Source organism: Streptomyces sp. NPDC040589 (assembly GCF_055594445.1).
This window is the reverse complement of record NZ_JBVIWP010000001.1, coordinates 865,790-978,248: the sequence shown is the minus strand read 5'-3', so window position 1 is coordinate 978,248 and position 112,459 is coordinate 865,790. Positions and strand designations below refer to the sequence as shown.

103 protein-coding genes and 4 pseudogenes (2 of these 107 cut by a window edge) are annotated in these 112,459 nt (G+C 71.4%); 47 read left to right on the top strand and 60 right to left on the bottom strand.

Translation table 11 applies throughout. The features are described 5' to 3' along the window. The 14 genes and pseudogenes from ACZ58V_RS04440 to ACZ58V_RS04375 form a co-directional block, all read right to left on the bottom strand. Positions 1-1,110, bottom strand: partial view of an MFS transporter gene (locus tag ACZ58V_RS04440; RefSeq protein ID WP_468187314.1) — the 5' portion only. The gene continues 150 nt to the left of window position 1, outside the view; the window shows 1,110 of its 1,260 coding nt (coding positions 1-1,110); it begins with the start codon at positions 1,108-1,110; the stop codon falls past the left edge of the window. Between the two features lie 311 nt (positions 1,111-1,421). Then, a pseudogene (locus ACZ58V_RS04435) lies at positions 1,422-2,546 on the bottom strand (IS701 family transposase); the annotation flags it as partial. 154 nt (positions 2,547-2,700) lie between these two features. After that, entirely contained in the window at positions 2,701-3,930 is a 1,230-nt protein-coding gene (locus tag ACZ58V_RS04430; protein ID WP_471288285.1) for a hypothetical protein, read from the bottom strand. Next, entirely contained in the window at positions 3,927-4,814 is an 888-nt protein-coding gene (locus ACZ58V_RS04425) for an FAH family protein (protein ID WP_468187318.1), read from the bottom strand. Before ACZ58V_RS04425 ends, ACZ58V_RS04430 begins: the two co-directional genes overlap by 4 nt. A 73-nt stretch (positions 4,815-4,887) precedes the next feature. Continuing rightward, positions 4,888-6,033 (bottom strand): enolase C-terminal domain-like protein, encoded by a 1,146-nt coding sequence (locus ACZ58V_RS04420; protein ID WP_471288282.1) that lies wholly within the window; start codon positions 6,031-6,033, stop codon positions 4,888-4,890. Beyond that, entirely contained in the window at positions 6,023-6,904 is an 882-nt protein-coding gene (locus ACZ58V_RS04415) for an alpha/beta hydrolase (RefSeq protein ID WP_468187322.1), read from the bottom strand. The genes ACZ58V_RS04420 and ACZ58V_RS04415 overlap by 11 nt, the downstream gene beginning before the upstream one ends. A gap of 48 nt (positions 6,905-6,952) precedes the next feature. Then, positions 6,953-8,626: a GH3 family acyl-acid amido synthetase gene (locus tag ACZ58V_RS04410; RefSeq protein WP_468187324.1), complete on the bottom strand. Its 1,674-nt coding sequence runs from the start codon at positions 8,624-8,626 to the stop codon at positions 6,953-6,955. Between the two features lie 209 nt (positions 8,627-8,835). Then, positions 8,836-9,030, bottom strand: a complete 195-nt coding sequence (locus tag ACZ58V_RS04405) for a hypothetical protein (protein WP_391099252.1) — start codon at positions 9,028-9,030, stop codon at positions 8,836-8,838. Then, the gene (locus ACZ58V_RS04400) at positions 9,027-9,719 is read right to left on the bottom strand and encodes a hypothetical protein (RefSeq protein ID WP_468187326.1); all 693 of its coding nucleotides are present in this window, start codon (positions 9,717-9,719) and stop codon (positions 9,027-9,029) included. Before ACZ58V_RS04400 ends, ACZ58V_RS04405 begins: the two co-directional genes overlap by 4 nt. Before the next feature lie 280 nt (positions 9,720-9,999). Then, positions 10,000-10,806 (bottom strand): carbon-nitrogen family hydrolase, encoded by an 807-nt coding sequence (locus ACZ58V_RS04395; RefSeq protein WP_468187328.1) that lies wholly within the window; start codon positions 10,804-10,806, stop codon positions 10,000-10,002. A 46-nt stretch (positions 10,807-10,852) separates the two neighbouring features. Continuing rightward, positions 10,853-11,614, bottom strand: a complete 762-nt coding sequence (locus ACZ58V_RS04390; protein ID WP_468187330.1) for an SDR family NAD(P)-dependent oxidoreductase — start codon at positions 11,612-11,614, stop codon at positions 10,853-10,855. A 43-nt stretch (positions 11,615-11,657) separates the two neighbouring features. Continuing rightward, positions 11,658-12,221: a TetR family transcriptional regulator gene (locus ACZ58V_RS04385; RefSeq protein ID WP_471288276.1), complete on the bottom strand. Its 564-nt coding sequence runs from the start codon at positions 12,219-12,221 to the stop codon at positions 11,658-11,660. Between the two features lie 203 nt (positions 12,222-12,424). Next, positions 12,425-13,390, bottom strand: coding sequence for an NAD-dependent epimerase/dehydratase family protein (locus tag ACZ58V_RS04380; protein WP_468187334.1), 966 nt, complete (start codon positions 13,388-13,390; stop codon positions 12,425-12,427). After that, a complete protein-coding gene (locus ACZ58V_RS04375; protein ID WP_468187336.1) occupies positions 13,387-14,052 on the bottom strand; it encodes a ScbR family autoregulator-binding transcription factor in 666 nt (221 codons plus the stop codon). Before ACZ58V_RS04375 ends, ACZ58V_RS04380 begins: the two co-directional genes overlap by 4 nt. A gap of 141 nt (positions 14,053-14,193) precedes the next feature. Between ACZ58V_RS04375 and ACZ58V_RS04370 the strand changes: the two genes are divergently transcribed. After that, on the top strand, positions 14,194-15,126 hold the full coding sequence (locus ACZ58V_RS04370) for a ScbA/BarX family gamma-butyrolactone biosynthesis protein (RefSeq protein WP_471288272.1): 933 nt from the start codon (positions 14,194-14,196) through the stop codon (positions 15,124-15,126). A 49-nt stretch (positions 15,127-15,175) separates the two neighbouring features. Here ACZ58V_RS04370 and ACZ58V_RS04365 read toward each other — a convergent pair whose 3' ends face one another. Next, the gene (locus tag ACZ58V_RS04365; protein WP_471288270.1) at positions 15,176-16,096 is read right to left on the bottom strand and encodes a LysR family transcriptional regulator; all 921 of its coding nucleotides are present in this window, start codon (positions 16,094-16,096) and stop codon (positions 15,176-15,178) included. A 155-nt stretch (positions 16,097-16,251) separates the two neighbouring features. Here ACZ58V_RS04365 and ACZ58V_RS04360 point away from each other — a divergent pair. The 4 genes and pseudogenes from ACZ58V_RS04360 to ACZ58V_RS04345 form a co-directional block, all read left to right on the top strand. Continuing rightward, positions 16,252-17,112 (top strand): annotated as a pseudogene (locus ACZ58V_RS04360) (DMT family transporter); the annotation flags it as partial. 311 nt (positions 17,113-17,423) lie between these two features. Continuing rightward, positions 17,424-18,188: a cyclase family protein gene (locus ACZ58V_RS04355; protein ID WP_471288268.1), complete on the top strand. Its 765-nt coding sequence runs from the start codon at positions 17,424-17,426 to the stop codon at positions 18,186-18,188. A 397-nt stretch (positions 18,189-18,585) separates the two neighbouring features. Further along, positions 18,586-19,260 carry an RNA polymerase sigma factor gene (locus ACZ58V_RS04350; RefSeq protein ID WP_189723285.1) on the top strand — a complete coding sequence of 225 codons (675 nt, stop codon included), beginning with the start codon at positions 18,586-18,588 and terminating at the stop codon, positions 19,258-19,260. Further along, positions 19,260-20,339 (top strand): hypothetical protein, encoded by a 1,080-nt coding sequence (locus tag ACZ58V_RS04345; RefSeq protein WP_468187344.1) that lies wholly within the window; start codon positions 19,260-19,262, stop codon positions 20,337-20,339. The genes ACZ58V_RS04350 and ACZ58V_RS04345 overlap by 1 nt, the downstream gene beginning before the upstream one ends. Before the next feature lie 157 nt (positions 20,340-20,496). Here ACZ58V_RS04345 and ACZ58V_RS04340 read toward each other — a convergent pair whose 3' ends face one another. Then, positions 20,497-21,372, bottom strand: coding sequence for a L,D-transpeptidase family protein (locus ACZ58V_RS04340; protein ID WP_471288266.1), 876 nt, complete (start codon positions 21,370-21,372; stop codon positions 20,497-20,499). A gap of 149 nt (positions 21,373-21,521) precedes the next feature. Here ACZ58V_RS04340 and ACZ58V_RS04335 point away from each other — a divergent pair, with 149 nt between their 5' ends. Further along, positions 21,522-23,102, top strand: a complete 1,581-nt coding sequence (locus ACZ58V_RS04335; protein WP_471288263.1) for an acyl-CoA mutase large subunit family protein — start codon at positions 21,522-21,524, stop codon at positions 23,100-23,102. A gap of 65 nt (positions 23,103-23,167) precedes the next feature. Continuing rightward, the gene (gene leuE, locus ACZ58V_RS04330) at positions 23,168-23,821 is read left to right on the top strand and encodes a leucine efflux protein LeuE (protein ID WP_468187350.1); all 654 of its coding nucleotides are present in this window, start codon (positions 23,168-23,170) and stop codon (positions 23,819-23,821) included. Between the two features lie 34 nt (positions 23,822-23,855). On the opposite strand, the gene ACZ58V_RS04325 is transcribed toward leuE, so the two are convergent. Then, positions 23,856-25,262: an FAD-dependent oxidoreductase gene (locus ACZ58V_RS04325; protein WP_471288260.1), complete on the bottom strand. Its 1,407-nt coding sequence runs from the start codon at positions 25,260-25,262 to the stop codon at positions 23,856-23,858. Between the two features lie 74 nt (positions 25,263-25,336). On the opposite strand from ACZ58V_RS04325, the gene ACZ58V_RS04320 reads away from it, so the two are divergent. Further along, positions 25,337-25,987 (top strand): TetR/AcrR family transcriptional regulator C-terminal domain-containing protein, encoded by a 651-nt coding sequence (locus ACZ58V_RS04320; RefSeq protein ID WP_471288258.1) that lies wholly within the window; start codon positions 25,337-25,339, stop codon positions 25,985-25,987. A 9-nt stretch (positions 25,988-25,996) separates the two neighbouring features. Here the strand turns inward: ACZ58V_RS04320 and ACZ58V_RS04315 are convergent, their stop codons facing one another. The 4 genes from ACZ58V_RS04315 to ACZ58V_RS04300 all read right to left on the bottom strand — a co-directional run bounded on the left by ACZ58V_RS04315 (position 25,997) and on the right by ACZ58V_RS04300 (position 30,706). Further along, positions 25,997-26,917, bottom strand: a complete 921-nt coding sequence (locus ACZ58V_RS04315; RefSeq protein WP_468187356.1) for a class I SAM-dependent methyltransferase — start codon at positions 26,915-26,917, stop codon at positions 25,997-25,999. A 63-nt stretch (positions 26,918-26,980) separates the two neighbouring features. After that, positions 26,981-28,087, bottom strand: coding sequence for an acyltransferase family protein (locus tag ACZ58V_RS04310; RefSeq protein ID WP_468188273.1), 1,107 nt, complete (start codon positions 28,085-28,087; stop codon positions 26,981-26,983). Positions 28,088-28,388: 301 nt separating this feature from the next. Beyond that, complete coding sequence (locus ACZ58V_RS04305) at positions 28,389-29,720, bottom strand: alpha-2,8-polysialyltransferase family protein (protein WP_468187358.1); 1,332 nt, start codon at positions 29,718-29,720, stop codon at positions 28,389-28,391. Beyond that, a complete protein-coding gene (locus tag ACZ58V_RS04300) occupies positions 29,720-30,706 on the bottom strand; it encodes a glycosyltransferase family 2 protein (protein WP_471288254.1) in 987 nt (328 codons plus the stop codon). The genes ACZ58V_RS04305 and ACZ58V_RS04300 overlap by 1 nt, the downstream gene beginning before the upstream one ends. Before the next feature lie 198 nt (positions 30,707-30,904). Here ACZ58V_RS04300 and ACZ58V_RS04295 point away from each other — a divergent pair, with 198 nt between their 5' ends. From ACZ58V_RS04295 to ACZ58V_RS04280, 4 genes and pseudogenes are all read left to right on the top strand, one after another. Beyond that, positions 30,905-32,251: a DUF6716 putative glycosyltransferase gene (locus ACZ58V_RS04295; RefSeq protein WP_471288252.1), complete on the top strand. Its 1,347-nt coding sequence runs from the start codon at positions 30,905-30,907 to the stop codon at positions 32,249-32,251. 35 nt (positions 32,252-32,286) lie between these two features. Beyond that, the gene (locus tag ACZ58V_RS04290; RefSeq protein ID WP_468187364.1) at positions 32,287-33,552 is read left to right on the top strand and encodes a cytidylyltransferase domain-containing protein; all 1,266 of its coding nucleotides are present in this window, start codon (positions 32,287-32,289) and stop codon (positions 33,550-33,552) included. Between the two features lie 13 nt (positions 33,553-33,565). Continuing rightward, complete coding sequence (locus ACZ58V_RS04285; protein WP_189722860.1) at positions 33,566-34,504, top strand: N-acetylneuraminate synthase family protein; 939 nt, start codon at positions 33,566-33,568, stop codon at positions 34,502-34,504. A 47-nt stretch (positions 34,505-34,551) separates the two neighbouring features. Next, positions 34,552-35,598 (top strand): annotated as a pseudogene (locus tag ACZ58V_RS04280) (ferritin family protein); the annotation flags it as partial. Positions 35,599-36,494: 896 nt separating this feature from the next. Here ACZ58V_RS04280 and ACZ58V_RS04275 read toward each other — a convergent pair. Then, positions 36,495-37,175: a class I SAM-dependent methyltransferase gene (locus tag ACZ58V_RS04275; protein WP_468187366.1), complete on the bottom strand. Its 681-nt coding sequence runs from the start codon at positions 37,173-37,175 to the stop codon at positions 36,495-36,497. Positions 37,176-37,473: 298 nt separating this feature from the next. Between ACZ58V_RS04275 and ACZ58V_RS04270 the strand changes: the two genes are divergently transcribed. The 9 genes from ACZ58V_RS04270 (at position 37,474) to ACZ58V_RS04230 (ending at position 47,931) form a co-directional block, all read left to right on the top strand. Then, entirely contained in the window at positions 37,474-38,706 is a 1,233-nt protein-coding gene (locus ACZ58V_RS04270; RefSeq protein WP_189723287.1) for a M20 family metallopeptidase, read from the top strand. A gap of 249 nt (positions 38,707-38,955) precedes the next feature. Next, positions 38,956-40,002: a BMP family lipoprotein gene (locus ACZ58V_RS04265; RefSeq protein WP_468187368.1), complete on the top strand. Its 1,047-nt coding sequence runs from the start codon at positions 38,956-38,958 to the stop codon at positions 40,000-40,002. 263 nt (positions 40,003-40,265) lie between these two features. Then, positions 40,266-41,315 (top strand): BMP family lipoprotein, encoded by a 1,050-nt coding sequence (locus ACZ58V_RS04260; protein WP_468187370.1) that lies wholly within the window; start codon positions 40,266-40,268, stop codon positions 41,313-41,315. A 211-nt stretch (positions 41,316-41,526) separates the two neighbouring features. Beyond that, positions 41,527-43,098, top strand: coding sequence for an ABC transporter ATP-binding protein (locus ACZ58V_RS04255; protein ID WP_468187372.1), 1,572 nt, complete (start codon positions 41,527-41,529; stop codon positions 43,096-43,098). Continuing rightward, positions 43,098-44,219, top strand: a complete 1,122-nt coding sequence (locus ACZ58V_RS04250) for an ABC transporter permease (protein WP_189722866.1) — start codon at positions 43,098-43,100, stop codon at positions 44,217-44,219. Before ACZ58V_RS04255 ends, ACZ58V_RS04250 begins: the two co-directional genes overlap by 1 nt. Then, entirely contained in the window at positions 44,216-45,481 is a 1,266-nt protein-coding gene (locus tag ACZ58V_RS04245; protein WP_468187375.1) for an ABC transporter permease, read from the top strand. The genes ACZ58V_RS04250 and ACZ58V_RS04245 overlap by 4 nt, the downstream gene beginning before the upstream one ends. Then, entirely contained in the window at positions 45,478-45,882 is a 405-nt protein-coding gene (locus tag ACZ58V_RS04240; RefSeq protein ID WP_468187377.1) for a cytidine deaminase, read from the top strand. Before ACZ58V_RS04245 ends, ACZ58V_RS04240 begins: the two co-directional genes overlap by 4 nt. Before the next feature lie 78 nt (positions 45,883-45,960). Next, the gene (locus tag ACZ58V_RS04235; protein ID WP_471288246.1) at positions 45,961-47,244 is read left to right on the top strand and encodes a thymidine phosphorylase; all 1,284 of its coding nucleotides are present in this window, start codon (positions 45,961-45,963) and stop codon (positions 47,242-47,244) included. A gap of 96 nt (positions 47,245-47,340) precedes the next feature. Beyond that, positions 47,341-47,931: a Uma2 family endonuclease gene (locus ACZ58V_RS04230; RefSeq protein WP_471288243.1), complete on the top strand. Its 591-nt coding sequence runs from the start codon at positions 47,341-47,343 to the stop codon at positions 47,929-47,931. Between the two features lies 1 nt (position 47,932). On the opposite strand, the gene ACZ58V_RS04225 is transcribed toward ACZ58V_RS04230, so the two are convergent. After that, complete coding sequence (locus ACZ58V_RS04225; protein WP_469416661.1) at positions 47,933-48,859, bottom strand: AEC family transporter; 927 nt, start codon at positions 48,857-48,859, stop codon at positions 47,933-47,935. Between the two features lie 138 nt (positions 48,860-48,997). Between ACZ58V_RS04225 and ACZ58V_RS04220 the strand changes: the two genes are divergently transcribed. Next, complete coding sequence (locus ACZ58V_RS04220) at positions 48,998-49,384, top strand: STAS domain-containing protein (protein WP_471288239.1); 387 nt, start codon at positions 48,998-49,000, stop codon at positions 49,382-49,384. Here ACZ58V_RS04220 and ACZ58V_RS04215 read toward each other — a convergent pair. The 3 genes from ACZ58V_RS04215 to ACZ58V_RS04205 all read right to left on the bottom strand — a co-directional run bounded on the left by ACZ58V_RS04215 (position 49,268) and on the right by ACZ58V_RS04205 (position 52,901). Further along, positions 49,268-50,284 carry a sigma-70 family RNA polymerase sigma factor gene (locus ACZ58V_RS04215; RefSeq protein WP_471288237.1) on the bottom strand — a complete coding sequence of 339 codons (1,017 nt, stop codon included), beginning with the start codon at positions 50,282-50,284 and terminating at the stop codon, positions 49,268-49,270. The genes ACZ58V_RS04220 and ACZ58V_RS04215 overlap by 117 nt on opposite strands. A 118-nt stretch (positions 50,285-50,402) precedes the next feature. After that, positions 50,403-51,530: a DNA polymerase III subunit beta gene (gene dnaN / locus ACZ58V_RS04210; protein WP_471288235.1), complete on the bottom strand. Its 1,128-nt coding sequence runs from the start codon at positions 51,528-51,530 to the stop codon at positions 50,403-50,405. A 99-nt stretch (positions 51,531-51,629) separates the two neighbouring features. After that, positions 51,630-52,901, bottom strand: coding sequence for an MFS transporter (locus tag ACZ58V_RS04205; RefSeq protein ID WP_468187391.1), 1,272 nt, complete (start codon positions 52,899-52,901; stop codon positions 51,630-51,632). A gap of 63 nt (positions 52,902-52,964) precedes the next feature. On the opposite strand from ACZ58V_RS04205, the gene ACZ58V_RS04200 reads away from it, so the two are divergent. After that, a complete protein-coding gene (locus ACZ58V_RS04200; protein WP_471288231.1) occupies positions 52,965-53,924 on the top strand; it encodes a LysR family transcriptional regulator in 960 nt (319 codons plus the stop codon). A 73-nt stretch (positions 53,925-53,997) separates the two neighbouring features. Here ACZ58V_RS04200 and ACZ58V_RS04195 read toward each other — a convergent pair whose 3' ends face one another. Further along, positions 53,998-54,759 (bottom strand): alpha/beta hydrolase, encoded by a 762-nt coding sequence (locus ACZ58V_RS04195; protein WP_468187395.1) that lies wholly within the window; start codon positions 54,757-54,759, stop codon positions 53,998-54,000. Positions 54,760-54,882: 123 nt separating this feature from the next. Between ACZ58V_RS04195 and ACZ58V_RS04190 the strand changes: the two genes are divergently transcribed. Next, entirely contained in the window at positions 54,883-56,040 is a 1,158-nt protein-coding gene (locus ACZ58V_RS04190; protein WP_468187397.1) for an adenosine deaminase, read from the top strand. Between the two features lie 142 nt (positions 56,041-56,182). Beyond that, positions 56,183-56,509: an ATP-binding protein gene (locus tag ACZ58V_RS04185; protein WP_468187399.1), complete on the top strand. Its 327-nt coding sequence runs from the start codon at positions 56,183-56,185 to the stop codon at positions 56,507-56,509. Between the two features lie 85 nt (positions 56,510-56,594). On the opposite strand, the gene ACZ58V_RS04180 is transcribed toward ACZ58V_RS04185, so the two are convergent. From ACZ58V_RS04180 to afsQ1, 5 genes are all read right to left on the bottom strand, one after another. Continuing rightward, the gene (locus ACZ58V_RS04180) at positions 56,595-56,807 is read right to left on the bottom strand and encodes a PspC domain-containing protein (protein ID WP_471288228.1); all 213 of its coding nucleotides are present in this window, start codon (positions 56,805-56,807) and stop codon (positions 56,595-56,597) included. 63 nt (positions 56,808-56,870) lie between these two features. Then, positions 56,871-57,455 (bottom strand): VanZ family protein, encoded by a 585-nt coding sequence (locus ACZ58V_RS04175; RefSeq protein WP_468187401.1) that lies wholly within the window; start codon positions 57,453-57,455, stop codon positions 56,871-56,873. Between the two features lie 98 nt (positions 57,456-57,553). Then, on the bottom strand, positions 57,554-58,174 hold the full coding sequence (locus ACZ58V_RS04170; RefSeq protein WP_471288225.1) for a hypothetical protein: 621 nt from the start codon (positions 58,172-58,174) through the stop codon (positions 57,554-57,556). After that, a complete protein-coding gene (locus ACZ58V_RS04165) occupies positions 58,174-59,778 on the bottom strand; it encodes an ATP-binding protein (RefSeq protein ID WP_468187405.1) in 1,605 nt (534 codons plus the stop codon). Before ACZ58V_RS04165 ends, ACZ58V_RS04170 begins: the two co-directional genes overlap by 1 nt. After that, a complete protein-coding gene (gene afsQ1, locus ACZ58V_RS04160) occupies positions 59,775-60,452 on the bottom strand; it encodes a two-component system response regulator AfsQ1 (RefSeq protein WP_097219620.1) in 678 nt (225 codons plus the stop codon). Before afsQ1 ends, ACZ58V_RS04165 begins: the two co-directional genes overlap by 4 nt. A gap of 237 nt (positions 60,453-60,689) precedes the next feature. Between afsQ1 and ACZ58V_RS04155 the strand changes: the two genes are divergently transcribed. Beyond that, entirely contained in the window at positions 60,690-61,436 is a 747-nt protein-coding gene (locus ACZ58V_RS04155) for a SigE family RNA polymerase sigma factor (RefSeq protein ID WP_468187408.1), read from the top strand. A 231-nt stretch (positions 61,437-61,667) separates the two neighbouring features. Here the strand turns inward: ACZ58V_RS04155 and ACZ58V_RS04150 are convergent, their stop codons facing one another. Then, positions 61,668-62,372 carry a uridine kinase family protein gene (locus ACZ58V_RS04150; protein WP_468187410.1) on the bottom strand — a complete coding sequence of 235 codons (705 nt, stop codon included), beginning with the start codon at positions 62,370-62,372 and terminating at the stop codon, positions 61,668-61,670. A gap of 56 nt (positions 62,373-62,428) precedes the next feature. Here ACZ58V_RS04150 and ACZ58V_RS04145 point away from each other — a divergent pair, with 56 nt between their 5' ends. Beyond that, positions 62,429-62,824, top strand: coding sequence for a hypothetical protein (locus tag ACZ58V_RS04145; protein ID WP_471288220.1), 396 nt, complete (start codon positions 62,429-62,431; stop codon positions 62,822-62,824). A gap of 1 nt (position 62,825) precedes the next feature. Here ACZ58V_RS04145 and ACZ58V_RS04140 read toward each other — a convergent pair whose 3' ends face one another. Together ACZ58V_RS04140 and ACZ58V_RS04135 are read right to left on the bottom strand one after the other, a co-directional pair. Beyond that, positions 62,826-64,349, bottom strand: coding sequence for an MDR family MFS transporter (locus ACZ58V_RS04140; protein ID WP_471288217.1), 1,524 nt, complete (start codon positions 64,347-64,349; stop codon positions 62,826-62,828). Then, positions 64,346-64,942, bottom strand: coding sequence for an NADPH-dependent FMN reductase (locus ACZ58V_RS04135; protein ID WP_471288215.1), 597 nt, complete (start codon positions 64,940-64,942; stop codon positions 64,346-64,348). Before ACZ58V_RS04135 ends, ACZ58V_RS04140 begins: the two co-directional genes overlap by 4 nt. A gap of 127 nt (positions 64,943-65,069) precedes the next feature. Here ACZ58V_RS04135 and ACZ58V_RS04130 point away from each other — a divergent pair, with 127 nt between their 5' ends. Continuing rightward, the gene (locus ACZ58V_RS04130; RefSeq protein WP_471288214.1) at positions 65,070-65,816 is read left to right on the top strand and encodes a TetR/AcrR family transcriptional regulator; all 747 of its coding nucleotides are present in this window, start codon (positions 65,070-65,072) and stop codon (positions 65,814-65,816) included. A gap of 75 nt (positions 65,817-65,891) precedes the next feature. Here ACZ58V_RS04130 and ACZ58V_RS04125 read toward each other — a convergent pair whose 3' ends face one another. The 3 genes from ACZ58V_RS04125 to deoC are packed head-to-tail and all read right to left on the bottom strand — an operon-like array spanning position 65,892 to position 69,183. Beyond that, positions 65,892-66,776 carry an aldehyde dehydrogenase family protein gene (locus ACZ58V_RS04125; RefSeq protein ID WP_471288211.1) on the bottom strand — a complete coding sequence of 295 codons (885 nt, stop codon included), beginning with the start codon at positions 66,774-66,776 and terminating at the stop codon, positions 65,892-65,894. Then, entirely contained in the window at positions 66,769-68,208 is a 1,440-nt protein-coding gene (locus tag ACZ58V_RS04120; RefSeq protein WP_471288209.1) for an aldehyde dehydrogenase family protein, read from the bottom strand. Before ACZ58V_RS04120 ends, ACZ58V_RS04125 begins: the two co-directional genes overlap by 8 nt. A gap of 12 nt (positions 68,209-68,220) precedes the next feature. After that, a complete protein-coding gene (deoC, locus tag ACZ58V_RS04115) occupies positions 68,221-69,183 on the bottom strand; it encodes a deoxyribose-phosphate aldolase (protein WP_468187424.1) in 963 nt (320 codons plus the stop codon). Positions 69,184-69,385: 202 nt separating this feature from the next. On the opposite strand from deoC, the gene ACZ58V_RS04110 reads away from it, so the two are divergent. Continuing rightward, positions 69,386-70,087 carry a PH domain-containing protein gene (locus ACZ58V_RS04110; protein ID WP_468187426.1) on the top strand — a complete coding sequence of 234 codons (702 nt, stop codon included), beginning with the start codon at positions 69,386-69,388 and terminating at the stop codon, positions 70,085-70,087. Between the two features lie 76 nt (positions 70,088-70,163). On the opposite strand, the gene ACZ58V_RS04105 is transcribed toward ACZ58V_RS04110, so the two are convergent. The 3 genes from ACZ58V_RS04105 to ACZ58V_RS04095 all read right to left on the bottom strand — a co-directional run bounded on the left by ACZ58V_RS04105 (position 70,164) and on the right by ACZ58V_RS04095 (position 73,745). After that, positions 70,164-71,843, bottom strand: coding sequence for a phospho-sugar mutase (locus ACZ58V_RS04105; protein WP_471288207.1), 1,680 nt, complete (start codon positions 71,841-71,843; stop codon positions 70,164-70,166). A 535-nt stretch (positions 71,844-72,378) separates the two neighbouring features. Next, entirely contained in the window at positions 72,379-73,215 is an 837-nt protein-coding gene (locus ACZ58V_RS04100; RefSeq protein ID WP_468187430.1) for a purine-nucleoside phosphorylase, read from the bottom strand. Between the two features lie 92 nt (positions 73,216-73,307). After that, on the bottom strand, positions 73,308-73,745 hold the full coding sequence (locus tag ACZ58V_RS04095; RefSeq protein WP_189722895.1) for a gamma-glutamylcyclotransferase family protein: 438 nt from the start codon (positions 73,743-73,745) through the stop codon (positions 73,308-73,310). A gap of 96 nt (positions 73,746-73,841) precedes the next feature. Between ACZ58V_RS04095 and ACZ58V_RS04090 the strand changes: the two genes are divergently transcribed. Both ACZ58V_RS04090 and ACZ58V_RS04085 read left to right on the top strand, forming a co-directional pair. Continuing rightward, complete coding sequence (locus tag ACZ58V_RS04090) at positions 73,842-75,290, top strand: NAD(P)H-quinone dehydrogenase (RefSeq protein WP_468187433.1); 1,449 nt, start codon at positions 73,842-73,844, stop codon at positions 75,288-75,290. A 165-nt stretch (positions 75,291-75,455) separates the two neighbouring features. Then, the gene (locus tag ACZ58V_RS04085; protein ID WP_189722897.1) at positions 75,456-76,430 is read left to right on the top strand and encodes a DeoR/GlpR family DNA-binding transcription regulator; all 975 of its coding nucleotides are present in this window, start codon (positions 75,456-75,458) and stop codon (positions 76,428-76,430) included. Between the two features lie 303 nt (positions 76,431-76,733). Here the strand turns inward: ACZ58V_RS04085 and ACZ58V_RS04080 are convergent, their stop codons facing one another. Further along, entirely contained in the window at positions 76,734-78,509 is a 1,776-nt protein-coding gene (locus ACZ58V_RS04080; protein ID WP_468187435.1) for an acetyl/propionyl/methylcrotonyl-CoA carboxylase subunit alpha, read from the bottom strand. 344 nt (positions 78,510-78,853) lie between these two features. Between ACZ58V_RS04080 and ACZ58V_RS04075 the strand changes: the two genes are divergently transcribed. Further along, on the top strand, positions 78,854-79,330 hold the full coding sequence (locus ACZ58V_RS04075; RefSeq protein ID WP_468187437.1) for a hypothetical protein: 477 nt from the start codon (positions 78,854-78,856) through the stop codon (positions 79,328-79,330). Here the strand turns inward: ACZ58V_RS04075 and ACZ58V_RS04070 are convergent. The 4 genes from ACZ58V_RS04070 to ACZ58V_RS04055 all read right to left on the bottom strand — a co-directional run bounded on the left by ACZ58V_RS04070 (position 79,299) and on the right by ACZ58V_RS04055 (position 82,025). Beyond that, positions 79,299-79,919, bottom strand: coding sequence for a Maf family protein (locus tag ACZ58V_RS04070; RefSeq protein WP_471288200.1), 621 nt, complete (start codon positions 79,917-79,919; stop codon positions 79,299-79,301). The genes ACZ58V_RS04075 and ACZ58V_RS04070 overlap by 32 nt on opposite strands. 27 nt (positions 79,920-79,946) lie before the next feature. Next, positions 79,947-80,075, bottom strand: a complete 129-nt coding sequence (gene mmpB / locus ACZ58V_RS04065; protein WP_255961279.1) for a morphogenic membrane protein MmpB — start codon at positions 80,073-80,075, stop codon at positions 79,947-79,949. 110 nt (positions 80,076-80,185) lie between these two features. Then, entirely contained in the window at positions 80,186-80,395 is a 210-nt protein-coding gene (locus ACZ58V_RS04060) for an acyl-CoA carboxylase subunit epsilon (RefSeq protein ID WP_189722901.1), read from the bottom strand. A 25-nt stretch (positions 80,396-80,420) separates the two neighbouring features. After that, positions 80,421-82,025: an acyl-CoA carboxylase subunit beta gene (locus tag ACZ58V_RS04055; protein WP_468187440.1), complete on the bottom strand. Its 1,605-nt coding sequence runs from the start codon at positions 82,023-82,025 to the stop codon at positions 80,421-80,423. A 110-nt stretch (positions 82,026-82,135) separates the two neighbouring features. On the opposite strand from ACZ58V_RS04055, the gene ACZ58V_RS04050 reads away from it, so the two are divergent. After that, on the top strand, positions 82,136-83,008 hold the full coding sequence (locus tag ACZ58V_RS04050) for a biotin--[acetyl-CoA-carboxylase] ligase (protein WP_468187442.1): 873 nt from the start codon (positions 82,136-82,138) through the stop codon (positions 83,006-83,008). Positions 83,009-83,253: 245 nt separating this feature from the next. Next, positions 83,254-84,357, top strand: a complete 1,104-nt coding sequence (locus ACZ58V_RS04045) for an adenylate/guanylate cyclase domain-containing protein (RefSeq protein ID WP_468187444.1) — start codon at positions 83,254-83,256, stop codon at positions 84,355-84,357. A 9-nt stretch (positions 84,358-84,366) separates the two neighbouring features. Here the strand turns inward: ACZ58V_RS04045 and ACZ58V_RS04040 are convergent, their stop codons facing one another. After that, entirely contained in the window at positions 84,367-85,017 is a 651-nt protein-coding gene (locus ACZ58V_RS04040; protein ID WP_468187446.1) for a hypothetical protein, read from the bottom strand. 218 nt (positions 85,018-85,235) lie between these two features. Between ACZ58V_RS04040 and ACZ58V_RS04035 the strand changes: the two genes are divergently transcribed. From ACZ58V_RS04035 to hutH, 3 genes are all read left to right on the top strand, one after another. Further along, positions 85,236-86,036 (top strand): enoyl-CoA hydratase/isomerase family protein, encoded by an 801-nt coding sequence (locus ACZ58V_RS04035; protein ID WP_471288197.1) that lies wholly within the window; start codon positions 85,236-85,238, stop codon positions 86,034-86,036. Positions 86,037-86,243: 207 nt separating this feature from the next. Further along, positions 86,244-87,398: a GGDEF domain-containing protein gene (locus ACZ58V_RS04030; RefSeq protein WP_471288195.1), complete on the top strand. Its 1,155-nt coding sequence runs from the start codon at positions 86,244-86,246 to the stop codon at positions 87,396-87,398. 90 nt (positions 87,399-87,488) lie between these two features. Further along, positions 87,489-89,081 (top strand): histidine ammonia-lyase, encoded by a 1,593-nt coding sequence (gene hutH / locus ACZ58V_RS04025; protein WP_468187452.1) that lies wholly within the window; start codon positions 87,489-87,491, stop codon positions 89,079-89,081. Between the two features lie 67 nt (positions 89,082-89,148). On the opposite strand, the gene ACZ58V_RS04020 is transcribed toward hutH, so the two are convergent. Beyond that, the gene (locus tag ACZ58V_RS04020; protein ID WP_468187454.1) at positions 89,149-89,463 is read right to left on the bottom strand and encodes a hypothetical protein; all 315 of its coding nucleotides are present in this window, start codon (positions 89,461-89,463) and stop codon (positions 89,149-89,151) included. A gap of 109 nt (positions 89,464-89,572) precedes the next feature. On the opposite strand from ACZ58V_RS04020, the gene ACZ58V_RS04015 reads away from it, so the two are divergent. From ACZ58V_RS04015 to ACZ58V_RS04005, 3 genes are all read left to right on the top strand, one after another. Then, positions 89,573-89,953, top strand: coding sequence for a hypothetical protein (locus ACZ58V_RS04015; protein ID WP_468187456.1), 381 nt, complete (start codon positions 89,573-89,575; stop codon positions 89,951-89,953). 245 nt (positions 89,954-90,198) lie between these two features. Then, entirely contained in the window at positions 90,199-91,464 is a 1,266-nt protein-coding gene (locus ACZ58V_RS04010) for a L,D-transpeptidase (RefSeq protein WP_468187458.1), read from the top strand. A gap of 541 nt (positions 91,465-92,005) precedes the next feature. Then, the gene (locus ACZ58V_RS04005; protein WP_471288732.1) at positions 92,006-95,320 is read left to right on the top strand and encodes a S8 family peptidase; all 3,315 of its coding nucleotides are present in this window, start codon (positions 92,006-92,008) and stop codon (positions 95,318-95,320) included. A gap of 78 nt (positions 95,321-95,398) precedes the next feature. Here ACZ58V_RS04005 and ACZ58V_RS04000 read toward each other — a convergent pair whose 3' ends face one another. Continuing rightward, positions 95,399-96,325, bottom strand: coding sequence for a helix-turn-helix domain-containing protein (locus ACZ58V_RS04000; protein ID WP_471288191.1), 927 nt, complete (start codon positions 96,323-96,325; stop codon positions 95,399-95,401). A 180-nt stretch (positions 96,326-96,505) separates the two neighbouring features. On the opposite strand from ACZ58V_RS04000, the gene ACZ58V_RS03995 reads away from it, so the two are divergent. Further along, positions 96,506-97,546, top strand: a complete 1,041-nt coding sequence (locus ACZ58V_RS03995) for an NAD(P)-dependent alcohol dehydrogenase (RefSeq protein WP_471288189.1) — start codon at positions 96,506-96,508, stop codon at positions 97,544-97,546. A gap of 46 nt (positions 97,547-97,592) precedes the next feature. Here the strand turns inward: ACZ58V_RS03995 and ACZ58V_RS03990 are convergent, their stop codons facing one another. Genes ACZ58V_RS03990 through ACZ58V_RS03980 form a run of 3 tightly spaced genes read right to left on the bottom strand, consistent with a single transcriptional unit; the run spans position 97,593 to position 100,713 of the window. Beyond that, positions 97,593-98,651 (bottom strand): FecCD family ABC transporter permease, encoded by a 1,059-nt coding sequence (locus tag ACZ58V_RS03990; protein WP_471288186.1) that lies wholly within the window; start codon positions 98,649-98,651, stop codon positions 97,593-97,595. Beyond that, the gene (locus tag ACZ58V_RS03985) at positions 98,648-99,658 is read right to left on the bottom strand and encodes a FecCD family ABC transporter permease (RefSeq protein ID WP_471288183.1); all 1,011 of its coding nucleotides are present in this window, start codon (positions 99,656-99,658) and stop codon (positions 98,648-98,650) included. Before ACZ58V_RS03985 ends, ACZ58V_RS03990 begins: the two co-directional genes overlap by 4 nt. Then, positions 99,655-100,713, bottom strand: a complete 1,059-nt coding sequence (locus tag ACZ58V_RS03980) for an ABC transporter substrate-binding protein (RefSeq protein WP_471288181.1) — start codon at positions 100,711-100,713, stop codon at positions 99,655-99,657. Before ACZ58V_RS03980 ends, ACZ58V_RS03985 begins: the two co-directional genes overlap by 4 nt. 81 nt (positions 100,714-100,794) lie before the next feature. On the opposite strand from ACZ58V_RS03980, the gene ACZ58V_RS03975 reads away from it, so the two are divergent. Continuing rightward, positions 100,795-101,178 (top strand): VOC family protein, encoded by a 384-nt coding sequence (locus ACZ58V_RS03975; protein WP_468187470.1) that lies wholly within the window; start codon positions 100,795-100,797, stop codon positions 101,176-101,178. Between the two features lie 126 nt (positions 101,179-101,304). Beyond that, positions 101,305-102,067: pseudogene (locus tag ACZ58V_RS03970) on the top strand (SDR family oxidoreductase). Positions 102,068-102,083: 16 nt separating this feature from the next. Here ACZ58V_RS03970 and ACZ58V_RS03965 read toward each other — a convergent pair. The 5 genes from ACZ58V_RS03965 to ACZ58V_RS03945 all read right to left on the bottom strand — a co-directional run bounded on the left by ACZ58V_RS03965 (position 102,084) and on the right by ACZ58V_RS03945 (position 107,008). Further along, positions 102,084-103,025: a DUF5829 family protein gene (locus ACZ58V_RS03965; RefSeq protein WP_468187474.1), complete on the bottom strand. Its 942-nt coding sequence runs from the start codon at positions 103,023-103,025 to the stop codon at positions 102,084-102,086. Between the two features lie 90 nt (positions 103,026-103,115). Further along, positions 103,116-103,817, bottom strand: coding sequence for a DUF4389 domain-containing protein (locus tag ACZ58V_RS03960; RefSeq protein ID WP_471288177.1), 702 nt, complete (start codon positions 103,815-103,817; stop codon positions 103,116-103,118). Positions 103,818-103,919: 102 nt separating this feature from the next. Further along, positions 103,920-105,038: an AI-2E family transporter gene (locus ACZ58V_RS03955; protein ID WP_468188278.1), complete on the bottom strand. Its 1,119-nt coding sequence runs from the start codon at positions 105,036-105,038 to the stop codon at positions 103,920-103,922. A 94-nt stretch (positions 105,039-105,132) separates the two neighbouring features. Continuing rightward, on the bottom strand, positions 105,133-105,801 hold the full coding sequence (msrA, locus tag ACZ58V_RS03950) for a peptide-methionine (S)-S-oxide reductase MsrA (protein ID WP_471288174.1): 669 nt from the start codon (positions 105,799-105,801) through the stop codon (positions 105,133-105,135). 88 nt (positions 105,802-105,889) lie between these two features. Then, on the bottom strand, positions 105,890-107,008 hold the full coding sequence (locus tag ACZ58V_RS03945) for a hypothetical protein (protein WP_468187480.1): 1,119 nt from the start codon (positions 107,006-107,008) through the stop codon (positions 105,890-105,892). 162 nt (positions 107,009-107,170) lie between these two features. On the opposite strand from ACZ58V_RS03945, the gene ACZ58V_RS03940 reads away from it, so the two are divergent. Next, on the top strand, positions 107,171-108,325 hold the full coding sequence (locus ACZ58V_RS03940) for a cystathionine gamma-synthase (RefSeq protein WP_468187482.1): 1,155 nt from the start codon (positions 107,171-107,173) through the stop codon (positions 108,323-108,325). 23 nt (positions 108,326-108,348) lie between these two features. Here the strand turns inward: ACZ58V_RS03940 and ACZ58V_RS03935 are convergent, their stop codons facing one another. The 3 genes from ACZ58V_RS03935 to ACZ58V_RS03925 all read right to left on the bottom strand — a co-directional run bounded on the left by ACZ58V_RS03935 (position 108,349) and on the right by ACZ58V_RS03925 (position 109,848). Beyond that, entirely contained in the window at positions 108,349-108,597 is a 249-nt protein-coding gene (locus ACZ58V_RS03935; RefSeq protein ID WP_471288171.1) for a hypothetical protein, read from the bottom strand. A gap of 105 nt (positions 108,598-108,702) precedes the next feature. Further along, positions 108,703-109,206: a sigma factor-like helix-turn-helix DNA-binding protein gene (locus ACZ58V_RS03930; RefSeq protein ID WP_468187486.1), complete on the bottom strand. Its 504-nt coding sequence runs from the start codon at positions 109,204-109,206 to the stop codon at positions 108,703-108,705. 135 nt (positions 109,207-109,341) lie between these two features. Further along, the gene (locus ACZ58V_RS03925) at positions 109,342-109,848 is read right to left on the bottom strand and encodes a MarR family transcriptional regulator (protein ID WP_189722925.1); all 507 of its coding nucleotides are present in this window, start codon (positions 109,846-109,848) and stop codon (positions 109,342-109,344) included. 163 nt (positions 109,849-110,011) lie between these two features. Here ACZ58V_RS03925 and ilvA point away from each other — a divergent pair, with 163 nt between their 5' ends. The 3 genes from ilvA to ACZ58V_RS03910 all read left to right on the top strand — a co-directional run. After that, positions 110,012-111,241 (top strand): threonine ammonia-lyase, encoded by a 1,230-nt coding sequence (ilvA, locus tag ACZ58V_RS03920; protein ID WP_471288168.1) that lies wholly within the window; start codon positions 110,012-110,014, stop codon positions 111,239-111,241. Positions 111,242-111,390: 149 nt separating this feature from the next. Then, positions 111,391-112,392 carry an ATP-binding cassette domain-containing protein gene (locus tag ACZ58V_RS03915; RefSeq protein ID WP_468187491.1) on the top strand — a complete coding sequence of 334 codons (1,002 nt, stop codon included), beginning with the start codon at positions 111,391-111,393 and terminating at the stop codon, positions 112,390-112,392. After that, positions 112,389-112,459: the 5' end (the start) of an ABC transporter permease gene (locus ACZ58V_RS03910; RefSeq protein WP_184591050.1), read on the top strand. 787 nt of this gene lie beyond the right edge of the window; only the first 71 of its 858 coding nucleotides appear in the window; its start codon is at positions 112,389-112,391; its stop codon lies beyond the right edge, outside the window. The genes ACZ58V_RS03915 and ACZ58V_RS03910 overlap by 4 nt, the downstream gene beginning before the upstream one ends.

The window sequence follows — 112,459 nt, the reverse complement described above, 5'->3', positions numbered from 1 at the left end:
CATCCACAGCGCCTCGTAGCCGTGGGAGTGGGCGAGGGCGAGTCCGGCGGGACTGCCGACGACGAACGCCGCGTTCCAGGCGAAGAAGTACGAGCCCTGGTAGGTGCCGCTGCGTCCCGCCGGGGCCCGGTCGGCGATGAAGGTGGCGGACATCGGGGCCCACAGCACCTCGCCGAGCGTCCATACGACGGTGGCGATCGTGAAGGAGACCATGCCGCCGGCGAGAGCGTTGCCGCCGAAGCCGAGGGCCATGAACACGGCCGCCAGGATCAGCGGGACGTGGGCGCGCAGCCCGCCGACCAGACGGGGCACGAGCGGGAGCAGCAGCACGGACAGGACGGCGTTGACGGCGAGGACGAAGCCGATGTCCCCGGTGCTCAGCCCGCTGGCCCGCATGTCGAGCGGCAACGCGGAGTTGACCTGGAGGTAGATGCAGGCCAGCAGGAAGGTCAGGAGGAGGAAGGCGACCAGGACGGGAGTCCGGAAGGGTTCGGCGATCCCGCGTGCGGCCGACTTGAGGGCCGCCGCGGCCCCGGCGGGCCGGTCGGAGCCCTGCGCGGGCGGCGGATCGGCGGGCACCGCGAAGACGAGGGCCGCGTAGACGAGGCTGGAGGCCGCCCAGACGACGAAGAGGGCACCGGGGCTGACTTCGAGCAGGAAACCGGAGAAGACGGGGCTCAGCGACATGCCGATGTTGAAGCCGACGAGGAAGAGGCTGTACGCCTTCGAGAACTGCTCCTGCGGAACGATCGCGGAGATCAGCCCGGCCCCGGCCGGCCGGTCGACGGACGACAGGAACCCGGTGATCAGCGACAGCGCGCACAGGGCGACGACGTTCTCGGCGAAGGCGAAGAGCAGAGCCATCGCGGCGGTGACCGGCTGGGCGGCGACGATGGTGCGACGCGGCCCGATCAGATCGGCGACCGCCCCTCCCACCAGCCCGGACAACACGACACCGGCACCGAAGAGCCCGACGATGAGCGGGGTCGTACCCGGGGCGACGAGCCCGTCCTGCTCCATGTAGAGCACGAGAAAGGCAGGGGCGAGCGTCCCGAGCCGGCTGACGGTCTGCCCGAACCACAACAACCAGAACGCTTTGGGAAGGGCCATCAGGATTCCGTTCGTATCGGGGTGGGGAGCGGCTGCGAGGGGGGTGCGGGGAGCCGGGGCGGGATGATGAGGGTGCGTGTGGGGGGCGCCGGAACTGCGGACGACCGCGCCGATGTCGCGAGGGGACGCGCCGCGGCGGTGGAGGTCCGCACCGACGCCTCAGCCGTCCGCGCCGGAGCCGCCGGCGCTCGCCCGGGTGCCGTGAGCGCCCGCACCGGAACCCCGGCACCGCGCCCCGGTGCCGTACCAGCCCGTCCCCCGGTCGTCGAAGTCCGTGCCCGGTGCGGCGGGCGGGCGGTGCGTGGCCGGGGTGACGGGTGCGCCGGGTCGCCGGGCCGCGCCGGGGCGGCGGAGCCGAGCGTGCTGTAGGCGAAGGCGGCGGAGACCAGGGTCTTGTGGTGGTGCCAGCCGGCGTACGAGCGCCCCTCGAAGGCGCGCAGACCGAAGTCGTCGGCCAGCCGCTCCACCGTGTCGACGGCATCCGTGTGCAGCCTGGCCAGCGCCAGCACCTCGCGCGGCGACCTGTCCACGAGATCCGTGAGCCAGATCCGTCCGCTCCCGGGCTCGCCGACCAACCGGAGGGCGACGGGGGCGCCGGGGAGGCGGACCACCCCCGTCGCCACTCGCGCCGGGTGGGCTGTGAGGAGGCTCCGCGCGGACACACCACCGACGCCGGCACCGGCACGGGAGCCGGGCCCGCCGAGAGCCGCACGGTCCGGGTGCACCACAAAGTCATCGGGTACGGCCACGACGAACCGCCGCCCCCGGCCGACGAGCCCGCCCACCAGCGCGGCGTTGTCCGCGAACCCGACCAGGTCGGCGACCACCGGCACCCCGCCCGAGCCGGTCACATCCCGAGTCCCCACCCCGTCGACCAGGTCCAACGCCAGGGCATCGGCCGAACCCGCGGCCGGACCCGAACCCGCGTCCTCGGCCCACCGCCCGGGCAACAGCAACCGCCAGTCGACCGGCGCCGTCCCCTGCTCCACCGCGAGGAACGCCCCCACACCGACCTGGCAGTTGACCGTACGACCGTCCCGCGGGACGAAGCGGCGGTGCACTCCGCAGGAGCGGTCACCCCGCTTGGGCAGCACCGCCGTGGCGATGACCAGGGCACGCGGCCGGGACCGCCGTACGATCCAGTCGGCCAGGCGGGCGCGGACCGGCTCCCAGTCCCAGGGGCTGGCGTTGACGAACTGGTGCAGGGCCTGGGCCGCCGTGGCGGAGTCCGAGGCGGAGGCCGCGAGCCGGCGTACCGTCTTGCGCCCCGGCGTCACCAGCAGGCCTCGCGTGTAGACATGGGCCCATCTGCGCTGGTCGGCACGGGGCAGCCGTTCGAAGATCTCCGCGATGAAGGCATCGAAAACGTCGGAGGAGGAGCGGCGTGCGGAGGATCCGCTCCGCCCGGGAGCCACGCTGGAAAACGCCCTCACCATGACGCGTTCCCTTCCTCTGGACTGGTCGCACTGGGCGGGCCCCGCCGGTTCGAACGAAGCCTGCCCTCAAAAAATAGAGAACGAACTCTTTGTTTTCAATCGAAGGGGCCATCTTCACCTACGACTTTGAGGAGTCCGCACTCCCGCAGGGCTCTCACCTGCGGTTGTGCAAGAGCATCGCGTTACTCAACTCCCGCTCGGCCACAGCCGCCCAAGGCCCGCCGACGGTCAGCCCGACCGTCAACGCCCCCTTGAACGACGACAGATGCAGCGTGCCGTCGAGCGCCCCGTCACCCCGAGCCGCCACGGTCCGGAACCCCGTGACCCTCCCCGCGTGCGGTCCGAGCGCGGTGTCCACCGAACCGGCGTCGGTCACCCGCAGCTCTGGCCCGCCGCCGTCCGTCTCCTGTTCCACGGCCCGGCGGATCGCGGTGTGCGCCCGCCGCTCCGGACGCCACTCCCGCCCGGCCGAGCACAGCACCTCCGCGTGGCCCCGGGCCCGGCCCACGAGGTCGCCCCCCGCACCCACGGCGTCCCGACCGGTGCCGCCCGCCCGCAGCCGCGCCCGCACCACGCCCAGCACACACCCGGGCTCGCTGATCAGCGCCCGCTCGGCGTACCGCCGGCGCAGGGACACCGCCCTGGCGACCGTGACCTCCCGGCGGCCGCTCTCCCGGGCGAACGCGTCGGCCAGCACGGTCGCGAGGAACCCGCTGACCGTCAACCGCCGCGCACCGCACCAGTCACGCAGCCGCCGGGTCTCGTACGGACCGATGGCGAGGGTCACACCCCCACCACTCTCACGCACCACCCCGGTCGACCGCCCGCGCCCATGTCCTGGCCCTGCTTCTTGGCCGTACGACGTCACAGCCCGCCGCGCCGGCCCCGGCACGCACACCCCGCACATCCCACCGCTCTCGTACGTCAGCTCGTCGGTGTCCGGCGGCAGCTCCTCCTCCCCGGCACAGGCCCCGGGAACGCCGAACAGGGCGTCCAGCAGCGGCCGTACGAGACGCCCGACGGAGTGGCCGTCGCAGATCGCAGGGTGAAGGCTGAGGGAGAAACGTGTCGCCCCCTCCGAAGTCCGCCCCACCCGCAGCGCCCACAGCCGCTCGCCCGCCGACGGCACGGGCGTCCCCTGCCGGAACCACAGTTCCCCGCCCCCGGTGTCCTCGATGCGTAGCGACAGCAGCGGCAGCCTCCTCAGCCACAGCTCCACGGCCGCCTCCACCCGCTCCGGCGAGAACGCGCCGTTCATCGTGAAGGAGGCGGTGAGCCCGCCCCTGCCACCCATCAGCGCATGGGTGTACGCGAACGTCGCCTCCGTGTCACTGAGCCTGCGCACCCGGTCGACCGGCGTACGCTCCCGCTCGCCGCCGCTCACGATCCCTCGTGCGCGGCGGCCGCGAGAGTCGGCGACGCACATCGCACGGTGTTCGACAGGGTGACCCCGTGGCTCGCGAAGTCCAGGGTGACGCGGTCGCGGTCGGCCATGCGGAAGCCGTCGTGGAAGCTGCTGCGGTCGGCGCCGATGTAGGCGTAGTGCACACGGCCGGGGGCCAGCAGGGCGTCGTAGGAGAACAGTTCGGACATGATGTCGTCGAGCCCGTAGTGCAGGGCCTTGGTGCCGGTGGTGAACTCGCCCCGCCAGCACGGCTCGCCGTCCCGCTCGATGGTGACGTGCCCGGTGACGTGGCGTGGCGGTTCGTCGAGGAAGAGCCAGGGCGCCACGGCCGCGTCGCACAGCTTGGCGTACGAGAGGTGTCCCCGGTGGCGGCGGAAGCGGCCGATGTCGGTGAGGTCGTTGCCGAAGGTGTAGCCGACGTACCGGGGGATGCCCTCCGCGTCGGTGACGTAGACCAGGACGACCTCCGCCTCCTCGGTCAGCGCGACGGACCCGGCCGGTGCGCGCAATGCCTCCCCCGAGGTCCTCAGCACATCGCCGAGGCCTTTGAGAAACCAGTTCGGCTGGGACGGGGTGTCCGCGTCCACCTTGACGTTGTGGGTCTGCATGAAGCCGCCGACGAGCGCGTCACCGAGGTGGTCGGGCAGCAGCGGCGGGCGGAAGGACACGGTGTCGCGTTCGCTCACGGGAACGGTCACCGTCTCGGAGGAGGCGAGGAGCACGGCGACGTCACCGCCCTCGGCGAGCAGCTTCCCCAGGTTCAGGTTCCTGAGCGGCGTGAGGCTCAACGGCTGGTCGGCCTTGGGCAGTCCGAAGCCGAAGTAACGGCCGCCCCGGTAGGTGCATTCGAACAGAATGGTCATGATGTTCCCGCCTTTCGGGCATGGGTGTGTGGTGGGGATGTGCGTCGGTGATGTGCGAGTGGGAAGGGCCGGCTCAGAGGTCCCGCACGGCCCAGCGCTCCGCGCTCGCGGCGAGGTCCATGCCCCAGCCGGTGCCGTCCGCCGGCGCCAGCGTGTTCGTGTGGCGGTCGACGGCCGGGGGCGGGGCGACGATCATCTCCGGGAAGAAGCGGTCGGACTGCCCGGCCTCGACGGTGAGCGCGTCCGGGTGGCCGAAGGCCAGGGCCCGGCCGGAGTTGATGAGCGGGCCCACCTCGGCGACCTGGACCCCGAACTGGTAGCGGACGCCGTTCTCCCGGGCGTAGGCGACGAGCCCGGCGGCCGGCAGCGGCCCCCCGTTCTTCGACACCCGGATGTTGAACGCGTCGCAGGCCCCGGACTCGACCGCCGTACGGGCGTCCCGGGCCGTGCACACCGACTCGTCCAGCATGATCCGCAGCCCGCCGTCGCGGCGCAGCGCGCGCAGCGCCTCCCACGAGCCTTTGGGCAGCGGTTCCTCCACATAGTCGACGCCGGCCTCGCGCAGCCGGTGGGCGTGGCCGACCGAGTTCTCGGGTGTCCAGCACATGTTGGCGTCGACCATGACCGGCACGTCGTCGCCGACCTTGTCGCGGATCGTCCGGACGGTACGGGCGTCGTGCTCGATGTCGTCCGACGCCTTGATCTTCACGAAGTGGAAGGGCCCCCGGGTGGCGAGGAACTCCTCGGCGTCCAGGCTGAGGTCGAGCACCTGCGAGACGGGCAGCGAACGGCGCCCCTCGTCGGCCTCGCCCGGCAACAGCTCCCGTCCGCCCACCCCCGTCCGGCGCCCCAGCCAGTCGAGGACCGCCGTCTCCAGCAGGCAGAGCAGGTTGTTGCCGCCGTCGATCCCGAAGGTCCGCGCGAAGCCGTCCCGGTGGAGCAGCCCCAGCAGTTCCCGCGGATCGCAGCCGGTCAGCAGCGCGAACAACGCGTCGAAGTCGACCTGTTCGAGCGCCGCGCGCACACTCGCGGTGGTCTCCCCGGTGACGTACGAGCGGGGCGCGCACTCGCCGATGCCGTCCACGCCGTCGGCCGAGAGCCTCAGGACCAGGCTGTCGGACGTACGCCGCCGGGCGGCCGGATGGTCGAACGGTGTCCGCATGGGCAGCTCGACGTGGTACAGCCGGGCCCGTCCGGACCTGCCCGCCTCAGGCGCCACGGTTCACCCCCTGGAGCAGGGTGTACGTCGACGTCCAGTCGACCAGGTCGGCGCTGACGTCGGTGTAGAAGAGGTAGTGCTTGTCGGTGGGGAACTTCATGATCGAGCCGCGTCCGGAGACCAGGTCCTGGAAGACGGAGTGCGCGGCGTCCAGGTCCACGATCGGGTCGGTCATCCCGGAGACGAAGGTCGCGGCGGGGACCGTCGGGCTGAGCCGTCCGCGCGTCAGATAGAGCCGCTCCAGTTCCAGCAGCACCGCCCGCGACCGCTGCGTCAACTGCCGTACCGCCAGGTCGTCGTGGTCGATGAAGTGCTGGTACTTGACCTCGTCGGTGAAGTCGCCGGCCTGCAGCCCCGCGTCCCACAACTCCTCGCTCCTGCTCGCCGCGACGGCCTCGCGTGCGTCCGGGTCGAGGGTCGCGTGCATCCGGCCGAGCCAGGACGAGCAGAACACGGCCGCGTCGTACGAGGTGGTGAACCCCTCGTACGCCATCAGGGCCGCCAGGAAGGAGCCGCCGAGGCAGTGCCCGAACAGGGACAGGGGGACGGCGTCGCCGATCATTCCCCGGACGAACGCGACGGCGTTCGCGTAGTCGCCGAGGACGGTGTCGACGTCCGGTATCTCGTGCCGCGGCCCGGGGCTGATGCCGCTGCCGCGCCGGTCGAGGACGAAGAACGCGATGTCGTTGTCGGCGAACTGCGGGCCCACTTCCCACAGCCATCCGGCGTGGCTCTGCAGTCCGTGGAAGTAGAAGACGGCTCCCTTGATCTGCTCCGGCCGCCACACGTGCAGGGCGAGCCGGGTGTCGCCGCAGGGCAGGTCGATGATCTCGCGGCGGGTGTTCTGCGGGGGCCTGAGGGTCTCCAGCATGGTCAACTCTCCTTGATCGGCATGGGGATTGAATGGGTGAGGGGCGGTTCAGTCGGCGAGGATCGCGTCGACGAAGTCGATGTCCTTCTGGAACGGCTTGTACTTGTACTGCGTGGCGTTGCCCCGCTGCCGCCGGGACTCGACGTACGCGGCGATCGCGCCCTGCGCCACGGTCCGCACCTGGAGAGCGGAGAGCCGCCCGCTGTCCCGCTTCGAGGCGTACTCGATGTTGATGACGGACAGTTCGCGGTCGATCGCGGCGGACAGCACCTGGTCGAGGTCCGCTCCGGGTTCCGGTACCTCGACGACGACGGTGTAGGACGGCGGCTCGTCCCAGCGCGGGCCGCACATGTACAGCCCGGTGTCGAGCCCGTTGCCTTCGAGCCCCTGCCGGATGGCCTGGGTGACCTGGCCCTCGGTGATCTTCTCGCCGGTGAAGGAGTGGAAGACGCCGTCGCGGTGGGTGAAGTGGACCCAGGGGGTGCCGTCCGCGATCCGGTCCACGCGGTAGATGTCACCGGTCCACAGCCGGTAGAGGCCGTTCCCCTGGGACATGATCAGGTGGTAGTCGTGGCCCGCCTCGACCTCGTCGTACAGCAGCGTCTCGACCTTCTCGCCGGCGTCGAGGAGCGCGCCGAGCGGTACGTCGGCGGGGACGAACTCGAAGTACGCCTGGCTGACGGCGAGCGGCTGGCTCTCCAGGGTGTCGTCCACGGGGATGGTGGTGACGCCCTCGGTCCCGCAGCTCATGAACGGCAGCTTGGCGACACCGGGCAGCACGGCGTCCAGGCGCGGCCGGTACAGCTCGGCGGAGGCCGACAGCCAGCAGCTGTACAGCGTCAGCGACGGCCAGAGGTCCACCAGGCTGAACTCGCCCTGGTCCAGAACCTGTTCGAGGTGCAGCGCGGCCTTCTCGTCGGGCTCGGTCCACGGCTTGCCCTGGAGGGTGCCCTCTCTCAGGTCGCGCACCAGTTCGGCGCCGTGCTCGGCGATCAGGTCACGCAGCGAGACGAGGGTGCTGGGGTTGATCGCCGAGATGTAGTGCAGGTCCTTGCCGACGAGGTGCCGTACGCGGTGGTACATCCGCCCGGCGTGGCTGGTGGGCGTGTCGGGGCCGAACCACGGCGACTCGTACCACGGCGGGTTCCAGTCCCGGCTGTTGATCTGCGGATGCCGGTTGCTGATCGCCTGGTGCTCGACGCCGTGCACGAAGTCGTACACGTCCTCGCGGACGGTCTGGGTGTCGAGGGTGGCGAAGGGGTGGGCGAGGATCTCGGGGTGGTGTTCCAGGTAGGTGCCCCACATCGCCTTCATCGCGGGGATGCGGTACTTGAGCAGCCAGTGCAGTGTGTACGGGACGCGCTTGGGGGTGCCCGTCGTCCCGCTGGTCTTGAGCCAGCGCAGTACGGGGCTGCACGAGAGGATCCCGCCCTTGGTGTGGGTCTCCCGGTCGATCTGCTCGACGAAGTCGTTGTAGCGCATGATCGGCAGCACCGCCCGGAAGGTGTCCGGGGCGGCGGCGACGGCGTCGTACCCCTTCTCCTTCCAGTGCAGCGAGGCGGCGCCGATGTCGATGAGGTCGTCGAGGACACGGGCCTGGGCGGCGCCGGGGTCCTTCAGATCGGCGAGCAGGTTCTCACGGGCCCGGAAGCACTCCTCGACGAAGGGGTCGCGCCGGTCCTGCCAGTGCTGCTGCCATTGCGATGTGCCGTGCGTCTCCATGGCTGTCTCTCCTCAAGAGCTGTGCGGCGGCCCGTTTTCGGGCATGCCGAAGGGCCGCGCGGCGATGGCCGAACGGTGGTGTGGGTGCTAGGTCGGGTCCGCGAAGTCCCGGCGTCCGCCCGGAGGGCGGGGCAGGCGGGACCTTGCGGACACGGCCTAGGGGACGGGGGAGGTCTTCGGTGCGGGGAGGGTCTCTACGGGGTAGAGGACTACGCGCCGTTCTCCCCGGCCGCGAGGGCGGCCAGCTCGTTCAGGTCGTACAGGGCCTGGCGTTTGGTCCCGTACCGGGTGATCTTGCCGCGGTTGGCCCACTGGCGGATCGTGCCCTCGCGGACGCCGAGGGCGAGGGCGGCGAGCGAGGTGGGGACGCGTTTGCCGCGCGGGGCGCGCAGGTCGTCGTTCATGCCGACTCCTTGGTCTCGAGCGTCGATTGACGATGGTTCAGGAGAAGCCACTGGCGTGGCGTGAGCACATGCCCCGCGCCGCACATCGGTCCGCGCAGCACCAGCTCGTCGCCGCCGCGCCCGGGGAGCGACACCTCGGCGTCGCAGTCCGGCTCCACACACCGGCCGAGCGGTACGAGGTCGGGCTTGGGCGGCGCGACCACGAGCCGTAGGGCGGTGGCGGTGCGGGCGATCTCGTCGGCCGCCGGGCCCGCGGCGGGGTGGGCGGCCAGGAAGTCGATGTGCCGGCCGAGGAAGACGGCCAGCTCGGGAACGGACCGCTCCGGCGGGGCTCCGGCGGCCGGGTCCTCGTCCAGGACGAGCCGGGCCCAGGACGCCAGTCGTACGACGGCGTCGTGCCGGGCTTCCAGCGCCGCTTCGCTCACGGGCGGCGTGTCCGGACGGTGGCCCGTGACCCGGGCGAGGCCCCCCTGCCGGGCGGGGAGTACGAGCCGCTGCTCGCTCTCGTGGTGGAGCGCGGGCAGGGCGGTCAGATCGGCCGCGAGTGCGCGTTTGCAGGGACCGCAGAGCCGGGCACCGGGTGCGGTGGGTCTGCGTCGCAGGCTGTCGGAGCGAGTTGCACGGCGGCAGCGGCTCGACGCGCACTGCTCCGGGCGGGGACGCGAGGGGGTCGGGTCGGCCATGGTCACTGGTCGCCTCACCTTCAGGAGACAAGGAGATGCGGGGAAACGGGGAGCCCCGGAAAACAAAAAAGCGCCGCTCGACGGCGACGCGATGGCAGTGCGAAGGCTCCTGGAAGTGGGCAGACTGCCTCGCGAAAGAGTGTTACACGTCTGCCTTGTGGGCCGCAAGAGGTCACCGGAAAATATCCAACCCGTTTGTCTCGCCCGGCAGTTGGCCGCGCACAGACGACAGGTGCCGTCCGCCCCGGCACTCGCGGGGCGGACGGCACCTGTCGCCGACGGCCGGTCAGCGGGGCGTCGGCACACCGAGAACACGGTCGCGAAGAGCGGGGAACTCGGCACGGGTCTTGGCGACGAGCGCCGGGTCGAGGTCGACGACGAGCGTCTCCTCTCCCGCCCCGGCCTCGGCGACGACCTCGCCCCATGGATCGACCACCACGCTGTGGCCCGCCTGTTCCACCCCGGCGTGCGTACCGGCCGTACCGCAGGCGAGGACGTACGCCTGGGACTCGACGGCCCGCGCGCGGGCCAGCAGCGACCAGTGGGCGCGACGGGCGGCGGGCCAGCCGGCCGGGACGAGGAACATCTCCGCGCCGGCGTCCACCAGCAACCGGAACTGCTCGGGGAAGCGCAGGTCGTAGCAGGTGGCGAGCCCCGCCGTCAGCTCCGCCGGGCCGCCGTCCGCCAGCGTGACGGTGACGGTCTCCTCACCCCGGCCCAGCAGGGCGGCCTCGCCCCGGTCGAAGCCGAAGCGGTGGATCTTCCGGTACGTCCGGCGCAGCCGGCCGTCGGGCGCGAAGACGAGGGAGGTGTTGTACAGCGTGCCGCCCGGGCCGTGTTCGATGATCGAGCCCGCGTGCAGCCAGACCCGGGCCCCGGCCGCGGCCGCGCCCATCGCCTGGGCCGTGGGCCCGTCCAGCGGCTCGGCGTGGGCGCGGAACTCGTCGAAGGCGAACGCGCCGACCGTCCAGAGTTCCGGCAGGACCACCAGGTCGGCGGTGTGCTGTTCACGAACGAGACCGGCCACGCGGGCACGCCGCTCGGCGACGGGTTCGTCCGGTCGTACGGCGATCTGCGACATCGCGGCGCGCACGGGATCTCCCTGAGGTGTCGGGCGGCCCGGGAGGGCCGGGGTGGGGTCAGCGCAGGTGCGAGGCGCCGTTGACGTCGATCACGGCACCGCTGCACCACTCGGCCCGCTCACCGCTGAGCCAGGCCACGGCGGCGGCGACGTCCGAGGGCGCGGCGATCCTGCCGAGCGGGCTCTGGCGGCGTACCTGCTCCTCGGCGTCCCCGACGAGCATGCTTTCCGCCAGGTCCGTACGGACGAAGCCCGGGGCCACGGCGGTCACCGCGACGCCGAGCGGGCCCAGGGACTGGGCGAGCGACTGGGTCAGCGAATGCAGGGCGGCCTTGGTCGCTCCGTAGGCGGGGGCGTCGGGTTCGCCCCGGTAGGCGCCGCGCGAGCCGACGTTGACGATCCGGGCGCCGCGCGGGCCCTGTGGCCGCTGCCGGAGATGGTCGACGAGGTGCCAGATCAGGTCGGCGGGTCCGAGCAGGTTGACGTCGACGATGCGCCGCCAGTCGGCCTGCCAGTCCTCGTACGAGGTGGTGGCGACGGGCTGCTCGGCGTAGATGCCGGCGTTGTTGACGAGGACGTCCACGGTGCCCAGTTGCGCCACGGCGGACTCGATGATCCCGCGGGCCCCGCCCGGTGTGCCGACATCGCCGGTGACCAGGGCGTGGCCGGTGCCGGGCAGGGCGTCCAGGACGGCCTTCGCGGCGGCGGAGTCGGCACGGCAGTGCACGGCCACGCGGTGTCCGTCGGCGGCGAGTTCGGTCGCGATGGCGGCCCCGATGCCCCGGGAACCACCGGTGACGAGCGCGCAGCGTCGAGTCATGGGATGAGCCTTTTCGTCGGAACGGTCAGAGAGGACAAGGGAATCAGTGAGGCCCGACCGGACGCTCGTTCGATAGGTGCACCAGGGCCCACAGACACTTCAGTTGGGCCTGTACCTCCGTGCCGCTGCTCCCCGCCCGCAGGGCCGCCTCGGCGCCCGCCGTCAGATAGACCGCCAGCAGTTCCAGTTCGTCGGGTGCGGGACGGTCACCGGCCAGTTCCCGGGCCGCTGCCACCAGGTCCCGCAGGGCCGCCCGCCAGAGGGTGTACCAGTGGGACGGGACGGCCCGTTCCCGGGTGAGCCGGGCCGCCGCCCGGACGGTGACCTCCTGCTCCAGCAGCCGGGCCACTTCGAGGGTGAACTCGGCGACCGGCGGGAGCGGTCCGGCCGGTACGAGCCGGGCGAGCGCCTCGCCGGTGAGGGCCTCGGCCTCACGGCAGACCGCGGTGGCCAGGTCCGCCTTGGCGGGGAAGTGGAAGGTGAGTGCTCCCATCGTCGCCCCGCAGGCCCGGTGCACGGCGGACAGCGAGGTCCCGGCGTACCCCTGCCGGTCGAACTCGACGGCCGCCGCCGCGATCAGCGCCTGACGGGTACGCTCCGCTCTCACCTGCTTCACCATGGGTTCGACCTCTGCATCCATCACGGGAAATGACTCCCACGGGCCCGCCGCGGACGGGGGCGAGCGGGCGTAGGGGGAGGACGGAAGGCCATGCCCCCAGTCCTGTGAACGTACCGCCGCTTTCCCCCGCGGACGCCTCCCGTGCCCAACCCCGCAACCACTTGGCCAAGTCGGGCCCGCCCGCCTCGACTTCAGCCGGCGCGCAGATGCTCCCGGTACCAAGCCGCCGCCCCGGCCAACCGCTCCAGCGGTCCCGGCCCGGGGGCGCAGCCCGTGAGGCGCCAGATCTGCTCGCTCTCGTACCAGTGGTCACGCGCCAGCAGGGCGAACTGTCGCTCGCTGATACGCCCCGGCGTCTCCCGCAGCCGCGCGAGGCACTTCTCCCAGGCCCAGTCGTCGGCGCCGGCCGACGGCAGTACGTCCAGCTCGGCGAGGATCGCCATGAGGTCGCCGTTGCGCACCGGCACCGGATGGCTGGCGTGGTGGACACCGGAGGCCACGGCGCCGGCCGGTGCCGTGACCAGGGCGGCGACGAGGCGGGCCAGGTCGTCGACGTCCACGGCGGAGACCTGTCCGTGCCCGCCGTCCCAGCGGCCCGGCACCCGTCGGAGCAGTTCGCCGAGCGCGGGCACGACCCAACGGTCCCCGGGACCGAGGACCAGCCCGGGGCGCAGGACGACGGCCCCCGCGTCGAGCGCGATCCGCTCGGCCGCCAACCGCGTACGGCTGGCCGCCGACACGGGCGCGGGCACGACCCCGTCGACGGGGATGCCCCGGTGCGGACCGGGCCCGTACACCGCCGCCGTGGACAGGTGGACGATCCGCCCCACCCCCGCACGCCGTGCCTCGTCGATGATCGCCCGGGTGCCGCCGACGTTCGTCCGCTCGCACTCCTCCACCCCGCCGGAGACCCGGCAGGCGAGGTGGACGAGGACGTCCGTACCGCTCGCCGCCCCCTGGAGGGACGCGGGATCCGACAGGTCCGCGCACACCCACTCCACGCCTGCCCGTTGCCCCGTGCCGGCGGGAACCGCGCGGGCGACGGCCCGCACCTCGACCCCACGCCCGTCGGCCCCGCGTGCGCGCAGCAGCCGACTGAGGACCGCCCGTCCGACGAACCCGGTCGAGCCGGTCAGCAACACCCGGACACGTCTCATGAAGCCGCACCCTCCCCAGGCTCCGCCTCCACCACCGATTCCCCCGCCGTCTCCCCGTTCCCCGGGAACTCCAGCGAGGCGACGATCTCCGCCGGCGCGATGGCCGGCAACAGACATCGCAGCATGTTCTCTATGCGTGCGGGCAGGTCGGACCGGTTGGTGGAGAGCCGGGACATGATCTGCGTACCGGTGTACGAGGCGACGATCACCTGGGCGAACGCGGCCTCGTCCACCCCCGGGTTCAGCTGGCCGAGCTCACGCGCCTCGGCCAGATGGGTGCGGAACTGCTCGGACCACCAGTCGTAGATCGAGTAGTCGAGCAGGTCCACCTCGCTCTGCTCGACGGCGAGCCGGACGCCGGCCCGGAACAGCACGTTGGAGCGCATCTCCACGGCCAGGTACTGGCACACGTCGATCAGCTGCTGCAACCCCTTCTTGCCCTGGGGCCACTGCAGTTCGGCGGCCTGGTCGACGATGACCGCGCGGGCCAGCTCTTCCTTCGACTTGAAGTGGAAGTACATGGCTCCGGTCGTGATGCCGGCTCTCCGCAGGATCGCGTTCAGGCCCGCGCCGTGGTACCCGGCCTGGTCGAACACCTCCGCAGCCGCGTGGATGAGCGCGGTCCGAGTCCGTTCCGCGCGTTCCTGCCGTTGTCGCGCCATCGGCAGACTCCCTCACACCCTGTAGACAAACAAAAAGAACGACCTCTATTTTATTCACGTCGGCGCCGTCCTGTCACCGCAAGCGCCTTCGCTTCATCTGCGCGTGCCCATAAGCGAGTCACCGCATCAGGGGGGAACACCATGTCCATCAGCCTTGCCCAGCACGGCGTCGAGAACCGTTTTGAGCCGATTTCTTCCGTCTTCACGCACAAGACGAACCAGGACGAAGTGCTGCTGCGCAGCTGGCGGCGGACCGCGCCCGACGCCTTCACGGTCACGGCCGCCTGGCCCGCCACTCACCCGTTCTACGTCAACCGTCTGGGGCTGCACGACCCGCTGATGCTCAGCGAGACCGTTCGCCAGACGCTGCCGCTGCTGTCCCACGGCGCCTACCACGTGCCGTTCGGCCACCAGCTGCTGTGGAAGGACTTCAGCTGGACGCTCGACCCGGCGGCCTCGTACGCCGACGGCGGCCCGGCCGAGCTGGAACTGCACATCACCTGCGACGAAGTGACCTACCGTCGCGAGCGGGCGTCCGCGATATCCCTGAGAGTCGACGTCGAGCGCGCCGGCCGCCCGCTGGCCTCGGTACGCTCGCGCTTCACCGTCCAGGACCGCACCGTCTACAACCGGCTGCGCGGCCCGTACGCCGACGCGGCCGCGGCCACCGCGCGCGCCGTGCCGCTGCCGCCTCCGGCGGGCCTCACCCCGTTCGGCCGCGACCGCTTCGAGGACGTGGTGCTCGCCGCCACCGACCGGCCCGACCGCTGGCAGCTGCGGGTGGACACGACCCACCCCATCCTCTTCGACCACCTCGTGGACCACGCCCCGGGCGTGCTGCTGCTGGAGGCCGCCCGCCAGGCGGCGCTGGCCACGGCCCACCCCGACACGGTGACGGTCACCGGAATGGACACCGACTTCGTCCGCTACGCCGAGATGGACATCCCCTGCTGGCTGGAGGCGGAGCAGCTGGCGGACCCGGACCAGGTCAGGATCAGCGCCCGGCAGCACGGCAAGGAGATCTTCGCCAGCGTGGTGACCCTGGCCGCCGCGCCCGCCGCCCACCGCGTCTGACATGTGCCTCTCCCGCCCTCGCCGCCGACCCGCGCCCCATGGGCAGCGGTCAGTCCGCCCCGGGTCCACCGGGCGGGTCGGCGGTGGCGGCCGCGTCCCGCAGTGCGTCCAGCAGGCCGCGCAGGGCGGGCTGTTCGAGGGCGGTCTCCCGTGCGGCCGCCGAGATGACCCGGACCGGTTCGGGGTTGCGGACCGGGCGTACGACGACGCCGGGGTGCCGGTTGCGCAGCCCCAGCCCCGGCATCAGGCCGACGCCGAGACCGGCCGCGACGAAGCCCTGCGCGGTGGCGTAGTCCTCGCTCTGGATGACGAAGTCGGGGCTGAAGCCGGCCGCCGCGCAGCAGTCGATGACGGGTTCGAGGCAGGGGCCGGGGGGCTCGCTGCCGACCCACTGCTCACCGGACAGCTCGTGGAGGTCGACGATCTCCTTGCCGGCGAGCGGATGACCGAGGGGCAGTACGGCGGCGTACGGGTCGTCGAGGAGGTGGACGAACCGGAAGCCGGCGCTCGCACGGTCACGGGTCTGGACGACCACGGCCAGGTCGGCCCGGCCCCGTACCACTTCCTGGAGCGGGTCCTCCGGGTCGGTGAGTTCGAGGTCGACACGGACGCCGGGGTGCTCGGTGCGCAGCCGGGCCAGGGCGGGCGCCACCAGGGTGGAGCCGGCCGTGGCGAAGTAACGGACCGACAGCCGGCCGGTGCGCCCGGCGCGGAGGTCCGCGAGGGCGGACTCCGCCTGGGCGACCGCCGAGCTGATCAGGGCCGCGTGCTCGGTGAGCAGCAGACCCGCGGCCGTGGGGCGCACCCCTCGGCCGACCCGCTCCAGCAGCGCCGTACCGGCCTGCTTCTCCAGTGCCGCCACCTGCTGGCTGACGGCGGACGGTGTGTAGCCGAGGTGAGCCGCGGCGGCGGTGACCGTGCCGCTGGTGACCACCGCGCGCAGGACCTGGAGCCGTCTCACATCGAGCATGTAGCTGAGCTTAACAGAATAGGTAGAACCATTTGCTTGTCCTCAAAGCTTGACTGAGGCACCTTCGTAGGACCGGGACGAGAACGCACCGGGCTTCATGGGACGGAGGAAACATCGTGAACAGCGGTACGCGGAGTCTGTGGGGCGGATTACGGGTGGCGGTGCTCGCCCTGCTGTGGGGATCGACCTTCCTCTGGATCGAGCTGGCGCTGCGCGGGCTCTCCCCGCTCCAGGTCACGTTCGTCCGGTGTGCCCTCGGCGCGCTGGTCCTCGTCGTCGCCTGTTACGCGACCGGGCATCGGATGCCCCGGGGCGTGACCGTCTGGCGGCACATCGCCGTCGCGGCCTTCTTCTGCAACGCGCTGCCGTTCGCGCTGTTCAGCCTGGGCCAGCAGACGGTCGAATCGGGTCTCGCCGGTGTCCTGAACGCCACGACCCCGCTCTGGTCGATCGCCCTCGGTCTGGCCCTCGGCTCGGAACGCGGACTGCGCCCCGTGCGGCTGGCGGGCCTTCTGCTCGGCTTCACCGGGACGATCGTGATCTTCGCCCCCTGGCAGACGACCGGGGCGACCGGCTGGGGCGCCCTCGCCATCCTCGGCGCGGCCGCCAGTTACGCCGTCGCGTTCACGTACATGGGCCGCACGCTGGTCCGCAGGGGCACCCCCACCATCTCGCTCTCCGCCGCCCAGCTCGTGGCGGCGAGCGGGCTGACCGCGGTCGCGATGCCGGTGGGCGGCCTGGAGTCGATCGACGTCGGCCCGGCCGTCGTGACCGCGGCCGTCGTCCTGAGCGTCTTCTGCACGGCGATCACCTTCCACCTCACCTACCGCATCATCAACGACGAGGGCGCCACCAACGCCGCCGTGGTCGGCTATCTGCTGCCGGTCGTCTCCGTCCTGCTGGGCGCGGTCGTCCTGGGCGAGAACCTCAGCCTGCGGGTGGTGCTGGGCATGGTCGTGGTCCTCGTGGGCGTCGGGCTGACGCGGCGGAAGGCGGCGGTGGCGTCGACTTCGGCTTCGGGGGACGGGGGGCGGGGGGAGCCCGGCACCGTACAGCCGAGTTCCGAAGCGCCTGCCGTCGAGAGGCCGGTTTCCGTGGGGCCGAGTTCCGAAGCGCCTGCCGCCGAGAAGTCGGCTTCCGTGAGGCCGAGTTCCGAAGCCCTTGCCGCCGAGAGGCCGGCTTCCGTGGGGCCGAGTTCCGAAGCCCTTGCCGCCGAGAGGCCGGCTTCCGTGGAGTCGGGCTCCGCAGGGCCCGCCGCCGAGAAGCCGGCCGCCCTGGAGCCGACCCGCGGTGACACTCCCCGGCGCCCCCTCCTGGAGGACGCCCGGTGACCCTCGGCGCATCCGAGCCCAGGCTGTGGTCGGCGTATCGCGCGCTGACCGAGAGGGCGGTCTTCACGGACCTCACCCACGCCTTCCGGCCTGGGCAGCCGCATTTCCCGGGCTTCGGGGACGAGCGGCGCGAGACGCCCTTCGACCTGGAGCGCGGCGACGGTTTCACCGTCCACCGCTACACGCTGGTCGGCCAGTGGGGCACGCACGTCGACCCGCCCTCCCACTTCGTGGCCGGGGCCCGCGCGCTGGACCGTATCCCGGTCGAGGAGATGATCCTGCCGCTGGTGGTGCTCGACATCGCCGCCCGGGTCGAGACCGACCCCGACGCCACGCCCACCCTGGACGACGTGAGGTCATGGGAGGAGCGCAACGGCCGTATCCCGTCCGGCTCGTTCGTCGCTCTGCGCACCGGGTGGAGCCGACGCTGGCCGGACCCGGTGGCGCTCGTCAACCGGGACGAGTCGGGCGTCAGCCATACGCCGGGCTGGTCGGCCGAGGTGCTGCGGTATCTGTTCGAGGACGCGGGGGTCACCGCCATCGGCCACGAACAGTCCGACACCGACCCGGGTCTCGCCGCCTCCGCGGGCGACTACAGCCTTGAGGCGTACGTCCTGCGACGCGACCGCTGGCAGATCGAACTGCTGGCCAATCTCGACCAGGTCCCCGAGGCAGGGGCTTTGATCGTCGCCACCTGGCCCAAGCCGCAGGGCGGTTCGGGTTTCCCGGCACGGGTGTTCGCCGTGCGTCCGGCGGAGTGAGCGCCCCCAGCCGGCTGCGGCACGTCCGGACGGCTGGGCGCATCGAGGTGGCGAGGATCACATGAGGCGGTGAACCGTGGCAACGGCCGGGGCCGCCACCCCCCACAGGAGAGGCCCCGGCCGTCGCGCGGTACGGACCGCGCGGCGGCCCGTACTTCCTACAGCGCCATGTCTGCGTTTTCTGTCACACCCTGACGGGTCACGGCTTAGTTGCATCCTGGACGGACATGGACGGGGAGTGGTTTCAGGTCGTAACGTGCCTTTCGCGCCAACGCGGAGGCGGCAAGACCACCGCAACCACCTGCGGTCTTAACTCCGCAACCATCAACTGAGGAACCACGACGGCGAGAACCCGGTCCGCGAGAGCGGCGCCGGCTCAGGCGCAGAAGGGCGCGCGGTGCTGGGGGACGACGCGGAGCTGACCGCCGCGGTGCGCGCGGCACAGGACGGAGATGAAACCGCGTTCCGGACTGTGTACCGCGCCGTGCACCCGCGGCTGCTCGGGTACGTACGGACGCTGGTCGGCGATCCCGACGCCGAGGACGTGACGTCCGAGGCCTGGTTGCAGATAGCCCGTGACCTGGAGCGGTTCACCGGCGACGCGGACCGTTTCCGCGGCTGGGCCGCCCGTATCGCCCGTAATCGCGCGCTGGACCACATACGCATGCGCGGGCGCCGGCCCGCGATCGGCGGTGACGAGACCGAACTGACGGGCAGGGCCGCCGAGTCCGACACGGCCGGCGAGGCCATGGAGGCGCTCGCCACCGACGGCACGTTCTCCCTGATCTCCCGGCTGCCGCAGGATCAGGCCGAGGCGGTCGTGCTGCGGGTGGTCGTGGGGCTCGACGCGAAGTCCGCCGCGCAGACGCTCGGCAAGCGCCCGGGCGCCGTCCGGACGGCGGCGCACCGGGGTCTGAAGCGGCTCGCCGAGCTGCTCGGCGAGGACCCGGAGGCCGATCCGGAATCGGCCGGGGTGCTCGACGCTCTGCCGCCCCAGCGAGAACCGCGTGGCGGTGCGGTGACGTCCGCAGGTGTGACGCGTAGCGTCCCGCGGACGCAGAAGGATGTGTGATGGCCGACGAGCAGTACAGGTGGCTGGACCGCGAAACGGCGGAGCGTTTGCTGAGCGGAGAGCCACTCGAGGCTGTCGACGGCGCCGACCGGGGCCAGGCCGAACGACTCGCCAGGACGCTCGGGGCACTGTCCGCGTCACCCCCGCTGACCAGCGAGGAACTCCCCGGTGAGGCCGCGGCGATGGCCGCTTTCCGCAAGGTGCGCGCGGAACGCGCCGACGCCGCCGCGGCCCTCGAAGCCCCAGGGGCCACGGGCGGACAGGCCGCTGCCGAGGTCGTGGACGCCGGACTGGTCCGGATCGGGACCTCGCACGGCGGTGGCTCCGGCGCTGTCCGGCGGCCTCGCTGGGCGCGTCCCGCACGCCTCGCCCTGGCCGCCGCGCTGGCCGTCGGCATGGTCGGCGGGATCGCGGTCGCGGCCGGAACCGGAGTCCTGACACCGTTCGGCGGCGACGAGCCCGACCCCGGTGCCTCGGTGTCCGCCGCCGTCTCCCCTCCCGGACGCCCGTTGAAGTCGCCCTCGCCGAGCGACTCCGTGCAGGGCGGGTCCACCCCGGACGACGTCCCGAGCGGCCCCGCGGCGGGCGGCGCCGGTGGCTCCGGACGGGGCGAGGCACGCGACGACGCGGCCCCGAAGCCCGGCTCCGGCGAGCGGGGCGACCGCCCCGGCGACAGCCGCAGGAAGATCGCCTCCGCCTGCCGTGACCTCCGCGACGGCAAGCGCCTGAACGCCGACCGCAGGCGCGCCCTGCGGGACGCGGCGGGCGGCACCCGGGTGTGGAAGTACTGCAAGGGCGTCCTGTCCACGGCCGGTACCCGCTCCACGGACCGCGACGACGAGGACGGCGGCAAGGGCAAGTACAAGGACACCGACCGGGACGGTGACCGGGACGGGGACCGCAAGCAGGGCAAGGCCGACCGTCAGGCCGAGAAGCGCGCCGAGAAGCAGGCCGAGCTGCGTTCCGAGAAGCCGAACGACGACGATGACGTCGCGGACCGCGGCCACGCCCGGCAGTCTCTCGCACCCCTGCGACCTGCGGTTTCGCACTCCGTGAAAATCTCCTGGCCGAGGGTGTGACGTTTTCGGCCGCCCAGGCGCAGTAATGAGTGAGCCGACTGGTCATCGGCCGTCGCACAGAGCCGGGGTTCCCCCCGTACCTACGGCTCGTGCACCTGAGCGCGGGCGGGACACGTTCCCCCGGTCCCGCCCGCGCCCCAACTTCCCTTCCGCGTCCTCACCAGGACACGACGACCTTGTCGCCGTCGCGGACCTGCGCGTACAGCTCCGCGATCGCCGCCTCGTCCCGTACGTTGACGCAGCCGTGCGAGGCCCCCGCGTATCCCCGGGCGGCGAAGTCCGTCGAGTAGTGCACGGCCTGGCCGCCGCTGAAGAACATCGCGTAGGGCATGGGTGAGTCGTAGAGCGTCGACACATGGTCGCGGGACTTCCAGTAGATGGAGAAGACACCCTCCCGGGTCGGCGTGCCCTGCGAGCCGAAGCGGACCGCCATCGTCGACACCGTCCTCCCGTCGATCATCCAGCGCAGCGTCCTGCTGGTCTTGTCGATGCACAGCACCCGGCCCGTCGTGCAGCGCGGGTCCGGCGGGTCGGCCGCCTGGCCGCCCATCAGGTACAGGTCCCACCTGCCCGGCTCGCGGGTCATCCGCAGCAGCCGCTGCCAGGTGACGGTGTCGGTCCGCCCGGTGCGCGGCAGCCCGCGCTTGCCCTGGAAGCCGCTGACCGCCCGCTCCGTCTGCTCGCCGTACGTCCCGGTCGGCCCCTCGAAGAGCCAGGCGACCTGCCGCAGCCGGGCCTGGAGCTCGCGGACGTCCCGGCCGGTGGCACCGCGCGACCACAGCACGCGGGGCGGGGCGGGTGCAGCGCTGGGCTTTTCGTCGTCGGGCGGGGCGGGGGCGGCGCTCGGGGTGCCCCCGCCGGTCGGAGTACCGCCGCCTGTCGGGGTGCGCGCCGGGGACGGGGTGCCGTCGGGTAACTCGATGTGCACCGGCGAGCGGCGCTTTCCGTCGCCGTCGGGCGGCTGCACCGTGCAGCCGGGCAGCGCGGCCAGTGCGGCCACCGCGGCGAGTGCCGCTGCGATCGGTCTCCCCATGCCCGTAGTACGCACGCGGCCCCCTGTCGTCTCACCGGTGTGCCCGGATGTCACCTCAGATGTTCCCCCGGCGGGCCCCGTCGCGAACCAGGGGGCATGGTGGGGAGCGAGGTCCCGACCACCCACTGCTCGGCGGGAGGCATCGCACCATGGCGCGTGAGTCGGAGTCCGGGCTGCCCATCGAGCCGGTCTACGGACCGGAGGTTCTCGAGGGCTGGGATCCGGCGGAGAAGCTGGGGGAGCCGGGGGCGTATCCCTTCACGCGGGGCGTGTACCCGTCGATGTACACGGGCCGGCCCTGGACGATGCGTCAGTACGCGGGCTTCGGTACGGCGACGGAGTCCAACGCCCGCTACCGGCAGCTGATCGCCCACGGCACGACGGGCCTGTCGGTCGCCTTCGACCTGCCCACCCAGATGGGCCACGACTCCGACGCCCCCCTCGCGCACGGCGAGGTCGGCAAGGTCGGCGTCGCCATCGACTCCCTCGACGACATGCGGGTGCTGTTCGGCGGCATCCCGCTGGACCAGGTCTCGACGTCGATGACGATCAACGCCCCCGCGGCCCTGCTGCTCCTGCTCTACCAGCTGGTCGCCGAGGAGCAGGGCGTCGGCGCGGACCGGCTGACCGGCACGATCCAGAACGATGTGCTGAAGGAGTACATCGCCCGCGGGACGTACATCTTCCCGCCGAAGCCGTCGCTGCGCCTGACCGCCGACATCTTCAAGTACTGCAAGGCCGAGATCCCCAGGTGGAACACGATCTCCATCTCCGGCTACCACATGGCCGAGGCGGGCGCCTCGCCCGCGCAGGAGATCGCGTTCACCCTGGCCGACGGCATCGAATACGTCCGTACGGCGGTCGCGGCCGGGATGGACGTCGACGACTTCGCGCCGCGGCTGTCGTTCTTCTTCGTCGCCCGGACGACGTTCCTGGAGGAGGTCGCCAAGTTCCGTGCCGCGCGCCGGATCTGGGCGCGGGTGATGAAGGAGGAGTTCGGCGCCAGGAACCCCAAGTCGCTGATGCTGCGCTTCCACACGCAGACGGCCGGAGTGCAGCTCACCGCCCAGCAGCCCGAGGTGAACCTGGTCCGGGTCGCCGTGCAGGGCCTGGGAGCGGTCCTCGGCGGCACCCAGTCCCTCCACACCAACTCCTTCGACGAGGCGATCGCCCTCCCGACCGACAAGAGCGCCCGCCTGGCCCTGCGCACCCAGCAGGTCCTCGCCTACGAAACAGACGTGACAGCGACCGTCGACCCCCTCGCGGGCTCCTACGTCGTCGAGAGGATGACGGACGACGTCGAGACCGCGGCCGTCGGGCTGATGACCAGGGTCGAGGAGCTCGGTGGCGCGGTCGGCGCCATCGAGCGCGGATTCCAGAAGAACGAGATCGAGCGCAGCGCCTACCGGATCGCCCGGGAGACGGACTCCGGCGAGCGGGTCGTGGTCGGCGTCAACCGCTTCCGGCTCGACGAGGAAGAGCCCTACGAGCCGCTGCGCGTCGACCCCGCCATCGAGGCCCGGCAGGCCGAACGCCTGGCCAAGCTGCGCGCGGAGCGCGACCAGCAGGCGGTGGACACCGCGCTCACGGCCCTGAAGCAGGCCGCGCGGGGCACGGACAACGTCCTGTACCCGATGCGGGAGGCCCTGCGGGCGCGGGCGACCGTGGGCGAGGTGTGCGACGCGCTGCGGGAGGTGTGGGGCGCGTACGTCCCCTCGGACGTCTTCTGACGGGGGCCGGGGGAGGGGCGGCCGGGGGAGGGGCGGTGTCAGACCCGCGTGCGACACTCCTTTGCATGCTCGGTGTCATCGATCTGCCCACCTACCTTGTGGGCCTCGTCCTGATCGTCCTGCTGCCCGGTCCCAACTCGCTGTACGTGATCTCCGTCGCCGCGCGACGCGGTGCGCGCACCGCGTATCGGGCCGCGGCCGGGGTGTGGTGCGGGGACGCGGTGCTGATGACGCTGTCGGCGGCCGGGGTCGCCTCGCTGCTCCAGGCGAACGCCGTGCTGTTCGGGATCGTGAAGTACGCCGGCGCCGGGTATCTGGCCTGGCTGGCGGTCGGGATGCTGCGCGCCGCCTGGGGGCTGTGGCGGACCCGCCGTGAGCGGGCCGCGGACGGCGGTGTGCCCGGGGCCTCGGCCGATGAGCGGCCCTTCCGCAGGGCGCTGGTCATCAGCCTTCTCAACCCCAAGGCGATCCTGTTCTTCGTCGCCTTCTTCGTGCAGTTCGTCGACCCGGGCTACGCCTACCCGGCCGTCTCCTTCGTCGTCCTCGGCGCCTTCGCCACGCTGGCCAGCGTCCTCTACCTCAGCGCGCTGATATTCGGCGGCACCCGGCTGGCCGCCGCCTTCCGCCGCCGCAAGCGTCTCGCCGCGGGCGCCACGTCGGCGGCGGGAGCCCTGTTCCTGGGCTTCGCGGTGAAGCTGTCCCTGGCGTCGAGCGCGTAGCGCGTCACCCCTACCGGCCTCACCCTTCCCGGCCTCAGCCGCGTCGCCCGAACCGGGCGAGATACTCCGCGAGTCCGGTCGGCGCGTCTCCCGCCCAGCCGACGTATCCGTCGGGCCGTACGAGGAACAGCCCGGCCCCGTAGGCCCCGTGCGCCGGGCCCTGGACGGTCCGCACCCGCTCGCCGAGGGCGGGAGGCCGTACCCCGCCCAGGGCCAGCAGCGTCCAGTGCGGTCCGCGGAACGCGTCGAAGAGGCGGGTCCCGTCCACGGTCCCGTCGGGCGCGCGGTCGCCGGCCCGTACCGCTCCGGGGTCGGTGCGGGTCTCCCGCGTGAGTGACGACGCGCGGTAGCCGAGGCCCAGCTGACGGGTCGCCTCGCCCCGCCGGGTCTCGCCGCGGTGGACGCTGGTGGACAGCCCGAGCATGTCGGCGGCGACGGGGCGCCGTTCCTCCTCGTAGGAGTCGAGCAGGGCCGCGTCCGTGCCGTCGCGCAGCACCGCGCCCAGCTTCCAGCCCAGGTTGTAGGCGTCCTGGACGCTGGTGTTGAGGCCTTGGCCGCCGGCGGGGGAGTGCACGTGGGCCGCGTCACCGGCGAGGAAGACCCGCCCGGAGCACAAGCGGTCCGCCAGGGCCGCCCGGGGGCGGAAGTCCGAGGCCCAGCGCAGCTCGGTCACGGATTCGGGGGCGAGGTGCGAGCGGGCGGCGACGACCTTCCGTATGCCCTCCAGCGAGAGGTCCGGGGACGTCCCGTCCGGGAACTGCGCCACCAGCTGGAAGTCCTCCGTGCCGGCCAGCGGGCAGAGCGCGAGGTAGCCGTTGCCGTCGCCGCCCGGCGGGAAGATGTGCCAGTTGTCCCGGTCGAGGCCGCTGATCCGGACGTCGGCCACCAGTGTCGGGTTCGGGTCGAGGGTCTCGCCCGCCATGCCGATGCCGAGCAGTCCGCGCACCGTCGAGCGGCCGCCGTCCGCCGCGACGGCGTACCGGGCGGTGACGGGCTCGCCCGAGGCGAATTCCGCGCGCACCCCGTCCGCGTCCTGCGTCAGACCGACGAGCTCCCGGCCGAAGGCCACCTCGCCTCCCAGCTCGGCCAGCCGCGCGTGCAGGATCTCCTGCGTGCGCCACTGCGGCACCATCCACGGCTCCGTGTACGGCGCGTCCTCGCTCGCCTCGGCCGAGTCGAACATCCGGTGCTCGCCGGCCCGCCTGCCGTCCTGCCAGATCATCCCCACCGGGTAGGGGCCGCCCGCCGCGCGGATCGCGTCCAGCACCCCCAGATCGTCGAAGACCTCCATCGTGCGCGGCTGGATGCCCTTGCCCCGCGAGCCCGGGAACAGCGCCTCCGCCCGCTCGACGACCAGCGCGGCCACGCCCCGCCGGGCGAGGTCGATACCGAGTGCCAGGCCCGTCGGGCCCGCGCCCACCACCAGCACGTCCGTGTCCATGATCCACCATCTCCTTAACGCTGTTAAGCAACCCTCCCTTCGAGGATTGCCTTAACGGTGTTAAGTTGTCAAGCGTGAGTACGGAACGACGTGAGCCCCTGGACCGGCGGCGGGTCGCGGACACCGCCCTGCGGCTGCTGAACGAGGTGGGCCTGGACGGCCTGACCCTGCGGGCCATCGCCCGGGAACTGGATGTGAAGGCGCCCGCCCTCTACTGGCACTTCAAGGACAAGCAGGCGCTGCTCGACGAGATGGCGACGGAGATGTACCGCCGGATGGTCGCCGGGGCCTCGCTCGACCCCGCCGACACCTGGCGCGAACGGCTGCTCAAGGCCAACCGGGGGCTGCGCGCGGCCCTGCTCGGCTACCGGGACGGCGCGAAGGTGTTCAGCGGCTCACGCTTCACCGGCATCGAGCACGCCGGTCAGATGGAGGAGAACCTGCGCCTGTTCACGGCCGCCGGTTTCACCCTCGCCCAGGCGGTCCGGGCGCTCACCACGGCGTACATGTACACGCTCGGCTTCGTCACCGAGGAGCAGGGTGTGCGGCCCTTGCCGGATGAGCGCCGCGAGGGCTACGACGTGAACGAACGCGCCCGCCTGATGGCCGACTTTCCCTTGTCGGCCCAGGCGGGCGCGGAGATCTTCGAGGACTACGAACAGCACTTCGAGGAGGGACTCGCCCTCGTGATCGACGGGATCGGGGCGCGCTTCGGGGTCTCATGACACCCGGCGTCAGGAACGCTTCGCGCGTGCCCGCCGTACGGCCCGGGTGACCAGGGGCGGCAGCAGGTCCTTGGCGAGCCGGCGCGCCCGGGACGGGGCAGGGCGGGCCGGTCGCGCCGCACGGGACTCGGCCACCTCGGCGGCGGGGGCCTTCGGTGCCACCGGCGCCACATAGTGCCGGGAGGCCGGGAACGGCGGCGGCTTCATGCCCCGGGACCGGGCGCGGACCAGCCGGTGCCCGGCCGCCGACTGCACGCTCAGCCCGACGTCCGAGCGCTGCCTCAGCATGTCGAGCAGTTCCTCCTGGAGCGGCTCGGGATCGCCCCAGGTGCCGTACAGCTTCTGCGTGCTGAGGCAGATCGGGCGCAGACCGCGGTTGAGGACGGCCTCCCAGGCGGCGACCGAGACACCCGGGGTGTGCTCGGAGCGGAAGTCGTCGAGGACGACGATGCCCTCGGGCACCAGGATGTCGTGGGCCGCGCCGATGTCGCCGTGCACGTGCTCGTACAGGTGCGAGGCGTCGACGTGGATGAAGCGGCAGGTGGCCGGGGCCACCTTCTCGGACACCACGGAACTGGGGGCCGCGATCACGGTGGGCAGGTCGTCGTGGAAGGAGAGGTAGTTCCGCTCGAAGATCTGCTGGGTCAGCGAGGCGTACGACTTCGCCGACTCCGCCTGGTTGGCCCCGTCCGGGGCGTCGCCCTCGAACAGGTCGCAGACCGTGAACTTCTCGCCGTCCTGGAGGTGATGGCCGAGCAGGATCGCGCTCTTGCCCATGTAGACGCCGAGTTCCAGCAGGTCACCCCTTATGCCCTGCTTCTGCTGCCGCTCCAGGAACCAGGTGAACAGCATCTGGTCCAGCGGCGGGAACCAGCCCGGAACATCCGTGAGTTCGCCGGGGTGCTTGTCGGTCGCTTGTGCGTTGGTCATGAGACGAGCCTTCTCTCTGAGCGTTGCCCGAACCGACGGACGGTTGAACGTCCCGTGAACAGCTCAGCGATCCTTCGCCAGTACTGCCCGCAACCGTGGCGTCAGGGGCTTCTCCACATACTGGTTCAGCAGCCACGCGAGCAGCAGCATTGAGGCCGCGGTCAGGGCGAATGTCGCCCCGGATGGCAGGCCCACGCCGCGGTGCAGGGCGTGGATCACCACCCAGCCGAGGTGTTCGTGGACGAGGTAGAACGGATAGGTCAGCGCCCCCGCCACCGTCAGCCAGCCCCAGTTGGCCCAGCGCAGCCAGCCCAGGGCGATCGCCGCGACCGCCAGGAAGCCGAAGGTCACGACGAGGACGATGCCGGTCGAGGAGCGGTAGGAGAAGCCGTCAGCGCCGGCGGCGTGCCACAGGCTCTGCACCGCGTAGTGCTGCCCGATCAGCCAGCTGACGGCGACGATGCCCCACGCGTAGGCGTCCCGCCGGTCGAGGTGGACGAGGTAGAGGCCGACACCGCCGATGAAGTACGGGGCGTACTCGGGCATCAGGACGATGTCGAGCAGCGGCATGTTCGCGTTGTCCGCGATCACCGCCGCCAGCATCCAGCCCGCGCAGAACATGATCACCCGGCGGCGGCTCGCCCCCGGGAGCACCACGCACAGCGCGAACAGGGCGTAGAAGCGGACCTCCGCCCACAGCGTCCAGCACACCCCGAGCACCCGGTCCACGCCGAGCGGCATCTGCAGCATGGTCAGGTTGACCAGGGCGTCGCTCGGTGACACCGCCTTGTAGGCCACCACCGGCAGGGCGAACACCACCGTCACTATCGCGACCGCCACCCAGTAGGCGGGCAGCAGCCGGGAGGCGCGGGAGGCGAAGAACGACTTCAGGGGACGGCCCCAGCCGCTCATGCAGATCACGAACCCGCTGATCACGAAGAACACCTGGACGCCGAGGCAGCCGTAGGCGAAGAACTCGTGCAGGGTGGGGAACTGGACCTTGGGCGAGCTGCCCCAGGCCTCGGAGACCTCACCGTCGCGACCGCCGTAGTGGTACGCCGCCACCATCAGCGCGGCCACCAGCCTCAGGCCGTCCAGAGCACGCAGCCGGCCGCCGGAGCCCTTCTTGCGCCGCGGGGCGGTCGTGGCTCCCGGTGGTTCGACCAGCACGCCGACTTCGGGCTGGGGCTTGCGGGTGCTGACGACCGTCTCGGTCACGCTGGAAACCTCTGTAGCTCGTATGTCCTTCACCTGAGCCGCCTGTGGGCGGGCAGGGCGCCGCCTGTCACCCTAGGACGGGAATTGACGCTTAAACGTTCGACGGAAACAGGCTTCGCCTTCCTGTTCCCATGGATTCATCTGGATGTCGGTCGCGGGTGGCTGAAACGTCGGTCGCGGACAGTCGAAAACGCGGAGGCGCCGGTCCGCCTCTACGGGGGACCGACGCCTTTGCGGTGCTCGGCATACGTTTTCAGCGGCGTACCGCCTTGCGCAGCGCCCTGGCCCGCCGGACCACCCGGCGTGCCGTGGAATTGCGCGGCAGGAATGCCAGCCGCTGCGGAATACCGCCGGGCAGGCCGAGCGAGGTGAGACGGCGCTTCTTGAAGTAGCGCCGGGTGCGCGGGCCGAGATACCGGGAGAGGAACCGCTCCGCCTGCGGGCGCAGTTCCGGGTAGATCTGCGGCTGCATGGTGAACCCGACGGCGGTGACCAGACCGGACAGCCGCTCGGCGGGCAGGACGTCGCCGTCCTGCCCGCCGTCCAGGTCGGGCAGCAGCGCGTCCGCCAGGGTGGTGGGGATCCGGTTGCTGTTCTGGTACGGCGTCAGCCGCTCCAGCAGCAGTTCGGTGCCGATGCGCGCGACCGGCAGGTCGTAGAGCGCCGAGGCCGTGAACAGCGCGGTCGAGAAGCAGCCGACGACCAGCGCGGGCCGGGCCCGGTCGAACAGCACCTCGGCGAGGACGGGCGTGTCCAGCACGGTGAGGTCCACGCCGAGCTTCTCGGCCTCGGTCTCCAGGGCGCGGCTGTAACGGGCCGGCGCGGTCGGGTGCGGCTTGAAGACGACCGTGCGGTGTCCGCGGGCGACCGCCCCCCGCATCATCCGCACATGCAGGTCCTCTTCCTCCTCGGGGGAGAGGATGTTCAGCGCCGACAGGTACTGGCCGAGCAGCAGTGCCGCGTCGCCGGGCACGTCGGGCAGCTCGGGGACGGTCTCGGTGACCTCGCCCAGCACCTTCAGGAACGCGGGCGAGGGCACCAGGTGCGCCGGCACCTCGAACTCGGTCAGCAGCATCGGCGTGAGCCCCGGCACCAGATCGAGGTGCAGCAGCCGCCGCACGCGCGTGCCGACCAGCGGGTCGAGTTTGTTGCGCGTGGGGCCGTAACTCATCAGCCCGTCGGCGTAGACGTCGATGGGGGCGTCGGTGAACAGCTGGGCCACGGTCAGCGCGGGCGCCACCTGGATGGACTCAAGGACCAGGCTCACGCGGTCGTCGCCGAGGCCCCACAGCATCCGCAGATAGCGCTCGAACAGGGGGATGTCGTCGGAGCGTGGCGTCCAGGCCCCGGGGTGGAAGGGCCGGATCGCCTCGTTCCAGGAGAGCACCTCGTCGAAGTGCTCGCGCAGCGGAGCGAAGCCCGGCATCTCGTCGAGGGCCGGGGTGGTCTCCGGGGTCGCGGAGTTGTTGAACACCAGCAGCACCCGGCGGTCCGGCTCGTCGAACAGGTCGGAGTCGATCGCGGCGGCCAGGGTGGCGACGCCGTACAGCGTCGAGGCGCAGAAGATCTGAGTGGTCCCGGGCATCAGGCGGCCGCCTCCGTGGTGGTGGCCCTGCGCCGCAGCCGCCGCAGCTTGGACGAGCGGTCCATGTCCATCGCCTCCAGTGCGTCACCGAGCGCGTCCTGCGGCATGCGCTTGATGGCCGCCGCGCTCATCGCCCGCAGCTGTCTGGCCACGGCCGGTTCGAACCTGTCTTCGTTGGAGAGGTGGTGGGCGATGATCGCGCAGTAGGTCCGCACCGCCTTGGGCAGCAGCCGGTCGGCCTCGCGGTCCGCGGCGGTCTCCTCGATCACCTGGTCGAAGGCCCGGATGAAGTCGAGCTGGCGGACATCGCCGATCTGGGTCAGCGACGAGGCCACCCCGCGCCGGTAGAACACGCCCAGCAGGCTCACCACGGCGAACGACTCCGCCTCACGGTGCAGCTTCCAGATCCACGGCCGGTCCTCGGCCGTGCGCAGACCATGGGTGAAGTGGAGCACGCCCTGGTCGAGGAGACGGCGGTGATAGGCGCCGGCCCAGGCGTAGGCGTAGTCCACCGACGTCGAGCGGTGGGCGGGGAGGATGGCGTCACGCGGGCTGAACACCTCCCAGCGGCGGCCGACGGGCACCCGGCTCACGGAACGGGCGCGCGCGGTGGCCTGCACATGGTCGGTGCGCACGAAGTCGCATCCCAACTCGTCCATGGCGGACACCAGTTCGGTGAAGTAGCCGGGGGCCAGCCAGTCGTCGCCGTCCAGGAACGTCAGGTACTCGCCCTGGGCCGCGTCCAGGCCGGTGTTCCGGGCGGTGGCGAGCCCGCCGTTCTCCTCGTGGCGGATGTAACGCACCTGGGCGACGTCCGAGAGGTCCTCGGCCGCTCGTTCGAGAATGGCCGGGGTTTCATCCTTCGAATGGTCGTCGACCAGGATGAACTCGAAATCACGGTCGGCGTTCAGCCGAAGGCTTCTGAGGGTGTCCGGGGCATATTGCTGCACGTTGTAGAACGGCACGATCACGGAAAGCTTAGGCACCTGCAAAACGTTAGGAGCCCGCCCGGCAGCGCAACTTTCCGATGAACGTACACCGGGTGAACTCAATGTGTCAGAACGGTGCACCCCGTGTACTTCCGGCCTTCCAGCGGGCCAGTTCGGCTCTCGGTGGGGTGTTGTTAACTTTTCGGCTAGTCGCGGTTCCGCCATACCTCGGATTCGCTTCCTAGCGTCATCGACGTGCCAGCAAGTACACCGAAGCGCCCGCGAATCGCCGTCCTCGCGGACTCAGACACCCGATGGAAATGGGGTGCGCTGACCGCGGACCGCATCGCCCCGGGCCCGTCCATGGAAGCCGGACCGCGCGAGGGCGCGCAAGTCCGCCCCGTCCTCGACGGCTACCTGCTGCGCGGCCGGGCGACGCCCACACCGCGCCAGCTGGAGGAAGTGGGCGTGCGTGCCGACTCGCTGCGGGAGGTCACCGCCGTCGAGTTCCTGCGCGCCATGGAAGAGGAGTCGTACGACCTCCTGGTCCTGGCCCTCGTCGGCGGCGGTGTACAGGCGATGCTGCACGGCCTGGCGCGCGTCTGGCAGGGCCGCGCCGAACGGCCCGTCGTCGTCACCGGCTACGTCGGTGTCGTCTACGAGAAGCTCGCCGACGGCCTGCTGCTGCGGCACGGTGCGGACCTCGTCCTCGCCAACTCCCGTCAGGACGCGGACCGCTTCCGGGCCGTCTACGACGGAGTGGGCGCCGACGCCTCGTCGGTGACCGAGGTGGCCCTGCCGTTCCTCGGCGGCGCCCCCTACACCGGCGAGCACGACCCCTACACGGTCGTCTTCGCCGCCCAGCCCTCCGTCCCGGACAGCCGCAAGGACCGTACGTACCTGCTGAACCGGCTGGTGCAGCACGCCCGCAGGCACCCCGAGCGCGAGGTGCTGCTGAAGCTGCGCTCCAAGCCGGGCGAACACACCACCCACATCGAGGAACTGCCGTACCAGAAGCTGGTGCAGCGCCTCGATCCGCCGGACAACTTCCGCCTGGTCTACGGAAACATGGGCGAGGTCCTCGACCGCACCGACCTGCTGGTGACGGTCAGCTCCACGGCCGCCCTGGAGTCGCTGCACCGCCGGGTCCCGACCGTCGTCCTGACCGACCTGGGCATCCGCGAGTCGCTCGGCAACCACCACTTCGTGGGCTCCGGCTGCCTCGCCTCCTGGGACCAGCTGGACGCCGGGCACCGGCCGGCGCCCGACGAGGAGTGGGTCGCCCGGCAGGGCGTCGCCGCCGACGGCTCCTACGACTCCGCCTTCGACGCGGCACGCGAACGCATCGCCAAGCTGCTCGGCCGGCCCGGCGGCCTGCCCCCGCTGGCCCCGTACTACACACCCGTCACCGCGCCCGGCTATCTGCCCGGGATCCTCGCCCGCCACCACCTCGGCCCGGACGGCACCCCGCTGCCCGGCGCGCCCGCCGCCGACAAGGAGCCCGGACCGGTCCGGCAGGTCGTGCGCCGGGCGGCGCGCGGCGCCTACCGGCACGGCGTGCAGCGCGTGGCGCCCGTCATCCGGCGGATGGGCGAGCTGTGAGCCGCCCCGAATCCCCTGCCCAAGGAGTAGTCCCCATGTCACAACCGGAAGCGGGCCGAGGCGCCTCGGTGCGCCGTGTACTCGCGGTGATCCCCGCGCGCGGCGGCTCCAAGGGCGTGCCCGCGAAGAACCTCCTCCCCGTCGGCGGCGTCCCGCTGGTGGCGCGTGCGGTGCGCGAGTGCCGCGCCGCCCGGCTCGTGACGGACGTCGTGGTCTCCACCGACGACCAGGCCATCGCGGCCGCCGCCCGCGAGGCGGGCGCCGAGGTCGTGCTGCGGCCCGCCGCCATCGCCGGCGACACGGCCACCTCCGAGGCCGCCGTCCTGCACGCCGTGGACGCCCACGAGGCCCTGCACGGCGCGGTCGTGGACGTGGTGCTGCTGGTGCAGTGCACCAGCCCGTTCATCACCCGGGAGGACGTCGACGGGGTCGCCGAGGCCATCGTCCAGAACGGCGCCGACACGGCGCTGACCGTGGCACCGTTCCACGGCTTCGTCTGGCGCGACGCCGACGACGAGGTCGCGGCCGGCACCGTCGCGGAGGCCGACGCGGCCACCGGCGGCGGCTACGGCGTCAACCACGACAAGTCCTTCCGCCCCCGCCGCCAGGACCGCCCCCAGGACCTGCTGGAGACCGGCGCCGCCTACGGCATGGAAGCGGTCGGCTTCCGCAAGCACCAGCACCGCTTCTTCGGCCGCACCGAACTGGTGCGCACCGACCCCGCGCGCGTGCTGGAGATCGACGACCCGCACGACCTCGCCCGCGCCCGGGCCCTGGCCCCGCTCTTCGACGCGGACCGGCCCGGCGCGCTCCCGACCGCCGACGACATCGACGCGGTCGTCCTCGACTTCGACGGCACCCAGACCGACGACCGGGTGCTCGTCGACTCCGACGGACGGGAGTTCGTCTCCGTGCACCGCGGGGACGGACTCGGCATCGCGGCCCTCCGCAGGAGCGGCCTGAAGATGCTGATCCTGTCCACGGAACAGAACCCTGTGGTCGCCGCCCGGGCCCGGAAGCTCAAGCTCCCGGTGCTGCACGGCATCGACCGCAAGGACCTCGCGCTGAAGCAGTGGTGCGAGGAGCAGGGCATCGCGCCGGAGCGCGTGCTCTACGTCGGCAACGACGTCAATGACCTCCCGTGCTTCGCCCTCGCGGGCTGGCCCGTGGCGGTCGCGAGCGCCCACGACGTCGTGCGCGGCGCCGCACGCGCGGTCACCACCGTCCCCGGTGGCGACGGCGCGATCCGAGAGATCGCCAGCTGGATCCTCGGCCCCTCTCTCGATTCCCTCACCAAGTAAGGACATCTGCGCCATGAGCAACAACTCCCGCATCCGCAAGTTCGGTACCCGCGAGGCCGGCCCGGGCCGCCCCGTCTACGTCACCGGCGAGATCGGCATCAACCACAACGGCGACATCGAGAACGCGTTCAAGCTGATCGACGCCGCCGCCGAGGCCGGCTGCGACGCGGTCAAGTTCCAGAAGCGCACGCCGGAGATCTGCACCCCGCGCGACCAGTGGGACATCGAGCGCGACACCCCCTGGGGCCGGATGACCTACATCGACTACCGCCACCGCGTCGAGTTCGGCGAGGACGAGTACGGCCAGATCGACGCCTACTGCAAGAAGCGCGGCATCGACTGGTTCGCCTCCCCGTGGGACACCGAGGCCGTCGCCTTCCTGGAGAAGTTCGACGTCCCGGCGCACAAGGTCGCCTCGGCCTCCCTCACGGACGACGAGCTGCTGCGCGCCCTGCGCGCCACCGGCCGTACGGTCATCCTCTCCACGGGCATGTCCACCCCGAAGCAGATCCGCCACGCGGTCGAGGTCCTGGGCAGCGAGAACATCCTCCTGTGCCACGCCACCTCGACCTACCCGGCGAAGGCCGAGGAGCTCAACCTCCGCGTCATCAACACCCTGCAGGGCGAGTACCCGAACGTCCCGATCGGCTACTCCGGCCACGAGACCGGTCTGCAGACCACCCTCGCCGCGGTCGCCCTGGGCGCCACCTTCGTCGAGCGTCACATCACCCTCGACCGCGCCATGTGGGGCTCGGACCAGGCCGCCTCCGTGGAGCCGCAGGGCCTCACGCGCCTCGTCCGCGACATCCGCACCATCGAGGCCTCCCTCGGTGACGGCGTGAAGAAGGTCTACGAGTCGGAGCTCGGCCCGATGAAGAAGCTGCGCCGCGTCAGCGGTGTGGTCGCCGAGGCGGAGATCGCCGACGCGGCGGGCGAGCCGGTCGGCGTCTGAGCGCACCACCCCCACAACCCCCCTTACGACGGGACGGTCGTACGTCGATGAGCCCCCGCGCCGGGAACGCCGGCCCCCACACTCTCGCGTTCGTCGAGAGTCCGGTACAGCTGCTGAACGTGCTGGAGTGGGCGCACGCGCATGCGCCCGGCGTGGGGCTCACCCTCGTGGTGCTGTCGCCCGTCGACCCGATGACGCGCGGCCAGCTGCGGCGGATGTCCGACCTGGCCCGTGACGAGGGGCACGAGGTCCGCTGGGAGGAAGCACGGGGCGGGCCCCTGGCGCCCTTCCAGACCATCGGCGGCCTCACGGGCCTGCTCCGCAGGGCGCGCCGGGTCGTGCTGGGGGACCCTTTCTCCCGCTACGTTCAGCTCCTCCTGACCATCACTCGCGCCCGTGACCTGGTCGTCGTCGACGACGGCACGGCGACGATGGAGTTCGTCGGTCAGCTGGCCCGGGGCGAGCGGCTGGTGCGCTGGCACCGCAAGGGCGGGCGCCCCGGCCCCCGTGACCTGATCTTCGCGCCGGTGTCCTCCTCGGCCCGCCGCCGCCTCACCCCCGGGGGCAGGCGCCGGGTGGAGATCTTCTCCTCCATGCCGATGGAGGAGACCCCCGAGGGCGTCAAGATCAGCGCCAACGACTTCGCCTGGACCCGGGCCCGGTTCGGCCCGCCCCGCATCACCAAGGGCGCCGACATGGTGGGCACGTCCCTGGTGGAGACGGGCGTCGTCGACGACGACCGCTACCTGGAGGCCGTCCGCGCCCTGGCCGCCGCCCACGGCGCCACCCGCTACTTCGCCCACCGCCGCGAGAGCCCGACCAAGCTCCGCCGCCTCGCGGTCGAGACGGGCCTGGAGATCGTCCGCCCCGAACTCCCCCTCGAACTGATCGCCCGCCGGGGCCCCATCGGCCGCACGATCCTCAGTTTCCCCTCCACGGTCGTCCACACCCTCCCCCTGGCCCTCTCCGGCACCGAGGTCCGCGTAGCGGTCTGCGACATCGACCCCGCCTGGCTGACCGAGAACGCCTCCCCCCGAGCCCAGGGCTTCCTGTCGGGCGTGACAGGAGCGGCCCGGGACGTGCACCGGCTGTCCACGGGGGGTTCCGGGGGCCCGGGGGCCGCGGAGAGCCCGACCGGTCCGGCGAGCCCGGGGAGTGTCACGGGTCCGGCGGGTTCGGAGAGCAGGACTGGCCCGGCGAGCCCGGGGAGTGTCACGGGTTCGGCGGGTTCGGCGGGCAGGACTGGCCCGGCGAGCCCGGGGAGTGTCACGGGTTCGGCGGGTTCGGCGGGCAGGACTGGCTCGGCTGGGCCGGGGAGTGTCACGGGTTCGGCGGGTTCGGCGGGTAGGACTGGCTCGGCTGGGCCGGGGAGTGTCACGGGTTCGGCGGGCAGGCCGAGCGTGTCCGGGCCGGCGGGGACGGTGGGCTCCGCAGGCAGGGCGGGCCCGGCGGACGCCGCAGGCGCGGTGGCCGCCGGCTGACGCCCCGCAGGGCCCCTCGGGAAACCGGGACCCGGCCCCGGCGGCTCAGGCGCCCTCGTGGTTCTGGCTGTCGACCGGACCTGCCGGATCTGGCTGGCTGGGCGGCGACGGTCTCAGGACCTACGGCGGGCTGGCGCGTCGATCGGGGCGGCCTCGTGCGTCGCTCTCGATGCTCTGGCTGTCGACCGGACCTGCCGGATCTGGCTGGCCGGGCGGCGACGGTCTCAGGCCTTACGGCGGGCTGGCGCCTCGACCGGGGCGGACCCCTGCTCCTACCCGGTGCGGACCCCTGCTCCGACCCGGTGCGGACCTACGCCGACCGGCGCCCACCGAAGCGGCTTCCGACGTCCGACCGGGGGCGCACTCACACGCCGACCGCGGCTGTTCACAGCGCGACCCGCACGGATCCATGCCCCGACCGGGGCGCAGCGACGGGTCGACCGGCGGACCCACGTACCCGCCGAGGCACAACCAGGCGTCTCAGGCCCGGCCCCCCGACCGCGACCGGCTCACGCCCCGGCAGGACCCGGCCGGTGGGCCAGCAGGAACGCGCGGGGATGCTTCTCCTCGCCCTCCGGCTCGCGCAGGACACGGGCGTGGAGACGCAGTCCGGCCTGGGTGAGGGCGGTCACGACGGTGTCCGGGGTGCGCCAGTAGTAGTCGAGCGAGATCGGGCTGCCGAAGCGCTCGGTGAGGCGGAGATGCCCGTCCTCGTCGCCGGACTGGAAGCCGAGCAGGAGCGGTGCGCCCGGCAGGAGTACGCGGTGGAACTCGGCGAAGACCGTCGGCAGATGATCGTCCGGCACATGGATGATCGAGTAGAGCGCGACGATGCCGCCGAGCGTCTCGTCCGGCAGGTCCAGGGCCGTCATCGAACCGACGTGGAACCTCAGCTCCGGGTGCGCCCGGCGGGCCAGGGCCACCATGCGGGGCGAGACGTCGACCCCGAACACCGGCAGCCCGAGTCCGTGCAGCCGGGCCGCGACGTACCCGGGGCCGCTGCCGATGTCCGCCACCGGGGGCCGCGCAGACGCCCCGGGCGCCCGGACCAGATCCACGAAGGCCGTGAGCAGCGCCCGCTCCAGCGGTCTTCCGGCCAGGCTGTCGGGAAACCCGGCGGCATAGGCCTCCGCGATGGCGTCGTACGAGGCCTGGGTGGCTGTGAGGAACTCGGGGCTGTCGGCGCGCACGGGCCGCACACTATCGGGGCCGTGCGTCAGTGAGATGAACAAGACAGTGTTCCCCGCGCGGGGCGTGGTATCCGTGGAGAGGATGGTTGGGTACCGGAGTCGTGACGGAGGTGTGGCCAATATCACACTCCGCGGGTGCGGTGACCGGCTCGGCCCAAAAGGCGGGCGAGCTTACCCATCTCACTTGATAGCTATACGTCCGGCGGTCATATTTTCTTCCCCTAACGGGTTGAAGTTTTGTTGATCGAGGGTCAGCCGACCGCCCTGGCGCCCTACCCTTCAGAGGGTGAAGCAATTGATGTCACTGGAGTCCGAGGTCGATCTTCCCGGCGAAGCCGTACTTCCCGGCGCGCTGCCCGACGCCCTGCGCGCAGAGCTCATCGCGTTCCGACGCGACATGCATATGCACCCGGAGCTGGGCAACCAGGAGTTCCGCACGACGGCCGCGATCAAGGAGCGGCTCGAGCGGGCCGGCCTCAAACCGCGCGTACTCACCGTAGGAACCGGACTCGTCTGTGACATCGGCGTAGAGGGCGAGCAGTGGGACGGAGGCCCCAGCATGCTCGCCCTGCGGGCCGACATCGACGGCCTGCCCATCCCGGACACCAAGGCCGAGTGCCCGTACCGCTCGACCGTGCCCGACCGCGCCCACGCCTGCGGCCACGACGTGCACACCACCGCCGTCCTCGGCGCCGGCCTGGTCCTCGCCGACCTGCACAAGCAGGGCAGGCTGCCCCGCCCCGTCCGGCTGATCTTCCAGCCCGCCGAGGAGGTGCTGCCCGGCGGCGCCGCCGACGTCATCAAGTGCGGGGCGCTGGAGGGGGTCGGCGCGATCATCGCCGTGCACTGCGACCCCCGGGTGGACGCGGGGAAGATCGGACTCCGCGAGGGTCCCATCACCTCCGCCTGCGACCGGCTGGAGATCTCCCTCGACGGCCCGGGCGGCCACACCGCGCGCCCCCACCTCACGACCGACCTGGTCACCGCGGCCGCCCGCGTCGTCACCGACGTACCCGCCCTGGTCGGCCGGCGCTTCGACAGCCGCAGCGGGCTCGCCATCACCTGGGGCCGCGTCGAGTCGGGGCACGCGCCGAACGTGATCCCGCAGCACGCCGAGCTTTCCGGCACGGTGCGGTGCCTCGACATCGAGGCGTGGCGGCAGGCCCCCGACGTCGTGGTCGCGGCGATCGACGAGATCGCCAACCTGTACCGCGCCAAGTCGGAGATCAACTACGTGCGCGGCGTGCCGCCCGTCGTCAACGAGCCCGGCGTGACCGAACTGCTGCGCGACGCCATGATCGCCCGTCGCGGGGTCGACTCCGTCCTGGGCACCGAGCAGAGCCTCGGCGGCGAGGACTTCTCCTGGTACCTGGAGCACGTCCCCGGCGCCATGGCCCGACTGGGCGTCCGTGTCCCCGGCGAGCGCCACGTACGCGACCTCCACCAGGGCGACTTCGACGTCGACGAGTCGGCGATCACGGTCGGCGTGGAACTCTTCACGGCGGCGGCCCTGGTCAACGGCCTCCGTTAGGACAGCCCTGGATCTCCGAAAAGGACTCCCGACGAGGGCAAAGGAACGGCGCGTGTCGAACAGGCTCGCGCCGTGCCCGCGGCGCACCTTTCGGCCCCGTTCGCTCCCGTGGTTCACAAGGACGTAACCGGCCATCGGCACGAATGGATAACGGCCCCACTGCGAACCGTTCCCAAGGGTGTCTACGCGCGTTAATGTGCGCCGCACTGAGCACCCACTGCGGGGCTTTGGAGAATGGGGAACTTCAAGATGCGTCGGATTTCCAGATTGACCCGCGTCGCGGTGGGGGTCGCGTCGCTCGGGCTCGTCGCCACGGCCTGCGGCAGCACCAGCAGTGAGAGCGGCAGCAGTGACGCGAAGGACGACAAGGGTCTCGCCATCGCCTACGACGTCGGCGGCAAGGGCGACCAGTCCTTCAACGACGCCGCCTACGCCGGCCTGACGAAGGCCAAGGCCGAGTACGGCTACAAGACGGCCGACATCGAGCCCACCGAGGGCGAGACCGACGCCGACAAGGAACAGCGGCTGGTCTCGCTGGCCAAGCAGGGCTACAACCCGGTCATCGGCGTCGGCTACGCCTACGGCCCGGCGATGAAGGCCGTGGCCGCCAAGTACCCGGACACCACCTTCGGCATCGTCGACTCCGTGGTCGAGGGCAAGAACGTCGCCTCCCTCGTCTTCGCCGAGGAGCAGGCCTCGTACCTCGCCGGTGTCGCCGCCGCCAAGGTCACCAAGTCGAACACCGTCGGTTTCGTCGGCGGTGTGGACATCCCGCTGATCCACAAGTTCGAGGCCGGCTACAAGCAGGGCGTGCAGGACACCAACCCGAAGGTGAAGGTCCTGTCGCAGTACCTGACGCAGACGGCCGAGGAGGGCGGCTTCGCCAGCCCCGACAAGGGCAAGGCCGCTGCCGAGGGCCAGATCGAGAAGAAGGCCGACGTCGTCTACCAGGCGGCCGGTCTCTCCGGCCAGGGCGTGATCGAGGCCGCCGCCAAGGCGAAGGTCTGGGCGATCGGCGTCGACTCCGACCAGTACAAGCAGGCCCCCCTCGCCGCGTACAAGCAGTACATCCTCACCTCCGCCCTCAAGGACGTCGGCGGCGCCGTCTACGCGCTGGCCAAGTCCGTCGACAGCGGCAAGCCGCTGACCGGCACCCAGACCTTCGACCTGAAGGTCAACGGCGTCGGAGTCTCCGAGGCGAACCCGGAGTACGGCAAGGTCGCGGGACTCAAGGACGCCGTGGACAAGGCCAAGAAGGGCATCATCGACGGCTCCATCAAGGTCAAAACCGAGTAGCGATACCGGTCTGCGACAGCCGCAGAGGGCGGGCACCCCGGGGTGCCCGCCCTCTCCGGCGTTCCCAGGGGACGGATCACCCAGCGCCACCCCTCGTTCGCGGTCGGCAACGCCCGGGCCAAGGCGCGGGCATGGCTTGGGCACGGGCGCATAACAAGGTGGACAGAAGGGGTTTTCAGGCAGGTCTACGCGCGTTAATCTGCGGCGAAACCAGCGCCGAAGCTGAACCGACCCCGGCGCGTTGTACGACAGGAGCCCCACACATGCGCCGGATTTCCCGGATCACGGTCGCAGGCGCAGCGACCGCTTCCCTGGCCCTCGCACTCTCCGCCTGCGGCAGCACCTCGACCTCTGCCGGATCGTCGGACTCGAAGGGGAACAAGGGCCTCGCCATCGCGTACGACGTCGGCGGCAAGGGCGACCAGTCCTTCAACGACGCCGCGTACGCGGGCCTGGAGAAGGCGCAGAAGGACTTCGGCTACGAGACGGCCGACGTGGAGCCCACCGAGGGCGAGACCGACGCCGACAAGGAGCAGCGGCTGGTCTCGCTGGCGAAGCAGGGCCACAACCCGGTCATCGGCGTCGGCTACGCGTACGCCTCGGCCGTCAAGGGCGCCGCGGAGAAGTTCCCGGACACCACCTTCGGCATCGTCGACGACGCCACGATCAACACCAAGAACGTCGCCGACCTGGTCTTCAACGAGGAGCAGGCCTCCTACCTCGCCGGTGTCGCCGCCGCCAAGAGCACCAAGTCGAAGGTCGTCGGCTTCGTCGGCGGTGTGGACATCCCGCTGATCCACAAGTTCCAGGCGGGCTTCGCGCAGGGCGTCAAGGACACCGACCCGAAGGTCAAGGTGCTCTCCCAGTACCTGACGCAGACGGCCGAGGAGGGCGGCTTCGCCAGCCCCGACAAGGGCAAGACGGCCGCCGAGGGCCAGATCGAGAAGAAGGCCGACGTGGTCTACGCGGCCGCCGGTCTGTCCGGTCAGGGCGTGATCGAGGCCGCCGCCGCCAAGAAGGTGTGGGCGATCGGCGTCGACTCCGACCAGTACGAGCAGGCCGCTCTCGCCAAGTACAAGGACTTCATCCTGACCTCGGCGATGAAGGACGTCGCCAAGGCGGTGTACAGCCTTGCGAAGTCGGTCGAGGACGGCAAGCCCGAGACCGGTATCGTTCGTGGCGATCTGAAGACCGGCGAGGTGAGCCTCTCGGACTCCAACCCGAAGTTCGCGGACGACGCCGAGCTTCAGGAAGCCATCAAGACGGCCAAGGAGAAGATCATCAGCGGCGAGATCAAGGTCAAGAGCAGCTGACGACTTACTGCCTCGAGCAGGCAGTGACCCCCGGGGGTCGCGTCCGCGGGGCGGGGTGCGGGGAGGCTGCTCCTCGTGCCCCGTTGTCGCGGGGCGCCGGCCCCTTTGTTTGCCGTAGGGGCGCTACGCGCGTAGACGACCCCCGTCCCCAGGAGAGTGCGTTATCAACGCGTCCAGCAGCCCTCCGGCCGGAGCGGCGGTCAACGAATCGGTGACCGCCGTCGAACTCGCCGGGATCACCAAGCGTTTCCCCGGCGTCGTGGCCAACCACGACATCCACCTCAGCGTCCGCAAGGGCACCGTCCACGCCCTCGTCGGCGAGAACGGCGCGGGCAAGTCGACGCTGATGAAGATCCTCTACGGCATGCAGAAGCCGGACGAGGGCACCATCGCCGTCGACGGCGAGCAGGTCAGCTTCTCGTCGCCGGCCGACGCCATCGTCCGCGGCATCGGCATGGTCCACCAGCACTTCATGCTCGCCGACAACCTCACGGTCCTCGAGAACGTGGTGCTCGGCAGCGAGAAGCTCCACGGCATCGGCGCCAAGGCCCGCCGCAAGATCAAGGAGCTCTCCGAGCGCTACGGCCTCGACGTCAAGCCCGACCTCCTCGTCGAGGAACTCGGCGTCGCCGCCCGCCAGCGCGTGGAGATCCTCAAGGTCCTCTACCGCGGTGCCACCACGCTGATCCTCGACGAGCCCACGGCCGTCCTGGTGCCGCAGGAGGTCGACGCCCTCTTCGCCAACCTGCGCGAACTCAAGTCCGAGGGCCTGTCGGTCATCTTCATCTCGCACAAGCTCGGCGAAGTGCTCTCCGTCGCCGACGAGATCACCGTCATCCGCCGCGGCACCACCGTCGGCACGGCCGTCCCCGCCGAGACCACCCCGCGCCAGCTCGCCGAGATGATGGTGGGCAGCGAACTGCCCACGCCCGAGACGGCCGAGTCCACGGTCACCGACCGTCCGGTCGTCACCGTCGACCGGCTGCGCCTGGCGGCCCCCGGCGGCAAGGCCCTGCTCGACGACATCACCTTCACCATCCACGCGGGCGAGGTCCTCGGCATCGCCGGTGTCGAGGGCAACGGCCAGACCGAGCTGGTCGACGCGATCATCGGCCTGAAGCACGCCGACTCCGGCACGATCACCCTCGTCGAAGAGGAGATCACCGCCTGGCCCACCCGCAGGCGCCGCGAGCAGGGCATCGGCTACATCCCCGAGGACCGCCACCGCCACGGCCTCCTCCTGGAGGCCCCCCTCTGGGAGAACCGCATCCTCGGTCACGTCACCGAGAAGCCCCTCGCCAAGGGCGTCTGGCTGGACCCGAAGGCCGCCCAGGAGGACACCCGCCGGATCGTGACGGCGTACGACGTCCGCACCCCCGGCATCGACGTCACCGCCGCCTCCCTCTCCGGCGGCAACCAGCAAAAGCTCATCGTCGGCAGGGAGATGAGCCACAAGCCCCGCTTCCTCATCGCCGCCCACCCCACCCGGGGCGTGGACGTCGGCGCCCAGGCCGCCATCTGGGACCACATCCGCGAGGCCCGCCGTGAGGGCCTGGCCGTGCTGCTGATCTCCGCCGACCTGGACGAGCTGATCGGCCTGTCCGACACCCTGCGCGTGATCTACAACGGCCGGCTGGTCGCGGACGCCGACCCGGCCACCATCACCCCCGAGGAGCTCGGCTCGGCCATGACCGGTGCCGCGACCGGACACCTCGAGCACGACGAGACCCCCGAGATCTCGAAGGCCGACGCCCCCGAGTCTCCGGAAGACGAGGCCCGCTGATGAAGAAGTTCGACAAGGAGCGCGTGCTCCTCGCGGTGGCCGGGCCGGTCATCGCGCTCGCCGTGGCCTTCGTCCTGATCGCGATCGTGCTGGTCGCGTCGGGCAAGAACCCCATCGAGCCGTTCGCCCTGATGTTTGAGCAGCTCGGCTTCTCGGACATCCAGGTGCTGATCATCAACCAGGCGTCGATGTACTACATCGCGGCGCTCGCGGTGGCCATCGGCTTCCGGATGAACCTGTTCAACATCGGCGTCGACGGCCAGTACCAGCTCGCCGCCATGATGGCCGCCGTCGTCGGCGCCCACGTGAGCATGCCGGCCGCGATCCAGGTGCCGCTGCTGCTCCTGACCGCCGTCCTCACCGGCGCCTTCTGGGCCGGCATCGCCGGTGTCCTCAAGGTCACCCGTGGCGTCAGCGAGGTCGTCGCCACGATCATGCTCAACGCGATCGCCACCTCGGTGATCGCCTACCTGTGGCTGCCGGACGTCTTCGGCGTGAAGGTCGGCAACAACAACACCACCGGCGAGATGCACGAGTCCGGCTGGATCCCCGGCATCGGCATGGGCGCGGCCGGCGAGATCTACGGCCTGGTCCTGCTCGCCGTCCTGCTCGGCATCGGCTACTGGGTCGTCCTCAACCGCACCCGCTTCGGCTTCGACCTGCGCGCCTCCGGCGCCTCGTCGACCGCGGCCGCGGCCAGCGGTGTCGACCCCAAGCGCATGGTGCTGACCGCCATGCTGCTCTCCGGCGGCCTCGCGGGGCTGGCCGGCCTGCCGATCCTGCTCGGCGACACCCACACCTACAGCCTGAACTTCCCCACCGGCATCGGCTTCCTCGGCATCGGCATCGCCCTGCTCGGCCGCAACAGCCCGGTCGGCATCGCCTTCGCCGCCCTGCTGTGGGCCTGGCTCGACAAGGCCTCGCCCGAACTGGACTTCCACGGCTACGACAAGGAGATCGCGGTCATCATGCAGGGCCTGATCGTGCTCTCGGTCGTCGTCTCCTACGAGGCCGTCCGCGAATGGGGCCTGCGCCGTCAGCAGCGCCGGGTCGGCGCCGAACTGGCCGCCGGTCACGTCCTCGGCACCCACAACACCACGAAGGAGGTGGCTGGCCGATGACCACCGTGACCGACCTCAACCAGCCCACGCTGCAGCCCGCGGCGCCCACCGGCCGCCGGCTGTCGTGGCCCGTCCTGCTGCTGGTCATCGCCGGCGGCCTGGCGCTGACCTCGATCGTCCGCATCATCACCGGCGCCGACGGCATCACCAACGTCAGCCAGATGTCCACCGCGCTCCAGCTCGCCGTGCCGATCGGCCTCGCCGGTCTCGGCGGCCTGTGGGCCGAGCGCGCGGGCGTGGTCAACATCGGCCTCGAGGGCATGATGATCCTCGGCACCTGGTTCGGCGCCTGGGCCGGATTCCAGTGGGGCCCGTGGACCGGTGTCCTGGTGGGCATCGCGGGCGGCGCGATCGGCGGCCTGCTGCACGCCTTCGTCACCGTCACCTTCAACGTCAACCACATCGTCTCCGGTGTGGCCATCAACATCCTCGCCCTCGGCGCCACCCGCTACCTCGCGCCCCTCGCCTTCGAGGGCCACACCGGCGGCTCCGCCAAGCAGTCCCCGGCGGTGGACTCCCTCGGCAACTTCACGGTGCCGGGCCTTTCCGACGCCCTGCGGGACCTCAACGCCCACGGCTGGTTCCTGATCTCGGACATCGCCGGCCTGCTCGGCGGCCTGGTCACCAACGTCTCCTGGCTGACCCTGATCGCCATCGCGCTGATCCCCGCCACCTGGTGGATCCTGTGGCGCACCGCCTTCGGCCTGCGGCTGCGCTCCTGCGGCGAGAACCCGGTCGCCGCCGAGTCCCTCGGCGTCAACGTCTACAAGTACAAGTACATCGCCGTGATCATCTCCGGCGGTCTGGCCGGCCTCGGCGGTGCCTTCCTGTCCATCGTGGCCAACCCCTTCTACCTGGAGGGCCAGGTCAGCGGCCGCGGGTACATCGGCCTCGCCGCGATGATCTTCGGCAACTGGATGCCCGGCGGCCTCGCCATCGGCGCGGGCCTGTTCGGCTACACCGACAGCCTCAACCTGCGCGGCGGCTCGGCCAACGTCCACGCCCTGCTGCTGCTCGGCGCGCTCCTGCTGCTCATCGGCGCCATCTGGCTGGTGGTCCGCAAGAAGTACGTCCAGGCCGTGATCACCCTGGTCGTCGGAGGCCTGGTGTTCGCCTGGTACGCGACCACCGACGAGGTCCCGAACCAGGTCGTCTCCGCCACGCCGTACGTCATCACCCTGGTGGTGCTCGCCCTGTCCGCGCAGCGTCTGCGGATGCCGAAGGCGAACGGCATGCCGTACCGGAAGGGACAGGGCAAGTGACCGGCGCCGGCCCGGCCGTCGACTGGGAGAAGCTGCGCGCGGTGGCCCGGGACGCCATGTCCCGGGCGTACGCCCCGTACTCCGGCTACCCGGTGGGCGTGGCCGCCCTGGTCGACGACGGCCGGATCATCTCCGGCTGCAACGTCGAGAACGCCTCGTACGGCCTCGGCCTGTGCGCCGAGTGCGGACTGGTGTCGGAGCTGCACAACACCGGCGGCGGCCGTCTGACGCACTTCACCTGCGTCGACCGCGACGGCGGCCCGCTCGTCCCGTGCGGCCGGTGCCGCCAGCTGCTGTACGAGTTCGGCGGCCCGGACCTGCTGCTGGAGACCCCGGAGGGCATCCTGCCGCTGTCGGCGATGCTGCCCCAGGCCTTCGGCCCCGGCCACCTCAGCAAGTAGTCATTCCCGTACGGCCCCTCCGAGTCGCTCAGGAGGGGCCGTACGGCTTCTGGAAATCCTCGGAAGGAAGCCCAAGCCATGGCCATGGACGCCATCTCCGTCATCCGCACCAAGCGGGACCGCGGCGAGCTCAGTGACGAGCAGATCGACTGGGTCATCGACGCGTACACCCGCGGGGAGGTGGCCGACGAGCAGATGTCCGCCCTCGCGATGGCCATCCTGCTCAACGGCATGAACCGCCGTGAGATCGCCCGCTGGACCGCCGCGATGATCGCTTCCGGCGAGCGCATGGACTTCTCGTCCCTGTCCCGTCCGACGGCCGACAAGCACTCCACGGGCGGCGTCGGCGACAAGATCACACTCCCGCTGGCCCCCCTGGTCGCCGCCTGCGGCGCCGCCGTACCCCAGCTCTCGGGCCGCGGTCTCGGCCACACCGGCGGCACGCTGGACAAGCTGGAGTCCATCCCCGGCTGGCGGGCCCTGCTCTCCAACGAGCAGATGCTGAACGTCCTCGACACCACCGGCGCGGTGATCTGCGCGGCGGGCGACGGTCTGGCCCCCGCGGACAAGAAGCTCTACGCACTCCGCGACGTCACCGGCACCGTCGAGGCGATCCCCCTGATCGCCTCCTCGATCATGTCGAAGAAGATCGCCGAGGGCACGGGCTCCCTGGTCCTGGACGTCAAGGTCGGCACGGGCGCCTTCATGAAGACCCTGGCCGACGCCCGCGAACTGGCCTCCACCATGGTCGGCCTGGGGGCGGACCACGGCGTGAAGACGGTCGCCCTCCTGACGGACATGTCGACCCCGCTCGGCCTCACCGCCGGCAACGCCCTGGAAGTCCGCGAGTCGGTGGAGGTCCTGGCGGGCGGCGGTCCCGCGGACGTCGTGGAACTGACTCTGGCCCTGGCCCGCGAAATGCTGGACGCGGCGGGCATCCGGGACGCCGACCCGGCGAAGGCCCTGGCCGACGGCTCCGCGATGGACGTCTGGCGCCGCATGATCGCGGCCCAGGGCGGCGACCCGGACGCGGAGCTGCCGGTGGCCCGTGAGCAGCACGTGATCAAGGCCCCGGCCTCGGGCGTCCTCACCCGCCTCGACGCCTACGACATCGGCGTCGCGGCCTGGCGCCTCGGCGCCGGCCGCGCCCGCAAGGAGGACCCGGTCCAGGCGGGCGCGGGCGTTGAGATGCACGCCAAGCCGGGCGACACGGTGACCGAGGGCCAGCCCCTCCTCACCCTCCACACGGACACGCCCGAGCGCTTCGACTACGCACTCCAGTCGGTCGAGGGCTCCTACGACATCGCCGCGCCGGGGACTGACTTCACGGCGTCTCCGGTGGTACTGGAGCGCATCGCCTGACCAGGGGAATTCCCTTTCGGGTGAACGGGATCGGTGGACCTCCGCCGGTCCCGTTCGGCATGCTGGGATCGGTGACGCACTGATTGGAGAACCGCCATGAGCGCACTCACCGTCGACCATTCGGCTGCCAACGGCCACGAGTGGGACGACCTCGTTCGGATCTGGCAGGAGACGGACGCACCCGAGGGCTGCAAGGTGGAGATCATCGAGGGGATCGTCACCGTGGCGCCACCGCCGTCCAATGCCCACAACGACATCGCTGACCTGGTTCAGCGAGTCCTGTACGAGGTCATCCCTAGGCACTGGGGCATCTACCAGACCCTGGGTACGGCGGTCCCGTCTCGTGACGGGCTCTACATCCCCGACCTCGCAGTCGCCCCCAGGCAGGTGCTGCGTGACGAGGGCGGTCACTTCATCCCAGCGGCTGCCGCAGAACTCATTGTCGAGATCACGAAGGGGAATGCGAGCCACGACCGGATCAAGAAAGCCGCCGGTTATGCCCAGGCCGGTGTTCCGCTGTACCTGCTCATCGACGGCTGGGCCCCCGGAGGTCCTGCCGTTACGCTCTACGGCGAACCGCGAGGGGAGGTCTACCGGGTTCTGGATGAGGGCAAATTCGGAGATCGCATCACGCTGCCCGACCCCTTCGGCCTCGAACTCGACACCCGCGAGTTCCCCGACAAGTGACTCACCCCAGCAACGCCGCCACCACCACAAGCACCGGCACCGCCAACACCGTCGACAACAGAATCGCCTCCCTCGCCAGCACCTCGCCCACCCGGTAACTGCTCGCGTACGTGAACAGGTTCTGCGCGGCCGGCAGGGCGGACGTCACCACCACGTCGAGCAGAGACGCTCCGTGGAGGCCGAAGACGCCCGCTGCCAGGGACCAGGCGATCAGGGGCTGGGCGATGGCCTTGAGGGCGACGGCGAGGAGGACGGGGGCTCGTTCCGCGCCGCGCAGCGGGAGCGTGCTGCCGCGCAGGGAGATGCCGAAGGCGAGGAGGACGGCCGGGACCGACATGTTGCCGATCAGGGTGAGGGGATCCATCAGGGGACCGGGGACGTGGAGGCCGGCCGCCGATGCCGCCACCCCGGCCAGGGAGCCCAGCGCTATCGGGTTGCGGAGCGGGGTGAGCAGGCTCTGCCACAGGGGGCGCTTGTCCTCGTCCGAGACGGTCGCCAGGTCCAGGACCGTCAGCGCCACCGGTGTGACGGCGACCAGCTGGAACAGCAGCACCGGCGCGACCAGCGACGCGTCGCCCAGGACGTACACGGCGATCGGGATGCCGAGGTTCCCCGAGTTGACGTAGCTGGAGCACAGGGCGCCGACCGTCGTCCGGCCCACGCCCCACCCGCGCACGGCACCCACCGCCACGAAGACCCCCGCCGCAGCCGCCGTACTCATCGCCGTGACCAGCAGCCGGTCGGAGAAGATCACCGACAGGTCGGCCCGCGCGAGCGTCGTGAAGAGCAGCGCCGGGGACGCCACATGGAAGGCCAGCTTGGTCAGGACCTCGCGGCCCCCGTCCCCCAGGTAGCCCCGGCGGCCGATCAGGTACCCCACCCCGATGACCACGGCGATGACCGCGAACCCGCTCAGCACCCCCTGCACGACGCCCCCTCACCGGCGAAGAGAGCATCAGGCAGCGCGGGAGGGGCAGGTGCATGGGGCATACAGCCAACCCTCCGGGGAAGGCCATGTCCCGGTCAATGTGATCTTTGCGGCGCGCCGACAGGAAGGACCGTCGCGATGAGTTACGGCCGCCCGCCCGGTCTACCGATCGTGGACGCCATGACACCCCCCGTGCTCGTGCTGCCCGGCCCCGTCACCCGGGACGAGGTGAGCGGGCTGAGCGACGACGTACGGGCGCTGCTGCACACCAGCGGTGCCCGGGTCGTGGTGTGCGATGTCGGGGGCCTGGGGCCACCGGGCCTCGCCGCCGTCGACCTGCTGGCGCGGCTCCAGCTCGCCGCCCGCCGGGCGGGAGGCCGGATCAGGCTCCGCGATCCCGACCCGGCCCTAGGCGCTCTGCTCGACCTGGTCGGTCTCCGCTTCGAGACGGAGGGGCAGGTCGAAGAGCGGGAACCAGCGCTTGGTGTCGAGGAAGCAGTGGAACCCGGTGATCCGGCCGTCTGAGATCTCCAGCACCTGGACCGCCCACGGCATGAAGCCGCCGCCCTCAGGGTCGGGCTTGTACTGGGCGAACCCCGGCAGCCCGTTGACCTCGACCGGCACCAGCCGGGAGCCCGCGCAGGGCGCGCCGAGCGTGGTCATGAAGCCGGTGATGTCGTCGACGCCGGTCAGCCACAGGTCGAACGGCGGCATCGTCATGACCGCGTCCTCGTGCAGCAGCGAGGTCAGCGCCGTCATGTCGTAGCCCTCGAAGGCCGCCACATAGCGGTCCAGCAGCTTCTGCTGGTCCTCGTCCAGCGGGTCGGACACGACCGCGTCGGCGCCCGGCTCCTGCCGCTCGGCCAGCGTGGCGCGGGCCCGCTGGAGGGCGCTGTTGACCGACGCCACCGAGGTGTCCAGCAGCTCGGCGACCTCGCTGGCCTTCCAGGCCAGGACCTCGCGCAGGATCAGCACCGCCCGCTGCTTGGCCGGCAGTTGCTGCAGGGCGGCCATGAAGGCGAGCCGCACCGACTCCTTGGCGACCGCCGCCTCCGCCGGATCCTCGGTCGTGGGCAGCACGCGGGCGTCCGGCATGGGCTCCAGCCAGGTGTTGTCCGGGCGGGGGGAGAGGGCCGCCCGGGCGAGCGGGGTGGAATCGGTGAGGTCCATGGGCCTGGCGCGCTTGTTGCCCGCGGTCAGCATGTCCAGGCACACGTTCGTCGCGATGCGGTAGAGCCAGGAGCGCAGGCTGGAGCGGCCCTCGAACTTGTCGTAGCTGCGCCAGGCGCGGACCATCGTGTCCTGCACCGCGTCCTCGGCCTCGAAGGAGGAGCCGAGCATCCGGTAGCAGTACCCGGTCAGCTCGGTGCGGTGTGCCTCCAGCCTGGTGTCCAGGTCCGTCGGTGTCGCCGTGCCGTTCGTCATCGTCCACCCACCCCTGCGGAATGTCTGTCACGCGCCCTTGCGCCCAGCACTTCGGAAGCTACCGCAGCCCACCGACAACGGCGCCCCGAGCGCACGAACGCGCAGGTGGAAGGGGCCCTCAGACCAGCTGCTTCACCGACATCAGCAGATGCCGGTGTGTCACCGCGGCTCCGTCGCCCGGCACGGCGTGCAGCAGCGCCCGCTGCCCCGCCCCCAGCAACTCCAGCCGCACGCGGGAGCTCTCGAACGACGTCAGCGCGTCCAGCAGATAGGCCGGGTTGAAGGCCACCGGCACCTCCTCGGCGCCGCTCAGCGTGGCCGGCAGCCGCTGGACCGCCACGTCGTCCCCGAAGCCCGCGCGCAGCACGACGGACCCCTCGGCCGAGAAGTCCAGCCGCACCGGACTGTTCGCCTCCGCCACCACCGCGACCCGCCGCACGGCCTCCGCGAGCCCCTCGCACTCCACCTCGGCGACCGCCGCCCCCGCCATGCCGAACAGCGACTTGTACGCCGGCAGCCGCCCGTCCAGGAGCCGCAGCGCCGTCCGCGTCGGTCCGCCCTCGAAGCCGATCAGCCCGCCCCCACCGGCCGGGTCCCACCCGATCACCACGTCCCCGCAGCGCCCCAGCGACCGCGCGACATCCAGCAGCCGCCGCGACGGCAGCAGAGCCTCCACCACCCCGTCGGCCGCCACCCCCGGCTTCCACCCGAGCCGCCGCACCGCATACCGGTAGCGATCCGAGGCGGACAGCGTCATCTCCCCGTCTTCGAGGCGCAGTTGGACGCCCGTCAGCAGCGGCAGCGTGTCGTCCCGTCCGGCGGCGACCGCGACCTGCGCGACAGCGGTCGCGAACGCGGCGGCGTCCACCGTGCCGTAGGGCGCGGGCGCCGCCGGCAGGGCCGGGTACTCGGCGAGCGGCAGCGTGGAGAGACCGAAGCGCGTACCGTCCGCCTCCACCGTGAACCGTGACGCCTCCAGCGCACAGCTCACCGGCCCGTCAGGCAGCACCCTGCACACATCCAGCAGCCGCCGCCCCAGGACGAGCACCCGCCCGGGCACCGCGACCTCCGCGTCGGCCTCCACCCGTACCGCCGCCTCGAAGTCGAACCCCGTCACGGCCAGCCGTCCCGCGTCCGCCTCCAGCAGCAGTCCGCCCAGCACCGGCACCGGCGTCCGCGCGGGCAGCGCGCGTACCGACCGGCCCACGGCCTCGGCGAACGCCGTACGGTCGATGCGGAACTCCATGAAAAATCCCCCTGCTCGGTCCGGTGGTCAGCGGACGCGGACGTTATCCGTGCCCACTGACAACCGGCCCCGACCAGGGGGAATGCTCCGGCGTACGACTCAGGCGGCCGTGGTCAGCCGCCGCTGCAGGCGAGCGGCCCGCGTCCCGAACACCGTGATCGTCACGACGCCGAGCACCGCCAGCAGTCCGACGCCGACCGTCCCGGCCCAGCCGCCCGCGTGGAAGGCGATCGCGCCGACCGTGCTGCCCGCGCTGGAGCCGATGTAGTACGCGGACTGGTACAGCGCCGAGGCCTGCGCGCGGCCGGTCGTGGCCGTCTTGCTGACCGCCGAGGAGGCCACCGCGTGGCCAGCGAAGAAGCCGCCGGTGATGAGGACCAGGCCCAGCAGGATCAGCGGCAGGGAGCCGGCGAGGGACAGCAGCAGGCCCGCGGCGGTCGTGCCGCCCGCCGCGTACAGCGCGCCCCGGCGGCCCATACGGCCCACCAGCCGGCCCGCGGTCGACGCCGACACCGTACCGACCAGGTACACCAGGAAGATCGAGCCGATGATGCCCTGGGGCAGCGAGAACGGGGCCTCGGTCAGGCGGTAGCCGATGACCGTGTACACGCCGCCGAACACCGTCATGAACAGCGCGCCGATCGCGTACAGCCGGCACAGCAGCGGGTTGGACAGGTGGTCACGGACCGTGCGGGCCAGCACACGCGGGCGCAGCGAGCCCGGCTTGAAGTGCTTGGGGGCGGGGATCAGTGCCCGGAAGGCCACCGCGCAGGCGACGGCGATCGCGCCGATGACACCGACGGCGACCCGCCAGCCCCACTCCTGCGCGACCCAGCCGGTGATGACCCGGCCGCTCATGCCGCCGACGCTGTTGCCCGCGACGAACAGCCCGATCGCGGTGATCAGCGCCTTGGGGCTGACCTCCTCCGCGAGGTACGCGGTCGCCGACGCGGGCAGTCCGGCCAGGGCCGCGCCCTGGAGCGCCCGCAGCACGACCAGCACGCCCAGCGACGGGGCGAAGGGCACCAGCAGACCGATCGTGACGGCCACGGCCAGCGACCCCGTCATGACCGCACGCCGTCCGTAACGCTCGGACAGGGCGCTCATCGGCAGCACGAACAGGGCCAGCCCGCCCGTCGCGGCGGCCACCGTCCAGCTCGCGTCGCTCGCCGCCACCCCGAACTCGCCGGAGATCAGCGGGAGCAGCGCCTGGGTGGAGTACAGCAGCGCGAAGGTCGCGACACCCGCGAGGAAGAGCGCGAGGCTCATCCGGCGGTAGCCGGGCCCGCCCGGCGACATACGGGAGTCGGAAGCAGGGACAGAGACATCGGCGCCCACGGTGGTGGACGCCCCGGTACTGGCGGGAGACATGCTTCGAAATTACGTACGCACCCACTGATCCGTCCAATGCATGGAACGGCGATAATCGTTCCCATGGTGCATCAATCCAGTTCAGCGGCTCGCCTGTCACCATCCGGTGACACAGAAGACATGGCAGAGATGTCGAAGGTGCTCGCCCCCCGCCTCGCCTACTTCGCCGGCGTCGCGCGCACCGAGCACGTCACCCGCGCCGCCCAGGAGATGAACGTCCCGCAGTCGACCCTCTCCCGGTCCATGGCCCGACTGGAGCAGGACCTTGGCGTCGACCTCTTCGCCCGCCACGGCCGTACGGTCTCCCTCACCCCGGCCGGGCGCACCTTCCTCACCTCCGTCGAGCGCGCCCTGGCCGAGGTCGAGCGCGCCGCCGAGGAGGTGCGGGCCGACGCCGACCCCTTCACCGGAAAGGTCGCCTTCGGCTTCCTGCACACCATGGGCGCCGAGACCGTCCCTGGCCTCCTCCAGGCCTTCCGCGCGGATCACCCCCGCGTCCGCTTCAGCCTGGTCCAGAACTACGGCGAGGCCATGCTCGAACGCCTCCGCGCCGGCGAACTCGACCTGTGCCTGACGTCCCCCGTCCCCGACGCCCCCGGCCTGGTGGCCCGCCGCCTCGACGAACAGAAACTCCGCCTGGTCGTCCCCGCCGACCACTCCCTCGCCACCCGCCGCCGCATCCGCCTCGCGGAAGCGGCCGACGAAACCTTCGTCACCCTCGAACCCGGCTACGGCCTGCGCCGCATCACCGACGACCTCTGCCAGGAGGCGGGCTTCAAGCCCCGCATCGCCTTCGAGGGAGAGGAGGCGGAAACCCTGCGAGGCCTGGTGGCGGCGGGCCTGGGAGTAGCCCTCCTGCCCCCACCGGCCGTCCCCCGCCCCGGGGTCGTGGAACTGACGGTCACGGCCCCCCGAGCAGTCCGCGAAATCGGCGTGGCCTGGCTGGAGGGCCACCCGGACACACCCCCGGTGGCAGCCTTCAAAAGGTTCCTGCTCTCAAGAAGAGGCAGCCTGCTGCCCTAGTCAGGGGCGCGGGGAACTGCGCGAGAACCACCCACAACCCGCACTCCGAAACTCACAGGCACCTCAAACGGCGCTACCGCCGCAACGAAGAACCAAATCCCGCGGCCAACGGCATCCTCAACCCCAACGGCGGCGGCGCGGCGAACGCATCCCGCACAGGCCGGGACACCGCCCGCCCGAACACCGCACCCATCACGAAGTCCTCGGCCAGCGCCAGCACTTCATCCCGGTACTGATGCAACCCGTGTCCATCCGCGTGCACTTCGAACCGGCACACATCCCGATTCGCCTTCTTCACCCGCGCCGCCAGCCGGAACGACAACTCGGGATCCGTCCGCTCGTCGTTCGTGCCGTGCACGATCAGCACCTGCCGCCCCACCAGCTGCTTCACCGGTTCGGGTGGCGCCGCCGCATCCTCCTCCGGCAGCCAGGGGGCCAGCGCCAGCACGGAGTTGACGGCCTCGTGCCCACCCGCCCGCAGCCCGGCCCGGCCGCCCATGCCGGTCCCCGCGAGGCAGACGGGCACGTCCCCGTAACGCCGTACGACCTCGTCGGCCGCCCAGGCGGCATCCGCCGCGAGATTGGCCTCGCCGCCGTTCCAGCCGCGGTAGCGGTAGTGCACCACGTGCGCGGCCAGACCCTCGTCCCGGCCCGCGCGGGCCAGCCGTCGCCCCAGGGCGCGTACGGAGGCGGTCGCCAGCATGGGCGACGGTCTGCGGCCGGAGATCTCGTCCCCACCCGGCAGCAGCAGCACCACGCCGCTCACCGCCGTCGGCTCCGGACCGAGTGTCCTGCCCAGCCGGGCCCTGCGAACCGGCGTCGCTTGGTGTGCCATGACAGAACAGTGTCAGAAGCGCGGGTGTATTCAACCCGTCCCCGGGGTCACCGTTACGTATCGACGAAAACGTAAAGGGGCCGAAGAGGCGCCATCTACGCGCGTAGGAGTTAGAGTGCGGAAATGACGAGCCAGACCATCGCGAACACCCCGACACCGGACCAGATCCGCCGGGCGCCCAAGGTTCTGCTGCACGACCACCTCGACGGCGGCCTGCGCCCCGCCACGATCGTCGAACTCGCCCGCGAGAACGCCTACACCCAGCTCCCCGAGACCGACCCGGAGAAGCTCGGCATCTGGTTCCGCGAGGCCGCCGACTCCGGTTCCCTGGAGCGGTACTTGGAGACCTTCTCCCACACCGTCGGCGTCATGCAGACCCGCGACGCCCTGGTCCGGGTCGCCGCCGAGTGCGCCGAGGACCTCGCCGAGGACGGCGTCGTCTACGCCGAGGTGCGCTACGCCCCCGAGCAGCACCTCGAGGGCGGGCTGAGTCTCGAAGAGGTGGTCGAGGCCGTCAACGAGGGCTTCCGGGAAGGGGAGCGGCGCGCCGGGGAGAACGGCCACCGCATCCGCGTCGGCGCCCTGCTCACCGCCATGCGGCACGCGGCCCGCGCCCTGGAGATCGCCGAACTCGCCAACCGCCACCGGGACCTGGGAGTGGTGGGGTTCGACATCGCCGGTGCCGAGGCCGGCTACCCGCCCACCCGGCACCTGGACGCCTTCGAGTACCTGAAGCGCGAGAACAACCACTTCACCATCCACGCCGGCGAGGCCTTCGGGCTGCCGTCCATCTGGCAGGCCCTCCAGTGGTGCGGCGCCGACCGGCTCGGGCACGGCGTGCGGATCATCGACGACATCCAGGTCCACGAGGACGGCCGGGTCGAACTCGGGCGGCTCGCCTCGTACGTCCGGGACAAGCGCATCCCGCTGGAGCTGTGCCCCAGCTCCAACCTCCAGACCGGGGCGGCGTCCTCTTATGCCGAACACCCCATCGGGCTGCTGCGCCGGCTGCATTTCCGCGCCACCGTAAATACGGACAATCGCCTCATGTCCCACACCAGTATGAGCCGGGAATTCGAGCACCTTGTCGAGGTGTTCGGTTACACGCTCGACGACATGCAGTGGTTCTCAGTCAATGCGATGAAATCAGCGTTCATTCCTTTCGATGAACGACTGGCCATGATCAATGACGTGATCAAGCCGGGATACGCCGAGCTGAAATCCGAATGGCTGTTCCGGCAGACCGCCTCCACCAGCGGCTCTGTGGATTCGGAGGGCTGATCCGGCGGGAAATGGCGCACAGGGAATGCGGACGGTGTTCACAAGCCGTCCGCATTTCGATGTTTGCGGCGGGCGGTGCCGCGTGATTACGGTCGCCGCACCGCTCACACACCCCGTCATCCCATTGCGAGGACGCGTTTTCATGAAGCAGTCTGCTGCCAAGTCCCTCGGTGTCGCCGCTCTCGGTGCCGCCTTCGCCGCCACCGGTGCGGGCGCCGCCAACGCCGCCCCGGCCGTCCCGGACGCCACCCAGGCGCTGGGGGGCGTCACCCAGGCGCTCCCGGCGGAGCAGCTCTCCCAGACGCTGCCGGCGGGCACGGGCGAGGCGGTGGGCCAGGGGCAGAGCCTGGCCGGCACCGGTCTGGCCGCCGCCCAGCCGGTCGCCGGGCAGCTGCTCGCCCAGGGCCCGAACGGCCCGGCCCCCAAGCTGCTCGGCGGGCTCCCGGTGAACGGCATTCCGCTCGCCTGACCCTCCCGCCCGTGCGGACGCACACGCCGATGGGGCGCACCCCTGGACACAGGGTGCGCCCCATCGGCGTTTCAGCGGCGGGCGGTCACCAGGCCGTCTGTGCCTTGTTCCGCACCTTGTCCTCCGAGGGCAGCAGGATCCACAGCGCGATGTACAGCAGGAACTGCGGGCCGGGCAGCAGGCAGGAGACCAGGAAGATCACCCGCATCGTCGTGGTGGAGGTGCCGAAGCGCCGTGCCAGCGCGGCGCACACTCCGCCGATCATGCGGCCGTGGGTGGGGCGGGCGAGGCGGGACATGTGCGGCTCCTTCAGCGTCGGTGTGCGAGGTCTCTCGTCCGAGTACCCCATCTGCACCCCACGCTACGGAGACGAAGGGGGCAAAGCGTCGCTCCACGGGGCGATCCCGACCCTGGGAATCGTCGGGGTCCGACCCTGAGCCTGCTCCTCCGGGGGGAGGGACGCCCGGGCCAGGGGCGCGGTGGAGCGGCGGCGCAGCCAGGAGCGGCCCGCGGGGACCAGCGCGAGGTGCGCGAGGGCCACGCCCGCGGTGTTCAGGAACAGCGAGTCGACATCCACGACCTGACCGGGCACGCCGGTCTGCAACAGCTCGATGCCCATCGACAGCAGCGCACCGGCCGCGACGGCGCGCAGCAGGGACGCCAGCGGCGAGACGACCAGCCTGCCGCTCACCATCGGCAGCAGCACGCCCAGCGGGGCGAGCAGGGCCAGCTTCTCGCCGATGTGCCGGGCGGCCTCGGGCCAGCCCAGGGCGAGATCGGCCCGGATCCCGGCGAACGGCCGCAGATTGGCGGGCATCACCCAGGGCACCTCCAAGGGCCGCAACGTGAACCAGGCGGCGAACGCGAGGTGTGCGACGAGGAGGACACCTCCTGTCACACGGATGCGGAACTCGGCGCTGCCGCCGATGGAGCCTTGACGCTGCACGCCCCCCTAGACGCGGCCTCCGGCAGGATCGGTTCCGGGATGCCCCCCGGGAGGCCTGTGAGGCGTGCGCCACAGCCCGGCGGAGACCGCCCGCAGCCTCACTCGCCGGCCACGTCCTTGGACGGCGGTTCCGTGCTGCCCGGGCGGGCCCGCACCTCGTCGGTGCACTCGTAGCGGCGCGGGGACTCGGGGCCGGGACCGCCGAGGACCACGGAGCCGTCGCCCTCGGCGGCGGCCGAGTCGGAGAAGGTGCAGACGATCTGGGCCAGGGCGTACGAGGTGAGGCTGTCCGGCGCGGTGCTCAGCCGCAGCGCGTCCTCCGGGTCGCCCTTCAAGGGCCCGCCCACGGTGATGCCGCCGCGTACGTCCGTGCTGTAGCCGGCCTCCTTCTCGGCGGGCGACGGGGTCTCGGCGAGCTGGTCCAGCAGGCCCTGTGCCACCAGCATGCGCCGCTCGGAGTCGGCCGCGCCGTCCGGGACCCGTACGGTCCGGTCGACGGTCACCAGCGAGGACCCGCACAGCAGGAACACCTGCACCGGCAGCCCCCGCGCGGCCTGCGTCGACACATCCGGCTCAGCCAGCGAACACTGCACCCGCGAGGGCGCGGGCCCGAAGTTCGTCGGCACCTCCGTGGCCCGGATCCCGCAACCGGCCAGCAGGACGGCGAGCACGGGCAGGCCGGCCAGCAGGGCCAGGGCTCGTGGACGTCGGCTGGTCATCAGGCATCCCCCTTCGAGTCCTCGGCCTGGCTCCGGTCGGCGTCCGGCCCGGGCTCCTCTTCGTCCTCGGCGGGCTGGTCCGCCGAGGCGGAGGTGCCGCGCGGGAGCCGCAGGGTGAACACCGCGCCCGAGTCGGCCGAGTTGGCCGCGGTGATCTCGCCACCGTGGATGTGGGCGTTCTCCAGGGCGATGGACAGGCCCAGGCCGCTGCCCTCGGAGCGCGGCCGGGACGCGCTGGCCTTGTAGAACCGGTCGAAGACATGCGGCAGCACGTCCTCGGGGATGCCGGGCCCGTGGTCCCGCACCTCGATGACGAGCGAGTCGTCGTCCGCGCGGACGACGACCCGCACCGGGGAGCCGCCGTGCTTGAGGGCGTTGCCGATGAGGTTGGCCAGGATGACGTCGAGGCGGCGCGGATCCAGGCGGGCGTGGATGCCGCGCTCGGCGTCCAGCTCGACCGCGTCCAGCCAGGCCCGGGCGTCGATGCACGCGGTGATCTGGTCGGCGATGTCGACGTCGTCCAGGACGAGCCGGGCGGTGCCCGCGTCGAAGCGGGTGACCTCCATCAGGTTCTCGACCAGGTCGTTCAGCCGCCGCGTCTCGCTGACCACCAGCCGCACGGCGGGCTCGATCATCGGGTCCATGCTCCCGGTCTCCGCCTCCAGCTCCTCCTCCAGCACCTCCGTCACGGCGGTGATGGCGGTCAGCGGCGTACGCAGCTCATGGCTCATGTCCGCGACGAACCGCCGGGACGCCTCGTCCCGCGCGGCCATGTCGGCGACCCGTTTCTCCAGCGCCTCGGCCGCGTTGTTGAACGTCCGGGACAGATCGGCGAGTTCGTCGGTGCCCGACACCCTGAGCCGGGTGTCCAGCTTGCCCTCGCCGAGCCGCCGCGCGGCCGTCCCGAGCCGCTGCACGGGCTTCAGCACCGTCGTCGCGGCGGCCTGCGCGAGCAGCGCCGAGCCGATCAGCGCGAGTCCCGTGGCGATACCCAGCGACCAGGCGAGCGAGTTCAGATCCTTCGCCTCCGGTTCCAGCGACTTGAGCATGTAGCCGGTCGGGCCGCCGCCGATCACCCGCGTCCCGGCCACGAGATACGGCGTGTCGTGGTCTATGACCCGCTGCCAGTACAGGTGGTACGGGTGCTTGTTGGCCCCGTCGACCTTCTGCGTCTTGTTCACCGCCGTGCGCAGCGAGGCCGGCACGTCCCGCAGCGAGAAGCCGCTCAGCCCGCCGGAGCTGCCGTAGACGGTCCTGCCGTCGGCGTCGCGGGCGACCAGCAGCACGCTGAAGCGCTGGTCGCTGCCCGCCATCTGGCCCGCGGTGTGCTGCAACTCGTCCTGCGTCGGCCGCCCGGGCAGCGCGCCCGCCCGGTTCTGCATCTCCTGCTCGAAGTCGCGCAGCACGGCGTCCTGGGTGCGGGTGAGGACGGCCTCGCGGTTGAGCCAGTACGCGATGCCGGACGCGGACACGGCGGCCGTCAGGGCCACCAGGCCGAAGACGACGACCAGCCTCAGCCGCAGGCTGGTGAAGCGCAGCCGCGACAGAACTCCCTTGCGCGCCCCGGTCCAGCCGCGGGCCCCCCCTTGGTGCGCCTGTGTCACTGAGGCGCGTCCAGCCGGTAGCCGACACCCCGCACGGTACGGATCAGCGTCGGGGACGACGGCACGTCCTCGACCTTGGCGCGCAGCCGCTGGACACAGGCGTCCACCAGCCGCGAGTCACCCAGGTAGTCGTGCTCCCACACCAGTCGCAGCAGCTGCTGCCGGGACAGCGCCTGCCCCGGCCGCCGGCTCAGCTCCAGCAGCAGCCGCAGCTCGGTCGGCGTGAGCTGGAGGTCCTCGCCGTTCTTGGTCACGGTCATCGCCGAGCGGTCGATGACGAGGCTGCCGAACGACGCCGCGTCGTTGGACTCCCGCTCGCCACGCCGCAGCACGGCCCGGATCCGGGCGTCGAGCACACGCCCCTGCACCGGTTTGACGACATAGTCGTCGGCGCCGGACTCCAGCCCGACGACCACGTCGATGTCGTCATTGCGCGCGGTCAGCAGGATGATCGGCAACTGGTCCGTGCGCCGGATGCGCCGGCACACCTCGAACCCGTCGATGCCGGGCAGCATCACATCCAGCACGATCAGATCCGGCCGCTGCTCGCGCAGCAGCTTCAGACCGTCCTCACCACTGGCAGCGGTCGCCACGCGGTGACCCTGGCGCGTCAGTGAGAGCTCCAGGGCCGTCCGGATGGCGTCGTCGTCCTCGATCAGCAACAGGGAAGGCACGGGCTCATTCTGGCCCATGAGGGGGGCGTGGTTCGACCTGTGGGCCGAGATCAGCGCCGCGCCTACCGCCGACACCTGTGTACGAGCCGTGCTCGTCCGGTGGCCGACCCCTGTGACAGGCCTGTGACAGTCGGCGGACACGGCGATGAAAGTGCCGAGGCAAGCTTCTCGGCACAGGCAAGGAAGCCCGCCCCACCGGCGGGCCGCACACCGGAAGTCCACGACGGGGGGCGCGAGATGAACACGCTGCACGGCATCAGCACCAGCGCAGTGATCACGCGTCTGCACGACGTGCACCGGGGTTCCGAGAAGTCCGGTGCCGTGAGCGGGCGGGGGTGCGCTCGCGGCACCGGGCGTCAGCACACCGGTTACATGACGGTGGTCGACGCACACACGGGGGATGGCAACAAGGCTCACGGGGGAGCCGCGTACAGGGAGGACTCGGGGGAGCGCCGCTCGCTGTCGGAGGCGGAGTTCACCGCCTACGTCCAGGAGCGCCGCGCCTCCCTGTACGCCACCGCCTACCACCTCACCGGGGACCGCTTCGAGGCCGAGGACCTGCTGCAGAGCGCGCTGTTCTCGACCTACCGGGCGTGGGACCGGATCAGTGACAAGGCGGCGGTCGGCGGATACCTCCGCCGCACCATGACCAACCTGCACATCAGCGCGTGGCGCCGCCGCAAGCTGAACGAATACCCGACCGAGGAACTGCCGGAGACCGCCGGTGACACGGACGCGATGCGCGGCACCGAGCTGCGCGCCGTCCTGTGGCAGGCGCTGGCCCGGCTGCCCGAACTCCAGCGGACGATGCTGGTCCTTCGTTACTACGAGGGCCGCACGGACCCGGAGATCGCGGAGATCCTCGACATCAGTGTCGGCACGGTGAAGTCCAGCATCTGGCGGTCGCTCCGCCGGCTGCGCGAGGACGAGGTCCTCAGCTTCGGCCGTGACGAGGAAGACGCCTTCGGCGAGCTCGTGGCCTGAAGGTTCGGGGGGGAGCACCACAAGGGGGCCCACGGGGGACTGCGGAGGCGCTGGGGGGCGTCTCCTCAGGAGAGTGGGGACACGGGGGGAACGAGGGGGAGGAAACGGGGGAGCACCCAGGGGGGAGCACCACGGGGGAACACAAGAGCGGGACTGGAGGGCCGGGGGGTCCGTCCAGTCCCGCTTTTTCCGTTCTTGCGTCCCGTGTTGTCCGTCTGACGTCGTCGCCGCTCAGGCCGCCGTACGGAGACTGGCGCACCGGCCCGCCGCGGCGGCCGCCAGCCGGCCCATCGCCTCGTCGCGGTCGCAGGCGTACGCGCCCAGCGCGGTCTGGCGGGCGACGATCGAGCGCTCCTGCCGCATCAGGCGCCAGCCGCGGCGCAGCAGGAACGGCACCGACTTGCGGCCCTCCTTCAGATCCCGCAGGAAACGGCGGCGGAACGTCTTCACCGGGCCGCGGCTCAGGCACAGCGCGTCGGCCAGGACGCCGAGTTCCCGGCAGCGCGTGACGATCTCCGCGGCGAAGATGCCCTCCGCGAGGAACAGCGGGGTCCGTCCGATCTCGACCGTCTCCTCTCCGGTGCGGGCGCTGAGCGAGAGGTCGTAGACGGGGACGGCCGTGCGGCCCGTGCGGCACAGCTGGGTGATCGCGGTGACGGCCGTGTCGGCGTCCCAGGAGTCCGGATGGTCCCAGTCGATGTCCGAACTCCCCTCCACCGAAGGCAGGGTCGGGTCGTCGCCCTCCTTGTAGAAGTCGTCGAGCCGCAGCACCGGAAGGCCGGAGCGGGCCGCGAGGAGGGACTTGCCGGAGCCGGAAGGGCCGCAGAGCAGCACGACTCGCGTCGGTATGGGCAGAGGGGAACTCACGGGACACCAGTGTGAGGCATCCATCGGGGGCCGTACGACCCCGCGGGTCGCCTTTGATGCGCGCGTCACATCTCAACTACCCTTCGTGTCGTTCCGATTACCCAAAGCGTCAAGAGGTGGCAGTGATGGCCCGACACGACTCATCCAAGAAGCCGACCGTCCAGCGTGCCCTGGCCGTCCTCGCGACCGCGGGAGTGGCGCTGGGGGCGGGGGCGGCGACGGCCGCGGCGGGCACCGGCTCGGTCCTGGACGTGGTCCACACCTCCCTGGGAAAGACCGACCCCCGGGCCGGCCTCCAGGCCGCGAGCGACACCCTCGCCTACGCCACCGGCACGGTCACGGGCCTCAAGCCCAATCCCCTCGCCGGTACGGGAGTCGACCCGCTCGACAACAGCGTCGGCACCGAGGTCGCCGACTTCAAGCCGATGGCTTCCCGGGAGGTGACGGGGCCGGTGGCTCAGGCGCCGTCGGTCGGGGGGATTCCGGTGGTGGAGCAGGTGACCGCGCCGCTCTCGCGGTAACTCAGCGGCCCCGCAGCGGGACCTCCCGGACCAGCCAGGACACCGCGAACGCCACGGCGCACAGGAGGGCCGTGCCGAGCGCGACACCGTGCAGTCCGTCCACCACGCCCGCCCGGAAGGCGTCACGGACCGGCTCCGGCAGGTCCCGCAGCGCCTCGGGGGTCAGCTCACCGCCCGTCAGCCGGGCGCCCTCGGTGCCGAGCCGGTCCGTGACCTCGGCCGTGAGCCGGCCGGTGTAGACGGAGCCGAGGACCGCGACGCCGAGCGAGCCGCCGATGGTGCGCAGCAATGTCTGGGTGCCGCTGGCCGCGCCCATGTCGCGTGGTTCCGCGCTGTTCATCGTGATGAGCATCGTCGGCTGCATCAGACAGCCGATGCCCACGCCCAGCACCAGCGTCAGGCCGGAGGCGACCGGCGCCGTCGTGGTCGTGCCGAGCGTCAGCAGGGCCAGCGCCCCCGCCGCGGCCAGCGCGCCGCCCGCGATGGGGTAGCCCCGGTAACGCCCGCCGTCGCCGACCCGCCGGCCGATGACGAGCTGGGCGGCGATCATGCCCAGCATCAGCGGAAGCAGCAGCAGTCCGCTCTCGGTGGACGACATGTCCCGGACGAACTGCAGGTACTGGGGCAGATAGCTCGCCGCCGCCAGCATGGCCGCGCCCGTGACGAAGCTGAGCACCTGCGCCACCGAGAAGTTGCGGTCGCGGAACAGCCGGGGCGGGATCACCGGTTCCGGGGCACGCCGCTCGACCCGTACGAAGGCGGCCAGCGCGACCGCGGAGACCAGGGCGAGCCCGAGGATCTGCGGCGAGGACCAGGCGTACGTCGTCCCGGCCCAGCTCGCGAGGAGGGTCAGGGCGAGGATCGCGCCGGCCAGCAGCCCGGCTCCGGCCAGGTCGATCCGGGCCTTGACCCGGGGGGCCCGCAGCCGCACCCCGAAGCCGATCAGGGCGAGCGCCACCGCGCCGACCGGGACGTTGACGTAGAACACCCAGCGCCAGTCGAGCTGGTCGGTGAGGAAGCCGCCGACCAGTGGTCCGCCGATCATCGCGGCGGGCAGCAGCACCCCGATCAGCGACTGGGCCCGCCCGGCCTCCGCCGGGGTGAGCAGGGTGCCGATGAGGGCGAGCGCGCCTACGAAGAGGCCGCCCGCGCCGATGCCCTGAAAGGCCCGGAAGGCGATCAACTGCCCCATGTCCTGGGCGAGTCCGCAGAGCACGGAACCGGCGAGGAACACGGTGATGGAGGTGAGGTAGCTGCCCTTGTGGCCGTAGAGGTCGCCGAGCTTCCCCCAGATCGGGGTGGAGACGGCGGTGGTGAGCAGATAGGCCGTGATCACCCAGGACAGGTGGTCGAGGCCGCCCAGGTCGCCGACGATGGTGGGCAGTGCGGTGCCCACGACGGTTCCGTCGAGCGTGGCGAGCACGATGCCGAGCAGCAGGCCGAGGACGACGAGCCGGGAGGGCGGGGCGTCCGGCCGGGCCGGATGTGCCGTGCTCGCGGGCGAGGCCGTGGTCTCCCCGGTCATGCGACGTAGTCGCGGACGGACTTGGCGTCCCGCAGGGCGTGGCCCCACCAGGCGAGCTGGTCGAGCAGGGCCTTCGCGGCCGTGTCGGCGGCGGGTTCCGTGCAGGTGCCGTCCTCGTCGAAGCGGCTCCAGGCGTTGTGGAAGCTGACGGTGTTGCGGATGGTCGTGGCGTTCACCTCGGCCATGACGACCCGCAGCTGCTCCACCGCGCGCAGGCCGCCGGACAGGCCGCCGTAGGAGACGAAGCCGACCGGCTTGCCGTGCCATTCCTCGCCGTGCCAGTCGATCGCGTTCTTCAGGGACGCCGGGAAGCTGTGGTTGTACTCGGGTGTGACGAGGACGAAGGCGTCGGCCGCCCCGAGCCGGGGTGACACGAGGGCCAGCTGCTCCTCGGCGCCGGGCGGCGGCTGTCGGCCGAAGGCGGGGAACACCGTCGGCAGTGGCGTCTGAGCGAGGTCCACGACATCGGCGCGCAGGTCGTCGCGCTGGTCGAGGTGGCCGGTCAGCCACTTCGTCACGACCGGCGCGAAGCGTCCCTCCCGGGTCGAGCCGACGAGGACGGCGACGCGGAGCGGTTCGGCGGTGGCGGGCATGGGTCTCCCCCTGGGTTCGTGCGGCGTTGTGTACGGCGTATCTTTCGTGCGTACAACGTACACAGTGATGTGTACGTCGTCTACTGGAGATACGCTGTACACGACTTTCGACCGGGAGGAGCGGACCATGGCGGTCGCGAAGAAGAAGGAGGGCGAGGAGAGCGGGGCGGAGGCGCCCTCCCTCTGGGAGCGCGTGGAGCGGCCCGCCCCGGCTCCTCGCACCTCACTGACCCTGGAGCGGATCGCCGCCGCCGCGGTCGAGATCGCCGACGAGGAGGGCGGCGCGGCCGTCACCATGCGCCGTCTCGCCACGAAGCTCGGCGTCGCGCCCATGGCCGCCTACCGGCACGTCAACGGCAAGGACGACCTCTGGGCGCTCATGATCGACCGGGTGTCCCGGGAGCTGACCGTGCCGGACGGGGCGACGGACTGGCGGGACGTGCTGCGCTCCTACGCCCTCCAGACACGGGAGCTGATGCTCGCCCACCCGTGGATGGCCGTCATGCCCACGCCGGTGATCACGCTGACGCCGTCGCGCATGGGCGTGGCGGAGCGGCAGTTGGCCGCGCTCGCCGTCTGCGGCCTGGACGCCGACTCGGTGATGGCCGCCTTCCGGGCCGTCTCCTCCTTCGTGCACGGGGCCGCCCAGTCCGAGATCGCCGTGCGGGAGTACCAGGAACGCCACGGCTGGACCAGCGGCGACGAGACCCGCCAGGCGCTCGCCCCGCAGATGGTCTACCTGATGAGCACGGGCCGCTATCCGACGTACGAGCAGTACGCCCTCAGCGCGGCCCGCAAGGACGACCGGGCCTGGGAGTTCGAGTTCGGGCTCGACTGCGTGCTGGACGGCATCGCGCGGCGCCTCGGGATCTGAGCGAGGCCGCCTACGGAGAAGCCCCGGCCCTCCTGGACGGAGGAGGGCCGGGGCTTCCGTACCGGAAGAGTGCGTCTAGTACGAGGAACCCGACGCGCCCAGTGACCCCGTGGGGTGCCAGACCGTTTTCGTCTCCAGGAACGCCGTCATGCGGTCGGTGCCCGGGGTCTCCGTGTAATCCACAGGCTGTGGACGCAGGACGCGCTTGAGGTTGTCGGCCGCCGCGATCTCCAGTTCCTTCGCGAGGACCTCGTCGGCGCCCGCGAGGTCGATCGCGTTGACGTCCTGGTGGGAGGCGAGCGGGGTCGCGATCTCCGCCGTGCGGCCCGAGAGGACGTTGACCACGCCGCCGGGGACGTCCGAGGTGGCCAGCACCTCGGCCAGGGACAGGGCGGGGAGAGGGGACTTCTCGCTCGCCACCACGATCGCCGTGTTGCCGGTCGCGATCACCGGGGCGAGGACCGACACCAGGCCCAGGAAGGACGACTCCTGGGGCGCCAGGACCGCGACCACGCCCGTCGGCTCGGGGGAGGACAGGTTGAAGTACGGGCCCGCCACCGGGTTGCCGCCGCCGATCACCTGGGCGATCTTGTCGGTCCAGCCCGCGTACCAGACCCAGCGGTCGATCGTCGCGTCCACGACCGCCGCCGCCTTGGACTTCGACAGGCCCTCCGCGTCGGCCACCTCACGGGTGAACTGGTCGCGGCGGCCCTCCAGCATCTCGGCGACGCGGTACAGGACCTGGCCGCGGTTGTACGCCGTCGCGCCGGACCAGGCGCGGAACGCCTTGCGGGCCGCGACGACGGCGTCACGGGCGTCCTTGCGCGAGGACAGGGGCGCGTTCGCCAGCCACTTGCCCTTCGAGTCGCTCACCTCGTACACCCGGCCGCTCTCGGAACGCGGGAACTTCCCGCCGACGTACAGCTTGTAGGTCTTCAGGACGTTGAGCCGATCAGACATCGAGGTACGCCTCCAGGCCGTGGCGGCCGCCCTCGCGGCCGAAGCCCGACTCCTTGTATCCGCCGAAGGGCGAGGTGGGGTCGAACTTGTTGAACGTGTTGGACCAGACGACACCCGCGCGGAGCTTGTTCGCGACCGCCAGGATGCGCGAGCCCTTCTCCGTCCAGATGCCGGCGGAGAGGCCGTACTGCGTGTTGTTGGCCTTGGCGACCGCCTCGTCCGGCGTACGGAAGGTCAGGACCGACAGCACCGGGCCGAAGATCTCGTCGCGGGCGATCCGGTGCGCCTGGGTGACGTTCGTGAAGAGCGTCGGGGCGAACCAGTAGCCGCTCTCCGGAAGTTCGCAGGCCGGCGACCAGCGCTCGGCGCCCTCCGCCTCGCCCTGCTCTACGAGGGAGGTGATGCGGGTCAGCTGCTCCTCGGAGTTGATCGCTCCGATGTCGGTGTTCTTGTCGAGCGGGTCGCCGAGGCGGAGCGTCGACAGGCGGCGCTTGAGGGAATCGAGCAGCTCGTCCTGGATCGACTCCTGGACCAGGAGGCGGCTGCCGGCGCAGCAGACCTGGCCCTGGTTGAAGAAGATGCCGTTCACGATGCCCTCGACGGCCTGGTCGATCGGGGCGTCGTCGAAGACGATGTTGGCGCCCTTGCCGCCCAGTTCCAGCGTGAGCTTCTTGCGGGTGCCGGCGACCGTGCGCGCGATCTCCTTGCCGACGGCCGTGGAGCCGGTGAAGGCCACCTTGTTCACGTCGGGGTGGGCCACCAGCGCGGCGCCCGTGTCGCCGTAGCCGGGGAGGATGTTGACGACACCCTTGGGGAGACCGGCCTGGCGGCAGATGTCCGCGAAGAAGAGCGCCGAGAGGGGGGTCGTCTCGGCGGGCTTGAGGACGACCGTGTTGCCCGTCGCGAGTGCCGGGGCGATCTTCCACGCCAGCATCAGGAGCGGGAAGTTCCAGGGGATGACCTGGCCCGCCACTCCGAGCGGCTTCGGGTTCGCGCCGTAGCCGGCGTGGTCGAGCTTGTCGGCCCAGCCCGCGTAGTAGAAGAAGTGCGCGGCGACCAGGGGGAGGTCGGCGTCGCGCGTCTCCTTGATCGGCTTGCCGTTGTCGAGGGTCTCGAGGACGGCCAGCTCGCGGGAGCGCTCCTGGATGATGCGGGCGATGCGGAAGAGGTACTTCGCGCGCTCCGCGCCCGGGAGGGCCGACCACTTCTCGAAGGCCTTGCGGGCGGCCTGGACGGCGCGGTCCACGTCCGCCTCGCCCGCCTGGGCGATCTCGGAGAGGACCTCTTCGGAGGAGGGGCTGACCGTCTTGAAGACCTTGCCGTCGGCCGCGTCGGTGAACTCACCGTCGATGAACAGGCCGTACGAGGGCGCGATGTCGACGACCGCGCGGGACTCGGGGGCCGGGGCGTATGCGAATGCCACGTTTTCCATGCTCATGGGGTCTCAGTCCACCGTCACGTAGTCGGGGCCGGAGTAGCGGCCGGTGGCCAGCTTCTGGCGCTGCATCAGGAGGTCGTTCAGCAGCGAGGAGGCGCCGAAGCGGAACCAGTGGTTGTCCAGCCAGTCGTCGCCCGCGGTCTCGTTGACCAGGACGAGGAACTTGATGGCGTCCTTGGTGGTGCGGATGCCGCCGGCCGGCTTCACGCCGACCTGGATACCGGTCTGGGCGCGGAAGTCGCGGACGGCCTCCAGCATGAGGAGGGTGTTGGCCGGGGTGGCGTTCACCGCGACCTTGCCGGTGGAGGTCTTGATGAAGTCCGCGCCCGCCAGCATCCCGAGCCAGCTCGCGCGGCGGATGTTGTCGTACGTCGACAGCTCGCCCGTCTCGAAGATGACCTTCAGGCGCGCTGACGTGCCGCAGGCCTCGCGGACGGCGGTGATCTCGTCGTACACCTTCAGATACCGGCCCGCGAGGAACGCGCCGCGGTCGATGACCATGTCGATCTCGTCGGCGCCCGCGGCGACGGCCTCGCGGACGTCGGCCAGCTTGATGGTGAGCGGGGCGCGGCCCGCCGGGAACGACGTGGCGACGGAGGCGACCTTCACGTCGGAGCCGGCGACGGCCTCCTTGGCCACGGCCACCATGTCGGGGTAGACGCAGACCGCTGCCGTGCTGGGCGTCGAACGGTCCGTCGGGTCGGGCTTGACCGCCTTGGCGCCGAGCGCCCGGACCTTGCCCGGGGTGTCCGCGCCTTCCAGCGTCGTCAGGTCGACCATCGAGATGGCGAGGTCGATGGCGTACGCCTTCGCTGTCGTCTTGATCGAGCGCGTACCGAGGGAGGCCGCACGTCCCTCGAGCCCGACCGCGTCGACGCCGGGGAGCCCGTGGAGGAAGTGGCGCAGCGCGCTGTCGGACGCGGTGACGTCCTTGAGGGGGTGAGCTGCGGTGAGTGCAGAACTGGGCATGGTCACCAGACGAGCATATCTACGCGCGTAGCGGCTGTACAGCCCCGGGGTTGTCTTGGGCGGGGGTGGGGGGTGGGGGCGAGGGCGGGGAGGAGTGGGGGGTGGGGTGGGGCGAGTAGCGGTGGTTTGGGCTTTGAGCGGGGGCCGAGGCATGAGCTGGGGTGCCGGGGGTGGGGGTGTCGGCGTCCGGCAGAATCGAGGCATGACGAGTCCCGAGTCCCAGTCGCCCGCGCCGCAGCCGGAGCCCGAGTCCAAGGACCGGGTCTACCGGTCGGCCCCGGCCATCGCCGGCGGTGTGCTGCTGCTCGCCATCGCCGGGTGGCTCGGCATCGACGCGCTCGTGTCGGGGGAGGGACGTACGCAGTGGCTGGCGCTCGCGCTGCTGCTGTTCGGCGTGCCGCTCGTCGTCGCCTTCACCCTGCGGCCCGCCGTGTACGCGGGCGACGACCGGCTGCGGATCCGCAACCCCTTCCGCGTCATCGTGCTGCCCTGGGGGCAGGTCGCCACGCTGAAGTCCGCCTACTCGAACGAGATCCTCACCGAGTCCGGCGCCAAGTACCAGCTGTGGGCCGTCCCCGTGTCGCTGCGCGCCCGCAAGAAGGCGGCGCGGCATGAGATGCGGGCGACCGCGCAGGCGCGGCGGGCCATGGGGCGGGACGAGGGGCGTGGCAGCGCTCTCGGGATGCGTGCGGGGCAGGGCCTCGGTGGTGGCCGTGGTCCGGAGTCCGAGGGGTCCGCGCGTGCGGAGACCGACCGGATCATGGATGAGCTGCGGGGGCTGCATGAGGCGCGGCACCGGGCGGAGACGGCGCAGGGTGAGGTGACCGTGCGGTGGGCCTATGAGGTGGTGGGGCCGGCGGTTGCCGGGGCGGTGCTCGTCGCGATTCTGCTGGCCGTGGCGTAGGGAACAGGGGTTGTGCCGGGGTGCCCCTGGGAGGGGCACCCCTCTTCTTGTGTGGTCAGATGCCGGTTCTACGTAGTCAGATGCCGGCTGCTTTCGACAGGTCGCGCTTGATCGACTCCAGTAGCGTCGTCGCCTTCGCGCGGGCCGTGGGGAGGTCGCTGTGTGAGGCGACCGGGATCACGACCTCCAGGTAGCACTTCAGCTTCGGCTCCGTGCCGCTGGGGCGGACGATCACCCGGGCGCCGTCCAGCGTGTAGCGCAGGCCGTCGGTGGGCGGGAGGGTTTCCGTGCCCTGGGTGAGATCGTCGGTGCGGGTGATGGGGAGGCCGGCGAGTTCGGTCGGGGGCTGTTCGCGCAGGCGGTTCATCGCGGCGGCGATGAGGGAGAGGTCCTCGACGCGGACCGACAGCTGGTCCGTGGCGTGCAGGCCGTGTTCCACGGCCAGGTCGTCGAGGAGGTCGAGGAGGGTGCGGCCTTCCGACTTGAGCCGCGACGCCAGTTCCGTGATCAGGAGCGCGGCGGTGATGCCGTCCTTGTCGCGTACGCCGTCGGGGTCTACGCAGTAGCCCAGGGCCTCCTCGTAGCCGTAGCGCAGGCCCTCGGCGCGGGCGATCCACTTGAAGCCGGTGAGGGTTTCGACGTGGGGGAGGCCCGCCTTCTCGGCGATACGGCCGAGGAGGGAGGACGAGACGATCGACTCCGCGAACGTGCCGGTTGCTCCGCGGTGGACCAGGTGGGCGGCCAGGAGGGCGCCGACCTCGTCGCCGCGGAGCATGCGCCAGTCGGTGTCGGTGTCGGTGTCGGTGTCGGCGGCGGTGTCGTTGCCGTTTCCGTCGCCGTCTCGTACTGCGACGGCGCAGCGGTCCGCGTCCGGGTCGTTGGCGATGATCAGGTCGGGGGTGGTTTCGCGGGCCTTGGCGAACGCCAGGTCCATCGCGCCGGGTTCCTCCGGGTTGGGGAACGCGACGGTCGGGAAGTCCGGGTCGGGGTCGGCCTGTTCCGTGACGAGGGTCGGGGGCGGGAAGCCTGCGCGGGCGAAGGCCGCGAGGAGGACGTCCTTGCCTACGCCGTGCATCGCCGTGTACACCGTGCGGGCCGTGCGGGGGGAACCCTTGGCCAGGACGGCGTCGGTGCGGGTGAGGTAGGCGTCGAGGACGCTGTCGTCGAGGGTGTCCCAGCCGTGGGTGGGGCGGGGGACGGTGGTGAGGGACTGGATGGCGGCGATCTCTGCCGCGATGTCGATGTCGGCTGGGGGGACGATCTGGGAGCCGTCGCCCAGGTAGACCTTGTAGCCGTTGTCGCGGGGTGGGTTGTGGCTGGCGGTGACCTCTACGCCGGCGACCGCGCCGAGGTGCCGTATGGCGAAGGCGAGGACGGGGGTGGGGAGGGGTCGGGGGAGGACTGCGGCGCGGAGGCCGGCGCCGGTCATGACGGCGGCGGTGTCCAGGGCGAAGTCGATTGACTTGTGGCGGGCGTCGTAGCCGATGACGACTAGGCCGTTGTCGTGGCCCTGCTTCTTGAGGTACGCGGCGAGGCCCGCGGCGGCGCGGATGACGACCGAGCGGTTCATGCGCATGGGGCCGGCGCCGAGTTCGCCTCGGAGGCCGGCGGTGCCGAACTGGAGGGTGCCGGTGAAGCGGGCGGCGAGTTCGGTGTGGTCCTGGGCGTCGATGAGGCGGGCGAGCTCGGTGCGGGTGTCCGGGTCGGGGTCCTCGGTGAGCCACGCCTGGGCCTGTGCGATGAGTTCGTCGTGCACGGTCGGGTCTCAGCCTCTCGGTTGTCGGGGGCGCGCGCGATGCCTGCGGCGGCCTGTTGGGCTTTGGTGGGGGTGCGCGTCGCGCCTATGCGCCGGGTGTGGGTCGGGGCCGTGTCGGGGGGTGTCCGTCCTCGGAACGGCGCGATGGGGTCGGATACCAACTAACTGTCCGTTGACGCGCCAACCGCTGCGGGCGGACACCCCCCGACACGTCCCCTCCTGTGATCCGGCGGCTGCGGGCGCGTCGTGGCTTGCGCCTCCGGCCTGCCGCTTGGCTGCGGGCTGCGCTCGGCTTGGCTGCCGCCTGCCGCCTGCCGCCTGCCGCCTGCCGCCTGCCGCCTGCCGGCGCAGGACCCCGCTTGGCTGCGGGCATGCGTGCCTCCCCCGGTGCCTTAAGGGGCTGGGAGGTGCCCCCAGGGCGGCACGGGTGGGCGGTGGGGGTACCCCCGCTCGAGCGGAGCCGAGAGTGGGGGAGGCACCCCGTTCCGCCGGGCCGCGGGCCCGCCGGCCCCAGCACCGATGCCGGGTGTGGGGCTTAGAGCCGGCCCAGTACCTGTGCCAGCAGGGAACCCATCCTCGTCGCCGAGTCCCGGCCCGCCTGCAGTACCTCTTCGTGGTTCAGCGGCTCTCCGGTCATACCAGCCGCCAGGTTCGTCACGAGGGAGATGCCGAGAACCTCCGCACCCGCCTCCCGCGCGGCGATCGCCTCGAGGACCGTCGACATGCCCACCAGGTCCGCGCCGATGACGCGGGCCATGCGGATCTCGGCCGGAGTCTCGTAGTGCGGGCCGGGGAACTGGGCGTAGACGCCCTCCTCCAGGGTGGGGTCGACCTCCTTGCACAGGGCGCGCAGGCGCGGGGAGTAGAGGTCGGTGAGGTCGACGAAGTTGGCGCCGATGATGGGGGAGGTGGCCGTGAGGTTGATGTGGTCGCTGATCAGGACCGGCTGGCCGGGGCGCATGCCCTCGCGCAGGCCGCCGCAGCCGTTGGTGAGGACGATCGTCTTGCAGCCGGCCGCGACGGCGGTGCGGACTCCGTGGGAGACGGCGGCGACGCCGCGGCCCTCGTAGTAGTGCGTGCGGCCGAGGAAGACCAGGGCGCGCTTGTCGCCGATCTTGTACGAGCGGATCTTGCCTCCGTGGCCCTCGACCGCCGGGGGCGGGAAGCCGGGCAGCTCGGTGACCTGGAACTCGGCCTCGGGGTCGCCCAGGGCGTCCACGGCCGGAGCCCAGCCGGAGCCCATCACGAGGGCGACGTCGTGGGTCTCGGCGCCCGTCAGTTCGCGCAGGCGGGCCGCGGCGGCGTCGGCGGCGGCCCTGGGATCGATCGGGGCGGCGCCCTGGATGTCGTCCGGAAGAAGAGATGCGTTCACGCCGACGAGGGTAGCCGGTGAATGCCTACGCGCGTAGATGGTGGAGCCAACGGGGTGGCGATCGTTGTCTTGTCGTTTCCGACAGGTGGGGCTCAGCAGGGGCGCTTGCGGAGTTCCATCACATAGTCGTGCGGGGCCCCCGCCGATTCGGCCGCGTCGGCGATCTCGCCCAGGTAGCGGGCGGAGGGCAGGCCGCCCTCGTAGGCGTTGAGGGCGTAGGACCAGGCCGGCTCGTCGCCCTCCAGGGTGTGCACCCGTACGCGCGTGCGCCGGTAGATCTCCAGGCCCACGCCCTCCCAGCGGTCCATCGAGTCCTCGTCCATGGGGGCGATGTCGTACAGCGAGACGAAGACCTGGGAGGTGGGGTCCTCGACGATCGTCGGCAGGGCGCCCTCCCAGCCCATGTGCTCGCCGCCGAAGGTCAGCCGCCACCCGTTCAGCCAGCCGGTGGCGCGCAGCGGCGAGTGCGGGGCGCGGCGGGACATCAGCCGCGCGTCGAGGTTGCCGGCGTACGCGGCGTAGAGCGACATGGGGGAAGGGTACGGCAGGCGGACTCGCGTCACTCGCGTAACGGAGCCGCATCGCGGCGGGCCCCCGGGCGGTATCGCGTTGAAGGGTGCGGGACAATGGAGTACGTGACTCGGATCGTGATCATCGGTGGCGGACCCGGCGGATACGAAGCGGCGCTGGTGGCCGCTCAACTCGGCGCGGAGGTGACCGTCGTCGATTGCGACGGTCTGGGCGGGGCGTCGGTGCTCACCGACTGCGTACCGTCGAAGACTCTGATCGCGACGGCCGAGGTGATGACCACCTTCGACTCGTCGTACGAGGAGCTGGGGATCATCGTCGCCGACGACACCCCGCCCATGGAGCAGTCCGCCCGGGTGGTCGGGGTCGACCTGGGCAAGGTCAACCGGCGTGTGAAGCGGCTCGCGCTCGCCCAGTCGCACGACATCGCCGCCTCCGTGACGCGTGCCGGGGCACGTGTGATGCGCGGGCGCGGGCGGCTGGAGGGCATGCAGGCGCTCGACGGGTCGCGGAAGGTCGTGGTGCGCGCCGCTGACGGGAGTGAAGAGACTCTTACGGCTGATGCGGTGCTCATCGCCACCGGTGGGCATCCGCGTGAGCTGCCCGATGCCCTGCCGGATGGTGAGCGGATCCTGAACTGGACCCAGGTGTACGACCTCAATGAGCTCCCCGAGGAGCTGATCGTGGTCGGGTCGGGTGTGACCGGTGCCGAGTTCGCGGGCGCCTACCAGGCGCTGGGTTCGAGGGTGACGCTCGTGTCGTCGCGGGACCGCGTGCTGCCGGGCGAGGACCCGGACGCGGCCGCCGTGCTGGAGGACGTCTTCCGGCGGCGCGGCATGAACGTCATGGGGCGTACCCGGGCACAGTCCGCCAAGCGGGTCGGGGAGCGGGTCGAGGTGACCCTCTCCGACGGGCGCGTCATCACCGGGTCGCACTGTCTGATGGCCGTCGGCGCCGTGCCCAACAGTGCGGGCATGGGGCTGGAGGAAGCCGGGGTCAGGCTGCGCGAGTCCGGCCACATCTGGACCGACAAGGTGTCCCGTACGACCGCTCCCGGCGTGTACGCGGCCGGTGACGTGACGGGCGTGTTCGCTCTCGCCTCCGTGGCCGCCATGCAGGGGCGGATCGCGATGTACCACTTCCTCGGCGACGCCGTGGCCCCGCTGAACCTGAAGACCGTCTCGTCGAACGTCTTCACCGACCCGGAGATCGCCACGGTCGGCTACACCCAGGCCGACGTCGACGGCGGGAAGATCGACGCCCGGGTCGTGAAGCTGCCGCTGCTGCGCAACCCGCGCGCCAAGATGCAGGGCATCCGCGACGGCTTCGTCAAGATCTTCTGCCGTCCGGGCACCGGGATCGTGGTCGGTGGTGTCGTCGTGGCGCCGCGGGCCTCGGAGCTGATCCACCCGATCTCGATCGCGGTCGACAACAATCTGACCGTCGAGCAGATCGCGAACGCCTTCACCGTCTACCCCTCGCTGTCGGGCTCGATCGCCGAGGTGGCACGGCAGTTGCACACGCGCAAGGAGACCGGCGAGGGCTGAGGCCGAAACCGGCTCCTCGCTGGTCACGGGGAGTATTCGACCATGTGTGTGGCATAGGCGGCGGGACTAGGCTCTATACCACTTCCCGCTGGTCCGTGCGAACATCTTCTGCTATTCAGCGCAAACTGCTGAAAGCAGACGGTCGCTGGCGTTACTGTCAGTTTCGTGTTCGCTGCAGAACGTCGCCAATTGATCCTCGAAATGGTGCGAGCGAACGGGGCCGTGTCGCTCCGTGAGCTCGCCCGCGTCGTCCAGACCTCCGAAGTGACCGTACGGCGGGACGTGCGCGCGCTGGAGGCAGAAGGACTCCTCGACCGCCGGCACGGCGGTGCGGTACTGCCGGGCGGTTTCACGCGGGAGTCCGGCTTTCCGCAGAAATCCCATCTCGCGACCGCCGAGAAGACCGCCATCGCCGACCTCGCCGCGAACCTCGTGGAAGAGGGCGAGGCGATCGTGGTCGGGGCGGGTACGACGACCCAGGAGCTGGCGCGCCGGCTCGCCCGGGTGCCCGGACTGACCGTCGTCACCAACTCGCTGCTGGTGGCGCAGGCATTGGCCCATGCCAACCGGGTCGAGGTCGTGATGACCGGCGGTACGCTCCGCGGTTCGAACTACGCCCTGGTCGGCAGTGGTGCCGAGCAGTCCCTGCACGGGCTGCGGGTGTCGCGGGCCTTCCTGTCCGGAAGCGGTCTGACCGCGGAGCGCGGGCTGTCCACGTCCAACATGCTGTCGGCGTCCGTCGATCGGGCGCTGGTGCAGGCGGCCGCGGAGGTCGTGGTCCTCGCCGACCATACGAAGCTCGGGACGGACACGATGTTCCAGACCGTGCCGACGGATCTCATCACTCGCCTTGTGACGGATGAGCCGCCCGCCCATGACGACCGTGCGGCCACCGAGCTTCAGGCTCTTGCCGACCAGGGCGTGCAGATCGCCGTGGCCGGGGGGCAAGGGGGTTCGGCGGGGGCGGCCGGGCCGGGGGGTGACGCCGTCCCGGCTCGCCAGCAGCGTCGGGACGTGCCGTTGCCCGGACCTCGCCGTCAGGTTCCTGGTGCGGGGGGTGGGTTACGGTCCGCCGCGATGCTGGGGGAGCAGGGGGCTGGAGCGGAGCGGGCTCGGGTCGCGGATCTGCGGCGGCGGTAGGGAGCCGCGGGGGTGACCCCCCACGCCCACCCGTGCCGCCCTGGGGGCACCTCCCAGGCCCTTAAGGCACTGGGGGAGGCACGATTGCCCGAAGCCAGGGCAACCACGACGCGCCCGCAGCCGCGTACGCACGGAAGGGGACGTGTCGGGGGGTGTCCGCCCGCAGCGGTTGGCGCGTCAACGGACAGTTAGCTGGTATCCGACCCCATCGCGCCGTTCCGAGGACGGACACCCCCCGGCGCGGCCCCGACCCACCACCCGGCGGGTGGGCGCTAGGCGCGCCCACCCGCCGAGTGCGTTGCCTCAGTCCTTGATTTCGCAGATGGCCGCGCCGGACGTGACCGACGCGCCGATTTCCGCGCTCAGGCCCTTGATCGTGCCCGACCTGTGGGCGTTGAGGGGCTGCTCCATCTTCATCGCCTCAAGGACGACGACCAGGTCGCCCTCCTTGACCTCCTGGCCCTCCTCGACGGCCACCTTGACGATGGTGCCCTGCATGGGAGAGGCGAGGGTGTCGCCGGAGGCGACGGGGCCCGACTTCTTCGCCGCGCGGCGCTTGGGCTTGGCGCCCGCCGCCAGGCCCGTACGGGCCAGGGACATGCCCAGTGAGGCCGGGAGGGAGACCTCCAGGCGCTTGCCGCCGACCTCGACGACGACCGTCTCGCGGTCCAGCTCCTCCTCCGCGTCCGTGGCGTCGGCTGGCGCCGCGAAGGGCTTGATCTCGTTGACGAACTCCGTCTCGATCCAGCGGGTGTGGACCGTGAACGGGTCGGACGAGCCGGTGAGCTCGGGGGCGAACGCCGGGTCCTTCACCACCGCACGGTGGAACGGGATCGCCGTCGCCATGCCCTCGACCTGAAACTCCTCCAGCGCGCGGGCGGCCCGCTGCAGAGCCTCCGCGCGGGTGCGGCCGGTGACGATCAGCTTGGCCAGCAGGGAGTCCCACGCCGGGCCGATGACCGAGCCGGACTCCACGCCCGCGTCCAGGCGGACACCGGGGCCGGACGGCGGGTCGAACTTCGTGACCGTGCCGGGGGCCGGGAGGAAGTTGCGGCCCGGGTCCTCGCCGTTGATGCGGAACTCGAAGGAGTGGCCGCGCAGCGCCGGGTCGTCGTAGCCGAGGACCTCGCCGTCGGCGATGCGGAACATCTCGCGGACGAGGTCGATGCCGGCGACCTCCTCGGTGACCGGGTGCTCCACCTGGAGACGGGTGTTGACCTCAAGGAAGGAGATCGTGCCGTCCAGGCCGACGAGGAACTCGACCGTGCCGGCGCCGACGTAGCCGGCTTCCTTCAGGATCGCCTTGGAGGCCGAGTACAGCTCCTCCACCTGCGCTTCGGACAGGAAGGGGGCGGGAGCCTCCTCCACCAGCTTCTGGTGCCGGCGCTGGAGGGAGCAGTCACGGGTGGAGACCACGACGACGTTGCCGTGCTGGTCGGCCAGGCACTGGGTCTCCACGTGCCGCGGCTTGTCCAGGTAGCGCTCGACGAAGCACTCGCCACGCCCGAAGGCGGCGACCGCCTCGCGCACCGCCGAGTCGTACAGCTCGGGCACCTCTTCGAGCGTGCGCGCGACCTTCAGGCCGCGACCGCCGCCGCCGAAGGCCGCCTTGATGGCGATCGGCAGACCGTGCTGCTCGGCGAAGGCGACGACCTCGTCGGCACCGGAGACCGGGTCGGGCGTGCCCGCCACCAGTGGGGCGCCCGCGCGCTGCGCGATGTGCCGGGCGGCGACCTTGTCGCCGAGGTCGCGGATGGCCTGCGGGGGCGGGCCGATCCAGATCAGGTCCGCGTCCAGCACCGCCTGGGCGAAGTCCGCGTTCTCGGAGAGAAAGCCGTAGCCGGGGTGGATGGCGTCCGCGCCCGACTCCCGCGCGGCCTTGAGCACCTTCTCGATGTCGAGGTAGCTGGTGCCCGGGGTGTCACCGCCCAGGGCGAACGCCTCATCCGCGGCGCGGACATGCAGAGCGTCCCGATCAGGGTCGGCGTAGACGGCCACGCTCGCGATGCCGGCATCCCGGCAGGCCCGGGCCACGCGGACAGCGATTTCGCCACGGTTGGCGATGAGCACCTTGCGCACGATGAGGCTCCCTCCTTGAAACAAGCCGAGTTTAGGGACTGCCGACACGGCACTTCGACCCGTCCCCAGTGGTGAGCTTGCCCACACGGAGCGTGATGCGAGGCTCGCTCGACCCGCGAAATCCCTTGTCGCACCGCGGTACGCAGCACTCCTGCGGGAAACCCTAGCCGTCCCTTGTGGTCAAGGTCTCTGTCATCACGTGCTGCGGGCCACTCCGTTTCTTTGTGGAGTCCCTACGAATGGCCCAATGATTCTTTGCCCGCGGCTGAACCCTTGTCCCAGGGTTTACCTGTCAGTAGCGTTCGCGATGTCTCGAACGTACTAGGGGTAAGAGGGTGGGCCCGGTGGTGCGCAGGCCGGTGGCGTGGGTCGTGGCGGTGGTGCTGTTCGGTGAGGCGTTCGGCATCGCCGCGCTGAACTGGTTCCTCGGGGTCGTCGTCGACCGGCAGGACATGTCCCTGGCCGGCCTCGATCCGCACATGATGTCGGTGTCGTCGAAGATCGGCGGGGTCGCCTTCGGCCTCTACTTCGCGCTGTGCGGCCTGGTCGCCCTGCTCGTGGCGCTGCGGGACCGCCCGCCGGCGGGCCTCGGGCGTGTGCTGCTGATCAGCGCGGCGGTCGTGCACGGGCTGCTGGGCGCCTTCACCTGGGGTCCCGTCGGCTGGACCGCGTTCCTGTTCATGATGCTGGTGCTCGGCCTGATCGTCCTGCTGCTGATGACGTACGACCGCCCCGCCGAGCCCGCCGACGCCGCGCCACGGGCCGGGACCGGCGGCGACGGGTCCCCGGTCACTGCTCCGCCGGCGCCCACAACTCCGTGATGCCGACGCCCAGGTCGGCGAGGAGCCGCCGGACCAAGGGCAGGCTGATGCCGATGACGTTGCCGTGGTCGCCGTCGATGCCGTTGATGAACGGGGCCGAGCGGCCGTCCAGGGTGAAGGCCCCGGCGACGTAGAGAGGTTCGCCGGAGGCGACGTAGGAGGCGATCTCCTCGTCGGTGGGGTCGCCGAAGTGGACGACGGTGGACGCGGTGGCGGAGACATAGCGGCCGGTGAGCGTGTCGTAGACGCAGTGGCCGGTCTGGAGGGTGCCGGCGCGGCCGCGCATCGACTTCCAGCGTGCGGTGGCCTCCTCGGCGTCCGCGGGCTTGCCGAGGGCCTGGCCGTCCAGGTCGAGCACCGAGTCGCAGCCGATCACCAGCGCACCCTTGACCTCCGGCCGGGCCGCCACGACGGAGGCCTTCGCCTCGGCGAGCGCGAGCGCCAGCTCGGCGGGGGTGGGGGCGGTGACGGCGTCCTCGTCGACGCCGCTCACGATCACCTCGGGGGTGAGTCCGGCCTGGCGGAGCAGTCCGAGCCGGGCGGGGGACTGGGAGGCGAGGACGAGTCGCCTGCGGCGCTGAGCGGTCATGCGGTCAGGTTAGTCGGCGAGGCCGGCTCACCTCACGCCGATCACGAGCATGGCCACGAACATGGCCAACGCCATGAGAACGCCCAGCCGCCGAAGCATGTCCTGCATGTCGCGGAGCTCTTTCGGCGGCTCGTTCTCGGGGTCGGACCACAGCATGAGTCCAGCGTGCGGCTCGGCGGGGCGGGGCGCCTGAGTAGGGGTACTCAAATCGGCGCCCCGCGTTGTTCCGCCGCGCGCGGTTCCCCGCGCCCCTGAGGGCGAGAGTGCTAGCCCGGCCAGTAGGTGCGGCCCCAGGCCGTCGGGCCCGGCTGGGGCAGGCGGTGGGACGCGATGCGGGACGGGTCGGACCAGGAGTCGCGGGGGGCGGGTGCGCCGGGCGGGGTGTCTGCCGCCGCCGCGGCGCGGGCCCTGACCACCGCCAGTGCGGCGGCCAGCTCCTCCGGGGTCGGGTTGCCCCGTACGACCTTGATCGTCATGTGGGCCTCCTGGGCTCGCTGAGGGCTAGAGGGGGATGTTGCCGTGCTTCTTCGGAGGCAGGGATTCCCGCTTCGTGCGCAGTTGACGCAGCCCCCGTACGACATGGCAGCGGGTGTCGGACGGCATGATCACCGCGTCGACGTAGCCGCGCTCGGCCGCGACGTAGGGGTTGAGCAGGGCGTCCTCGTACTCCTGGATCAGCCGGGCCCGGACCGCCTCGAGATCCTCGCCGTTCGCCTCCGCCTCCGCGATCGTGCGGCGGTGCAGGATGTTGACCGCGCCCTGGGCGCCCATGACGGCGATCTGGGCGGTGGGCCAGGCGAGGTTGAGGTCGGCGCCCAGGTGCTTGGAGCCCATGACGTCGTAGGCGCCGCCGAAGGCCTTGCGCGTGATGACCGTGATGAGCGGGACGGTGGCCTCGGCGTAGGCGTAGATCAGCTTGGCGCCGCGGCGGATGATGCCGTCGTGCTCCTGGTCGACGCCGGGCAGGAAGCCGGGGACGTCGACGAAGGTGATGACCGGGACGTTGAAGGCGTCGCAGGTGCGCACGAAGCGGGCCGCCTTCTCGGAGGCGGTGATGTCGAGGCAGCCGGCGAACTGCATCGGCTGGTTGGCGACGATGCCGACGGGGTGGCCCTCGACCCGGCCGAAGCCGGTGACGATGTTCGGCGCGTACAGCGGCTGCGTCTCGAAGAACTCGGCGTCGTCCAGGATGTGCTCGATCACCGCGTGCATGTCGTACGGCTGGTTCGCGCTGTCCGGGACGATGACGTCCAGCTCGCGGTCCTCGTCGGTGATCTCGAGGTCGGCCTCCTCCGCGAAGACCGGCGGCTCGGAGAGGTTGTTGGACGGCAGGTACGACAGCAGCTGCTTGACGTACTCGATGGCGTCCTTCTCGTCGCCGGCCATGTGGTGGGCCACGCCCGAGGTCGCGTTGTGGGTGCGGGCTCCGCCGAGCTCCTCGAAGCCGACGTCCTCGCCGGTGACCGTCTTGATGACGTCGGGCCCGGTGATGAACATGTGCGAGGTCTGGTCGACCATGACCGTGAAGTCGGTGATGGCCGGGGAGTACACGGCTCCGCCGGCGCACGGGCCCACCACCAGGCTGATCTGCGGAATGACACCCGAGGCGTGGGTGTTGCGGCGGAAGATCTCGCCGTAGGCGCCGAGTGAGGCGACGCCCTCCTGGATCCTGGCCCCGCCGGAGTCGTTGATGCCGATGACCGGGCAGCCGGTCTTCAGGGCGAAGTCCATGACCTTGACGATCTTCTGGCCGTAGACCTCGCCGAGCGCCCCGCCGAAGACCGTGAAGTCCTGGGAGAAGACGGCGACGGGGCGGCCGTCGACGGTGCCGTACCCGGTGACGACGCCGTCGCCGTAAGGGCGGTTCTGGTCCAGTCCGAAGTTGGTGGACCGGTGCCGGGCGAACTCGTCCAGCTCGACGAAGGAGGCTTCGTCCAGGAGGAGTTCGATCCGCTCACGGGCCGTCAGCTTGCCCTTGGCGTGCTGCTTCTCGACGGCGCGTGCGGAGCCGGCGTGCGTCGCTTCCTCGATACGGCGTTGGAGATCCGCGAGCTTGCCCGCGGTCGTGTGGATGTCGGGCTGCTGCAGCTCTTCCGGCTCGGACATCGGGATGCGGCTCCCTGCCTGCTCAAAAGGGGGGACGGTTACTCATCCGTAGAGTAGTGCGGTGCCTTCAGGTCGGCAGTGCGGCGTTTACCACACCTAGGGTGGCTTGCATGACGCCGCGAGATGCATCAGAGCCGAGAGAGCCGAACGGCAGCCGTTGGTCGGACCTGGACCGTCCGCCCCTCAATGTCACCGCCCTGCGCCGGGGGCTGGTGCGGGAGGGAGGGCTGTGGTCGGAGGTGGACGTGGTGCAGCGCACCGGCTCCACCAACTCCGACCTCGTGGCCCGGGCGGCGAAGGGTGAGGCCGTCGAGGGGGCGGTGCTCGTCGCCGAGGAGCAGACGGCCGGGCGCGGGCGCCTGGACCGGCAGTGGACGGCGCCGCCGCGGTCGGGCCTGTTCTTCTCCGTGCTGCTCACACCGGGCGAGGTGCCGGTGGCGCGGTGGGGGTGGCTGCCGCTGCTCACGGGCGTGGCGGTGGCTACGGGGCTGTCGCGGGCGGCGGGTGTCGACACGGCTCTGAAGTGGCCGAACGACGTGCTGGTCACGGTGCGGGGCGAGGAACGCAAGGCCGGGGGGATCCTCGCCGAGCGGGCCGGTGACGACGGGGTCGTGATCGGGGTCGGCATCAATGTCTCGCTGAAGGAGAACGAGCTGCCGGTGCCGACGGCGGGGTCGGTGGGGCTGGCCGGGGCGGTGAGCACGGATCGGGATCCACTGCTGCGGGGGGTGCTTCGTTCCCTGGAGGAGTGGTACGGGAAGTGGCGTGGGGCGGGGGGTGACCCGGGGGTGAGCGGGTTGCAGGAGGCATATGCGGCGGGCTGCGCGACGCTCGGGCGGACCGTGCGGGCGCAGTTGCCCGGGGATCGGGATGTCGTGGGGGAGGCCGTGGCCGTGGATGGGGACGGGCGGTTGGTGCTGGCTACGGAGGACGGGGTGGAGCCGGTGGGAGCCGGGGACATCGTGCACCTGAGGCCGGTTTGAGCTGAGGCCGGGTGGATGCGCCGCTCGGCGCGACGAGGTGCCTCCCCCCACTCTCGGCTCGGCTCGAGCGGGGGGACCCCGACCGCCCACCCGTGCCGCCCTGGGGGCACCTCCCAGGCCCTCAAGGCACTGGGGGAGGCACGCATGCCCGCAGCTGAGTACCTGACGGAGTGAGCTGGCGCACACCTGCCGTAGAGTTGAGGCCGGTCGATACATGACCGTGACAGATCGGAAGGGCAGCACGCGTGACCGTCGAAGACCCGGATTCCGGCACGGACGCGCAGGGCGCCGACCCCGGCGAGGACCCGCTCGCCCTGCGCCTCGAAGGGCTCATTCTGGGGGCCGAGCGCCGGTACACCCCGTTTCAGGCGGCCCGCAGCGCCGGTGTCTCCATGGAACTGGCCTCCCGCTTCTGGCGGGCGATGGGCTTCGCGGACATCGGGCAGGCCAAGGCCCTCACCGAGGCGGACGTACTCGCTCTGCGGCGCCTCGCCGGTCTCGTCGAGGCGGGGCTGCTGAGCGAGGCGATGGCCGTCCAGGTGGCCCGGTCCACCGGGCAGACCACCGCACGGCTCGCCGAGTGGCAGATCGACTCGTTCCTGGAGGGGCTGACCGAGCCGCCCGAGCCGGGCATGACCCGCACCGAGGTGACGTACCCGATCGTCGAGCTGCTCCTGCCCGAGCTGGAGGAGTTCCTCGTCTACGTCTGGCGGCGTCAGCTCGCCGCCTCGGCGGGACGGGTCGTGCAGGCCGCAGACGACGAGGAGATGGTCGACCGGCGCCTCGCCGTCGGCTTCGCGGACCTGGTCGGGTTCACCCGGCTCACCCGCAGGATGGAGGAGGAGGAGCTCGGCGAGCTGGTCGAGGCCTTCGAGACCACGGCCGCCGACCTGGTGGCCGCGAACGGCGGACGGCTGATCAAGACCCTCGGCGACGAGGTGCTGTACGCCGCCGACGACGCGGGCATCGCCGCCGAGATCGCCCTGCGCCTGATCGAGACCATGGCGCACGACGAGACGATGCCGGAGCTGCGCGTCGGCATGGCGTTCGGCACCGTGACCACCCGAATGGGCGATGTCTTCGGTACGACCGTGAACCTGGCCTCCCGGCTCACCTCGATAGCTCCGAAGGACGCCGTCCTCGTCGACACGGCTTTCGCGGAGGAGCTGATCCGTACGCAGGACGCCCCGTCCTCCGAGGCGGAGGCGGCCGAGGAGGCCGTCGCGGCGGAGAAGGAGGGCGAGGAGCCTTTGGCGTACCGGTTCGCGTTGCAGCCGATGTGGCAGCGGCCCGTGCGTGGGCTGGGCGTCGTGGAGCCGTGGCTGCTCACGCGGCGGGACCTGGGCTGACAGAGGCGGTCAGCCGCGGCGGCCCGGCGTGTCCACGCACAGGCCGATGACCGGCACGCACAGGCCGGGCTCGTCCGGCTTCTTCGGCTGCTCGGGCTTGGGCGCCGGGGCGGGCGTGGTCCGGCTCGGAGGAGCGGGCGCGGCCGGGGTCGGGCGTGGGACGTCGCCCTGGGTGGCCGGTGCCGGGGTGTTCGGCGTGTCGGGGATGGCCGTGGGCCGGTGAGCGGCGGTCGTGGCGGCCCCTCGGGTGCCGGTCGGGGCGGGCGGGGCCGGCCGTGCGCCCCTGGTGACCGGGGACGGGGTCAGGCCGCCCAGGACCGTGGGTGACGAGGGGCTGATCCCGGGGGCGGCCGGGAAGGTCGCGGTGGTGTCGGTGGCCCGGTCCGTGCCGGTGGTGACCGGGTCGGGGCGGGGTCCGGCCTCGACGGTGCCGACGGCGTCGGGGCTCGGGCCGGAGGCCAGGCGTACGAGGCTCAGGGCGCCGGCGGCCAGGGCGAGGCCGCCGGCGGCGAGCAGGACCTTGGGGGAGCGGGGCTTGCGGTGGCGGCCTCGGACGCGGGGGGTGAAGAGGCCGGTTTCCGTCGGGGGCGGCTCCCTGTGGCGGGGTGCCGTGGCGGCCCTGGTGTCCCGCTGTGGCTCCGTCGGCGTGTTCGTCCTCATCACGGTTCCTCCCCGATGCGCACGCGCCCCCTGTGCGCCGTTGGCGGACGCACGCTATGCGCTCCCTTGGGCGGTCGGGCCGGAATTGAGGTGATGTCACTCGAACGGGTGGGCGGGTGATCACGCGGGAACCGGTCGCGTCCGCTCTTTCGTGCGGCGGGTGCGGCTGCGATGATCGGGGCGGTGAGGTTGTTAACCCGCGTTAACCGGAGGGTGTCATGAGTGAGGAACGGTTCGGGGAGTTCGTGCTGGTGCGGCGGCATGAGCAGGGGCATGTCGCGGAGCTCGTCCTCGACCGGCCCAAGGCCATGAACGCCGTGTCGACCGAGATGGCGCGGTCCGTCGCCGGGGCGTGTGCGGCGCTGGGGGAGGACCGGGACGTACGGGTGGTCGTGCTCACCTCGACGCATGAGCGGGCGTTCTGCGTGGGGGCCGACCTGAAGGAGCGGAACTCGTTCAGCGACGCGGATCTGGTGGGGCAGCGGCCGGTGACGCGTGGGGCGTACACCGGGGTGCTGGAGATGCCGGTGCCGACGGTGGCGGCGGTGCACGGGTTCGCGCTGGGGGGCGGGTTCGAGCTGGCGCTCGCGTGTGACGTGATCGTGGCGGACCGTACGGCGGTGGTGGGGCTGCCGGAGGTGTCGGTGGGGGTGATTCCCGGGGGTGGGGGCACGCAGTTGCTGCCGCGCCGGGTGGGGGCTGCGCGGGCGGCTGAGCTGATCTTCTCGGCGCGGCGGGTGGAGGCCGTCGAGGCGGGCGAGTTGGGGTTGGTCGATCAGGTGGTGGAGGAGGGACGGGACCGGGAGGTGGCGTTGGAGCTGGCCTCTCGGATCGCGGGGAATTCGCCGGTGGGGTTGCGGGCGGCGAAGCGGGCGTTGCGGTTGGGGCAGGGGCTGGATCTGCGGGCGGGGCTTGAGGTGGAGGATGCGGCGTGGAGGGCGGTGGCGTTCTCGGGGGATCGGGCGGAGGGGGTCGCGGCGTTCAACGAGAAGCGGAAGCCGGAGTGGCCGGGGGAGTGAGCTGGGGTTTGTTGTCCGGTACTCCGGGGTGAGGCTGGGGCGGGTGGGTGCGCAGCCCGGCGGAGCGGGGTGCCGCTCTCTGTGGGACGGGTGCCGCCCCTAGCGGCACGCATGCCCGCAGCTAGGGCGGCGCGCGCCCGCAGCTTGGTCCGCCCCGTTCGCGTCGTCAACAGAACGGATTGGCTGAAAAGTCCCTAGCCTGGAGTGATGGGTGAGGACAGACGGCTGGTGGCCGTCGTCGCGTTGGCTCAGGGGATGGCGGCCGCGCACGGGTCGCGTGAGGCGTGGCGGGCGGCGGCTGCCGGGGCGTGCCGGGCGCTGGGCGGGAGTTTTGCCGCGCTGTCGGTGTGGGAGCGGGAGCTGGGGCGGCTGAAAGTCCTCGTGAACGTCGGTGCGCTGGCCGACGGGGAAGAGGAGTTCCCGGAGGACGAGGCCTATCCGGTGCACCAGTTCGCGGAGATCACCGAGTTCCTGCACGAGCAGTGGGCGGCGGGAGGCGGGGAGCCCGACGCGTGGGTGGAGACCGCCGAAGGGCCCGCCGCCGGGCGGCGTCCCGGATACTGCCATCAGCGCGTCGCCGCCCTGCGCCGCCGGGGCCGCGGCTGCTGCGTGGTCGCGCCGATCGTGCTGCACGGGCGGGCCTGGGGCGAGCTGTACGTGGCCCGGCCGGCCGGTGAGGCCGTCTTCGAGCGGGACGACGCCGACTTCGCCACCGTCCTGGCCTCCGTCGTGGCCGCCGGCATCGCCCAGACCGAGCGGCTGGAGGAGGCCCGGCGCCTCGCGTTCACCGACGCGCTGACGGGACTCGCCAACCGTCGTGCCGTGGACGTACGCCTGGAGCAGGCGATCGAGCGGCACCGCGGGGACGGCGCGGTCGTCAGCCTCGTGGTCTGCGATCTGAACGGGCTCAAGCGGGTCAACGACACCCATGGGCACGCCGTGGGCGACCGGCTCCTGGAGCGTTTCGGCTCGGTGCTGTCGCTGTGCGGGGCCATGCTGCCGGGGGCCCTGGCGGCACGGCTCGGCGGGGACGAGTTCTGTCTGCTCGCGGTCGGGCCGTCCGCCGACCAGGTCGTGAAGGCCGCCGGCGAACTGTGCCGCCGAGCGTCCGAGTTGGAGCTCGGGGACGGCGTGGCCTGCGGGGTCGCCTCCACCGAGGATCCGATCGGGCCCGTACGGTCTGCGCGGCGGCTGTTCCGGCTCGCGGACGCGGCCCAGTACCGGGCCAAGGCCGAGCGGGCCGTCCGGCCGGTGGTCGCGGGCCGGGCGGGGCCCGACGATCCCGTCATGCGGCTGGCGGACGAGCCGTCCAACGGTGCCGACGGCGAGCGCCGGCGATTCCGGGGGCGGCACGCGCCGTAGGGGAGCCGCCCGAGGATGTGACGTAGCGGTAAGGGGTGAACCCCGCCCCCAGTGGTGACATCATCGAATTCACTGCGTACGCTCCTGAATATGGATATGCACACTGTGGGGAACGGGGAAGGCGCGAAGCGCGGCCTCGCAAGGGTGGTGGTGGGCGACGGGCGGGCGTCCGGCGTGACCGCGTCCGACGTGCTCGCCGTGGCGCGTGCCGGTGCCCGCGTCGAGCTCTCCGAGGAGGCGGTGGCCGCCCTCGCCGCGGCCCGCGAGATCGTCGAGGCGCTGGCGGCCAAGCCGGACCCCGTGTACGGCGTGAGCACCGGCTTCGGGGCCCTGGCGACCCGGCACATCAGCCCCGAGCTGCGCGCACAGCTCCAGCGCAACATCGTCCGCTCGCACGCCGCCGGGATGGGGCCGAGGGTGGAGCGGGAGGTCGTCCGCGCCCTGATGTTCCTGCGGCTGAAGACGGTCTGCTCCGGGCGCACCGGCGTACGGCCGGAGGTCGCGCAGACCATGGCCGACCTCCTCAACGCCGGTATCACCCCGGTCGTGCACGAGTACGGCTCCCTCGGCTGCTCCGGCGACCTCGCGCCGCTGTCCCACTGCGCGCTCGCGCTGATGGGGGAGGGCGACGCCGAGGGCCCCGACGGTGTCGTACGCCCGGCCGCCGAACTCCTCGCCGCGCACGGCATCCAGCCGGTCGAACTGCGTGAGAAGGAAGGCCTCGCGCTCCTCAACGGGACCGACGGCATGCTCGGCATGCTGGTCATGGCCCTGGCCGACCTGGACACGCTCTACCGGTCCGCCGACATCACGGCCGCCCTGTCGCTGGAGGCCCTGCTCGGCACCGACCGGGTCCTCGCCCCCGAGCTGCACGCCATCCGGCCGCACCCGGGGCAGGCCGCCAGTGCCGCCAACATGCTGGCCGTGCTGAAGGGTTCGGGCCTGACCGGGCATCACCAGGACGACGCCCCGCGCGTCCAGGACGCCTACTCGGTGCGCTGCGCCCCGCAGGTCGCCGGGGCCGGGCGGGACACCATGGCCCACGCCCGGCTGGTCGCCGACCGCGAGCTGGCGTCCGCCGTGGACAATCCCGTCGTACTGCCCGACGGCCGGGTGGAGTCCAACGGCAACTTCCACGGGGCGCCCGTCGCCTACGTCCTGGACTTCCTCGCCATCGCCGCCGCCGACCTCGGCTCGATCGCCGAGCGGCGCACCGACCGGCTGCTCGACAAGAACCGCAGCCACGGCCTGCCGCCGTTCCTGGCCGACGACGCAGGTGTGGACTCGGGCCTGATGATCGCTCAGTACACGCAGGCCGCGCTGGTGAGCGAGTTGAAGCGGCTCGCCGTACCGGCGTCCGCCGACTCGATCCCGTCCTCCGCGATGCAGGAGGACCATGTCTCGATGGGCTGGTCTGCGGCGCGCAAGCTGCGCACGGCCGTCGACAACCTCACCCGTGTCCTGGCCGTCGAGCTGTACGCCGCCACACGCGCCGTCGAACTGCGCGAGGGTCTGACGCCGGCGCCCGCCACGCGGGCGGTCATCGACGCCGTACGGGAAGCGGGAGTTCAGGGTCCCGGGCCGGACCGGTTCCTGGCGCCCGACCTGGCCGCCGCGGACGCCTTCGTGCGCGACGGGCGGCTGCTCGCCGCGGTGGAGACGGTCACCGGGCCGCTCCAGTAGGGCGAGCGCGGCCGGGGTCTTGCCGCGCGGCAGGGCCCCGGGGCGGTCGCCCCCGCGCCAAGTGCGCTCAGAAGCCGAGTCGTTCCCGGCGGACCGAATAGGCGACGAAGCCCGCGCCCAGCATGAGGAACATCGTGCCGCCGGCCACGTAGGGCGTGCTGTCGAAGCTGCCCGTATCGGCGAGGCGGGTGTCGGTGACGGAGTCGCCCGCGGTCGTGGCCGCGATCCGCGCCTGCTCTGTGACCTGCGGCGACGGACTTGCCGAGACCGCGTCTCTGACCGGGGAGTCCGACGTCGCGTTGGCGGACGGGACGAACCACAGGGCGCCCAGCAGGGTCGCTGCGGCGGTGGTGGTCAGCAACGGACGGCGAGCGGATGACACGGAATATCGATCCCCTTGTGGCACTGGCGAATTGGCCGTGTGGGGTGATGTTAGTAAAAGGCGCGGGTCACGGGAAAGTCACGGGAGGTCCTGGACGTACGCTCGCGCCATGAGCACTCCTGAGACATCACGTTTTGTGCGGGTTCGGGTGGAACTCGTGCTGGAGGTCGACGACGCGGACGCGGTCACCAAGACCGCGCTGCGCCGGATCGCCGACGACGCCGAGTTGCCGGCGTCCGAGCGGGTACACGCCGAGGGCGCTGTGACGGAAGACACCGCGGAGGCCCTCGCGTACCTCGTGGACCCGTTCGACCTGGTCAGCCAGGTCCCGGGGATCGAACTCCAGCAGGCCTCCTGGAGCAGCGAGCGGATCGAGTACGACCCCGATTCGCCGGAGTGGGACTACGACGAGGATGATGAGGGAGGCGAGTACGACCTGAACGACAGTGACGAAGGGGACGGCGGAAGCCGGGCGGACGCGGCCGGCTGAGGCGGGCTCGGGGAAAACATGACCCCGGGGGGCAACCGCCGCCCGGGGTTTCGTCGTCTCAAGTGACGCACCGACCGCACCAGTACCATCCGCATCGCGGACGTGGTGATCCCCACACCCGTGTCACATGGGGAACCTGACGAACCGGTCGTAGCGTTGAAAGGTCTCGACGAGGACTCACGAGTCCTGACGGGGGCACTTGGTCTTGGACGGGGACACTCGGGGTCTTGGGGAAATCGGCAACGATGGAGAAGCGTGTGATAACGGTCAGTAAGCGGCGCAAGGGCCTGGCGGTCGCGTCCGCACTGCTCGGTGGAGTGCTGGCGCTCTCGGCCTGTACCGGCGGCGACGACAACGCCTCCGGAAGTGACGGCGGTGACAGCTCCCAGTCGAAGGTCGACGAGGCCGCGGCCAAGAAGACCTCAGCGGCCCAGATCAAGATCACGCCCGAGGACGGCTCCGACAACGCCTCCATCAACAACTCCGCCGCCGTCACCGTGAGCAAGGGCACGCTCACGAACGTCTCGATGACGACGTCCGACGGCACGGAGGTCAGCGGCGAGATATCCGCCGACAAGAAGAGCTGGAAGCCGAGCACCCAGCTGGAGCGCTCCACGAACTACAAGCTCGCCGCCGAGGCCAAGGACTCCGACGGCCGGGTCGCCCACGAGAACGCCTCGTTCACCACGGTCTCCCCGGCCAACAGCTTCATCGGCAACTTCACGCCGGACGACGGCACCACCGTCGGCGTCGGCATGCCGGTCTCGATCAACTTCGACAAGGCGATCACCAACAAGGCCGCCGTCCAGAAGGGCATCAAGGTCAGCACGACCGGCGGCCAGGAGGTCGCCTGCCACTGGTTCAACGCCAACCGCATGGACTGCCGCCCCGAGGAGTACTGGAAGGAAGGCTCCACCGTCACGCTGAAGCTCGCGCTCGACGGTGTCGAGGGCGCCGAGGGTGTCTACGGGGTCCAGCAGAAGACGGTCACCTTCAAGATCGGCCGCAACCAGGTCTCGTACGTCGACGCGAAGACCAAGCAGATGAAGATCACGCAGGACGGCAAGACCGTGCGGACCATCCCGATCTCCGCCGGCTCGCCCGAGAACAAGACCTACGAGGGCATCATGGTGATGTCCGAGAAGTTCAAGGAAACGCGCATGAACGGCGCGACCGTGGGCTTCACGGACGACGACGGCAAGGGCGAGTACGACATCAAGGACGTGCCGCACGCCATTCGCCTCTCCGCCAGCGGCACCTTCCTCCACGGCAACTACTGGGGCGCGAAGTCCATCTTCGGTAGCGCGAACACCAGCCACGGCTGCGTCGGCCTCCAGGACGTGAAGGGCGCCGGCGACCCGAAGACGCCGGGCGCGTGGTTCTACAACAACTCGATCCTCGGTGACGTGGTCGTCGTCCAGAACACCGGCGACAAGACGGTCGCGCCGGACAACGGCCTCAACGGCTGGAACATGAGCTGGGCCGACTGGAAGGCCGGCTCCGAGGCCTGACGGTTCGGTAGCCGCACTCCGCGGCCGCACGCGAGCCGCCGCTCACCCCCGGAACAGGGGGCGGGCGGCGGCTTCGTCTTGTCTCCCCCGTTCATCTCCCTCCTCCCTTTTTTGCGAGGAGGCCTGTATGTGCGCCGAGGGAGTCACATACGAAGCATCCACTTCCCGCTACACCTTCAGGCTGCGTGTGCCGTCCGCTGCAACCCGGCTGGTGCTGATGGCGCGAGACCTCCTGGAGCGCTGCTCCAGGAGGCCGCCCGAGCCAGAAATCCCCTCCCTGCGAGGAGGGGAGGACTCAACTATCTGAGGCGCGAGCTGCGCCGCCTACGCCTAACCCAGCGGCCCTGTAACGGAGTTCCGGCGGCCGTGTAACAGTCAGCCGACGGATTTCTTACCTGCTTCTCATCTATTGAGCACCTGATCACCCCTCGGCATACTGCGTATTCCGGGGGGTGTACGTCCATGCGTACGAGACCACCCCCGGCCGGGTGAACGGGGAATTCACCTGGTTCTTCTGCAAGGGGGAATCTTGCGCAGACAAGTGAAAAAGGCGTGCGCGGCCACGGTCGCCACAGCGGCAGCCGTGGCCCTGGCGGCGGGTATGACCAGCCCGGCGTCGGCGAACGGAGAGCAGACGGCCGCAGCCTCCAAGCCCACCTCGCTCACCGCCAAGCATCGCGTCACGCTGATCACCGGCGACCGGGTCGTCCTGGACGCCAAGGGGCGCGTCGTCGGCCTGGAGCGGGCCAAGGGACGCGAGGACATTCCCGTCCAGGTCCGCAAGCTCGACGGCCACACCCTCGTGATCCCCGCCGACGCGGCCCGCCTGGTCGCCGCCGGCAAGCTCGACCAGCGGCTCTTCGACGTCACCGAGCTCAACAAGTCCACGACCCGCAAGGCCCAGAAGAAGGGCCTGAAGGTCATCGTCGGCTACCAGGGCGGCGCCGCGGCGGCCAAGGCCGACGTCCGCGACGCGGGCACGCTGAGCCACTCGCTGAAGTCCGTGAACGCGGACGCGGTGCAGACGCCCAAGGAGGACACGCCCGACCTGTGGGACGCGGTCACCAACGGCGACAAGACGGCCTCCGGCATCGCGCACGTCTGGCTCGACGGCGTTCGCAAGGCCAGCCTCGACAAGTCCGTCGCGCAGATCGGCACCCCCAAGGCGTGGTCGGCCGGCTACGACGGCAAGGGCGTGAAGATCGCCGTCCTGGACACCGGTGTCGACGCCACCCACGCCGATCTCAAGGGCCAGGTGATCGGCGCCAAGAACTTCACCACCTCGCCCGACACGACCGACAAGGTCGGCCACGGCACGCACGTCGCGTCGATCGCGGCGGGCACCGGGGCGAAGTCCGGAGGCAAGTACAAGGGCGTCGCGCCCGGCGCGAAGATCCTCAACGGCAAGGTGCTCGACGACGGCGGATTCGGCAGCGACTCCGAGGTCCTCGCGGGCATCGAGTGGGCCGCCGCCGAGGGCGCCGACGTCGTCAACATGAGCCTGGGCGGTGGTGACACGCCCGCGATCGACCCGCTGGAAGCGGCGGTGAACAAGCTGTCCGAGGAGAAGGGCATCCTGTTCGCCATAGCCGCCGGCAACGAGGGCGACTTCGGCGAGCAGACCATCGGCTCCCCGGGCAGTGCCGCCGCGGCCCTGACCGTCGGCGCGGTCGACGACAAGGACGTGCTGGCCGACTTCTCCAGCCGCGGCCCCGGCATGGACGGCGCCCTCAAGCCCGACGTGACCGCGCCCGGCGTGGACATCACCGCGGCCTCCGCCCCGGGCAACCAGATAGCCCAGGAGGTCGGCGAGAACCCGGCCGGCTACATGTCGATCTCCGGTACGTCGATGGCGACCCCGCATGTCGCGGGCGCGGCGGCGATCCTCAAGCAGCAGCACCCGACGTGGAAGCACGCCGAGCTGAAGGGCGCCCTCACCGGCTCCACCAAGGGCGGCAAGTACACCCCGTTCGACCAGGGTTCGGGCCGTATCCAGGTCGACCAGGCCATCAAGCAGTCCGTGATAGGCGAGCCGGGCTCGGTGAGCTTCGGCGTCCAGCAGTGGCCGCACACCGACGACAAGCCGGTCACCAAGGAGCTGACGTACCGCAACCTCGGTACGAAGGACGTCACGCTGAAGCTGACGTCGACCGCCACCAATCCCAAGGGGGCGGCCGCCCCGGCCGGCTTCTTCAAGCTCGGCGCCACCTCGGTGACCGTCCCGGCCGGCGGCAAGGCCTCCGTCCCGTTCACCGTGAACACCAAGCTGGGCGGCACGGTCGACGGCGCGTACTCGGCGTACGTGACGGCGACCGGCGGCGGCCAGAGTGTCCGCACGGCCGCGGCGGTGCAGCGCGAGGTCGAGTCGTACGACGTCACGCTGAAGTTCCTCGACCGTGACGGCAAGGCCGCCAAGAACTACAGCGCCGACCTGGCCGGTGTCTCCGGCCTGGGCAACGGCAAGTTCTTCACGCCGTACGACGCGGACGGCACCGTCACCGCCCGTGTGCCCAAGGGCGGTTACGTCCTCAACACGAGCATCTACGCGGGCGACGACCCGGAGAAGTTCGAGGGCGCCGACTGGCTGGCCCAGCCCAAGCTGAACGTCACCAAGGGCACGACGATCACGCTGGACGCCCGCAAGGCCAAGCCGGTGGACATCACCGTGCCGGACGCCGCCGCCAAGCCGGAGTTCGCCTCGGCCGACTACACGGTGGAAGCGGGGGACTCCAGCTTCGGCTTCGGCTGGTGGCTGGACTCGTACGCCGGCTTCCGCACCGCGCACGTCGGCCCGCAGATCACCGACGGCTCGGTGACCCAGCAGTGGGACGCTCACTGGAGCAAGGGCGACAAGGAGCAGTACGACGTCACCGGCGGCGGTCCGGTCAAGCAGCTCGCCACCGGCTACACCAAGCACTACAAGGCGAGCGACCTCGCCACGGTGAAGGCGGGCCTCGGTGCCGCGGCGAGCGGCAAGAAGGGCTCGATCAGCGCCATGGGCTGGCTGCCGTGGAGCGGCAGCGCCTCCTCGGTCGGCTTCGAGCAGACCCTGCCGGGCACGCGGACGCTGCACCTGTCCACCCTGGGCGGTGTGAAGTGGGACCTCGACTTCGTCCAGAACGGCGGCGTCGACGCCGAGGGCTTCCCGGTCTTCGAGGCCGGCTACTCGCTGGGCGGCCAGAAGTTCACCGGCGGCAAGAGCTACTCGAAGACGTTCAACACCGCCGTCTTCGGGCCGCGCATCAACGCCGACTTCGGTCTGTTCCGTGACGGCAACCAGATCCACGGCTCCCTGCCGCTGTTCGCCGACAGCAAGGGCAACCCGGGCTCCTCGCTGTTCACCTCGGTGAACACGACCCTGTACCGCAACGGCACCAAGGTCGGCAGCAACGACGACCCGCTGTTCGGCGGTGAGGCGTTCAAGGTCCCGGCCGGCGACGCCGAGTACAAGCTGACGACGTCGGTCAAGCGCAGCGTCAAGGTCGCGGCGGCCTCCACCCGCATCGACGCCAGCTGGACGTTCCGCTCGAAGAAGACCACGGACCTCAAGCAGCTGCCCGCCTCCACGGCCCGCTTCAACGCGGCCACCGGCCTGGACAGCAAGGTCCCGGCCGGCAAGACGGTCAGCATCCCGGTCACCGTCGAGGGCGCGGCCAAGGGCGGCAACCTGAAGTCGCTGTCGGTGTACGTGTCGTACGACTACGGCAAGACCTGGAAGAAGCTGACGGTCAAGGACGGCAAGGTCAGCGTCAAGAACCCGGAGAAGGGGAAGGCCATCTCCTTCCACGCCAAGATCGCCGACAAGAAGGGAAACAAGTCGACGATCTCGATCTACAACGCGTACTACGGCAAGTGAGTACCCGTTAGCGGCGGCCCGCCGGAAGCCTCGGCTTCCGGCGGGCCGTTCGTGTGGGCGGCGGGCCGTTCGTGCGGGTCAGGCCGGTGGGGCCGTGCTCCCGGCCCCCGCCCGCGTCGCGTCCGCGCCCCAGCTCGCCAGCAGGCGCAGGGCCTGTGCCGACGGGGTGTCCGGTTCCGCGTGGTACGTGATCAGGGACTGCTCGGCGTCGTCGACCAGGCGGAACGTCTCGAAGGACAGGGTCAGGTCGCCGACCAGCGGGTGGCGCAGGCGCTTGACGCCGAAGCCCTTCTCCTTGACGTCGTGCGCGGCCCACAGCCGGCGGAACTCCTCGCTCTTCACGGAGAGCTCGCCCACCAGCGCGGACAGCCGCGGGTCGTCCGGGTGGCAGCCCGCGTCCATGCGCAGATAGCCGACCATGTCCTGCGCCTTCTGGTCCCACTCGACGAACAGGTCGCGGTACTCGGGCCGCAGGAACACCAGACGCGCCCAGTTCCGCTCCGGCGCCGGCAGCTCCGCCCAGTCGCCGAAGAGGGCCGCGGCCATCCGGTTCCAGGCCAGGACGTCCGAGCGGCGCCCCACGATGTACGCCGGGACGGTGTCGATCGAGTCCAGCAGATGCCGCAGCGTCGGCCGCACCTGCTGGGTGCGCGCCACCGGCTTCTTCTTGTGCTGCTTCGGCTTCGCCAGGTGCATCAGGTGGGCGTGCTCGGCGTCGCTCAGCCGCAGGGCGCGCGCGATCGCGTCCAGCACCTCCGCCGAGACGTTGCGCCCGTTGCCCTGCTCCAGCCGTGTGTAGTACGCCACGGAGACCCCGGCCAGCTGCGCCAGCTCCTCGCGGCGCAGCCCCGGCACGCGCCGCCGCCCGAAGTCGGGCAGCCCCACGTCCTCCGGCTTCAGCCGGGCACGCCGGGTGCGCAGGAACTCACTGAGCTCGGCACGCCGGTCCAGGCCCCCGCCGGACTGCGCTGCGGGCTCCTGTACGGGTTCGGGCTGTTCGTCCATGCCCTCCAGTATTCACGGTCGTACGCACACGAGCCTGACCCCGCCAGTGGTACGCACCGTGTGCGTACGCAAAACGGTGGTCTGGGTAGATGCTCGCGTTTTCGGCACGCTGGTGATCGTGCCCGGTCAGAAGATCCAGAAGGCAGCCGGGCACGGAATCCCCGCTAGGAGAACCCCGGCATGACCACTGTCGCCGCATACGCCGCACCCGCCCCCAAGGCTCCGCTGGAGCGCACCACCATCGAGCGCCGCGAGGTCCGCGAGTTCGATGTCCTGATCGACATCAAGTTCGCCGGCATCTGCCACTCCGACATCCACCAGGCCCGCGAGGGCTGGGGCGAGGCCATCTTCCCGATGGTCCCCGGCCACGAGATCGCCGGTGTCGTCACCGAGGTCGGCCCGGGGGTGACGAAGTTCGCCGTCGGCGACCGCGTGGGCGTCGGCTGCATGGTCGACTCCTGCCGCGAATGTGAGAACTGCAAGGCCGGGCACGAGCAGTACTGCGTCGAGGGCAACATCCAGACGTACAACGCCGTCGGCAGGGACGGCGAGCCCACCTACGGCGGCTACTCGCAGAAGGTCGTCGTCGACGAGAACTTCGTCGTCGGCATCCCCGACGGCCTCTCCCTCGACGTCGCCGCGCCGCTGCTGTGCGCCGGCATCACCCTCTACTCCCCGCTCAAGCGTTTTGGCGCCGGCCCCGGCAAGAAGGTCGCGATCCTCGGTCTGGGCGGCCTCGGCCACATGGGCGTGAAGATCGCGCACGCCCTCGGGGCCGAGGTCACCGTGCTGTCGCAGTCCCTGCGCAAGCAGGAGGACGGCCTGCGGTTCGGAGCCGACCACTACTACGCCACCAGCGACCCGAAGACCTTCGAGGAGCTGAACGGCACGTTCGACCTGATCGTGTCCACGGTGTCGGCCCCGCTGGACTTCAACGCCTACCTGGCGCTGCTGAAGCCCGAGGGCACGCTGGCGAACGTCGGCGCCCCCGAGGAGCCGATCTCCCTCAACCTCTTCTCCGTGATCGCCGGCGGCAAGTCGCTCGCCGGTTCCATGATCGGCGGCATCCCGGAGACCCAGGAGATGCTGGACTTCTGCGCCGAGCACGGCCTCGGTGCCGAGATCGAGCTGATCCGCGGTGACCAGATCAACGAGGCGTACGAGCGGGTGCTGGGCAGCGATGTGCGGTACCGGTTCGTGATCGACACGGCGACGATCTGAGACCGGACGGTCTGAGCATGAGGGCCTCGGCTGTGTGCCGGGGCCCTCAGCGTCGTCCGAGGAGCCACAGCAGGTACGGCCCGCCCACCAGCGAGGTGAGCGCGCCGACCGGGATCTCCAGTGGCGGCAGCAGCGTACGGGCCGCCAGATCGGCGCCGACCAGGATCACGGCACCCGTCAGAGCCGAGGAGAGCAGCGGCAGCTGAGGCGTGCGCGTGAGCCGCCTCGCCAGCTGGGGAGCGGTCAGCGCGACAAAGCCGATCGGGCCCGCCGCACCGGTCGCCGTCGCCGCGAGCACCACACCCAGGACCGTCAGCCCCAGCCGGGCCCGTCCCACCCGTACGCCGAGCGAGGCCGCGGTCTCGGGGCCGAGCCCCAGCGGGCGCACCGCCCGGCTCGCCCACACCAGCCCCGGCAGACACAGCAGGCACACCACGGCCAGCGGCCCGGCCTGCTCCCAGCCCCGCCCGTTCAGACTCCCGGTCAGCCACAGTTTGACCTGCTCGGCGGCCTCCAGCTCGCTGTCCGTCAGATACAGCTGCACCACGGCGCCCAGTGCGACGCCGATCCCGACGCCGGTGAGCACGAACCGGCTCGGCTGCATGCCGTGGCGCCAGGCCAGCACATAGACCAGCGCGGCGGCGGCCAGCCCGCCCGCGACCGACACGGCGGGCAGCGCGCCCGGGGAACTCACCGCGCCTGTCGCCAGCGCGAGCACGGTCGCCGCGGCGGCCCCGTGCCCGACCCCGATCACATCCGGACTGGCCAGCGGATTACGCGTCACGGCCTGCACCAGGGCCCCCGCCATGCCCAGCGCCCCGCCGACCAGCGCCCCCAGCACGATCCGGGGCACCCGCAACTCGCCCACGACCAGCTCGTGGGGCCCGCTCCCGGTACGCAGGGTGTGCCACACCTCGCCGGGCGGTACGTACGCCTGCCCGGCACAGGCGGAGACGAGCATGGCGACGCCGAGGAGCAGGACGAGCGCCAGGGCGACGGCGGCGGAACGGCGGTGGAGGAGGAGGGAGACGCGAGGGTGGGGCCGTAGGACGGAGACGTGCGGGTGCGCCGGCCCGGCCGCCGGCGGTCGTACGGTATCGGTCACGCCACAGCTCCCCTGCGCCGTACCAGCACCACCAGCACCGGCACCCCCACCACCGCCGTCATGACCCCCGCAGGCACCTCAGCGGGAGCCCGGACCACACGCCCCGCCACATCGGCCCCCACCAGCAAGCCCGCCCCGAGCAATCCGGACAACGGCAGGACGACCCGATGTCCCCCGGACACCAGCCGCCGGGCAAGATGCGGCACGGCCAGCCCCACGAACGCGATCGGCCCCGCCGCGGCCACCGCCGCAGCGGTCAGCAGCGTCGCCCCCGCAGCCGCCACACCCCGCACCAGTCCGACCCGATGCCCCAAGGCCCGCGCCGCGTCGTCACCGAGCGCCAGCGCGTCCAGCCCCCGGGCGCACGCCAGCACCGCCAGCAGCCCCACGCCGAGGAAGGGCAGCAGCGCGCCGACCGTGTCCGCGTCCCGGCCGCTGAGCGCCCCGACCTGCCAGAACCGGAACTGGTCCAGCGTCGCCGAGCCGGCCGTCAGCACGACCGTCATGGCACCCGCCGTCATCGCCGACAGGGCCGTCCCGGCCAGCGCCAGCTTCACCGGCGAGGCCCCGCCGCGGCCGTGCGCGGCGATGCCGTACACCAGGCACGCGGCCACGACCGCGCCGCTGAAGGCGTACCAGACGTATCCGCCGAAGCCGCCGGCGAGCCCGGACGCGATGGCCACCACGACCCCGGCCGCGGCGCCCTGGCTCAGCCCCAGGATCCCCGGGTCGGCGAGCGGATTGCGGGTGACCGCCTGCAACGCGGCACCCGCGATGCCGAGCGCCGCGCCCGCGGCCAGTCCCACCGCGGTCCGCGGCACCCGCAGGGACCGTACGACGAGCGCGTCCGGGGAGCCGCCGCCGTGCAGCAGCGCGTCGAGCACGTGGTCCGGCGCCACCGGCCGGGTGCCGACGGCGAGAGAGAGGAGACCGGCTACGGCCACCACCAGCGCGGCACCCAGCACGGAGAGCGCGGCCGGCGGCCGGACGGCGATACGCCGGGTCACCTGCCGAGGTGCTCGGCGAGCTGCCGTACGACGAGGCGGGCGGCGGTGGGACCGGCGTTGAGGTACCAGGGGTCGTCGTCGACCTTCACGGCGTGCCCGGCGTCGACGGCCTTCATCGACTTCCACAGCGGCCCGGCCAGCACACTCCCGGCGTCGGTCTTCTCCGGGTCGCCCTGCACCGAGTAGAAGATCCAGTCACCGTCGGCGACATCGACGCTCTCCGGCCCGACGTCCTCGGAGATCGCCGTGAACCGCTGGGACTCCGGCCGCTTCAGCCCCATGTCCACGGCGAGGGACCCGGTGAAGGAGGAGACGCCGAACATGCGCGTCCGGTCGGGCGTGAACCGCACCATGGAGACGGCCGGGTCGCCCTGCACGTCCTGCCCCCGTTCACGGGCGTCCGCGGCGATGCCGTCGAGCAGTCGCCGCGCCCGCTGCCCCTTGCCGACGGCCTCGCCGACGAGCAGCAGGTCGCGCTTCCAGTTGATGCCGTTGCCGGCGGTGATCACGGTCGGCGCGATCTTCGACAGCCTGGGGTAGAGCTCGCCGAGCGAGTCGTTGGCCAGGATCAGGTCCGGCTCGGCGGCGGCCAGGGTCTCCAGGTTGGGAGCGGAGCGGGTGCCCGCGTCGGTCATGCCGGCCAGCCGGTCCTTGTGGCGCGGGAAGGCGTCGGCCAGGTAGCCGGGCACGAGGCCGGCGTTGTCGGCGCGGGTGGTCGCCGTCGGAACGATCCCCAGCGACAGCAGGTCGTCGAGCTGCCCGGTGCTGAGGACGGCGATCTTCCGCGGCCGGGCCTTGATCGCCGTACTGCCCTCGAAGTGCTTGACGGTGCGCGGGAAGACCCCGTCCTCGTCGGTGTCGGCGCCCATGCCCTTCGCGAGGCCGCTCGGCGCGGCGGAGGGTCCCGCTGAGCCGTCGGCGGCGCCGATGACCTGGCTGCGCGACTCGTCCCCCTGCCTGCCGTCCCCGCTGCCGCCGCCCGGCGACGAGCAACCGGCCATCAGCCCTCCGGCGACGGCCAGGGCCAGGGCGGCCCTCATTCCCACTGCACGCACCACGCACTCCGATCAATGAAATAAGGTGAGCCTTACCTTAATCGGTGCGGGAGTATGGTGGTTCGAGAGGGGAGGCCCACCATGACCGTGCAGCTGAACCACACCATCGTCGTCGCGCACGACAAGCGTGCCTCGGCCCGGTTCCTCGCCGACCTCCTGGGACTCGAAGTGAGCCCGCCCTACGGCCCGTTCCTCCCGGTCGAGATCCCCAACGGCGTGACGCTCGACTTCATGGACACCCCCGGCACCATCACGCCGCAGCACTACGCCTTCCTCGTCTCGGAGGACGAGTTCGATGTGATCTTCGGCCGCATCCAGGAAGCCGGTCTGACGTACTGGGCGGACCCGTTCCACAGCCGCCCCGGCGAGATCAACCACAACGACGGCGGTCGCGGCGCGTACTTCGACGACCCCGACGGCCACCGACTGGAGATCATCACGAGGCCGTACGGCAGCGGCGGCTGATCTCCCGGACATCCCGGACATCCCGGATCTCCTTTCCTGCCGCATCTCCTCCGGCTGTCACATCTCCCCGCCGCCCTCCGTCATACCGGCGAAGGCGAACCGGAAGTCGACGGTCGGGGAGTAGTCATGACGTCATCCATCCTGGTCACCGGCGGTACGGGCACCCTGGGCGGCCATGTCGTCCCGCTGCTGCGCGCGGCCGGCCACGATGTGCGGATCCTCAGCCGGAACGCCCGCCCGGCCGCTGACGGCATCGCGTACGTCACCGGCGATCTGCTCAGGGGCGAGGGCGTCGAGGCCGCCCTCGACGGCGCGGGGACCGTGCTGCACCTGGCGGGCGGCCCCAAGGGCGACGACGAGGCGACCCCGCAATCTGGCGCGCGTCGCGTCCCGGGCCGGCGTACGGCACCTGGTCTACATCTCGGTCATCGGCGCGGACCGGGTGCCGCTGGCCTGGATGCGGACGAAGCTGGAGTCGGAGCGGGCCGTCGCCGACTCGGGCATCCCGTGGACGACCCTGCGCGCGGCCCAGTTCCACGACCTCGCGCTGACCATGGTCGAGAAGATGGCGAAGCTGCCGGTGTTCCCGGTCCCCGGCGGCCTGCGGCTCCAGCCGGTCGACTCCCGCGAAGTCGCCGCCCGCCTGGTGGAACTGACCCTCGGCGCCCCGTCCGGCCTCGTCCCGGACCTGACCGGGCCGCACGTCCACGGCCTCGCCGACCTGGCCCGCACCTACCTCCGCCTCCGGGGGCGGCGCCGCCCGATGCTGCCGGTGCGCATCCCCGGCAAGGCGGGGCGGGCGTACCGGGCCGGGGCGAACCTCACCTTGCGGGGGGCGGAGGAGGGGAAGCGGACCTGGGAGGAGTTCCTGGCGGAGCGGCTGGGCTAGAGGGCTTCCGGGGGCCTTACCGGGAAGCCGGCTGGTCCTGTTCGCCGAAGGTCCACACGGCACGGGACCCCGGGCCGACGGCGAGGGTCGAGTGACCGATGCGCTCCTCGTGCCGGTACGACACCGGCCCGTTCAGCGACATCTCGACCTGCCGCAGGCCCACCCGGTCGAGGGGCACGGCGTCGAAGCGGAGTGTGGTGGTGCCGCCCTTCGCGACGACGCCCCCGTCCGGCAGGGAGCGCACGGCGAACCCGCCGGCCTTCAGCAGCGGCACCGTGTTGGCGAGGTCGCGTGCGGTCACCGCGAGCCGGATGCCCGTCACGTCCCGCATCAGGTGGTCGCGGTAGGCGTCGGACAGATAACGCTCCCGGCCCACGTCACCGGGGTGTGCGGCGGGCTCGGTGTTGCCGCGCGGGTCGGCGAAGTACTCCGGCCGGTACTCCATGCCCCAGGCGCCGAAGTGGTCGTACTGGTCGGTGGTGAAGACGGCGTCGAACCACGGCACGGGGACGCCGTCGCCGAAGTCGCGCGTCTGCTGGAACTCGATCGGGTCGCCGACCCCCTGCTCGCGCAGCCGCGCGAGCACCGTCACCAGGTCGCCCTTCCGCTCGGTCGAGACGCCCATGCCGGTGGAGCCGAGGGTGCCGTCCTTGCCGGGCACGTCGCCGACCCCGAACAGCTCCAGGTAGGTCTCGCGACCCATCAGATAGCGGCCGGTCCAGGTCTGCCCGCCGGAACCGGTCGTGGTGCGGACCTGGAAGTTGGCGAAGTCGCGCAGATAGGCGGAGTGCTCGATGGCGTCGGCGGTCTCCCGGTCGAGGACGCCGTAGGCGTGGTTGTAGAAGAGCAATTGCCGTCCGGCGTCTGTGGTCCGCGCCGCGCTCACCCCGCCCTGGACCGCCCCCGCGAGGGCCAGAGTGACGACCATGATCACCTGTAACGCTCGTCTGAGAACCATGCGAAGGAGCGTAGAGCGGGAGGAATCGCTTCCGCTGGGGATTCCGCCGGGGATTCCGCCGGGGATTCAGACGTTGTCAGGGGCTCTTTGTCAGGGGCCCTTGGTCAGGGGCCCTTGGTCAGGGGGTCCTTGGTGAGGGAATCCTTGGCCGGGGGATTCCTGCCCGCCCATGTCGAGGCGGAACGGCGGGTACTGGTCGGTCATCAACGCGGCGTAGGCGGTCACCCGCGCGCACCAGCGGGCGAGGCCCAGCAGGAAGTCGAAGAGGTGCCGTGGATAGCGGGCGGTGAACAGCAGGATGACCACCGCGACCAGGGAGAGCCAGGGCATCAGCCCACCGCTCCGCCAGCTGCCCTCGCCCCAGCCGCCCCCGACGAACATCGCGACCACGATGTACTGCGGGATCGCCAGCAGCCACCACTTCACCAGGACCAGTCCGCGCGACAGCCGCTCCGGGTAGACGACGTCGAAGTGCGCCGGATAGTCGGGCACGTCGGCGAGGGTGAACGGCGGGTACCGGTCGGTGCCGAGCGCGGTGTGGGCGTAGTAGCTGACCCGCCAGTTCCAGCGCAGCACGCCGACGCTGAAGTCGAAGAGGGGCCGGGGGTAGCGGGCGGTGAACAGGATGGCGAAGAACGCGACGACGGTCACGACGGCGAACGCGATCCACAGGAAGAACAGCACGATGTAGTGCGGGATGGCGAGCAGCCACTTCACCAGCCACAGCCATCGGGACAGCCGGGCGTCGACAGACGCCTCGATACGCACGGGAGACGCGGTGACAGGAAGCATGTGGCCAACTCCTTTCGCCTGCAGACTCGCAAGCGAGGAGGAGGCCCGCGACCTGGGCGGGGCCGTTCGCGCGTCGGGGACCGTCGGCGCGCCCCGGACCGGTTACGACGGCACGGGGGCGGCGGTGTCCGGCTCGTCGGTGCCGTCCGGTTCCCGGGGCGGGTCGCTGAGCTGCTCGCGCACGTAGTTCCACACCACCGCGATCAGCGCGGCGACCGGGACGGCGAGCAGACTGCCCACGATGCCGGCCAGACTGCCGCCCAGCGTCACGGCCAGCAGCACCACGGCCGCGTGGAGGCCGAGCCCACGACTCTGGATCATGGGCTGGAAGACGTTCCCCTCGAGCTGCTGCACCACCACGATGATGGCCAGCACCATCAGTGCGTCCGTCACGCCGTTGGAGACCAGTGCGATGAGGACCGCGACGAAACCGGCGAACAGGGCGCCGATGATCGGCACGAACGCGGAGACGAAGGTCAGCACCGCCAGCGGCAGCACCAGCGGCACGCCCAGGATCCACAGGCCCAGGCCGATCAGGACCGCGTCGAGCAGCCCGACGGCCGCCTGGGACCGTACGAAGGACCCCAGGGTGGCCCAGCCGCGCGCGAACACGATCGGGACGTCGGTGGCGAACCGGCCCGGGAGCTGCCGGGACAGCCACGGGAGGAACTTCGGCCCGTCCTTGAGGAAGAAGAACATCAGGAACAGCGCGAGGACGGCGGTGACCACTCCGCTCACCACGGTGCTGACGCCGGTGACGACCGTGCCGACCATGCTGCCGACGCCCTCCTGGGCACGGGCGACCGCCGTGTCGAACGCCTTGTTGATCTGGGCGTCACCGATGTTCAACGGCGGCCCTGCGGCCCACTCGCGCAGCCTCTGGATGCCCTCGACCACGCCGTCGGTCAGCTCACCGGACTGCGACGCCACCGGCACCGCGATCAGCGCCACGACGCCCACGGCGACCAGCAGGAACAGCACGGTCACCAGCGACGCGGCGAGCGCGGGCGGCCACCCGCGACGACGCAGGAAGCGGGCCGCGGGCCAGGTCAGCGTGGTCAGCAGCAGTCCGACGACGAGCGGCCACACCACCGACCACATCCGGCCCAGCAGCCACAGAGAAACGGCCAGCATCACGAAGACCAGCAGCAGCTCCGCGGACACCCGCGCGGACAGACGCAGCGCGTGACGGGCTTTCGCCGAACTCAGGGTCGAACTCACGGGGGCAGTCACGGAGGCACCCTATTGCCAGGGAGCCCCCGCGTATTCAGGGGTACCGGTGTTCAAGCCCTCGCTCGCTCCGCGAGGCCGGGGTTCAGCCCTCGGCCTTGGCCACACCGATCGGGCAGGACAGGCCCGTGCCGCCGATGCCGCAGTATCCCGCCGGGTTCTTGTCCAGGTACTGCTGGTGGTAGCCCTCGGCCGGGTAGAAGGGGCGGCCCTGCGCCGGGGCGATCTCCGTGGTGATCTCGCCGAACCCGGAGGAGGCCAGAACCTTCTGGTACGAGTCGCGGGAGGACTGGGCGGTGGCCGCCTGCTCGGGGGTGTGGGTGTAGACCGCCGATCGGTACTGCGTGCCCACGTCGTTGCCCTGGCGGAAGCCCTGCGTGGGGTCGTGGGACTCCCAGAACATCTTGAGCAGGCTCTCGTACGAGATCAGCTTCGGGTCGAAGACCACACGCACGACCTCCGTGTGGCCGGTCAGGCCCGAGCAGACCTCCTCGTACGTGGGGTTCTCGGTGTGGCCGCCCTGGTAGCCGGCCAGGGTCGTCCACACCCCTGCCGGGAGCTGCCAGAACTTGCGCTCGGCGCCCCAGAAGCAGCCCAGGCCGAAGTCGGCGACCTCCAGGCCCTCCGGGTAGGGGCCGAGCAGGGGGTTGCCGAGGACGGTGTGGCGGTCGGGGACCGTGAACGCCGGGACCGGGCGGCCGGGCAGCGCCTGCTCGGGGGAGGGCAGCTGGGGCGTACGGCTGTGCAGGAACATGCGGTCTCCAATCGGGGCGACGCCGCGCCGGGGCGACGCTCCTTACAACGTGCGGTGGCCGGTGGGAATTCCGGCCGGAGCCCGTGCCTCAGTGCGGCAGGCTCGCCGGGCTGCCGCCGTTCGCCTCGTAGCCCGCCACCGCCAGCGCCCGGTACACAGCGAACTCCGCCGCCGGGTCCTCGGACAGGGTCCAGGGCAGGGCGCCGACATGGCCGTCGATGTGTATCAGCTGGCTCATGGCCTCCGCCCAGCGCTCGCTGCGGACCAGGAAGTAGACCAGCAGGTGCCGCGCGTGCGCCAGCATCGGGTCGTCCGGGCGGGCCGAGTGCACCGCGTGCAGCGCGCCGTGCATCGCCTTCGTGACGACCTCGGTCTGCCAGAAGCTGCTGACCAGGGTCACCTCGGGGAGGTGCTCGAACACCGCGAAGAGGGGCATCGCCGCGAGCAGGGAGCCCTGGGGCGCGCGGGCCGCCGCGGCCTCGGCGAACGAGTAGGCCAGCTCACGCGAGCCGTGCCACTTCTCGCACCAGTAGTGCAGCGCGGCCAGATGCGCACCCATGTGCGCCGGGTCGCGGTCCAGGATCTTCAGCCAGACCTGCTCGAAGTCCTTCTGCGAGTAGCCCAGCCCGCGGGCCACCGACAGCTCGACGATGTACGGGATCGGATCGCCGGGGGAGAGCAGCGCCGCATCGCCGCACGCCGACCTGGCCTCCTCCATGATGATCCGGAACTCGTCCGTCCCCGGCGTCGCCGTCCGCCACGCCTGCTGCACCAGGAACTCGGCGTGCACCGCCGCGCCGCCCGCGTCCTTGGGCGCCTCGGCCCGCCACACCCGCAGCCACTGCCCTCCCGGCGCCTCGCCGACCCCGCCGGGCCGCTGCGCGAGCTCCAGGGAGGCGGCACCCGCGAAGGCCTGCACCCGCTGCCAGCGCCGCTCGCCCTCCGTCTCCGTGCCCGCGAGGAGCTGCTGCGCCGCGCGGTAGTCCTGCGAGCGCTGCACCACGTCCAGGACGTCCAGCAGGTCCTGGTCGGGGCCGGGCATGCGGATGTCGAGCTCCTCCTCGCGGACGAAGCCGTAGTTCGCCGGGTCCGCGGCGTCCGGGTGGTCGGGCGAGACCAGTCCGATCGCACCGCGCCTGCGCCGCAGGAAGGGGAGCAGCACGAAGCCCAGCATGACCAGTGCGATCAGGACCCAGAGAATCTCCATGCAACAAGCGAACCAGACCGCGCCGACAATTGGCCAACCTGCTCCCCGAACTGTGGAGAACGCGGCCGAGTATCCCCCGTGGCCCTGTGGAAAACCCGGCGCCGGGCGCGCGTCGACTCGTACTCCGGCACTCTTCGCGTCGGCGCACTACCCTCGGTGCTCATGAGCGACAGGCACATCAGTCAGCACTTCGAGACGCTCGCGATCCACGCGGGCAACACGGCCGACCCCCTGACGGGCGCGGTCGTCCCGCCGATCTACCAGGTCTCGACCTACAAGCAGGACGGCGTCGGCGGTCTGCGCGGCGGCTACGAGTACAGCCGCAGCGCCAATCCCACCAGGACCGCGCTGGAGGAGAACCTCGCCGCCCTGGAGGGCGGCCGCCGCGGTCTCGCGTTCGCGTCCGGGCTGGCGGCCGAGGACTGCCTGCTGCGTACGCTGCTCAGCCCCGGCGACCACGTGGTCATCCCCAACGACGCCTACGGCGGCACCTTCCGGCTGTTCGCCAAGGTCGTAGCCCGCTGGGGCGTGGAGTGGTCGGTCGCCGACACCAGCGACCCGGCGGCGGTACGGGCCGCCCTCACCCCGAAGACCAAGGTCGTGTGGGTGGAGACCCCCTCCAACCCGCTGCTCGGCATCACCGACATCGCCGCCGTCGCGCAGATCGCCCGGGACGCGGGCGCCCGCCTCGTCGTCGACAACACCTTCGCCACGCCCTACCTCCAGCAGCCGCTGGCGCTGGGCGCCGACGTCGTCGTGCACTCGCTGACCAAGTACATGGGCGGCCACTCGGACGTCGTCGGCGGCGCGCTGATCACCAGCGACGCCGACCTGGGCGAGGAACTGGCCTTCCACCAGAACGCGATGGGCGCCGTCGCCGGGCCTTTCGACTCCTGGCTGGTGCTGCGCGGCACCAAGACGCTCTCGGTCCGCATGGACCGGCACAGCGAGAACGCCGTCAAGGTCACCGACATGCTCACCCGGCACGCGCGCGTGACGAGCGTGCTGTACCCGGGCCTGCCGGAGCACCCCGGCCACGAGGTCGCCGCCAAGCAGATGAAGTCGTTCGGCGGCATGGTCTCGTTCCGTGTCGAGGGCGGCGAGGAGGCGGCCGTCGAGGTCTGCAACCGCGCCAAGGTGTTCACGCTGGGCGAGTCCCTGGGCGGCGTCGAGTCGCTCATCGAGCACCCCGGCCGCATGACGCACGCGTCCGTCGCCGGCTCGGCCCTCGAGGTCCCGGCCGACCTGGTGCGTCTGTCCGTCGGCATCGAGAACGCCGACGACCTGGTGGAAGACCTTCAGCAGGCGCTCGGCTAGGAAGGCCCCCGGCCCTCCTGGGGTCACCAGCCGGTGAGGGGTGGAGTCGTGTCCGACGGCGGCTCCACCCACGGGCGCGCCGTCAGCGCCCACACCGTGAACGTCACGGCCGCCGCGAGCAGCAGCAGCCACAGCAGCCGGCGGGCCAGCGCCCTGCGCCGCAGCATGCGGCCGCCCCGGCGCACCGCCTCCGTGTGGATCTCGGGCGGTACGGGCCGCGGCGCCTGTTCCATGAGCCGCCGCACGGTCGCCTCGCGGTCCTTCCCTCTCATGACGGTCTCCGGTCGCCGGAAGGGCTCATGCCGGCACCGCCCTCAGCTGCCGCACGGTCGCCTCCCCATCGTTGCCGCTCATGTCGGCCCCCGGTCGCCGCAGGCTCATGACGGCACCGCCTTCGCGGCCGTCACCGCCGGTGCCGGTCCCCGCTGCCGCTGCAGCAGGATCGACGTCGCCCGGTGGCAGATGGCCCGTACGCGCTCCGCGGACAGGCCGAGCAGGGCGGCCGTCTGCTCCTCGGCGACGCCCTCGTACAGCCTGAGGACCAGGATCAGGCGTTCCTGCGGGGTGAGCGGCGCCAGGGGACTGGCGGGGTGCGGGCGGGCGCGGCCGAGGCCGCCGTACCGGTGCCAGGTGCCGCGCGCGAAGCGGGTGGCGAGGTACTGCCGGGTGCGGTCGTAGGGATCCTCGCCGCGCAGTCGGTCCCAGCACGCGTACGTGTGCGCCAAGGACAGGGTCAGCAGGCGCCGTGCGCGGGGATTGTCGTCCGGGGCCTCCGCGGTGAGCAGGGTGGCCGTATGCAGCAGCCGCCCCGCCGCGCCCGCGACGAACGCCTCGAACTCCCGGGCCCGACGGGTCGCCCGGGACGCATGCCGTTGTCGCATCGCGCCTCCCGCCCGCCGGCGACCCCGAGGATGCGGGCCCGGCCGCGTACGGACGCGACGGCCGCGTACGACAGGACCCGGTCTCATATCAGGCCAGGGTCGGCCCCGAGGTCAAGAGCCGCGCACGGCCGGCGCTCAGGACGGCGACTGCGTCTCCGGCCCCGGCACCCCCGGCACCGCCATCCGGGCGGACAGCGCGCTGTTGAAGCGCGTGAGGAGCGTGCAGAACGCCTCGCGCTCCTCCGGCTCCCACTCCTCGGTCAGCTCGGCCATCAACTGCCGCCGCGACGAGCGCACTTCCTCCAGCCGGGCCTGCCCGCGCGGGGACAGCTGGAGCACCACCGCGCGTCCGTCCTCGGGGTGCGAGGTGCGCTTGACCAGGCCGGTGTCGACCAGCGGAGCCACCTGCCGGGTGACCGTCGACGAGTCGATCCCCATGCTCGCGGCGAGCGCCTTGACGCCCATCGGGCCTTCCTTGTCGAGACGGTTGAGCAGCAGGTACGCGGCGCGGTCCATGGAGTTGCGCACCTGTCCGACTCCGCCGAGCCGGGTCTGTTCGGCACGGCGGGCGAACAGCGCCACCTCGTGCTGCAGCGTGTCGAGAAGACCGGTGTCACCGACGGTCGTCATGTCCATCGACATTTCAGGTGTTGTGGGCATCGCCGGGGGCTCACTTCGTGGAGGGCTGGCTGATTGGGGGACAGGGTACGCGGCCGGGGGGCGGGTCGTACCGGCGCTTCACAAAGCGGGTCTCGGAGGTTGGTCACAACCGTCGTTCCCGCCTGTGAACTGCGATGCTGGTGTCATGAGCTACAGCACGGCTGACTCCTTGCGACCCGTCACCCTCGACGATGTGCGCGGCGCCCAGAAGATGCTCTCGGGTGTGGCGCGGGTGACCGCGATGGAAAGCAGCAGGCACCTCTCCCACATGGTCGGCGCGCCGGTTCACCTCAAGTGCGAGAACCTCCAGCGGACCGGTTCGTTCAAGCTGCGCGGCGCGTACGTCCGGATCGCCGGGCTGCTGCCCGAGGAGCGCGCCGCCGGTGTCGTCGCCGCGAGCGCCGGAAACCACGCGCAGGGCGTCGCCCTGGCGTCCTCGCTGCTCGGTGTGCGCTCCACGGTGTTCATGCCGAAGGGCGCCCCGCTGCCCAAGGTCAGCGCCACCCGGGACTACGGCGCCGAGGTGCGGCTGCACGGCCAGGTGGTCGACGAGACGCTGGCCGCCGCGCAGGAGTACGCGGCCGAGACGGGCGCGGTGTTCATCCACCCCTTCGACCACTCCGACATCATCGCGGGCCAGGGCACGGTGGGCCTGGAGATCCTCGAGCAGTGCCCCGAAGCGCGCACGATCGTCGTCGGCATCGGCGGGGGCGGTCTCGCCGCCGGGATCGCGGTGGCGGTGAAGGCCCTGCGGCCGGACCTCAGGATCGTGGGTGTCCAGGCGGAGGGCGCCGCGGCCTACCCGCCCTCACTGGCGGCCGGACGGCCCGTGACCGTCGAGAACCCGGCGACGATGGCCGACGGCATCAAGGTCGGGCGGCCCGGCGACGTGCCGTTCGGGCTCGTCGGCGAGCTGGTCGACGAGGTGCGCACGGTCAGCGAGGACGAGCTGTCCGCCGCGCTGCTGCTGTGCCTGGAGCGGGCCAAGCTGGTCGTGGAGCCGGCCGGGGCGAGCCCGGTCGCGGCGCTGCTGAGCGAGCCCGGCTCCTTCGAGGGGCCGGTCGTCGCGGTGCTGTCGGGCGGCAACGTCGACCCCGTGCTGATGGAGCGGGTGCTGCGGCACGGCATGGCCGCGCAGGGCCGCTACCTGGCCGTACGGCTGCGGCTGACGGACCGTCCCGGCGCTCTCGCCACACTTCTGGGTGTGTTGTCAGTGGTGGACGCTAACGTCCTCGATGTGAGCCATGTACGGACCGACCCACGGCTCGGGCTCACGGAGGCGGAGGTCGAGCTGCACCTGGAGACGAAGGGCCCGGCGCACTGCGCCGAGGTCGGCCATGCGCTCCGCGAGGCGGGCTACACGGTCATGAGCTGAGCCTGTCCCCGGGGCCGGTCAAGATCCCTTTTTCTCACGGAACGCGACACCGATGAAACCTATTGTGAGACGCGATACATCGCGTTATGGTGTGTTCGTGCGAAGCATCAGCTATCTGACCGGTGATCCCCGAAGACGTGGAGACTCATATGCCAGGAGCCATCTATGCCGAAGGTCTCGTCAAGACCTTCGGTGACGTCAAAGCCCTGGACGGCGTCGACCTCGACGTGCCCGAGGGCACGGTCCTCGGCCTGCTCGGGCCGAACGGCGCGGGCAAGACGACCACCGTCCGCTGCCTGACCACCCTGCTGCGCCCCGACAGCGGGCGGGCGGTCGTCGCGGGCATCGACGTGCTCAAGCAGCCCGACGCCGTCCGCCGCTCGATCGGCCTGTCCGGCCAGTTCGCGGCCGTCGACGAATACCTGACCGGCCGTGAGAACCTCCAGATGGTCGGCCAGCTCTACCAGATGAGGGCGAAGGCGGCGAAGGAGCGCGCGGTCGAGCTGCTGGAGCAGTTCCACCTCACGGACGCCGCCGACCGGCCCACCAAGACCTACTCCGGAGGCATGCGCCGCCGGCTCGACCTCGCGGCGGCCCTGGTCGTCTCGCCGCCCGTGATGTTCATGGACGAGCCGACGACCGGCCTCGACCCCCGCAACCGCCAGCAGCTGTGGGAGGTCATCAAGCAACTGGTCTCCGGCGGCACGACGCTGCTGCTGACCACCCAGTACCTGGAAGAGGCCGACCACCTGGCGCACGACATCGCGGTGGTCGACCAGGGCCGGGTCATCGCCCAGGGCACCTCCGACCAGCTCAAGGCCCGCACCGGCGGCGAGCGCGTCGAGGTCGTGGTGCACGAGCGCGAGCACATCCAGGGCGCCGCCGAGGTCCTCGCCGGCTTCGGCAAGGGCGAGACCACGGTCGAGGAGCACATGCGCAAGCTGACCGCGCCCGTCACCGGCGGCGCCAAGCTCCTCGCCGAGGTCATCCGCGAACTGGACACCCGCGGCATCGAGATCGACGACATCGGCCTGCGCCGGCCGACCCTCGACGACGTCTTCCTGTCCCTGACGGGACATGTGGCCGAGGCCAAGGGCGAGGGGATCGAAGGAGAGATCGACAAGGGGATCGACATGGAGGCCGCCAAGTGAGCGCCGTCACCGACACCGTGCGGGTCGCGCCGGCCGCGAACCCGGTCAGCCAGTCGATCCGGGATTC

Excerpts from the sequence above, each read along its gene's own strand:
- ACZ58V_RS04425 (WP_468187318.1), bottom strand. The coding sequence starts at position 4,814 with ATGACCATTCTGTTCGAATGCACCTACCGGGGCGGCCGTTACTTCGGC.
- ACZ58V_RS04415 (WP_468187322.1), bottom strand. The coding sequence starts at position 6,904 with ATGCTGGAGACCCTCAGGCCCCCGCAGAACACCCGCCGCGAGATCATC.
- ACZ58V_RS04410 (WP_468187324.1), bottom strand. The coding sequence starts at position 8,626 with ATGGAGACGCACGGCACATCGCAATGGCAGCAGCACTGGCAGGACCGG.
- ACZ58V_RS04405 (WP_391099252.1), bottom strand. The coding sequence starts at position 9,030 with ATGAACGACGACCTGCGCGCCCCGCGCGGCAAACGCGTCCCCACCTCG.
- ACZ58V_RS04390 (WP_468187330.1), bottom strand. The coding sequence starts at position 11,614 with ATGACTCGACGCTGCGCGCTCGTCACCGGTGGTTCCCGGGGCATCGGG.
- ACZ58V_RS04380 (WP_468187334.1), bottom strand. The coding sequence starts at position 13,390 with ATGAGACGTGTCCGGGTGTTGCTGACCGGCTCGACCGGGTTCGTCGGA.
- ACZ58V_RS04375 (WP_468187336.1), bottom strand. The coding sequence starts at position 14,052 with ATGGCGCGACAACGGCAGGAACGCGCGGAACGGACTCGGACCGCGCTC.
- ACZ58V_RS04370 (WP_471288272.1), top strand. The coding sequence starts at position 14,194 with ATGTCCATCAGCCTTGCCCAGCACGGCGTCGAGAACCGTTTTGAGCCG.
- ACZ58V_RS04365 (WP_471288270.1), bottom strand. The coding sequence starts at position 16,096 with ATGCTCGATGTGAGACGGCTCCAGGTCCTGCGCGCGGTGGTCACCAGC.
- ACZ58V_RS04345 (WP_468187344.1), top strand. The coding sequence starts at position 19,260 with ATGGCCGACGAGCAGTACAGGTGGCTGGACCGCGAAACGGCGGAGCGT.
- ACZ58V_RS04340 (WP_471288266.1), bottom strand. The coding sequence starts at position 21,372 with ATGGGGAGACCGATCGCAGCGGCACTCGCCGCGGTGGCCGCACTGGCC.
- ACZ58V_RS04335 (WP_471288263.1), top strand. The coding sequence starts at position 21,522 with ATGGCGCGTGAGTCGGAGTCCGGGCTGCCCATCGAGCCGGTCTACGGA.
- leuE (WP_468187350.1), top strand. The coding sequence starts at position 23,168 with ATGCTCGGTGTCATCGATCTGCCCACCTACCTTGTGGGCCTCGTCCTG.
- ACZ58V_RS04325 (WP_471288260.1), bottom strand. The coding sequence starts at position 25,262 with ATGGACACGGACGTGCTGGTGGTGGGCGCGGGCCCGACGGGCCTGGCA.
- ACZ58V_RS04315 (WP_468187356.1), bottom strand. The coding sequence starts at position 26,917 with ATGACCAACGCACAAGCGACCGACAAGCACCCCGGCGAACTCACGGAT.
- ACZ58V_RS04305 (WP_468187358.1), bottom strand. The coding sequence starts at position 29,720 with ATGCCCGGGACCACTCAGATCTTCTGCGCCTCGACGCTGTACGGCGTC.
- ACZ58V_RS04290 (WP_468187364.1), top strand. The coding sequence starts at position 32,287 with ATGTCACAACCGGAAGCGGGCCGAGGCGCCTCGGTGCGCCGTGTACTC.
- ACZ58V_RS04285 (WP_189722860.1), top strand. The coding sequence starts at position 33,566 with ATGAGCAACAACTCCCGCATCCGCAAGTTCGGTACCCGCGAGGCCGGC.
- ACZ58V_RS04270 (WP_189723287.1), top strand. The coding sequence starts at position 37,474 with ATGTCACTGGAGTCCGAGGTCGATCTTCCCGGCGAAGCCGTACTTCCC.
- ACZ58V_RS04265 (WP_468187368.1), top strand. The coding sequence starts at position 38,956 with ATGCGTCGGATTTCCAGATTGACCCGCGTCGCGGTGGGGGTCGCGTCG.
- ACZ58V_RS04260 (WP_468187370.1), top strand. The coding sequence starts at position 40,266 with ATGCGCCGGATTTCCCGGATCACGGTCGCAGGCGCAGCGACCGCTTCC.
- ACZ58V_RS04250 (WP_189722866.1), top strand. The coding sequence starts at position 43,098 with ATGAAGAAGTTCGACAAGGAGCGCGTGCTCCTCGCGGTGGCCGGGCCG.
- ACZ58V_RS04245 (WP_468187375.1), top strand. The coding sequence starts at position 44,216 with ATGACCACCGTGACCGACCTCAACCAGCCCACGCTGCAGCCCGCGGCG.
- ACZ58V_RS04235 (WP_471288246.1), top strand. The coding sequence starts at position 45,961 with ATGGCCATGGACGCCATCTCCGTCATCCGCACCAAGCGGGACCGCGGC.
- ACZ58V_RS04230 (WP_471288243.1), top strand. The coding sequence starts at position 47,341 with ATGAGCGCACTCACCGTCGACCATTCGGCTGCCAACGGCCACGAGTGG.
- ACZ58V_RS04220 (WP_471288239.1), top strand. The coding sequence starts at position 48,998 with ATGAGTTACGGCCGCCCGCCCGGTCTACCGATCGTGGACGCCATGACA.
- ACZ58V_RS04215 (WP_471288237.1), bottom strand. The coding sequence starts at position 50,284 with ATGACGAACGGCACGGCGACACCGACGGACCTGGACACCAGGCTGGAG.
- dnaN (WP_471288235.1), bottom strand. The coding sequence starts at position 51,530 with ATGGAGTTCCGCATCGACCGTACGGCGTTCGCCGAGGCCGTGGGCCGG.
- ACZ58V_RS04205 (WP_468187391.1), bottom strand. The coding sequence starts at position 52,901 with ATGTCTCCCGCCAGTACCGGGGCGTCCACCACCGTGGGCGCCGATGTC.
- ACZ58V_RS04200 (WP_471288231.1), top strand. The coding sequence starts at position 52,965 with ATGGTGCATCAATCCAGTTCAGCGGCTCGCCTGTCACCATCCGGTGAC.
- ACZ58V_RS04195 (WP_468187395.1), bottom strand. The coding sequence starts at position 54,759 with ATGGCACACCAAGCGACGCCGGTTCGCAGGGCCCGGCTGGGCAGGACA.
- ACZ58V_RS04190 (WP_468187397.1), top strand. The coding sequence starts at position 54,883 with ATGACGAGCCAGACCATCGCGAACACCCCGACACCGGACCAGATCCGC.
- ACZ58V_RS04185 (WP_468187399.1), top strand. The coding sequence starts at position 56,183 with ATGAAGCAGTCTGCTGCCAAGTCCCTCGGTGTCGCCGCTCTCGGTGCC.
- ACZ58V_RS04180 (WP_471288228.1), bottom strand. The coding sequence starts at position 56,807 with ATGTCCCGCCTCGCCCGCCCCACCCACGGCCGCATGATCGGCGGAGTG.
- ACZ58V_RS04170 (WP_471288225.1), bottom strand. The coding sequence starts at position 58,174 with ATGACCAGCCGACGTCCACGAGCCCTGGCCCTGCTGGCCGGCCTGCCC.
- ACZ58V_RS04155 (WP_468187408.1), top strand. The coding sequence starts at position 60,690 with ATGAACACGCTGCACGGCATCAGCACCAGCGCAGTGATCACGCGTCTG.
- ACZ58V_RS04145 (WP_471288220.1), top strand. The coding sequence starts at position 62,429 with ATGGCCCGACACGACTCATCCAAGAAGCCGACCGTCCAGCGTGCCCTG.
- ACZ58V_RS04140 (WP_471288217.1), bottom strand. The coding sequence starts at position 64,349 with ATGACCGGGGAGACCACGGCCTCGCCCGCGAGCACGGCACATCCGGCC.
- ACZ58V_RS04135 (WP_471288215.1), bottom strand. The coding sequence starts at position 64,942 with ATGCCCGCCACCGCCGAACCGCTCCGCGTCGCCGTCCTCGTCGGCTCG.
- ACZ58V_RS04130 (WP_471288214.1), top strand. The coding sequence starts at position 65,070 with ATGGCGGTCGCGAAGAAGAAGGAGGGCGAGGAGAGCGGGGCGGAGGCG.
- ACZ58V_RS04125 (WP_471288211.1), bottom strand. The coding sequence starts at position 66,776 with ATGTCTGATCGGCTCAACGTCCTGAAGACCTACAAGCTGTACGTCGGC.
- ACZ58V_RS04120 (WP_471288209.1), bottom strand. The coding sequence starts at position 68,208 with ATGGAAAACGTGGCATTCGCATACGCCCCGGCCCCCGAGTCCCGCGCG.
- deoC (WP_468187424.1), bottom strand. The coding sequence starts at position 69,183 with ATGCCCAGTTCTGCACTCACCGCAGCTCACCCCCTCAAGGACGTCACC.
- ACZ58V_RS04110 (WP_468187426.1), top strand. The coding sequence starts at position 69,386 with ATGACGAGTCCCGAGTCCCAGTCGCCCGCGCCGCAGCCGGAGCCCGAG.
- ACZ58V_RS04095 (WP_189722895.1), bottom strand. The coding sequence starts at position 73,745 with ATGTCGCTCTACGCCGCGTACGCCGGCAACCTCGACGCGCGGCTGATG.
- ACZ58V_RS04090 (WP_468187433.1), top strand. The coding sequence starts at position 73,842 with ATGGAGTACGTGACTCGGATCGTGATCATCGGTGGCGGACCCGGCGGA.
- ACZ58V_RS04070 (WP_471288200.1), bottom strand. The coding sequence starts at position 79,919 with ATGACCGCTCAGCGCCGCAGGCGACTCGTCCTCGCCTCCCAGTCCCCC.
- mmpB (WP_255961279.1), bottom strand. The coding sequence starts at position 80,075 with ATGCTGTGGTCCGACCCCGAGAACGAGCCGCCGAAAGAGCTCCGCGAC.
- ACZ58V_RS04060 (WP_189722901.1), bottom strand. The coding sequence starts at position 80,395 with ATGACGATCAAGGTCGTACGGGGCAACCCGACCCCGGAGGAGCTGGCC.
- ACZ58V_RS04055 (WP_468187440.1), bottom strand. The coding sequence starts at position 82,025 with ATGTCCGAGCCGGAAGAGCTGCAGCAGCCCGACATCCACACGACCGCG.
- ACZ58V_RS04050 (WP_468187442.1), top strand. The coding sequence starts at position 82,136 with ATGACGCCGCGAGATGCATCAGAGCCGAGAGAGCCGAACGGCAGCCGT.
- ACZ58V_RS04040 (WP_468187446.1), bottom strand. The coding sequence starts at position 85,017 with ATGAGGACGAACACGCCGACGGAGCCACAGCGGGACACCAGGGCCGCC.
- ACZ58V_RS04035 (WP_471288197.1), top strand. The coding sequence starts at position 85,236 with ATGAGTGAGGAACGGTTCGGGGAGTTCGTGCTGGTGCGGCGGCATGAG.
- ACZ58V_RS04030 (WP_471288195.1), top strand. The coding sequence starts at position 86,244 with ATGGGTGAGGACAGACGGCTGGTGGCCGTCGTCGCGTTGGCTCAGGGG.
- hutH (WP_468187452.1), top strand. The coding sequence starts at position 87,489 with ATGGATATGCACACTGTGGGGAACGGGGAAGGCGCGAAGCGCGGCCTC.
- ACZ58V_RS04015 (WP_468187456.1), top strand. The coding sequence starts at position 89,573 with ATGAGCACTCCTGAGACATCACGTTTTGTGCGGGTTCGGGTGGAACTC.
- ACZ58V_RS04010 (WP_468187458.1), top strand. The coding sequence starts at position 90,199 with ATGGAGAAGCGTGTGATAACGGTCAGTAAGCGGCGCAAGGGCCTGGCG.
- ACZ58V_RS04000 (WP_471288191.1), bottom strand. The coding sequence starts at position 96,325 with ATGGACGAACAGCCCGAACCCGTACAGGAGCCCGCAGCGCAGTCCGGC.
- ACZ58V_RS03995 (WP_471288189.1), top strand. The coding sequence starts at position 96,506 with ATGACCACTGTCGCCGCATACGCCGCACCCGCCCCCAAGGCTCCGCTG.
- ACZ58V_RS03975 (WP_468187470.1), top strand. The coding sequence starts at position 100,795 with ATGACCGTGCAGCTGAACCACACCATCGTCGTCGCGCACGACAAGCGT.
- ACZ58V_RS03965 (WP_468187474.1), bottom strand. The coding sequence starts at position 103,025 with ATGGTTCTCAGACGAGCGTTACAGGTGATCATGGTCGTCACTCTGGCC.
- ACZ58V_RS03960 (WP_471288177.1), bottom strand. The coding sequence starts at position 103,817 with ATGCTTCCTGTCACCGCGTCTCCCGTGCGTATCGAGGCGTCTGTCGAC.
- msrA (WP_471288174.1), bottom strand. The coding sequence starts at position 105,801 with ATGTTCCTGCACAGCCGTACGCCCCAGCTGCCCTCCCCCGAGCAGGCG.
- ACZ58V_RS03945 (WP_468187480.1), bottom strand. The coding sequence starts at position 107,008 with ATGGAGATTCTCTGGGTCCTGATCGCACTGGTCATGCTGGGCTTCGTG.
- ACZ58V_RS03940 (WP_468187482.1), top strand. The coding sequence starts at position 107,171 with ATGAGCGACAGGCACATCAGTCAGCACTTCGAGACGCTCGCGATCCAC.
- ACZ58V_RS03935 (WP_471288171.1), bottom strand. The coding sequence starts at position 108,597 with ATGAGAGGGAAGGACCGCGAGGCGACCGTGCGGCGGCTCATGGAACAG.
- ACZ58V_RS03930 (WP_468187486.1), bottom strand. The coding sequence starts at position 109,206 with ATGCGACAACGGCATGCGTCCCGGGCGACCCGTCGGGCCCGGGAGTTC.
- ACZ58V_RS03925 (WP_189722925.1), bottom strand. The coding sequence starts at position 109,848 with ATGTCGATGGACATGACGACCGTCGGTGACACCGGTCTTCTCGACACG.
- ilvA (WP_471288168.1), top strand. The coding sequence starts at position 110,012 with ATGAGCTACAGCACGGCTGACTCCTTGCGACCCGTCACCCTCGACGAT.
- ACZ58V_RS03915 (WP_468187491.1), top strand. The coding sequence starts at position 111,391 with ATGCCAGGAGCCATCTATGCCGAAGGTCTCGTCAAGACCTTCGGTGAC.